At 62.7% G+C, this 115,343-nt stretch carries 96 protein-coding genes and 1 pseudogene; 60 read left to right on the top strand and 37 right to left on the bottom strand.

All coding sequences use genetic code 11. The features are described from left to right. Positions 1 to 264 precede the first annotated feature (264 nt). The 5 genes from repA to AC07UR_RS18165 all read left to right on the top strand — a co-directional run bounded on the left by repA (position 265) and on the right by AC07UR_RS18165 (position 7,720). Positions 265 to 1,461, top strand: a complete 1,197-nt coding sequence (gene repA / locus AC07UR_RS18185) for a plasmid partitioning protein RepA (RefSeq protein WP_209788808.1) — start codon at positions 265 to 267, stop codon at positions 1,459 to 1,461. Between the two features lie 3 nt (positions 1,462 to 1,464). Then, positions 1,465 to 2,469 (top strand): plasmid partitioning protein RepB, encoded by a 1,005-nt coding sequence (repB, locus tag AC07UR_RS18180; protein ID WP_209788805.1) that lies wholly within the window; start codon positions 1,465 to 1,467, stop codon positions 2,467 to 2,469. 154 nt (positions 2,470 to 2,623) lie between these two features. Next, positions 2,624 to 3,919, top strand: a complete 1,296-nt coding sequence (gene repC / locus AC07UR_RS18175; RefSeq protein WP_209788803.1) for a plasmid replication protein RepC — start codon at positions 2,624 to 2,626, stop codon at positions 3,917 to 3,919. Between the two features lie 463 nt (positions 3,920 to 4,382). After that, positions 4,383 to 4,724, top strand: coding sequence for a hypothetical protein (locus AC07UR_RS18170; protein WP_234902923.1), 342 nt, complete (start codon positions 4,383 to 4,385; stop codon positions 4,722 to 4,724). 1,841 nt (positions 4,725 to 6,565) lie between these two features. After that, the gene (locus tag AC07UR_RS18165) at positions 6,566 to 7,720 is read left to right on the top strand and encodes an RHE_PE00001 family protein (protein WP_209788801.1); all 1,155 of its coding nucleotides are present in this window, start codon (positions 6,566 to 6,568) and stop codon (positions 7,718 to 7,720) included. A gap of 248 nt (positions 7,721 to 7,968) precedes the next feature. Here the strand turns inward: AC07UR_RS18165 and AC07UR_RS18160 are convergent, their stop codons facing one another. Both AC07UR_RS18160 and AC07UR_RS18155 read right to left on the bottom strand, forming a co-directional pair. Then, positions 7,969 to 9,123, bottom strand: a complete 1,155-nt coding sequence (locus AC07UR_RS18160; RefSeq protein WP_209788799.1) for an amidohydrolase — start codon at positions 9,121 to 9,123, stop codon at positions 7,969 to 7,971. Positions 9,124 to 9,656: 533 nt separating this feature from the next. Further along, on the bottom strand, positions 9,657 to 10,481 hold the full coding sequence (locus AC07UR_RS18155; RefSeq protein ID WP_209788797.1) for an IclR family transcriptional regulator: 825 nt from the start codon (positions 10,479 to 10,481) through the stop codon (positions 9,657 to 9,659). 149 nt (positions 10,482 to 10,630) lie between these two features. Here AC07UR_RS18155 and AC07UR_RS18150 point away from each other — a divergent pair, with 149 nt between their 5' ends. From AC07UR_RS18150 to proC, 6 genes are read left to right on the top strand one after another with little or no spacing between them, the layout of a single operon-like run. Continuing rightward, positions 10,631 to 11,401, top strand: a complete 771-nt coding sequence (locus tag AC07UR_RS18150) for an enoyl-CoA hydratase/isomerase family protein (RefSeq protein WP_209788795.1) — start codon at positions 10,631 to 10,633, stop codon at positions 11,399 to 11,401. A 57-nt stretch (positions 11,402 to 11,458) separates the two neighbouring features. Then, positions 11,459 to 12,535, top strand: coding sequence for a polyamine ABC transporter substrate-binding protein (locus tag AC07UR_RS18145; protein ID WP_209788792.1), 1,077 nt, complete (start codon positions 11,459 to 11,461; stop codon positions 12,533 to 12,535). An 11-nt stretch (positions 12,536 to 12,546) separates the two neighbouring features. Continuing rightward, positions 12,547 to 13,626 carry an ABC transporter ATP-binding protein gene (locus AC07UR_RS18140; protein WP_209788790.1) on the top strand — a complete coding sequence of 360 codons (1,080 nt, stop codon included), beginning with the start codon at positions 12,547 to 12,549 and terminating at the stop codon, positions 13,624 to 13,626. Next, a complete protein-coding gene (locus AC07UR_RS18135) occupies positions 13,623 to 15,389 on the top strand; it encodes an ABC transporter permease subunit (protein ID WP_209788788.1) in 1,767 nt (588 codons plus the stop codon). Before AC07UR_RS18140 ends, AC07UR_RS18135 begins: the two co-directional genes overlap by 4 nt. Before the next feature lie 21 nt (positions 15,390 to 15,410). Beyond that, positions 15,411 to 16,943 (top strand): AMP-binding protein, encoded by a 1,533-nt coding sequence (locus AC07UR_RS18130; RefSeq protein ID WP_209788786.1) that lies wholly within the window; start codon positions 15,411 to 15,413, stop codon positions 16,941 to 16,943. Positions 16,944 to 16,989: 46 nt separating this feature from the next. Beyond that, positions 16,990 to 17,808: a pyrroline-5-carboxylate reductase gene (gene proC / locus AC07UR_RS18125; RefSeq protein ID WP_209788784.1), complete on the top strand. Its 819-nt coding sequence runs from the start codon at positions 16,990 to 16,992 to the stop codon at positions 17,806 to 17,808. 18 nt (positions 17,809 to 17,826) lie between these two features. Here proC and AC07UR_RS18120 read toward each other — a convergent pair whose 3' ends face one another. Next, on the bottom strand, positions 17,827 to 18,753 hold the full coding sequence (locus AC07UR_RS18120) for a LysR family transcriptional regulator (RefSeq protein WP_209788782.1): 927 nt from the start codon (positions 18,751 to 18,753) through the stop codon (positions 17,827 to 17,829). 287 nt (positions 18,754 to 19,040) lie between these two features. Here AC07UR_RS18120 and AC07UR_RS18115 point away from each other — a divergent pair, with 287 nt between their 5' ends. Genes AC07UR_RS18115 through AC07UR_RS18095 form a run of 5 tightly spaced genes read left to right on the top strand, consistent with a single transcriptional unit; the run spans position 19,041 to position 23,294 of the window. Beyond that, positions 19,041 to 19,817, top strand: coding sequence for a 5-oxoprolinase subunit PxpA (locus AC07UR_RS18115; RefSeq protein ID WP_209788779.1), 777 nt, complete (start codon positions 19,041 to 19,043; stop codon positions 19,815 to 19,817). A 16-nt stretch (positions 19,818 to 19,833) separates the two neighbouring features. Next, positions 19,834 to 20,076, top strand: a complete 243-nt coding sequence (locus AC07UR_RS18110; RefSeq protein ID WP_173421235.1) for an acetyl-CoA carboxylase — start codon at positions 19,834 to 19,836, stop codon at positions 20,074 to 20,076. Beyond that, positions 20,073 to 21,458, top strand: a complete 1,386-nt coding sequence (locus tag AC07UR_RS18105; protein ID WP_209788777.1) for an acetyl-CoA carboxylase biotin carboxylase subunit — start codon at positions 20,073 to 20,075, stop codon at positions 21,456 to 21,458. Before AC07UR_RS18110 ends, AC07UR_RS18105 begins: the two co-directional genes overlap by 4 nt. Next, a complete protein-coding gene (locus AC07UR_RS18100) occupies positions 21,458 to 22,333 on the top strand; it encodes a 5-oxoprolinase subunit B family protein (protein ID WP_209788775.1) in 876 nt (291 codons plus the stop codon). Before AC07UR_RS18105 ends, AC07UR_RS18100 begins: the two co-directional genes overlap by 1 nt. Then, positions 22,323 to 23,294: a 5-oxoprolinase subunit C family protein gene (locus tag AC07UR_RS18095; RefSeq protein ID WP_173421232.1), complete on the top strand. Its 972-nt coding sequence runs from the start codon at positions 22,323 to 22,325 to the stop codon at positions 23,292 to 23,294. Before AC07UR_RS18100 ends, AC07UR_RS18095 begins: the two co-directional genes overlap by 11 nt. Before the next feature lie 101 nt (positions 23,295 to 23,395). Here the strand turns inward: AC07UR_RS18095 and AC07UR_RS18090 are convergent, their stop codons facing one another. Next, a complete protein-coding gene (locus AC07UR_RS18090) occupies positions 23,396 to 24,406 on the bottom strand; it encodes a GntR family transcriptional regulator (RefSeq protein WP_209788764.1) in 1,011 nt (336 codons plus the stop codon). Between the two features lie 574 nt (positions 24,407 to 24,980). On the opposite strand from AC07UR_RS18090, the gene AC07UR_RS18085 reads away from it, so the two are divergent. The 25 genes from AC07UR_RS18085 (at position 24,981) to abc-f (ending at position 54,041) form a co-directional block, all read left to right on the top strand. Continuing rightward, entirely contained in the window at positions 24,981 to 26,057 is a 1,077-nt protein-coding gene (locus tag AC07UR_RS18085) for an ABC transporter ATP-binding protein (protein WP_173421230.1), read from the top strand. 69 nt (positions 26,058 to 26,126) lie between these two features. Beyond that, positions 26,127 to 27,017: an ABC transporter permease gene (locus tag AC07UR_RS18080; RefSeq protein WP_412728345.1), complete on the top strand. Its 891-nt coding sequence runs from the start codon at positions 26,127 to 26,129 to the stop codon at positions 27,015 to 27,017. 2 nt (positions 27,018 to 27,019) lie between these two features. After that, positions 27,020 to 27,865 (top strand): ABC transporter permease, encoded by an 846-nt coding sequence (locus AC07UR_RS18075; RefSeq protein WP_112806212.1) that lies wholly within the window; start codon positions 27,020 to 27,022, stop codon positions 27,863 to 27,865. Next, the gene (locus tag AC07UR_RS18070; protein ID WP_209788761.1) at positions 27,865 to 28,614 is read left to right on the top strand and encodes an SDR family NAD(P)-dependent oxidoreductase; all 750 of its coding nucleotides are present in this window, start codon (positions 27,865 to 27,867) and stop codon (positions 28,612 to 28,614) included. Before AC07UR_RS18075 ends, AC07UR_RS18070 begins: the two co-directional genes overlap by 1 nt. A gap of 14 nt (positions 28,615 to 28,628) precedes the next feature. Continuing rightward, the gene (locus tag AC07UR_RS18065) at positions 28,629 to 29,402 is read left to right on the top strand and encodes an SDR family NAD(P)-dependent oxidoreductase (protein WP_209788758.1); all 774 of its coding nucleotides are present in this window, start codon (positions 28,629 to 28,631) and stop codon (positions 29,400 to 29,402) included. A 78-nt stretch (positions 29,403 to 29,480) separates the two neighbouring features. Beyond that, positions 29,481 to 30,713 (top strand): ABC transporter substrate-binding protein, encoded by a 1,233-nt coding sequence (locus AC07UR_RS18060; RefSeq protein ID WP_209788755.1) that lies wholly within the window; start codon positions 29,481 to 29,483, stop codon positions 30,711 to 30,713. A gap of 113 nt (positions 30,714 to 30,826) precedes the next feature. After that, positions 30,827 to 31,933 carry an ABC transporter ATP-binding protein gene (locus tag AC07UR_RS18055; protein WP_209788752.1) on the top strand — a complete coding sequence of 369 codons (1,107 nt, stop codon included), beginning with the start codon at positions 30,827 to 30,829 and terminating at the stop codon, positions 31,931 to 31,933. A gap of 51 nt (positions 31,934 to 31,984) precedes the next feature. After that, complete coding sequence (locus tag AC07UR_RS18050) at positions 31,985 to 32,866, top strand: polysaccharide deacetylase family protein (protein WP_209788749.1); 882 nt, start codon at positions 31,985 to 31,987, stop codon at positions 32,864 to 32,866. 77 nt (positions 32,867 to 32,943) lie between these two features. Then, positions 32,944 to 33,276, top strand: a complete 333-nt coding sequence (locus tag AC07UR_RS18045) for a hypothetical protein (RefSeq protein WP_173421223.1) — start codon at positions 32,944 to 32,946, stop codon at positions 33,274 to 33,276. Next, a complete protein-coding gene (locus AC07UR_RS18040) occupies positions 33,269 to 34,348 on the top strand; it encodes a CobW family GTP-binding protein (RefSeq protein WP_209788746.1) in 1,080 nt (359 codons plus the stop codon). Before AC07UR_RS18045 ends, AC07UR_RS18040 begins: the two co-directional genes overlap by 8 nt. Beyond that, positions 34,345 to 35,565 (top strand): ABC transporter substrate-binding protein, encoded by a 1,221-nt coding sequence (locus AC07UR_RS18035; protein ID WP_494700054.1) that lies wholly within the window; start codon positions 34,345 to 34,347, stop codon positions 35,563 to 35,565. The genes AC07UR_RS18040 and AC07UR_RS18035 overlap by 4 nt, the downstream gene beginning before the upstream one ends. 11 nt (positions 35,566 to 35,576) lie before the next feature. Next, a complete protein-coding gene (locus AC07UR_RS18030) occupies positions 35,577 to 36,944 on the top strand; it encodes an amidase (protein WP_209788744.1) in 1,368 nt (455 codons plus the stop codon). A 226-nt stretch (positions 36,945 to 37,170) separates the two neighbouring features. Beyond that, on the top strand, positions 37,171 to 38,142 hold the full coding sequence (locus AC07UR_RS18025) for an AraC-like ligand-binding domain-containing protein (RefSeq protein ID WP_209788735.1): 972 nt from the start codon (positions 37,171 to 37,173) through the stop codon (positions 38,140 to 38,142). A 104-nt stretch (positions 38,143 to 38,246) separates the two neighbouring features. Further along, on the top strand, positions 38,247 to 40,286 hold the full coding sequence (locus AC07UR_RS18020; protein WP_209788733.1) for a hydantoinase/oxoprolinase family protein: 2,040 nt from the start codon (positions 38,247 to 38,249) through the stop codon (positions 40,284 to 40,286). Then, entirely contained in the window at positions 40,279 to 42,234 is a 1,956-nt protein-coding gene (locus tag AC07UR_RS18015; protein WP_209788730.1) for a hydantoinase B/oxoprolinase family protein, read from the top strand. The genes AC07UR_RS18020 and AC07UR_RS18015 overlap by 8 nt, the downstream gene beginning before the upstream one ends. A 57-nt stretch (positions 42,235 to 42,291) precedes the next feature. Beyond that, positions 42,292 to 42,735 (top strand): GNAT family N-acetyltransferase, encoded by a 444-nt coding sequence (locus AC07UR_RS18010; protein WP_173421216.1) that lies wholly within the window; start codon positions 42,292 to 42,294, stop codon positions 42,733 to 42,735. A gap of 22 nt (positions 42,736 to 42,757) precedes the next feature. Continuing rightward, complete coding sequence (locus tag AC07UR_RS18005) at positions 42,758 to 44,113, top strand: aspartate aminotransferase family protein (RefSeq protein WP_209788727.1); 1,356 nt, start codon at positions 42,758 to 42,760, stop codon at positions 44,111 to 44,113. A gap of 341 nt (positions 44,114 to 44,454) precedes the next feature. Further along, positions 44,455 to 46,083: an ABC transporter substrate-binding protein gene (locus AC07UR_RS18000; RefSeq protein ID WP_209788724.1), complete on the top strand. Its 1,629-nt coding sequence runs from the start codon at positions 44,455 to 44,457 to the stop codon at positions 46,081 to 46,083. A gap of 20 nt (positions 46,084 to 46,103) precedes the next feature. Continuing rightward, the gene (locus tag AC07UR_RS17995; protein WP_209788721.1) at positions 46,104 to 47,087 is read left to right on the top strand and encodes an ABC transporter permease; all 984 of its coding nucleotides are present in this window, start codon (positions 46,104 to 46,106) and stop codon (positions 47,085 to 47,087) included. Further along, positions 47,084 to 47,986: an ABC transporter permease gene (locus AC07UR_RS17990; RefSeq protein WP_173421212.1), complete on the top strand. Its 903-nt coding sequence runs from the start codon at positions 47,084 to 47,086 to the stop codon at positions 47,984 to 47,986. The genes AC07UR_RS17995 and AC07UR_RS17990 overlap by 4 nt, the downstream gene beginning before the upstream one ends. Further along, on the top strand, positions 47,983 to 48,798 hold the full coding sequence (locus AC07UR_RS17985; RefSeq protein ID WP_209788718.1) for an ABC transporter ATP-binding protein: 816 nt from the start codon (positions 47,983 to 47,985) through the stop codon (positions 48,796 to 48,798). The genes AC07UR_RS17990 and AC07UR_RS17985 overlap by 4 nt, the downstream gene beginning before the upstream one ends. Positions 48,799 to 48,803: 5 nt before the next feature. Next, the gene (locus tag AC07UR_RS17980) at positions 48,804 to 49,733 is read left to right on the top strand and encodes an ABC transporter ATP-binding protein (protein WP_412728344.1); all 930 of its coding nucleotides are present in this window, start codon (positions 48,804 to 48,806) and stop codon (positions 49,731 to 49,733) included. A gap of 23 nt (positions 49,734 to 49,756) precedes the next feature. Continuing rightward, on the top strand, positions 49,757 to 50,233 hold the full coding sequence (locus AC07UR_RS17975; protein WP_209788711.1) for a GNAT family N-acetyltransferase: 477 nt from the start codon (positions 49,757 to 49,759) through the stop codon (positions 50,231 to 50,233). 11 nt (positions 50,234 to 50,244) lie between these two features. Continuing rightward, positions 50,245 to 52,275, top strand: coding sequence for a beta-N-acetylhexosaminidase (locus tag AC07UR_RS17970; RefSeq protein WP_412728339.1), 2,031 nt, complete (start codon positions 50,245 to 50,247; stop codon positions 52,273 to 52,275). A gap of 143 nt (positions 52,276 to 52,418) precedes the next feature. Then, positions 52,419 to 54,041 carry a ribosomal protection-like ABC-F family protein gene (gene abc-f, locus AC07UR_RS17965; protein WP_209788703.1) on the top strand — a complete coding sequence of 541 codons (1,623 nt, stop codon included), beginning with the start codon at positions 52,419 to 52,421 and terminating at the stop codon, positions 54,039 to 54,041. Positions 54,042 to 54,171: 130 nt separating this feature from the next. On the opposite strand, the gene pepT is transcribed toward abc-f, so the two are convergent. Beyond that, positions 54,172 to 55,404, bottom strand: a complete 1,233-nt coding sequence (gene pepT, locus AC07UR_RS17960; protein WP_209788700.1) for a peptidase T — start codon at positions 55,402 to 55,404, stop codon at positions 54,172 to 54,174. A gap of 136 nt (positions 55,405 to 55,540) precedes the next feature. Further along, on the bottom strand, positions 55,541 to 57,076 hold the full coding sequence (locus tag AC07UR_RS17955) for an MFS transporter (RefSeq protein WP_234941656.1): 1,536 nt from the start codon (positions 57,074 to 57,076) through the stop codon (positions 55,541 to 55,543). Between the two features lie 168 nt (positions 57,077 to 57,244). On the opposite strand from AC07UR_RS17955, the gene AC07UR_RS17950 reads away from it, so the two are divergent. Next, positions 57,245 to 58,153 (top strand): LysR family transcriptional regulator, encoded by a 909-nt coding sequence (locus AC07UR_RS17950; RefSeq protein WP_209788694.1) that lies wholly within the window; start codon positions 57,245 to 57,247, stop codon positions 58,151 to 58,153. Between the two features lie 91 nt (positions 58,154 to 58,244). Here the strand turns inward: AC07UR_RS17950 and AC07UR_RS17945 are convergent, their stop codons facing one another. The 17 genes from AC07UR_RS17945 to AC07UR_RS17865 all read right to left on the bottom strand — a co-directional run bounded on the left by AC07UR_RS17945 (position 58,245) and on the right by AC07UR_RS17865 (position 74,126). Further along, positions 58,245 to 58,637, bottom strand: a complete 393-nt coding sequence (locus AC07UR_RS17945) for a hypothetical protein (protein ID WP_173421203.1) — start codon at positions 58,635 to 58,637, stop codon at positions 58,245 to 58,247. 169 nt (positions 58,638 to 58,806) lie between these two features. Next, the gene (locus tag AC07UR_RS17940) at positions 58,807 to 59,799 is read right to left on the bottom strand and encodes a dihydroxyacetone kinase subunit DhaK (RefSeq protein ID WP_209788691.1); all 993 of its coding nucleotides are present in this window, start codon (positions 59,797 to 59,799) and stop codon (positions 58,807 to 58,809) included. Positions 59,800 to 59,858: 59 nt separating this feature from the next. Continuing rightward, positions 59,859 to 60,269 (bottom strand): hypothetical protein, encoded by a 411-nt coding sequence (locus AC07UR_RS17935; protein ID WP_173421201.1) that lies wholly within the window; start codon positions 60,267 to 60,269, stop codon positions 59,859 to 59,861. Between the two features lies 1 nt (position 60,270). After that, positions 60,271 to 61,863 carry a putative PEP-binding protein gene (locus AC07UR_RS17930; protein WP_209788687.1) on the bottom strand — a complete coding sequence of 531 codons (1,593 nt, stop codon included), beginning with the start codon at positions 61,861 to 61,863 and terminating at the stop codon, positions 60,271 to 60,273. Next, positions 61,847 to 62,188, bottom strand: a complete 342-nt coding sequence (locus AC07UR_RS17925) for an HPr family phosphocarrier protein (RefSeq protein WP_173421199.1) — start codon at positions 62,186 to 62,188, stop codon at positions 61,847 to 61,849. Before AC07UR_RS17925 ends, AC07UR_RS17930 begins: the two co-directional genes overlap by 17 nt. Then, positions 62,188 to 62,586, bottom strand: coding sequence for a dihydroxyacetone kinase phosphoryl donor subunit DhaM (gene dhaM / locus AC07UR_RS17920; protein WP_209788684.1), 399 nt, complete (start codon positions 62,584 to 62,586; stop codon positions 62,188 to 62,190). Before dhaM ends, AC07UR_RS17925 begins: the two co-directional genes overlap by 1 nt. Continuing rightward, positions 62,583 to 63,191, bottom strand: a complete 609-nt coding sequence (dhaL, locus tag AC07UR_RS17915) for a dihydroxyacetone kinase subunit DhaL (protein WP_209789694.1) — start codon at positions 63,189 to 63,191, stop codon at positions 62,583 to 62,585. The genes dhaM and dhaL overlap by 4 nt, the downstream gene beginning before the upstream one ends. A 33-nt stretch (positions 63,192 to 63,224) precedes the next feature. Next, the gene (locus tag AC07UR_RS17910; RefSeq protein ID WP_209788681.1) at positions 63,225 to 64,865 is read right to left on the bottom strand and encodes a dihydroxyacetone kinase subunit DhaK; all 1,641 of its coding nucleotides are present in this window, start codon (positions 64,863 to 64,865) and stop codon (positions 63,225 to 63,227) included. A gap of 55 nt (positions 64,866 to 64,920) precedes the next feature. Continuing rightward, positions 64,921 to 65,928, bottom strand: coding sequence for an ABC transporter ATP-binding protein (locus tag AC07UR_RS17905; protein ID WP_209788678.1), 1,008 nt, complete (start codon positions 65,926 to 65,928; stop codon positions 64,921 to 64,923). Further along, positions 65,921 to 67,018, bottom strand: a complete 1,098-nt coding sequence (locus tag AC07UR_RS17900) for an ABC transporter ATP-binding protein (protein WP_209788673.1) — start codon at positions 67,016 to 67,018, stop codon at positions 65,921 to 65,923. Before AC07UR_RS17900 ends, AC07UR_RS17905 begins: the two co-directional genes overlap by 8 nt. A gap of 3 nt (positions 67,019 to 67,021) precedes the next feature. Then, entirely contained in the window at positions 67,022 to 67,234 is a 213-nt protein-coding gene (locus AC07UR_RS17895) for a hypothetical protein (RefSeq protein WP_173421193.1), read from the bottom strand. Then, entirely contained in the window at positions 67,231 to 68,184 is a 954-nt protein-coding gene (locus AC07UR_RS17890; protein WP_209788670.1) for a carbohydrate ABC transporter permease, read from the bottom strand. The genes AC07UR_RS17895 and AC07UR_RS17890 overlap by 4 nt, the downstream gene beginning before the upstream one ends. Continuing rightward, positions 68,181 to 69,137: a carbohydrate ABC transporter permease gene (locus tag AC07UR_RS17885; protein WP_209788667.1), complete on the bottom strand. Its 957-nt coding sequence runs from the start codon at positions 69,135 to 69,137 to the stop codon at positions 68,181 to 68,183. The genes AC07UR_RS17890 and AC07UR_RS17885 overlap by 4 nt, the downstream gene beginning before the upstream one ends. A 101-nt stretch (positions 69,138 to 69,238) precedes the next feature. After that, positions 69,239 to 70,564 (bottom strand): ABC transporter substrate-binding protein, encoded by a 1,326-nt coding sequence (locus AC07UR_RS17880; protein WP_209788664.1) that lies wholly within the window; start codon positions 70,562 to 70,564, stop codon positions 69,239 to 69,241. A gap of 302 nt (positions 70,565 to 70,866) precedes the next feature. Continuing rightward, the gene (locus tag AC07UR_RS17875; RefSeq protein ID WP_209788661.1) at positions 70,867 to 72,108 is read right to left on the bottom strand and encodes a saccharopine dehydrogenase family protein; all 1,242 of its coding nucleotides are present in this window, start codon (positions 72,106 to 72,108) and stop codon (positions 70,867 to 70,869) included. A gap of 40 nt (positions 72,109 to 72,148) precedes the next feature. Then, entirely contained in the window at positions 72,149 to 73,246 is a 1,098-nt protein-coding gene (gene nspC / locus AC07UR_RS17870) for a carboxynorspermidine decarboxylase (RefSeq protein ID WP_209788659.1), read from the bottom strand. Positions 73,247 to 73,307: 61 nt separating this feature from the next. Continuing rightward, positions 73,308 to 74,126 (bottom strand): hypothetical protein, encoded by an 819-nt coding sequence (locus AC07UR_RS17865; RefSeq protein ID WP_209788657.1) that lies wholly within the window; start codon positions 74,124 to 74,126, stop codon positions 73,308 to 73,310. A 708-nt stretch (positions 74,127 to 74,834) separates the two neighbouring features. On the opposite strand from AC07UR_RS17865, the gene AC07UR_RS17860 reads away from it, so the two are divergent. The 8 genes from AC07UR_RS17860 (at position 74,835) to AC07UR_RS17825 (ending at position 84,884) form a co-directional block, all read left to right on the top strand. After that, positions 74,835 to 75,881, top strand: a complete 1,047-nt coding sequence (locus AC07UR_RS17860; RefSeq protein WP_209788655.1) for a LacI family DNA-binding transcriptional regulator — start codon at positions 74,835 to 74,837, stop codon at positions 75,879 to 75,881. 3 nt (positions 75,882 to 75,884) lie between these two features. Further along, the gene (locus AC07UR_RS17855; RefSeq protein ID WP_209788654.1) at positions 75,885 to 76,862 is read left to right on the top strand and encodes an ABC transporter permease; all 978 of its coding nucleotides are present in this window, start codon (positions 75,885 to 75,887) and stop codon (positions 76,860 to 76,862) included. Beyond that, positions 76,862 to 77,758 (top strand): carbohydrate ABC transporter permease, encoded by an 897-nt coding sequence (locus tag AC07UR_RS17850; RefSeq protein WP_173421185.1) that lies wholly within the window; start codon positions 76,862 to 76,864, stop codon positions 77,756 to 77,758. The genes AC07UR_RS17855 and AC07UR_RS17850 overlap by 1 nt, the downstream gene beginning before the upstream one ends. Positions 77,759 to 77,807: 49 nt before the next feature. Further along, complete coding sequence (locus AC07UR_RS17845) at positions 77,808 to 79,232, top strand: extracellular solute-binding protein (protein ID WP_234941655.1); 1,425 nt, start codon at positions 77,808 to 77,810, stop codon at positions 79,230 to 79,232. Next, positions 79,219 to 80,403: an ADP-ribosylglycohydrolase family protein gene (locus AC07UR_RS17840; RefSeq protein WP_209788651.1), complete on the top strand. Its 1,185-nt coding sequence runs from the start codon at positions 79,219 to 79,221 to the stop codon at positions 80,401 to 80,403. Before AC07UR_RS17845 ends, AC07UR_RS17840 begins: the two co-directional genes overlap by 14 nt. Positions 80,404 to 80,420: 17 nt before the next feature. After that, a complete protein-coding gene (locus AC07UR_RS17835; RefSeq protein WP_234941654.1) occupies positions 80,421 to 82,529 on the top strand; it encodes an ADP-ribosylglycohydrolase family protein in 2,109 nt (702 codons plus the stop codon). An 88-nt stretch (positions 82,530 to 82,617) separates the two neighbouring features. Beyond that, on the top strand, positions 82,618 to 83,673 hold the full coding sequence (locus tag AC07UR_RS17830) for an ABC transporter ATP-binding protein (protein ID WP_209788648.1): 1,056 nt from the start codon (positions 82,618 to 82,620) through the stop codon (positions 83,671 to 83,673). After that, the gene (locus tag AC07UR_RS17825; protein ID WP_209788644.1) at positions 83,670 to 84,884 is read left to right on the top strand and encodes a CaiB/BaiF CoA transferase family protein; all 1,215 of its coding nucleotides are present in this window, start codon (positions 83,670 to 83,672) and stop codon (positions 84,882 to 84,884) included. Before AC07UR_RS17830 ends, AC07UR_RS17825 begins: the two co-directional genes overlap by 4 nt. Before the next feature lie 144 nt (positions 84,885 to 85,028). On the opposite strand, the gene AC07UR_RS17820 is transcribed toward AC07UR_RS17825, so the two are convergent. Further along, a complete protein-coding gene (locus AC07UR_RS17820) occupies positions 85,029 to 85,466 on the bottom strand; it encodes a hypothetical protein (protein WP_173421181.1) in 438 nt (145 codons plus the stop codon). A gap of 225 nt (positions 85,467 to 85,691) precedes the next feature. Between AC07UR_RS17820 and AC07UR_RS17815 the strand changes: the two genes are divergently transcribed. The 3 genes from AC07UR_RS17815 to AC07UR_RS17805 all read left to right on the top strand — a co-directional run bounded on the left by AC07UR_RS17815 (position 85,692) and on the right by AC07UR_RS17805 (position 88,772). Further along, on the top strand, positions 85,692 to 86,027 hold the full coding sequence (locus tag AC07UR_RS17815; RefSeq protein ID WP_234941653.1) for a hypothetical protein: 336 nt from the start codon (positions 85,692 to 85,694) through the stop codon (positions 86,025 to 86,027). A gap of 545 nt (positions 86,028 to 86,572) precedes the next feature. Further along, positions 86,573 to 88,522, top strand: a complete 1,950-nt coding sequence (locus AC07UR_RS17810; protein ID WP_173421180.1) for a hypothetical protein — start codon at positions 86,573 to 86,575, stop codon at positions 88,520 to 88,522. Between the two features lie 31 nt (positions 88,523 to 88,553). Next, positions 88,554 to 88,772, top strand: coding sequence for a hypothetical protein (locus AC07UR_RS17805; RefSeq protein ID WP_173421179.1), 219 nt, complete (start codon positions 88,554 to 88,556; stop codon positions 88,770 to 88,772). A 259-nt stretch (positions 88,773 to 89,031) separates the two neighbouring features. On the opposite strand, the gene AC07UR_RS17800 is transcribed toward AC07UR_RS17805, so the two are convergent. From AC07UR_RS17800 to AC07UR_RS17785, 4 genes are all read right to left on the bottom strand, one after another. Next, the gene (locus AC07UR_RS17800; RefSeq protein ID WP_209788638.1) at positions 89,032 to 89,478 is read right to left on the bottom strand and encodes a GNAT family N-acetyltransferase; all 447 of its coding nucleotides are present in this window, start codon (positions 89,476 to 89,478) and stop codon (positions 89,032 to 89,034) included. A 239-nt stretch (positions 89,479 to 89,717) separates the two neighbouring features. Beyond that, entirely contained in the window at positions 89,718 to 90,308 is a 591-nt protein-coding gene (locus AC07UR_RS17795) for a TetR/AcrR family transcriptional regulator (RefSeq protein WP_209788634.1), read from the bottom strand. A 210-nt stretch (positions 90,309 to 90,518) separates the two neighbouring features. Further along, a complete protein-coding gene (locus AC07UR_RS17790; RefSeq protein WP_209788631.1) occupies positions 90,519 to 91,094 on the bottom strand; it encodes a hypothetical protein in 576 nt (191 codons plus the stop codon). 329 nt (positions 91,095 to 91,423) lie between these two features. Continuing rightward, positions 91,424 to 92,785, bottom strand: a complete 1,362-nt coding sequence (locus AC07UR_RS17785) for a dicarboxylate/amino acid:cation symporter (protein ID WP_412728343.1) — start codon at positions 92,783 to 92,785, stop codon at positions 91,424 to 91,426. Between the two features lie 294 nt (positions 92,786 to 93,079). On the opposite strand from AC07UR_RS17785, the pseudogene AC07UR_RS17780 reads away from it, so the two are divergent. After that, a pseudogene (locus tag AC07UR_RS17780) lies at positions 93,080 to 93,448 on the top strand (OsmC family protein); the annotation flags it as partial. A gap of 12 nt (positions 93,449 to 93,460) precedes the next feature. On the opposite strand, the gene AC07UR_RS17775 reads toward AC07UR_RS17780, so the two are convergent. Both AC07UR_RS17775 and AC07UR_RS17770 read right to left on the bottom strand, forming a co-directional pair. Further along, entirely contained in the window at positions 93,461 to 94,483 is a 1,023-nt protein-coding gene (locus tag AC07UR_RS17775; RefSeq protein ID WP_209788624.1) for an LLM class flavin-dependent oxidoreductase, read from the bottom strand. A 156-nt stretch (positions 94,484 to 94,639) separates the two neighbouring features. Then, positions 94,640 to 95,611, bottom strand: coding sequence for a GlxA family transcriptional regulator (locus AC07UR_RS17770; RefSeq protein WP_209788621.1), 972 nt, complete (start codon positions 95,609 to 95,611; stop codon positions 94,640 to 94,642). Positions 95,612 to 95,737: 126 nt separating this feature from the next. On the opposite strand from AC07UR_RS17770, the gene AC07UR_RS17765 reads away from it, so the two are divergent. Next, entirely contained in the window at positions 95,738 to 96,358 is a 621-nt protein-coding gene (locus tag AC07UR_RS17765) for a cysteine hydrolase family protein (RefSeq protein ID WP_209788617.1), read from the top strand. A 146-nt stretch (positions 96,359 to 96,504) separates the two neighbouring features. Here AC07UR_RS17765 and AC07UR_RS17760 read toward each other — a convergent pair whose 3' ends face one another. Then, positions 96,505 to 97,704: an MFS transporter gene (locus AC07UR_RS17760; protein ID WP_209788614.1), complete on the bottom strand. Its 1,200-nt coding sequence runs from the start codon at positions 97,702 to 97,704 to the stop codon at positions 96,505 to 96,507. A gap of 110 nt (positions 97,705 to 97,814) precedes the next feature. On the opposite strand from AC07UR_RS17760, the gene AC07UR_RS17755 reads away from it, so the two are divergent. After that, complete coding sequence (locus AC07UR_RS17755) at positions 97,815 to 98,753, top strand: AraC family transcriptional regulator (RefSeq protein ID WP_209788611.1); 939 nt, start codon at positions 97,815 to 97,817, stop codon at positions 98,751 to 98,753. 35 nt (positions 98,754 to 98,788) lie between these two features. On the opposite strand, the gene AC07UR_RS17750 is transcribed toward AC07UR_RS17755, so the two are convergent. From AC07UR_RS17750 to pdxR, 3 genes are all read right to left on the bottom strand, one after another. Next, entirely contained in the window at positions 98,789 to 104,326 is a 5,538-nt protein-coding gene (locus AC07UR_RS17750) for a putative Ig domain-containing protein (protein ID WP_209788608.1), read from the bottom strand. Between the two features lie 183 nt (positions 104,327 to 104,509). Continuing rightward, positions 104,510 to 105,469, bottom strand: coding sequence for an AraC-like ligand-binding domain-containing protein (locus tag AC07UR_RS17745; protein WP_209788605.1), 960 nt, complete (start codon positions 105,467 to 105,469; stop codon positions 104,510 to 104,512). Positions 105,470 to 105,902: 433 nt separating this feature from the next. After that, entirely contained in the window at positions 105,903 to 107,393 is a 1,491-nt protein-coding gene (gene pdxR, locus AC07UR_RS17740; protein WP_209788602.1) for a MocR-like pyridoxine biosynthesis transcription factor PdxR, read from the bottom strand. 112 nt (positions 107,394 to 107,505) lie between these two features. Between pdxR and AC07UR_RS17735 the strand changes: the two genes are divergently transcribed. After that, positions 107,506 to 108,738, top strand: a complete 1,233-nt coding sequence (locus AC07UR_RS17735) for a benzoate/H(+) symporter BenE family transporter (RefSeq protein ID WP_209788599.1) — start codon at positions 107,506 to 107,508, stop codon at positions 108,736 to 108,738. Between the two features lie 30 nt (positions 108,739 to 108,768). Here AC07UR_RS17735 and AC07UR_RS17730 read toward each other — a convergent pair whose 3' ends face one another. Further along, positions 108,769 to 109,818: a helix-turn-helix domain-containing protein gene (locus AC07UR_RS17730; protein WP_209788596.1), complete on the bottom strand. Its 1,050-nt coding sequence runs from the start codon at positions 109,816 to 109,818 to the stop codon at positions 108,769 to 108,771. Positions 109,819 to 109,947: 129 nt separating this feature from the next. On the opposite strand from AC07UR_RS17730, the gene AC07UR_RS17725 reads away from it, so the two are divergent. The 3 genes from AC07UR_RS17725 (at position 109,948) to AC07UR_RS17715 (ending at position 112,888) form a co-directional block, all read left to right on the top strand. Next, complete coding sequence (locus AC07UR_RS17725; RefSeq protein WP_209788593.1) at positions 109,948 to 110,943, top strand: alpha/beta hydrolase family protein; 996 nt, start codon at positions 109,948 to 109,950, stop codon at positions 110,941 to 110,943. A gap of 166 nt (positions 110,944 to 111,109) precedes the next feature. Continuing rightward, complete coding sequence (locus AC07UR_RS17720; protein WP_173421163.1) at positions 111,110 to 111,925, top strand: SDR family NAD(P)-dependent oxidoreductase; 816 nt, start codon at positions 111,110 to 111,112, stop codon at positions 111,923 to 111,925. 69 nt (positions 111,926 to 111,994) lie between these two features. After that, entirely contained in the window at positions 111,995 to 112,888 is an 894-nt protein-coding gene (locus AC07UR_RS17715) for a LysR family transcriptional regulator (protein ID WP_494700053.1), read from the top strand. 34 nt (positions 112,889 to 112,922) lie between these two features. Here the strand turns inward: AC07UR_RS17715 and AC07UR_RS17710 are convergent, their stop codons facing one another. Next, the gene (locus AC07UR_RS17710; protein WP_494700052.1) at positions 112,923 to 114,248 is read right to left on the bottom strand and encodes an HlyD family type I secretion periplasmic adaptor subunit; all 1,326 of its coding nucleotides are present in this window, start codon (positions 114,246 to 114,248) and stop codon (positions 112,923 to 112,925) included. A gap of 46 nt (positions 114,249 to 114,294) precedes the next feature. Beyond that, positions 114,295 to 115,343 (bottom strand): calcium-binding protein (locus AC07UR_RS17705; protein WP_494700051.1); only part of this gene is annotated, 1,049 nt, incomplete at its 5' end.

Below are 115,343 nucleotides of genomic sequence, written 5' to 3'. Positions count from 1 at the left end.
TCGGACCTTAAACACCTGGCCCGATGACGGCCGTGGCGGTGCTATTATGGGGCAGTGGAATCGGTCCGCAAGGACAGCTCTCCGAGAGCCATCACCAGAGTTGTCCGCGGACAACAGATGATCTCTCCGGCGCGTTCACCGGTGCGTGGAGCAGTTATACAGGCGTTCGGCTATCCATTTGTACATTCACACCGAATCGGATCATAGTGCATCTGCGCATATTGCCCCGATATGACGATTTTTGCGCAGTTTTTGGAGAACTCGATGTTGCAGCATAAAATCCATGGCCTCGATGTGCAGGAGCATTTACCCACGCTCCTGGCTGCCGATGCCTTGGAACTCGCGCATCAGCTCCAGCAGCATCAGAAGAAGATCTTCCCACCGCAAATGCAAAAGACGTTGCGTCTTTTCAGCCCGGCCGAGGCCGCTGCCTTTATCGGAATCGGCGAAGGCTATCTGCGCCAGATCGCTTCAGAGGGCCATGGCCCCGAGCCGTTGTCAAACGGCCGGCGCATGTATGCGGTCTCCGATATCGAGCGCATTCGACGTGTTCTGGACGAAGGCGGCAAGTCGGGCAAATACGTACCGCATCGTCGCGGTGACGAGAGACTGCAAGTCATCTCGGTCATGAACTTCAAGGGTGGGTCGGCCAAAACAACGACCTCGGCACATCTTGCGCAATATCTGGCGCTTAGGGGCTATCGGACGCTTGCAATCGATCTCGATCCGCAGGCCTCGCTTTCGGCGCTCTTCGGCCACCAGCCGGAGCTGGACGTCGGTGAATCCGAAACGCTGTACGGCGCCATTCGCTACGAAAACCCGCGGCCAATCGCCGAGATCGTCCGCTCGACCCACATGCCCAACCTTCATCTGGTCCCCGGCAACCTTGAACTCATGGAGTTCGAGCACGAGACGCCAAAGGCGATGACCAGCGGCTCGGCCGAAACCATGTTTTTCGCGCGGATCGGCGATGTGCTTGCCGATATCGAGAGTTTTTACGACATCGTCATCATCGATTGCCCTCCGCAGCTCGGTTTTCTCACCATGTCAGCGCTGTGCGCCGCGACATCAGTGTTGATTACCGTGCATCCGCAGATGCTCGACGTCATGTCCATGTCCCAGTTTCTCTCGATGACCAGCGAGTTGATGCGCGTCGTCGAAGATGCCGGCGGCCGAACAAGCTACGACTGGATGCGCTATCTCGTGACCCGGTTCGAGCCGAACGACGGTCCGCAAAGCCAGATGACCGGCTTTATGCGATCCATCTTCGGCAACCGAATGCTGCACAACGCCATGGTCAAATCGACAGCCGTTTCCGACGCCGGCGTAACAAAACAGACGCTCTATGAGGTCGAGCGGTCGCAGTTTGTCCGCGGCACCTACGACCGCGCAATGGATTCCCTGACGCTCGTCAATGCCGAGATCGAGGACCTGCTGCGCAAAGTGTGGGGAAGGAAGTAAGCCGTGGCCCGCAAGAACCTCATCGGTGTTTCAGACAACCACGTCGCAGAAGGCGAAGACGACCGCCCGCTGGCTGGCCGGCCAATCGTCGGCCTCAGTCCCGGCCAGCGGCCCTCGAGCCCGATCGGCGGCATTACGCGCTCGCTTTCGAATATTACGCAGAAGGTAGAGCGCGCACAGGAGCTGGAGCGCCAGCTCGCCGAAGGTCTGGCAATTATCGAGCTCGATCCCGCGCTCGTCGATGCTTCCTTTGTCGCTGATCGTCTTGGCGTTGCAGCCGAAGCCGAGCAGTCGCTTCTTCAGCAGATCCGGGATCACGGACAACAGGTTCCGATCCTGGTTCGCCCGCATCCGAGCGAGGATGGGCGCTACCAGGTGGCCTATGGCCATCGTCGCCTGACCGCCATGCGAGAGCTCGGCAGTAAAGTCAGGGCTGTCGTTCGTGATCTCAGCGACGAGCAGCTGGTGATCTCGCAAGGCCAGGAAAACAACGCGCGCACCGACCTCTCGTTTATCGAGCGCTCGCTGTTTGCTGCGCGCCTCGAGGATCGAGAGTTTTCGCGTGATGTCATCATGTCTTCGCTGGGCGTCGACAAGGCTGCCCTGTCGAAGATGATCGCCATCGTGCGCCGCCTTCCCGTCGACCTCATCGAGGCTATCGGCGCAGCACCATCCATCGGGCGGCGACGCTGGACCGAACTCGCCGATCTCGTGGCCAATGACGACAAGCGCACAGAAGCGCATGGTTACGCCCGCCGCTCGGATTTCCTGGTCCGCGAGAGTGATCAACGGTTCGAAACATTGTTTGCGTTCCTGAGCACCGTAAAGGTCAGGAGCCAAGCGGTTGCATGGGTGGCGCCGGATGATACCCGCCCCGTGCGCATCCGGGAGACAAACAGCGAAACGACGCTTTCCTTCAACAAGAAGGCCGCGCCGGGTTTTGCAGATTTCGTGAGGCAGAGGCTCAAATCTCTGTACCTCGAATATCAAGAGGAAACAGGAGACTAACAGAGCAAAAGAAAAAGGCTTCCGAACGACTAGCGCAGCGGAAACCCTTCTCTCGTGTAGCAACTAGAGAATCCCATTTCCGCGAATCACTGTCAAGCGTTTTTAACGTCGTTTCGGCGAACGAACTTCTTTTGCCTTTGAAAAGGTGAAGAAAATGGAGCGTGGAAATGTGACGACGCCCTTTGGGCGGCGCGCGATGACGCTTGGCATGTTCGCAAGCCAAGTCGTCGCGAGCGAAATCGATTCGCATCAGTCGATCGATAAATGGAAACTGTTTCGGACCGTCTGCGAAGCAAAGGCGATCGTCGGAGTATCCGACCGTGCCTTGGCCGTGCTCAATGCATTGCTCAGCTTCTATCCGAAGCTCGAGCTGACCTGCGGCAAAGGCCTGGTGGTTTTCCCGTCAAACAACCAACTGGCGCTGCGCACGCACGGCATGGCCGGTACGACCTTGCGCCGTCATTTGGCAGCCTTGGTGGAAGCAGGCCTTATCCTCCGCAAAGACAGTCCCAATGGCAAACGCTACGCCCGTCGAGACACAAAGGGGTCGATCGGCGACGCCTTCGGATTCGATCTCTCTCCGCTGCTCGCACGCGCCCGTGAACTACAGACAGCAGCAGCCGACGTCGCGCTTGCCCGCCAGGAGACACAGCTCGCCCGTGAGCGTCTCAGCCTTTGCCGTCGCGACCTCTTCAAGCTCATCGAGGTCCTGCGCGAAACCGATCCTGCGTCCGATTGCGACAGCCTGCAGCAGCGTTACCTGCTCGCAGTCGAGCACCTACCAAGGAAACCAGCGCTTGCTGAAATCGAACACGTGCTCAGCCAACTCGACCTATTGCGCGCAGAAGTACTCAACCAATTGGAAAAACTGATAAATTTACAAAAACTGGCCACCAATGATAGCCAAAATGGCTGCCACATACAGAGTTCAGATCCAGACTCTTCTACTGAATCTGAACGGGGCTTGGGACATGAAACGCAGGCAGGTTTGAGATCGAACAGCGGAGACAGCGTTCTCATCGAGGAACCGCTGATCAGCGACACCCTGGCGACCGACCTTCGCGTCAGCCCCCGCCAGATGGCCACTGAACCGGGTCAATCCACACAGGCTTTCCCGCTATCGACGGTGCTGAAGGCATGCCCTGACATCGTCGATTATGGTCCTGGTGGCGAAATCCGCTCCTGGCGCGACCTGATGACGGCAGCCGTGGTTGTCCGCTCCATGCTGAATGTCAGCCAAGGCGCCCATGACGAAGCTTGCCGCGTGCTCGGCCCGGAAACGGCGGCCGCGGTGCTTGCATGTATTCTGCAGCGCTCGGCGCACATCACGTCGGCTGGCGGTTACCTGCGCGATCTGACCCGCCGCTCACTCCGGAAGGAGTTTGCCATCGGTCCCATGATCATGGCGTTGCTGCGGTCTCATCCTGGCAACGTGTCGCTAGCAAGCTGACGTCGAAGCATCGTTCGGTTTTGGAGCAGGTTGACAGCTGTCAACCGATGTTTACCCGCGCCCGGAGTTTAACACGCGGAGTGCATTGTATCTGTCCCGGCGCAGCCGTACCTGACCATCAGACGTCAATCGTTCAGATGCGATAACGTTCTCGCCGGACTGACGAGAGAAGTGTGGCCTACGTATCGACGGGATATGTTGAGCGATGCTATAGGGAATCTGCGCCCTGTGACACATCATAACGTTGCTTGATCGTTGGAAGAAGCGAGTTGACTCGTCTCAAGCTCGGGATCTGACAGCTGGCAATTCAAGAGCAACGACGAGCGTCGATCCGCTGAAATCGTCAACGAGCCGAGAGAGCGGTTGTGAGGCGCATCAATGCCTTGCGTTTCGACGAAGGCTGCGCGTAACTTCTCTCTGCGCGCGGTATTAGCGCTGACATGCGTCAACCTCGGGGACGATTATGTATTTCAACAGGATGACATTTAGATCTTCGTTCGTCTCGCTGATGATTTCTCTGGCGGTCGTCGCCTCACCGGTGGCGGTTCCCGGCAAAGCAAGCGCTCAAACCAACATCAATATCAACATCGGGGTTGGCACCAGCCTCAACAGCGGTCGTGGCATAACGTGCAGTCAGGGAGAACGGTTGCTCCGTAACCGCGGCTTCCGCGATATTCGTCGGGTCGACTGCCGTGGCCGATTTTTCGTCTATCGCGCATGGCGCGGCAATACCCGCTTCGAAATCGGAGTTCGTCAATTTGACGGCAGGATTGTCGACATGCGGCGTATCGATCGACGGAGATAGACCGGCTTTACAATGTCCGTGGGTGGGTGTGCCCCATAAGGATCGATCCGAAGGCATGGCCATTTGACGTCACGGCCACCATCCGGCCTCGGCGAGTAGTTGAGGGGCATATCAATAAACCCAGCCCTCGCTGACCCTGAGGGGCAAGTTGGATGGCATACTTTTCGCTATTCCACCGCGTCTGCAGCCGTTAAACAACGCAATGCGGCTCTGGTGGATGGATCGGATAAGGCCTTGTCCGGCAAGCGGGACGGCGCTCGAAAGGAAGTTAAGTCAGCGATAACTTCCCTCACCCGAAGCCCTGGTCTGCCTATGGCGATCGACGCAAGACAATTCGACATTTGTACGAGGTGAACTGCGTAGCAGTCGATTGAGGCTGGACGTTCTTTTGGCCACAAGACCTGTCGTAACGTCTACATGCGGAGTGAGCCCGGGAGATCTGCGTGCGGTCAAAAGCGCTATGGTTTCCTCCGAGATACGAGAGGGCGAAACGATACTGCGGATCTCCACGGGGGTAGACAGTTGGGCTGTGCCTGACGCAGTCATGCATCGTGTTGACAGCTGTCAACTCTGCTGGCCGAAGCCATCTGGATTTCGACCCAGTGGAACAAGGCTTGGTTCTCCCGTGAATGATCCGGTTTGTCGAAGCGGCAGCGTTCGGTTTGGCTACGGTAATGGCACCATGTGCGCCATCGGATTAGCGCGGCTGGCGGTCAAGTCAGGGGGACGGCGCTCTGAGGCAGCGCACAAGCAAGGGTTCATTGTTCGATTTTGGAGAATGAGAAGCCGGCAAGAACACCATGGCGACGGTGACATCACACTGAATGTGAGCTGTCTCTTCGGTCGCGTCTTTGGAGGAGGGCAGTCTGTCCGGACTGACGGGGGGGCGCGCCGCTGTCCCCCGTACGAGGGTTTCGGTCAAGGTCATTGATATCTCCAACCACGGCATGCATCGGGTTCCTTAGTCGCTAAGATTTCCTGAAGCGGGTGGGTGGGCAGGAGTGCGCTATTCTGTGATCTCAGCGTCGGATGAGGCGCGCCGCATTCGAGATTTTTCGGGCCACAATGGATGCCGTTGACAGCTGTCAACTCGTTGCGGAATAGCAGGGGGGCGTCTGCGAAACGATGCTGTTCGGCACGATGTAGATGCCATGACCTGGCCGCCGGTGGTGGCCGCCCCACCACCTGGCAATGGCTAAGGCGCTTTTGTTGTTCGGCATAGCAGCAACCTTTTGGACTGATGTCAGCGGTCGAAGGCGTCGGCAGTGCCTGTGGCTTTGGCTGAGTGGAGTTGCGCAACGCTTGGCAACGTGGTTGTCAAGGGGCTCTGATCTCGGGTTATTCTGCGGATGGTTGGAGTGCTTCTGAAGTGGTGTGATCACACAACTCCGGTCTCGCCGCCAGCAGTTGACAGCTGTCAACACGAAGCCCTGACGCACCCGTTGCCCTTACCGGCAGGCGAGACAGATCTGTCACTCCGATTGTTGTCTGCTGCCACTCCCGTCCGCTTTGTGCAGAGCGTCAGCCCATCGCTGCCCGATACCCTTCCTGCCACTTTCAGAGCTGTTATCGGAATAGAAAGGATGCAGTGTTATCCTGGTGATGTCGGCCGTCTTGCGTTGCGAATGCCCCGTAAGAGCGTACAATGACCCGGTCAAATCGTTCGATTCGAACCTGATTTGCGCTCAATAGTAGCGTTGCGTGGCCAATCTGGCTCTCCGGCTTGATCGACGCAAAAATCCGACGACAATCACTGCACTTTTCGGTAAGAAGACGCATCTTGTGTGTCGGAAGAAAACGACCATATTTCTTCCGTTTGCCGAAAATAGCGTGTGATTGTAATGCGATACGATATCCAGAATTCGCTCCTGCAGATGCTCTGTTCTGCGTCCATCGATGCGGAAGACCGCCTCGCGCGGCTGGATGAGCGTGCCGGCCGCCACCCGGTCGCCGAAGGTTTCCGCGAGCGCGGTCAGTTCTTCGATGCCGCCAGTGCGCTCTGGGTTGCGGGCGAACTCGTCCACGTCGAGGACCTCGTGCTGCATGATGCGCATATGGATGCCCGCGCACCGACGCACGAGTTGACGATTGCCCACGCGATCCTGCGGACGCGCCGGAGGATCTGGCTGTCTGATCCGGATTGGGCGCTGTCGAGCGTCGGTCTCGGGGTGCTTCGGGGCGAGCAGGTTGGTGCCGGGACTGCGTTGCTCGATGCGGACCGGGGGCATTCGACTGAGGCGGAGGAGGAAGAGGACGCCGCCATTGACGACGATGCCGGCGACAACCCGCTATCCCTCGAATTCGCCGAGATCGACGCGGCGATCGAACGGTCGCAGCGCCTGCTTGACGAACAGGCGGGTGAACCCGGCGAGGGCGGATTTGGCGGAACGGAACGCCCGTCCGCGCCGGAGCCCAAGGGACAGCTGGGATTGCTTTTCGATGACGAGTGGGATGAGGGCGCACGGCTCGAGGCATGGCGGTCGCTGATCCCGGCAGCGGATCGGTTGCCGGCCTGCCTTGGTGCCGCGATGCTTTTCGATGCCTGGGAACAGATCGAGCCGCTTCGCAGGCAGCATTGGCTCGGAGGGTTGCTCGTCGGTGCTTACCTGCGCGCCCGCGGCAAAGTAACGTCGCATTTGCTCTGCTTCAACACCGGCCTGAAGACAATCCGCCACGAGCGACGCCGGTCGAAAGAGCAAGAGGTTCGGCTGAGGGCTTTTCTCGAAGCTCTGGTTCTCACGGGAGACCTTGGTCTCAAGGAACTGGACCGGCTGTTCCTTGCCAAGACCCAGATGGAAATGCGTGTGCGCCACCGCCGATCAAACAGCAGCCTACCGAGCCTGATCGAGCTTCTGCTGTCCCGGCCGATCGTATCCGCCGGGCTTGTCGCGCGGCATGTGGGCGTCACCCAGAGGGGAGCGCTGAACCTGGTTCGCGAACTCGGCGCCAAGGAGATGACGGGCAGGGGGCGGTACCGCGGTTGGGGCATACTGTAGCCGACCGCAGCGTCGGCAACCATTGCCGATGATGATATTGGGTCTCGCCAAATTTTGCAGGCGGCAGGTCTCGCTCGCTACGACGGCGTTTCAGATGTAAACCACAATCGACGACGGCAAGGAGGCGGGGCCGGATCACCGACGCTGCCGCCGGTCCGGATCGGCAACTGTTGCGCCGGCACGATCTGGCGATCGGTTTCGACCCGCTTGGCCGCAATGATCGAGTTCGGCCTCCGGCCACCCGGCGACTAACCGAGCAGATTGCGGATCGTGCGCATAAAGGCACGGGCACCCACCGCGATCAGGGCGTCGGGAAAGTCGTAGTCGGGATTGTGCAGGCGAGGGTGGTCCTCTCCCGCCCCCAGGAAGAACATGGCCGAGGGGGCAACGCGGCCGAACAGGCCGAAGTCCTCCGATCCCTTCATCGGCAGCGCCGTAGCGCCTCTGTCATGGCTGATCTCTTCGTCGACAAGCGCGCGACGTAGTTCGTCGACGGCCGCCGGCGCATTGCTGCATTGATGGAAGATGTCCTCGTAGCTGATCGACGATACCAGTCCTGCGGCGTCCGCATGGCTACGGACAAGCGTTTCAGCGCTCTCTACCAGGCCGGTCATCCGCACGTCCGTCAGCGTGCGCAAGGTCGCCCAGATCTCGGCGCGGCCGGGGCTGATGCCGAAGGCGGGTTCGCCAAGGCGCGCATGGGTCACGGTTACCAGCGTGAAGTCGGCATCGAGGCGGCCGCCGGCGCCCAGGCCGGTCAACTCCTCCAAAAGCCTGGCCATGGCGAGCGTCGGGGCGATGCCATCCTCCGGGCAGGAGGCATGCGACGTCTTGCCGGAAAGCACGATCTTCATGCCGCGCGAGGCACAATTGACCGGACCTTCCGCCAGGGCGGCGTGCCCCAGCGGCAGGCCGGGAAAGTTATGCAGCGAAAACACGAAGTCCGGTTTCAGCGCTTCGAATTTCGGGTCGGCCAACACGGCGGCAGCCCCAGCTCCATTCTCTTCGGCCGGTTGGAAAAGCAGGATGGCCCGTCCGCGTGCTGGTCTCCTGTGAGAGAGACCTTTGGCAAGTGCGATCAGGATAGCCGTGTGGCCGTCATGTCCGCAGAGGTGTCCCTTGCCGGCGATTTCGGATCGGTGTGGCAGGGATGAAAGTTCTTCGATCGGCAGAGCATCGAGTTCGGCGCGGATCATGACGGTCGGACCGTCGGCCGCTCCTTGATAGACGGCCGCTATCCCGTGTCCGCCGAGGCTGGTGACGATCGCGTCCGGTTCGCTTGACCGTAACGCTTGGGTCACCGTCCTGGCTGTCTCGGCCTCCTGGCCGGATAGCTCCGGCCTGCGGTGAAGTTCGCGCCGAAACGCGGTGATCTCGTCCAGTTCGCCACCATTCAAAAACATGCCCAACATCCCAAGCTAGAAAATCGACCCCGTGGCGCGCCGACGAGCGAGCCTCGATCCCGGCAGCGAATGTGAAGTGGCGTTTCGGCTCTGTCCAGAGCATCCCGTTCTTCAGGTGGAATCACTGAAGGGGATCCGATGTTCGAGCCATGAAGGTGAGATTGAAGGAAGGGTGCGTCGACGACGTCGTCGAAGGGATACCGCCATCTCGTCATTCGCGACCGCGGGCCGCAGCGGGTGCGCCATAGCGTCTGGATCGCGACCGAGCAGCGGTTGTCGGGGCAGCCACAAATCGACCTCCATCCGGGCGGCCCGCATGCGCTTTGCCTGGTATCCCGGGGACTGGATCCGCGAGGAACTGGCCGCAGGCCAGCTCAAGCCCTTGCCAGTCAAGGAAGGAGCGGAGCGTTGTGGACGATGTATCTCGTCTATCTCGATCCTGACGGCGCCGGACCGGGCGCCCGCGGGTTGGAACAAATCATCCGGTGTGAGGCGCAGAGCATCACTTAAGCCGTTGGCGCGAGGCTGAACACCTATCTGCGGGCGCCGCCGACAAGTGATATCGAACGCGCGGCGGCGGTCACCAGCGGGGCGAAGCGTTCTTCGGTTTCTTCCGGCGTGTAGCGGCTGCGTGATACCGCGATGTTGATCGCGCCGTAGGGCGTGCCGTTGGCATCCAGCACCGGGGCGGCGATCGACAGGTCGCCGTGAAAGTATTCCTCGAAGGCCGTGGCGTAGCCCTGGGTCGCCGATTGTTTCAGCTTTGCCTTCAGCGCGTCGATGTCCCAGGTCGTATGGGGCGTAAACGGGTAGAGATCCGATTTTTCGAGAATTGCATGGGCTACGGTTTCTGGCAGGCCGGAGAGGATGGCGATGCCCGGCGCCGTGCAATAGGCCGGCAGCCGCGTGCCGGTGATGACGTCGTTGTTGAGCACGTGCCGGCTCATGAAGCGCGACACGAAGACGATGTCGGTATCGTCAAGCACGGTGAGGTTGACGGTTTCTTCTGTCGCTTTGCTCAGGTGCAGAAGATAGGGCATGCCGCGTTCGACGAAGCCGCTGGCGCGGGTGTAGTGGTAGCCGAAATCAAGAGCCTTCACTGTCAGCTCAAAGCGCTTTGTGTCGGGGTTCTTGCCGAGATAGCCGAGCTTTGCGAGCGTGTGGGTGAAGCGTTGGGCAGCGCTCATGTCGAGCCCGGTTTCCTCGGCGATCTGTGACAGGCTGAGGTTCGGGCGGCGACCATCAAAGGCTCTTAAGACCCTGAAGGCCTTCTCGACCGACTGAACCAGCAAGGGATCGCGGTCTTCTCCCGACGTTTCGTTTTCGTCTGTCGCAGCCTTGTTCGCCTTGCGCGCCATCAATCCCCCGGTCCCTGCCGTTTCCCACATATCGATAACAGAATCGCCAAGCCCAGGAAAAGGCGCTTGACAGCTAAAATAAACATAATCACACTATGACATAACAATTATCGCATTGCAATAGTTGTTTCATTGCAACGGAGAAAATCATGGACCGCTTCATCCTGACTGAACGGCGCGGCGAAGTCGGCGTCATCACGCTGAACCGCCCCGAAATCCTCAATGCCTGGCACAGCCCGATGCGCCAGCAGCTGATTGCTGCCTTCAAGGCCTTCGAAGAAGACGAGTCGGTCCGCGCCATCATCCTCACCGGTGCCGGCGATCGCGCCTTCAGCGCCGGCCAGGACCTGAACGAGACCCGTACGTTCGATGGCGCCCGCGGTCAGGAATGGGTGGGTGAATGGGAGCGGCTCTATGATGCGATGCGCTCGCTGTCGAAGCCGCTGATTGCAGCGCTCAATGGCGTTGCCGCCGGCTCGGCATTCCAGGTGGCACTTCTGTGCGATTTCCGCATCGCCCATCCGGGCGTTCGCATGGGTCAGCCGGAAATCAATTCCGGTATCGCCAGCACCACGGGCCCGTGGATGATGCGCGAGATGATCGGCTTGTCCCGCACCATCGACCTGACCCTCAGCGGGCGTCTTATGGAGGCGAATGAATGCCAGGCCATCGGCATCATCAACCGCATCGTGCCGCAGGAACGTGTCATGGACGAAGCGCTGTCGCTGGCGCATGAACTCGCCGCCAAGCCGCCGGTCGCCATGCGGCTTGACAAACAGCGCTTCAGGGAGATGACAGAGGCTGGTTTCCGCGACTGCCTCGAAGCCGGCGCCCGTATCCAGCGCGAAGCCTACGCTTCCGGCGAACCGGCGCGGATGATGGAACAGTTTCTCGCACGGCGTGCGGCAAGCAAGGCCTGACAAAGGCCAGGCCGCTTATGGGAGGCGGCGCGCAATCCAAGATAAGAGGGTAGAACAATGACCAACGACAAACGCATTCTGATTGATCGTCGCAACCTGCTGAAAATCGGCGGAGGCCTGGGCGTTGCCCTGGCCGCGCCAGCCATCTTCACGCGGCACGCCTTCGCCGCCGAAGCACTGACCGTTGCCGATCCCGGCGGTCCTTATAGCCCGGGATACCGCAAGGCCTTCTATGATCCCTTCGAAAAGGCGACCGGCATCAAGGTCATCAATGTCGCCCGCGATGCCGAACCGACCGCGCAGTTCCGCGCGATGGTCGAGACGCAATCCTACAGCTGGGACGTCTGCACGCTGACGCTGTCTGCCCGCGACATTCTGGAAAAGCGCGACCTGCTCGAACCGATCAACCTGCCGGCTGCCGACGTGCCCGGGCTGATGCCCGACGCGCTCACCGAACTGTGGCTCGGCGTCGACGTCTATTCCACGATCATGGCCTACCGCACCGATCGCTTCGACGCCGCCAATGGTCCGAGCTCCTGGGCCGATTTCTGGAACGTCGAAAAATTCCCGGGCCGTCGCGCCCTGCGCAAGAACCCGATCGATACCCTGGAGCAAGCGCTACTTGCCGACGGCGTGCCGCTTGCCGAACTCTACCCCCTCGACATCGAGCGCGCCTATGCCAGCCTTGAGAAGATCAAGCCGCATGTCGATGTCTGGTGGACCGGTGGTGCACAGTCGAGCCAGCTGATCCAGAGCGGCGAAGTCGACCTGATCGCGCTCTGGAACGCCCGCGCACAGGCGGTCATCGACGGCGGTGCGCCGGTCAAGATCGGCTGGAACCAGGGGCTTTACTCGATTGAGGGATGGGGCATTCCCAAGGGCTCGCCGCGCGCGGATATGGCCCGGCAGTTCGTCCGGTTCTGTGCCGATCCGAAGCAGCAGGCGCTCTTTACTGAATTCCTCGCCTACGGACCGACCAACCTCAAGGCCTATGAACACATCCCGGCAGAACGCGCCGCGGCGCTTCCGACCTCCGAGGCCAATCTCAAGGTCATGACCATCGCGCGCGAAGACTGGTGGAGCGCCAACCGCTCCGAAATGACCGAGCGCTTCAACGCCTGGATCCTGGGTTAAGGGGAAATTAGATGCTCGCGAAGCCCGAACAAGCCACTCGCCCCAAACTTCTCGTCGACGGACTGGCCAAGAGCTACGGTGCCACCATCGCTCTGAAACCCACGCACGTCGCAGTCCAGACCGGCGAGTTCCTGACGCTTCTCGGGCCTTCGGGCTCCGGCAAGACCACTTTGCTGCAGATGATCAGCGGGCTGGTCTTGCCGACGGAGGGCCGCCTGTTCATCGACGGCAGCAACGAGACCGACACGCCGGTGCACAAGCGCGACATCGGCCTGGTGTTCCAGCACTACGCCCTGTTTCCGCATCTGACGGTGGCCGAGAATATCGGCTTTCCCCTGAAGATGCGCGGCAAGAGCACGGCCGAGATCGACAAACAGGTCAAGGGCGCTCTGGACATGGTTCAGCTCGGCCATCTGGCCGGGCGGTTCCCGCGCGAGCTTTCGGGCGGACAGCAGCAGCGCGTGGCGCTTGCCCGCTGTTTCGTCTACCAGCCATCGATCATCCTGATGGACGAGCCGCTGGGCGCGCTGGACAAGAAGCTGCGCGAACACATGCAGTTTGAAATCAAGCGGCTGCACCGGCAGACCGGCGCCACGATCATCTATGTGACGCACGATCAGGAGGAGGCCCTGGCGCTGTCGGACCGCATCTGCCTGATGAACCACGCCATGGTCGAGCAGATCGGCCCGCCGCAGGAAATCTACGCCCGGCCACGCACTGCCTTTGCTGCCGATTTCATCGGCATCTCCAACATCTTCCGCGGCCGCGTCGAGATCGGCTCCGGTGGTGCCGCCCATCTTTCGACCGAAAGTGGCCGCTTCCGGATCGATGGTACCGGCCTTTCCAACAATGCCGAGATGGCGCTGGTGGTGCGGCCGGAGCATCTCGAACTCGGCTCGACCGGGGCAAACGAAATCAGCGGCCGCGTGGCCGAAGTCGTCTATGCCGGCTCGGAAACCCGCCTGCTCGTCGACATTTCGGCCGGTGAACTGGTGACGGTTCGTGTTCTTCCCGGCAAGCCGTTACCAAGCATCGGCGAAACCATCATGCTCAGCTGGGCGCCGGAAGCGGCCGTGCTGGTGACGCCATGACCGCCGCCGCCATGACCCCAGCGCGCGCCGCGCGTTCCAGCCGCTTCCGCTTCGGCCCGCTTTGGCTGGCGGTGCCGGGTATCGCCTTCCTGCTGATCTTCTTCCTCGTCCCCGTTGCAAGGCTCATGGGCCTCAGCCTCGAAGACGCCGACACCGGTGCGATGACCGCCAGCCACTATGCAAGGATCTTCGAGACCGACGTTTACTTCCGCGTCCTCCTGATCACGTTCCGCATCGCCGGGCTGACGACGCTCTTCTCTTTGTTGCTCGGCTATCCCTTGGCCTACTGGCTGTCGCGCCTGCCCGACCGAACGCGCGGGACGATGATCCTTCTCGTCATGGTGCCGTTCTGGACAAGTTATCTCGTCAAGAGCTTCGCCTGGGTCATCGTGCTTGGGCGCACCGGCGTCATCAACCAGATCGGTCTTGGATCGGGTCTGCTCAGCCAGCCGCTCGAACTGCTGCACAATGAAATCGGCGTGATGATCGGCATGGTCCATGCCATGGTCCCGCTTGCCATCCTCACGATGTTGCCTGTGATGACCGGCATCGATCGCCGGCTGACGCAGGCATCGGGAACGCTGGGCGCGACGCCGGCTAAGGGCTTCTGGCTCGTTTATTTCCCGCTCTCGCTTCCGGGTGCTGCGGCTGCCGGCCTGCTCACCTTCATCTCCTCGCTCGGCTTCTTCATCGTTCCGGCCCTGCTGGGCGGCCGCCAGCAGACGATGCTGGCGCAGCTGATCATCGTGCAGGTCCAGGAGATCCTGAACTGGGCCTTTGCGGGCGCGCTCGCCGCCATGATGCTGGTCGCAGCATTGGTGACCTGCTGGCTCTACGACCGGGTCTTCGGTCTCTCCAGCCTCTCGGGCGAACCCTCTGATGGAAAGGCTGGCAAGACTGGTTTCCTGCGTGCCCTCGGTTTGGCGATCCTCGATCGCGTCGCAACCGTCAGCAGCGCCATCGCGGCCGGCAGCCACCGCCTGCTGGGGGCTGCGGTTTCGAGCCGAATGCTCGGCATCTACAGCCTCATGATGTTCGCCTTCCTGATGCTGCCGACGCTCGTCGTCCTGCCGATCGCTTTTACCAGCTCACAGTTCCTCGAGTTCCCGCCGCCGGGATTTGGTCTCGAATGGTTCCGGACCTACTTCACCTCGGACCTCTGGGTGGCGGCCACCATTCGCTCCTTCGGCGTTGCCTTCGCGACCGCCATCGTTGCAACGGTGATCGGCGGCTTTGCGGCGCTCGCGCTTGCCCGTTCGCGCTCGCGCTGGCGGGGCATCATCTTCGCCTTCTTCCTGGCACCGATGATCGTGCCGCGCATCGTTATCGCCGTCGGCCTGTTCTACCTCTTCGCCCAGATGGGTCTCGTCGCCACCGATCTTGGTCTCGTCATCGGCCACACGGTGCTGGCGTTGCCCTTTGCCTTCGTCGCCATCGCGGCGGTGCTGAAGAGCTATGACTGGCGGCTCGACCAGGCGGCGGCCACGCTCGGGGCAAACCGGGTTCAGGCCCTGCGCTTCGTCACCGTGCCGCTGATCAAGAGCGGTCTGACGGCAGCGTTCCTGTTTGCCTTCATCACCTCGTTCGACGAGCTGACCGTGGCGATCTTCGTCAGCGGCGGCGTCAAGACGACACTGCCGAAGCAGATGTGGGACGACATGATCCTCCAGCTCAACCCGACGCTCGCGGCCGTTTCCGTCGTCGTCTTCATCGTCGTGACGACACTTCTCCTGGCGGCGGAAAAACTCCGCCGCTCCACGTGACACACCATCCGAGATCCTCCCATGACCGTTTCTCTCGAAGGCTTCCTCGGAAGCTTCACGACCAAGGCTGCCCGCAAACCGGAACAGGTGTTCGCCCGTTTCAACGGCGAGCCGATCACTTTTGCCACCCTCGATGCCATGTCGGCAGCCCTTGCCGCCGAGTTGCGTCAACGCGGCCTGAAATCCGGTGACCGCGCCGCTGTCATGATGCGCAATTCGCGCCTGTCGCTGGCCGTCCTGTTCGGCCTTGCCAAGGCCGGCGTCGTCTGGGTGCCGGTCAACGCGCAGCTGCGCGGCGAGGGCCTGCGTTATATCCTCGAACATTGCGAACCGGGCGTCGTCATCTGTGACGCCGAGCTTGCCGAAACGATCGCCGAAAGTGGTGCCGCGCTGCCTGCGGCCGGGCTCATTCTCGCGGGCGAACAGGCGGGTGCGGCGTCGCTCGAGACGATCCTGTCGTCGGGTGCCGCCTTCGAGGAGGCGCCGCCTGCCGCCGACGATCTGTTTGCGATCATGTATACCTCAGGCACCACCGGCCGGCCGAAGGGCGTGCTGGTGACCCACGGCATGATCCGGCTTGCCGGCGAGGCGGTGCGCACGCTGTCGGTCGCCGGCCCCGGCGATGTCTTCTTCGTCTGGGAGCCGCTCTATCATATCGGCGGTGCGCAGCTGATCGTGCTGCCGATCATCGAGGACCTGTCGCTTGCCATGGTCGACAGGTTCAGTGCCAGCCGTTTCTGGGACCAGGTGCGCAGCTATGGCGCCACCCACATCCACTATCTCGGCGGCATCCTGCAGATCCTTTTGAAGCAGCCGGAAAGCGTACGCGACCGCGAGCATCCGGTGCGGATCGCCTGGGGCGGCGGCTGCCCGAAGGAGGTCTGGCCGCTGTTCAAGGAGCGCTTTGGCGTCGAGATGCGCGAGTGCTACGGCATGACCGAAGCCTCCAGCATCACCACCTGCAACGCCACCGGCGTCGTCGGCGCCGTCGGCCAGCCGATGCCCTGGTTTTCGGTCGATATCCTCGACGACAAGGGCGCGCCGGTGCCGACGGGCGACAAAGGAGAGATCGTCGTGCGGACCTCGCTTCCGGGCGCGCTGTTCAAGGGTTATCTGCGCAATCCGGAAGCAACCGAAAAGACTCTTCGCAACGGCGCGCTTCATACCGGCGATTCCGGCTCCTTCGATTCCGATGGCAATCTCTGGTTCCATGGCCGGCTCACAGATAGCGTCCGTTGCAAGGGCGAGAACGTTTCTGCCTGGGAAGTGGAGCATGTCGCCGCCGCCTATCCGGCAGTGGAAGACTGCGCCATGATCGGCGTTGCCGCCGATGTCGGCGAGCAGGATATCAAGCTCTTCGTCAAGCCGAAACCGGGCAGCGCCATCGATCCGATCGACCTGTCGGGATGGCTCGCCCATCGGCTCGCGCCCTACCAGAACCCGCGCTACATCGCCGTCGTCGAGGAGTTCGAGCGCACGCCAAGCCAGCGCATCATGAAGCACCGGTTGCCTGCTGGTCTCGACAACTGTTGGGATCGGCTGGCGCGGCAGTAGGGTCGAGGTTTTTGGACGAAGACGGTGAACGAAGGGAGGCGACGGGATGGATCAATCTGACGAGATCGTGCTGGTCGGATGCGGCAACATGGGGTTTGCGCTGCTCGAAGGCTGGGTCGGGCGTGCGGGTATTCCCGCCGGTCGAATTCACGTGATCGAGCCTGCGCAGGCACTTCGCAGCCGCGCGGCGGCTGTGGGTGCCACCGTCCATGCCGATGCGGCCGAGCTACCACAGGCGTTGCGGCCCCGCGCCGTCATCATTGCCGTCAAGCCGCAGGTCGTTCGTTCGATGCTCTGCGCTTACCGCCGGTTCGGCGGAAAGGCTGCTTTTGTCAGCATTGCCGCCGGCGTGCCGATATCGACCTTCGAGGCGACGCTTGGCGAAACAGCGATCATCCGCGCCATGCCCAATATGCCGGCTTCGATCGGGCTGGGGGTGATCGCCGCCTTTGCCAACGCCCATACCGACGACGGCCAAATGGCCTATGTGAATAACCTGCTCGCGGCCGTCGGCGCCGTTCATTGGCTGGCGGAAGAAAAACTCGTCGATGCGGCGACGGCGATTTCGGGGTCGGGGCCGGCCTACCTCTTCCATTTCATCGAGTGCCTGACAGAGGCGGGCGTTGCCGTTGGTCTATCGGCGGAGACTGCTCTCGCCTTGGCAAAGCAGACGGTCGAGGGTGCTGCTGCTCTTGCCGGCACCAGCGGCTTTTCGCCGGCAGAGTTGCGCCATCAGGTGACCAGCCCGAACGGCACTACGGCTGCAGCGCTCCAGGTCCTGACGGCCGAGCCAGGTCTGTCTGAATTGATGACGCGGGCGGTCGCCGCTGCACATCGCCGGGCGCTGGACCTTGCGGTCGCCTGATCGCCGGCCGGAGATGTGTCAGGGCGTCGTAAACGACGCGTCGCGCACACCGGGAATATGAAAGGTCTGCTGGAAATAGGACCGCAGCGCCTGCATCGGCGGCGTGAATTCCGCCCCGCGCCGCCAGGCAAGGCCGACATCCATGGCAGGCACCGGATCGCGCACGGTGATCGTCTCGATGCGCCGGCCTTCGAGCGACCAGGGGCGATGAACCATGTCGGACAAAATGGTCACGCCCTGGCCATTGGCGACCAGCGAACGGACCGCCTCGACCGACGAGGTCCGGAGATTGACGCGCGGCTGGTAGGTCGAGGCGCTCCAGTATTTCAGCGACGAGTGCGCTGCCTCGTCGACCGTCAGCATGATGTAGGGCTCCTCGGCGATCTCGCGAAAACCCACGCTGTCGCGTTGAAGCAGCGGATGCTGGGCCGGCACCCAGAGCCGGCGCGTCGAACTCATCAGCTTTTCGGTCGTCAGCGCCGGGTTGAGGATGTTGGACGTCAGGAGCACGGCCATGTCGTAACGGTTTGTCAGCAGGCCTTCCTCGATCGATTCCCGCTTGAGTTCGAACAGCTGCAGTTCGAGTTTTGGAAACAGGCGCCGCAGCCGCTCGATATGCTGCGGCAGGAAGTAGCCGATGACGGTATAGGTGGCGGCGATTGCCAGCGTGCCCTCGACGGCGCTGCTGACGACGTTGAGATGCGTCGCCTCGTCCACCTTCTTGAGGATCTCGTAGGCGTGAGAGAGGAACTCCCGCCCTGCCATCGTCAGGTCCATGCCGCTCGGCGTGCGCAAGAACAGGTTGGCGCCGACGATGCGCTCCAGCTCCTTGATGGCCGTGGTGACTGCGGATTGGGAGATCGAAAGATCGATCGCCGCCTGCGATATCTGGCCAAGTTCGGCGGTTGCGACGAAGTAACGAAGCTGACGAAGGCTGATCGACATCCCGCATTTCCCATCTGATTATTTTATAATGCGGCTGAAAAAATCAGAAAGTCTGCCGCACTTTTGCGCAATCGGCTGATCGTCCTTCAGGCATCTTCGCCTAAACCTCTCTAAAGACGCTAATTTTTGCAGGCGCTTTTTGCAACTGCGAATTCTGAAATTCAGATAATCGGCATATGAAAATAGAATTTTTCAAATGCTTCGTTTCACCCTAGCGTTTCTCCAGAGGTCAGGGTTGCCGGGAGAGCAATCTCCAGGAGAGCGACCTGTAACAGAGGGATGAGGCATTGCTCGACGTCGTCGACATCAATTGCGACATGGGAGAAGCATTCGGCCGCTGGCGCATCGGCGATACGGACGATGCGACGCTGATGCCGCTGATCAGCTCCGCCAACATCGCGGCCGGTTTCCATGCCGGCGATCCCAACCTGATGGATGAGACGGTTCGGCTTGCCGCCGAACATGGCGTCGGCATCGGCGCCCATCCGGGCTATCGCGATCTGCAGGGGTTTGGTCGCCGCAAGATTGCCGGCACGCCACGCGAACTCGTCAACGACATCGTCTATCAGGTCGGCGCGATCCGCGAATTCGCCCGTCGTCACGGGGCACCGCTGCAGCATGTGAAGCCGCATGGGGCGCTCTATATGGAGATGGCGATAAACCGCGAGCTCTCGCAGATCTTCATGCAATATATGCGCACCGTCGCGCCGAACGCCTTCGTCTTCTGCATGGCGGGATCGGCGACGGAACTGGCGGCACAGGAGGTCGGCCAGCCCGTCATCCGCGAGTTCTATGCCGACCGCGATTATGACGACAGCGGCTCGATCGTCTTTACCCGCGATGCCGGCCGGCCGGATGCTGCGGCGATCGCCCGCAAGGTCGTTCGCGCCTGCCGGGAAGGGCGGGTGCGCACCGTCACGGGCGCCGATGTAGAGGTCCCGTTCGAATCCATCTGTTTTCATTCCGATACGCTGGGCGCGCTCGATATCGTGCGCCTCATGCGGGAGGGGCTGAGTGCCGAAGGCATTCGCATCGCTCCCGTCTCTCAGGTCAAAACCAGATAACATAGCGGAGGCAACCATGAGCAAGCACGAAATCCGATCGCCCCTTCCAGGAACCTTCTATCGCTCGCCTGCTCCGGATGTTCCGCCGTTCAAGACGGATGGCGATGCCGTTTCCTCCAGCGACGCCATTGGCCTGATCGAAGTCATGAAGACCTTTCAGGAAATCCAAGCCGGCGTGGCCGGCGGCAGCATCCGGTTCCTCGTCGACAATGAAGAGCCTGTCATGGCCGGCCAGGTGATCGCCGAGGTCGAACAATGAAACTGCGCTCGGTTCTCGTTGCCAATCGCGGCGAAATCGCCGTCCGCATCATCCGCGCCGCCAAGGCGCTCGGTATCCGCACGGTTCAGGTCTATAGTGCCGCCGACGCCGACATGCTGGCCGTCAAGCTCGCCGACGAGGCGATCGAGATCGGGCCGCCCGCGCCGAAGAAATCCTATCTCAACATAGAAGCGGTGATTGCGGCGGCCAAACGCGCCGATGTCGATGCGGTTCATCCAGGCTACGGTTTCCTGTCGGAGAACGGTGATTTCGCCGATGCCGTGGTTGCCGCCGGCCTCATCTTCATTGGACCTTCAGGTGATGCCATCCGCCTGCTGGGCGACAAGGTCGCTGCACGCACTGTTGCCGAGAAGGCCGGCGTGCCGACGGTTCCGGGCAGCGATGGCCGGATCTCCAGCCTGACGGAAGCGCTTGCCGTAACGGAGCGCACCGGCTTTCCTGTGATGATCAAGGCGGCAGCCGGCGGCGGTGGCCGCGGTATCCGTATCGTCAACGATCCGGCCGAACTCGAAACGCAGTTTCCGCAGGCGTCCGCCGAAGCGCTGGCATCCTTTGGAGATGGCGGCCTCTATCTGGAAAAGGTCATCACCCGCGCCCGCCACGTCGAGGTGCAGATCCTCGGCGACGGTACGGATGTCGTGCATTGCTATGAGCGCGAATGCTCGCTGCAGCGCCGCCGGCAGAAGGTCTGGGAAGAGGCGCCGTCCTTCCTGCTTCCGTCCGTTGTGCGCAAGGAGCTCTGCGACAGTGCCGTCGCGCTGGCGCGCTCCGTCGGCTACCGCGGGGCAGGCACGGTCGAGTATCTCTATGACGACGAGACCCGCGAATTTTACTTCATCGAGGTCAACACCCGCATCCAGGTGGAGCATCCGGTCACCGAGATGATCACGGGCATCGATCTGGTCGAGGAGATGTTCCGCATTGCCGCCGGCGCGCCGTTGTCGATCCGTCAAGCCGACATCGCCGTCAAGGGCCACGCCATCGAGTGCCGGATCAATGCCGAGGATCCGAGACGCGGTTTCATGCCGGCGCCGGGCAAGATCGAGAGGCTCGATGTGCCCGAGGGCGAGGGTATTCGTTTCGATACCATGCTCTACGAGGGCTATGTGATCCCGCCATTCTACGATTCCCTGCTCGGCAAATTGATCGTCTGGGGCGATGACCGCAGCGCCTGCCTGGCTCGGCTTTCGCAGGCGCTGGCACAACTGAAGATCGAAGGCGTGCCGACGACGATCCCGTTGCATCGCGCACTGGCCGCTGACGCACAGATCGCTACGGGCGCCTTTCATACCCGCTTTCTCGAGACATGGCTTGAAACTGAATTTGCCGCCGATGGCGGCCGTGCCGCGGAGGTCGCGTGATGCCGACACGATATACGTTCGGAGGCGACGAGCACCTGTTCGTCGAGTGCAGCGACGAGATGTCGTTGGAAGCCTTCTTCAAGAGCCTCTCGATGGCCAACGGCGTCAAGGAGAGCGCCATCAAGGGCATCACCGAGATCTGCCCCGCGAATGCGTCGTTTCAGATCAAGTTCGACCCGGATCAGATCAAGCCGGATGATGTGCTGAAGGAAGTGCGTGCCATCGAGGGGGCTGCCGAGCGGGCCGAGCCGGTCATCCGCACCCGCATCGTCGAAATTCCCGTTTTCTACAACGACCCCTGGACGCATGAGACGCTGATGCGTTTTCGCGAGCGCCATCAGGAGCCGTCGGGAACCGATCTCGACTATGCGACGAGGATCAACGGCTACGGTGATGTCGACGATTTCGTCGCTGCCCATTCCGGCTCGCCCTGGTTCGTGTCGATGGTCGGCTTTGTTGCCGGCCTGCCGTTCATGTACCAGATGGTCGAAAGGCAACGGCAGATCCAGGTGCCGAAGTACCTGCGGCCCCGCACCGACACGCCGAGGCTGACCGTTGGTCATGGCGGCTGCTTCGGCTGCATCTATTCGGTGCGCGGTGCCGGTGGCTACCAGATGTTCGGCATCACGCCGATGCCGATCTTCGACCCGACGCAAACCACCAGCTATCTTCGTGATTTCATGGTGTTCTTCCGCCCAGGCGATATCGTCAAGTTCAAGCCGATCGACCGGGACGCCTATGACCAGGCGGTCGAGGATGTCGACAAGGGGCGCTTCAGCCCGCCTGTGCGCGAGGTCAGCTTCGACCTGCGCGAATTCCAGAAGGATATCACTGGCTACAACACCCGGCTGGAGGGCATGATCAATGGCCATTAAGGTGCTGCATCACGGTCTTGCGACCACCGTCCAGGACCTTGGCCGTCCGGGCTACTTCCACCTCGGCATTCCGCTCGGGGGCGCGATGGATCGCTACGCGATGCGCGCCGCCAATCTGCTGGTCGGAAACGACGAGGGAGCCGCGGGTCTTGAGGCGGTGTTCCTCGGCCCCAAGCTCGAATTTACCGAGGACGCTACCGTTGCCGTGACCGGTGCCGACATGCCGGTCAAGGTCGACGGCGTCGAGCAACCGGGATGGACGGCCTTTGCCGTTCGCGCCGGGCAGACGCTGACCTTCGATTTCCTCAAATCCGGCGCCCGCATTTACATCGCCGTTGCCGGCGGCATCGACGTGCCGCTGGCGCTTGGCAGCCGATCGACCTACCCGATCGGTGCGCTCGGTGGCTACAAGGGCCGGCCGCTTGCGGCGGGCGACGAACTGCCGGTTGGTGCAGCCAATGGGTCGGGTGAAGGTCGCTCGGTGGCTGAGCCGTTGCGCCGCCTGCCCGCAGCCCCCGTGGCGCTTCGCGTCCTGCCCGGTCTCTACTGGGATCGCCTTTCCGACGAGGCCAAGCGGAGCTTCTTTGCCGACGAATGGAAGGTGGCGCCGGAGGCCGACCGCATGGGCTACCGCTTCCGCGGTGGCACCAAGCTTTCCTTTGTCGACCGCGAGCAGCCGTTCGGCGCTGGCTCCGACCCGTCCAACATTGTCGACAGCTGCTATCCCTATGGCTCCATCCAGGTGCCCGGCGGAACCGAGCCGATCATCCTGCATCGCGATGCGGTGTCGGGCGGCGGCTACTTCATGCTCGGAACGGTGATCTCCGCCGACATGGACCTGATCGGGCAGATGCAGCCGCATACGCCAACCCGCTTTGTCGAGGTGACGATGGATGAGGCATTGGCGGCGCGGGCAGAGGAAAACGACCGGCTGGAAGCCCTGCGCACGTCGCTGCGCTGACGAGGCCACAGGAAGCGGAGGGGAAGATGGAGCGCGGGCATCGGAAGGGACAATCGGTAGCCGCGCCCGGATACGCCGGCAACGCTACCGAACGCGTTCGCCTATTCGACGACGCGCGTCAGATAGGCGGCGGTGACGCTTGGGCCTGGAATGATCGCGACGATCTTCATCTGCGCGATCGTCCGGTTCATCGAGGCGTCTATGTGGTTCTCCAGCATCGCCGCGGCCGCTGCGGTCGCACCGCGCGTCATCAGTTCGACGATCAGCCGGATCTCCGCAATCACCGCCGGGTCTCCCGGAAGACCGAGCTGCCGCAGCAGCCGTTCCGTCGCGGCAACCGGCAGAAGGTTGTTGCGGATCAGTTCGCGCAGGCGCTCGTTCGGCATGGCCAGCACGCAGCACTCGGTAAACTGCGTGCGGATGTCTTCGAGGTTCTGCCAGGCGTCGGTCGGTTGCGAACGGTCGAGTTCGCTAAGCCGGCTAAACAGGACGGCAAGCCGATCCCTGTCGATATGGCTGGCGGCAAGGGCAAGCGCCTGCGGTTCGAGCAGACGGCGCAGCATGAAATGGTCCTTGACGGTCTGGGCCGTCAGCGGGCCGGCGATCCAGTGCGAGCTTTGGTTCTTGCGCACCAGCCCGCGCTCGCGCAGCCGCGTCAGCACGTCGCGCACGACGGTGCGGCTAACGTTGAAGTGGTTGGCCAGTTCGTTTTCGATGATGCGGTACTGGCCGAAGATGACGCAGCCGGCGACGTCGTTCTCGATTTCCGTGTAGATGCGCTCCCAGGACGAGCGGCTCTGCAGCGCCTCGTCGGCGTGTTGCGGGATGGTGAGTCCGAGCGACTTGATGTCGGTGCGGTTGGGCTCGATCGCCCGGCCCGGCGGCCCGACGAGATAACCGCGCCCCTTGAAACGGTGAACGAGCCCATCGCTTTCCAATTGCAAGAGCGCGCGCTGAACCGGCGCGCGCGAGATCTGCAGGATCTCCGCAATCGGCCCCTCGAGCAGAACGAGGCCGGCCGGCAGGATGCCGTCGGCGATATTGCTGCGCAGAACGTCCTCGGCAATTTCGTAGCGGCGCTGGGTATTCTGGCCGAGGCGTGGCTCGCTCATGCGATCGGGCGTCTTCCGTTTGGCTGGCAATTTCGTCCTCTTTCTTTACGCCACTTGCCTGGGGATGTGACAGCTGAAAATAAATGCATTTTGCATACTGGATGGCAAATTAAATGTGCGATTGCCTATCATGTCTGGCAATGAACACATAACGCGTGACCGCTGTTCAGGCGAATGTGAGTGCCGTTGCTGCCCTGTCAGTTGCGTCTATATGGTGCGCTGGAGCGGTTAGGAACTCCAGATTGCACGGTATATCTGATTGTATGGCGCATTTTCCGGCCGAGGTCGGCGTCTGCGATTGCGTGTCGGGATGATGGCGCATTTCACTTCGAGATAAAAGACGAATAAAAGTCTATTGCATACAAAAATCATTCATGTCATTGTTCGTGACATGCAAGCGCTCAGAAGAAGCGTGCAGGTGGAACTTATCTTTTGAACCGCAAAGGACCTTCATCCCCGACGCGCATGTGACCATGCGCGAACGCAATCGCATGTCCGTTCGGATGCCGCATCGGCTCCGGCGACGGCGAAGCTTTGGGGGCGGGCGTTACGGCGGCAAACTGGCAGGAAACCAATGTCGACGGTCCTTCAGCTCAAGAACATCACCAAAACCTACGGCGACATGCGCGCGCTCAGCGGCATCGATCTCGCCTTGCCAGGCGATGCCTATATCTCGCTTCTCGGGCCGAGCGGATCCGGCAAGACGACGCTCTTGAGGGTCATTGCCGGTTTCGAGCATCCGGATGGCGGCGCGATCCTGTTTGACGGCAAGCGCATCGACACAGTGGCGCCGCACCAGCGCGGCATCGGTTTCGTCTTCCAGAACTTCGCGCTCTTCCCGCATCTGTCCGTCGCGCAGAACATTGCCTTCGGCCTGGAAAACAGGGATGTCGATCCGGTCACCGACCGGCGTGTCGTCGACGCCAGGGTGCGCGACATCATCAGCCTCGTCGGCCTTTCCGGTCTTGAGGGCCGGGCGGTCACGCAGATATCCGGCGGCCAGCGACAGCGCGTCGCGCTCGCGCGCACGCTGGTCACCGAGCCGCGCATGGTGCTTCTCGACGAGCCGCTCGGCGCACTCGATGCCAATCTGCGCGCCCGGATGCGGGCGGAGTTGAGGGCGATCCGCGAGCGTTGCGGCGTCACCTTCCTGCATGTCACCGGCAGCGAGGCCGAGGCTCTGGCCATGGGCGATACCGTCCTTGTGCTCGAAAGCGGCCGCATCGCCCAGTCGGCCGATTCCGACACGGTCTACAACAGGCCCGCGTCTCCGGCCGTTGCCCGCTTTCTCAACTGCTACAACCTCTTTCAGGGACGGATCGAAGGCGGTGCCTTCGTCGGCGGCGTCGGCCGGTTTGGGCTCGGGTCAGCCGCACCGACGCGGGCGGCATCACCGGCCTACGCCATCCGCTACGACCGGGTTTCGGTGCGGCCACGCGAAGCCGCCATCGCCGAGGACGAGATCAGGATCGAGGCCAATTTCGTCGCCAGCGAATACTCCGGCGCCGCGGTCAATTCCTTCTTCGCGCTCGATGACGGCCGGGTTTTCGAAGTCGAAAGCCACCTCAGCCACGCAGCGCCCGAAACCTATGCCGAACAGGGCCGCTACGCGCTCGTCTGGAAGCGGGAGGACGCCCTTGTTTATGCCTGAGATCGTTTTCGCAAAATCCGGCGCCATGGCGCCGCACCGTTCCCGCCCGGAGAATGAGAGATGAGCATGATGGCCGTTGCGGAGCAGACGGAAACCGAACCCGTCGTCGAGAAGAAATCACCGGGAAAGGCGCTTTGGCTGCTGGCACCCGGCGTCATCTGGATGAGCCTCTTCCTCGTCCTGCCGATGCTGATGATGGTCTATGTGTCCTTCTGGACGCAGACGACCTTTACCATCGAGCCGACGCTGACGCTGAAAAGCTGGGTCACCTTCTTCACCAGCGACACCTATCTCGGTGCGCTCTGGACCACGGTGCGCATCTGGCTGATCGTGCTCGTCGCCACCGTGCTGGTCGGCTATCCCGCCGCCCTTTTCGTCGGGCTGTTCGTCAAGAACAAGGCGCTGCAGACGGTGCTTCTGGTCCTGTGCGTCATCCCCTTCTGGACGTCGTTCCTGATCCGCGTTCTCGCCTGGCGGCCTATGCTCGGCAAGGAGGGTGCGATCAACATGATCCTGATGAACCTCGGCATCACCGATGCGCCGATCGAGGTGCTGTTGTTCTCCGAACTGTCGGTGATCATTGGCATGACCCAGATCTACTGCGTCTTCATGGTCGGGCCGATCGCCTTCATGCTCGGCCGCATCGACACCTCGATCATCGAGGCCGCTCAGGATCTCGGCGCCGGCTTCTGGCGGATCTTCCGCACGATCATCCTGCCGCTGTCGATGCCGGGCGTGGTCGTCGGGGCGATCTTCGTCTCGGTCATGGTTCTCGGTGAGTTCGCGACCTCAGCCGCGCTTTCGGGCCGCAAGGTCAACCTGCTCGGGAACATCATCGTCACCCAGGTCGGTTCGCTGAAATGGGCCTTCGCGGCGGTCGCCGGCGTCGTGCTCACCATCCTGATGGGCGCGGTCGTGGCCGCCCTGCTCAGGGTCGTCGATCTCAGGAAGGAGCTCTGATCATGAATGCCAGCGGCATCAAAACCGGCCTTGGCGCCTATACCGCGCTCTTCCTCGTGTTCCTCTATGGCCCGCTCGTCGTGCTTGCCATCCTGTCCTTCCAGACGGGACCGGAAGGCGGGCCGCAGTTCCCGATCATCGAATGGTCGACCTACTGGTACAAGCATCTCTTCGGCCTGACGCCGCCGTCGCGCATCGCGCCGCTGCCGATCGAGCAGGCGCTGGTCCGCTCATTGGGTCTCGCGGTGATGACCATGATCGTCTCGACGGTGCTGGGCGTCACGGCGGCGCAGGCGTTCCGCCGCAAGTTCCGCGGCTCGGGCGTGGTCTTCTACCTCATCGTTCTCGGCATGATGGTGCCGGGCGTTCTGGTAGGTCTCGGCATGGCGCTCGTCGCAAACACGCTCGGCATCGACCGTCACTGGTGGAGCACCGCCTTTGTTCTCCACGTGGTCTACACCTTCCCCTTCGCCTTCCTGGTGATGCTGGCGATCTTCAACCGCTTCGATCCGAGCATGGAGGAAGCGTCCTGGTCGCTCGGCGTCACGCCGGCACGCACCTTCCGCAAGGTGACGTTCCCGCTGATCTTCCCCGGCGTGCTTTCCGCCATGCTCTTCGCCTTCACGCTCTCCTATGACGAGTTTTCCCGTACGCTCTTTGCCTCGGGCCGCGACCTGACATTGCCGCTGGCGATCTACGGCACCTTCTCGGTCGAAGTGCATCCGAACGTCTTTGCCTTCGGCGTGCTGACGACGCTGTTTTCCTTCGCTCTGCTCGGCACCTATGCAGCGCTGATGATGCTGTCGGTGCGCCGCGCCAAGCGGGTCGCGATCCAGGAGGAGGCGTGATGGCCGGCTCTTCCGCACGCGGCTCAGCGATCGTCACCGGTGCCGGTTCCGGCATCGGCCGGGCCATCGCACTGCGGCTGGCGACTGATGGTTATGCCGTCGCTGTCAACGATCTCTCGCCTGAAAGCTCGGCGGCGGTCGCCGGAGAGATTGTGGCAGCCGGCGGTGTAGCAACGGCAATATCGGGCGACGTGTCCAGCGAAGCCGACGTCACAGCGACCGCCGAGAAGGCGGCCCAACGCCATGGCCCCGTGGCGCTGCTCGTCAACAATGCCGGCATCGCCCATCAGGCGCTGTTCGAAAATCTCGAGGTCGCCGATTTCGATCGGATGTTTGCGGTGCATGTGCGCGGCACCTTCCTGATGACCAAGGCGGTGCTGCCGGGAATGCTTGCCCGCGGCGAGGGCGTGATCGTCAACATGGCCTCGCAGCTCGGCCAGATCGGCGGCGTCGAGCTCGTGCACTACTCGTCTGCCAAGGCCGCGATCATCGGCATGACCAAGGCGCTGGCACGCGAGGTGTCGAGCCGCGGCGTGCGGGTGAATGCAGTCGCGCCCGGCCCCATCAATACGCCACTTGTCATGGGGCTTTCGCAGGATTGGCGGGACGCCAAGAAGGCGCAGCTGCCGCTCGGGCGTTTCGGCGAGCCGGACGAAATCGCTGCGACCGTTTCGTTCCTCGCTTCGCCGTCGGCAAGCCTGTTCGTCGGCCAGACGCTCGGGCCCAATTCCGGCGACGTAATGCTTTGACAGGAAAGATGAACATGCCAAATCCTCCCAAGACGTCCCGCATCGTTATCGTCACCGGTGCCGGCATCGGCATCGGTCAGGCCGCCGCCAAAGCCTTTGCCGCCAAGGGCGATCATGTGGTCATCACCGACATTCTCGAGCGTGAGGGCACGGCCACGGTCGAGGCCATCGTCGATGCTGGTGGCTCCGCTGAATTTGCCTATTACGACGTCCGTTCGACATCGGCGACCGACGCGCTGGTCGCTGATCTGGAAAAGCGGCACGGCCGCATCGACGTCGTCGTTGCCAATGCCGGCATTGCCCATCGCACCCCGCTGGCCGCACTCACCGACGACAAGTGGGACCTGACCTTCGACATCGATTTGAAAGGCATCTTTCGCCTCGCGCGCGCCGTCGCACCCGGCATGCGCCAACGCGGCGAGGGCAGCATCGTCGCGCTCTCCTCGATCATGGGCGTTGCCTATGGCTGGGACGAGCATGTGCATTATTCCGCCGCCAAGTCCGGCGTGATCGGTCTGGTGCGGGGGCTTGCGGTCGAGCTTGCTAGCGACGGGGTTCGCGTCAACGGGGTGGCGCCTGGCTACATCCGCACGGCGCAGCTGCTGTCGAAGGAAAACTCGCTTGGGCCTGAGGGCGCGGAGGCGGCTGCAGCCTTCATCCCGATGAAGCGGCTTGGAACGCCGGAGGATATCGCCGATGTCATCGCGTTCCTCGCATCCGACAGCGCGAGATACATGACCGGCCAGGTGCTGGTCGTGGATGGGGGCCTCCTGGTGGGGCGCTACTAGCGTCGCGCTGCGCGGCGAAAGAACAAGGGGTTCGCATCAAGCGTGCCCCGGGGAACAACAACAACTGGAGAAGAGACAATGCCCAATCTGGAAATCAATCGCCGCTCGCTCCTCAAACGGTCTGCCGGGATGATGGCGCTGGCGATGGGCGGCGGCACGCCGTTCCTGTCCTCGCGCGCCGCCTTCGCACAGGCCGCCGACCTGGCAGGCCAGCAGCTGCGCACCATCGGCCTTTCGGTCACCGTTCAGGAGCGCATTCTCGAACAGTTCAAGGCCGCTGCCGGCGTTGGCGGCACCTCCGGAACGGCCGCGACCTTCCCGGACGCCCAGACGAAGATCCTCTCCGGCTCGAAGGACTATGATTGCTGGGAAATCATCGCGGAACGCCTGCCATCGATCGTCATGACCAACAATGTCGAGCCGATCCCGGCCTCGGCCTTGAAGAACTGGGCCAACATCCGCGATACCTTCACCACCGCGAGCGACAAGTGGGATCGTTCCGCCCAGATCGTCGGCCAGATCTGGACCGACGAAAGCCAGGCGGCGCTGAACATGGTGCCGGCGGTCTATAACTACGATTCCATCGGCTACAACCCGGATGTGCTGTCGGCCGAAGAAGCCAACAGCTGGACCGCGATCTTCGATCCGAAGTGGAAGGGCAAGTCCGGTATCAACACCGACCCGCTGATCGCCATCGGTCAGGCGATGATGGCGATGAACTCGCTCGGCCTTTCCGACGTCAAGAACCCGGGCAATGCGACGGCGGCCGAGATCGACGAAGCTGCAAAGTTCCTGATCTCCAAGAAGAAGGAAGGTCAGTTCCGCGCGCTCTGGGGCGATTTCGGCGAACTCGTCAACCTGATGGCATCGGGCGAAATGGTCGTCTGCGATGCCTGGCAGCCGGCGGTCATGGCCGTCAAGGCGCAGGGCAAGCCCTGCCGCTACGCCGTGCCGAAGGAAGGTTATCGCGGCTGGGCGATCGGCCCGGCGATGATTGCCGGTACCGCCAACAAGGAGGCGGTTATCGCCTATGCCGACTACTGGCTCTCGGGCGAGCCGGGCATCACCGTCTCCGAGCAGGGCTACTATTCGCCGTCGACCAACATCAAGAACGTCATGGCGCCGGAGAAATATGCCTTCTGGTACGAGGGCAAGCCCTGGGTCGGCGCCGAGGAACGCGGCATCAAGGAAGGCGACCTGCGCGACGGCGGCTCTCTCGAAGAGCGCGCTAAAAACGTCGCCTACTGGCACCAGTGGCCGGATGAATACGACCATCTGATCCAGAAGTGGGACGAATTCCTCAACGCCTGACGAAGGATGACAGCCGGGAGGCAAATGCCTCCCGGTGTCTCAAGACACGGGCGCGTGGCCATTGCGCGCGCGCGCTACCAGCCAGTGATTTCAGCAAGCTCCGGAGAGCCACGATGATCTTCGACCTCGAACTCAACAATGTTGGCAAGGTCTACGACAACGGCACGCCCGCCGTGATCGATTTCAACCTGTCGGTTTCCAAGGGCGAGTTCATCGCGTTCCTCGGGCCGTCCGGCTGCGGCAAGACGACGACGCTGCGCATGATCGCCGGCTTCGAATCGATCTCCTCCGGCGAGATGCTGATCAAGGGCAAGCGCATGAACGACATCCGGCCGGAACACCGGCCGACGTCGATGATCTTCCAGAGCTACGCGCTCTTTCCGCACATGACCGTGCGCCGCAACGTCGGCTACGGGCTCGACGTCAAGGGCATGGCAAAGGCCGAGCGTGACGCCAAGGTCGACCGTATCCTGGCGACGCTCGGGCTCGAGGATATCGCCGAGAAAAAGCCCGACCGGTTGTCGGGCGGCCAACGCCAGCGCATCGCGCTCGCACGCGGGCTCGTCGTCGAGCCGGATATCCTGCTGCTCGACGAACCGCTCGGCGCGCTCGACGCCAACCTGCGCAAGGCGATCCAGAACGAGTTGAAACTGCTGCAGAAGACGCTCGGCGTCACCTTCGTCTTCGTCACTCATGCCCAGTCCGAGGCGCTCGCGCTCTCCGACCGCATCGTGGTGATGAACCAGGGCAAGGTCGAGCAGATCAGCCCGCCGCACCAGCTTTACACCCGGCCGAACACGGCGTTCGTCGCCCAGTTCATCGGCAACAACACGATCTTCCAGGGCGAGGTCGACGGCGCATCGGATGACCGGACGCTGGTTTCGACGCCGCTCGGTCAGCTTTCCGGTCGACCGAACGGCACGCTCGCCAGGAAATCGAGGGTCAACGTCGTCATCCCGGCCGAAGCGATCGAGGTGCACCCCGCCGCTCTGGTTTCGCGTGACCAGATTGCGCACACGGTCGGCGGCAACGTCGTCGGCGCCAGCGTCAGCCGTTTCGACGTGGTCGGCCACGTATCCCATCTGACGGCAACACTTGGGGACGGGCGCACCGTCTCGCTCGAAGCCCATGTCGACAAGTACCAGCCCGATGCCTTCCCTGTCGGCGCCGACATTCTTTTGAGCTGGCAGCCGGGCAAAGCCACGGTCATTCCAGCCTGACGTCACAGCCAGCTTGACCTTTTGAACGATAAAACACGAAGGAGACATACCATGGCCAAGGAAATCCTCTGCAGCTTCGGCATCGACGTCGATGCGGTCGCCGGCTGGCTCGGATCCTATGGGGGCGAGGATTCGCCTGACGATATCTCGCGCGGCCTTTTCGCGGGCGAGGTCGGCAGCCCGCGCCTCCTGAAGCTGTTCGAACGCTTCGGAATCAAGACCACCTGGTTCATTCCCGGCCACTCGATCGAGACCTTCCCGGACCAGATGCAGGCGGTTGCCGATGCCGGCCACGAGATCGGCATTCACGGCTACACCCATGAAAACCCGATCGCCATGACGCGCGAGCAGGAGACCGCGGTCCTCGACAAGTGCATCGACCTCGTCACCAAGCTCTCGGGCAAGCGCCCGACCGGCTATGTCGCGCCGTGGTGGGAGTTTTCCAACGTCACCAACGAGCTGCTGCTGGAACGCGGCATCAAGTACGACCACTCCCTGATGCACAACGACTTCACGCCCTATTATGTGCGCGTCGGCGACAAGTGGACCAAGATCGACTACTCCAAGAAGCCGTCCGACTGGATGGTGCCGCTCACGCGCGGCAAGGAAACCGATCTCATCGAAATCCCGGCCTCCTGGTACCTCGACGACCTGCCGCCGATGATGTTCATCAAGAAGTCGCCAAACAGCCACGGCTTCGTCAATCCGCATGACATCGAGCAGATCTGGCGCGACCAGTTCGATTGGGTCTACCGCGAGATGGACTATGCGGTGTTTCCGATTACCATCCATCCCGATGTTGCCGGGCGCCCGCAGGTGCTGATGATGCTGGAGCGGCTCTATGCCCACATGATCAAGCATCCCGGCGTGAAGTTCGTGACGATGAACGAGATCGCCGACGACTTTGCCAAGCGCTTCCCGCGCAAGAAGTGAGCGACTGACGGGGGCGGTCTGCGTACCGTCCCCGCCTTTTTACCGATTGCCCGCCTTTTTACCGATTGGATGACACCATGTGCTCTCTCTGCGGCGTCCTTGGAGGCAACGAACACTGGGCCGATGCCGTGGCGCGGCCGGGCGTCTATACCCGCAATGTCGAGCGCATCGACCGAAGGCGCGAGCGCGCCAACCGTGTGCGGATCGCCAACGGGATGCTGGCGCGCTTCGGCCTCACAATCACGGACTGGCAGGGCGCATCCTTCGTGCTTGCGACCCGCACTGGCAAGAGCGAGATCATCGAGGATCTCGGCCACCTCTGGCCGGCGGCCGAACGGCTCTGTGGCCGCCCCTGCGATCCGCTCGACGTGGACCTGATTGCTGCCGCGGAGGTCGCGATCGATGACTGAACCGCAGATCCCGCTTTTGACCCCGATCAACCTGCTCACGGGCTTCCTCGGCTCCGGAAAAACGACGCTCCTTGCACGCCTGCTCGCCGACCCCGCCCTTTCCGACGCCGCCGTCCTCATCAACGAATTCGGAGAAGTCGGTCTCGACCATCACCTGGTCGAGCGCATCGACGACACTATGGTGCTGCTGCAATCGGGCTGTCTCTGCTGCACGGTGCGCGGCGAGCTTGCCGATGCGATCAAGGACCTGCACTCGAAACGCGAGCGCGGGCTGGTTCCGCCCTTCCGCCGTATCGTCGTCGAGAGCACCGGGCTTGCCGATCCGTTCCCGGTCCTGTCGACGATCAAATCCGATCCGGTTCTGCGCCATCATTTTCGCCCCGGCAACGTGATTACCACCGTCGATGCGGTCAACGGGCTCCGTCAACTCGGCAGCTATGTCGAGTCTAATCGACAGGCCGCCGTTGCCGACCGGCTTGTTGTCACCAAGGCCGATCTGGCGCCGGCGGCCGATATGTCGGGCCTGGTCGAGAAGTTGCGTGGCATCAATCCGGATGCGCCGCTCTTGACCGCAACCGATCCCGCCTTCGATGTCGCCGACCTCGTCGATGAAAACCTCAGCCTGCGTGCAGCGGCGCTGCAATCGACAAGCGGGTTCTACTGCGAAGCGCCGGCTCAACTGGCAACGGCTGACGGCGGCGTGCATCAATCGGCGGTCACATCCTTCGTGATGATCGTGGAGCGCGCCATCGACTGGACGGCCTTCGGTATCTGGCTAACGATGCTGCTGAACCGTCACGGCGACAGGGCGTTGCGGGTGAAGGGCATTCTCAACATCGCCGGCGAGGAGCGCCCGGTCGCCATTCATGGCGTTCAGCATCTGGTGCACACGCCTGTGCATATGGAGCGCTGGCCGGATGAGGATCGCCGTTCGCGCATCGTGTTTATTGTTGACGGTCTGGATGTCGAGCTGCTGAAACGGTCGTTCGAGGCCTTTGCCCTCGACCGGTCGTCGGTCGGGGATGGGGCCGTGCCGAAACTCAGCCTTCAGGAACGTCAGTCGTCTTCATGAGCAAACATCTGCCTGATCAACCGACACCAGCGACACCATCCCTCCATCTCGAAGGGCGGCCGCGCCTGCGCGTGCTCGGCACGGCGATTTCGCTGCTGGAGGAGTTGCGGGTTCGTGCCGAGGCCGATCTCGGCATCGAGGTGGTGTTCGACAACAACGACTTCCTGACGACCCAGCACAAGGCGGCGCAGGAGCCGGATAGTTACGACATCTACGATCAGTGTTTCCACAATCTGGATATCGTCTGGTACTGGCGGGCGATCCAGCCGATCGAGATCGGCCGCATTGCGCTCTGGGACGAGATCAACGACCTGACGAAGACTGGCCATATCGGCCCGAATGCCCGCCTGGGGCAGGGCGACGCGCCGGTCAAGAAACTGTTCGTGCAACCCAATCTCGAGCTTGGCGACACACCGTCGAGCACGATCTCGATGCTGCCGACGACGCACAATTTCGACAGCTTCGCCTACAGGACCGTTGTCGCCCCCAATACGGTGTCGATGAACAGTTGGGCGGCGTTGCTCGACGAACGCTGGGCAGGACGTGCAGCCCTGGTCGACGAGCCGGCGATCGGCATCTTCGATGCGGCACTGGCCGCGCAGGCGTCCGGATTGATGTCGTTCGACAATATTGGCGCCATGACGGTCGACGAGATCGATCGGCTGATCGGCCTGCTCGAAGAGCGCAAGAAGAACGGCTACTTCCGCGCCTTCTGGCGCACGGCCGAGGATGCGGCGCGGCTGATGGTGCGAGGCGAGACCGATATCCAGAGCATGTGGTCGACGGGTATCAGCATCCTCAACGGCCAGGGCGTTCCGGTGGAACAGGCGGTGCCGGCCGAAGGCTATCGCGCCTGGCACGGCGGCTTGTGCCTTGCGCGTCATCTGTCGGGCCGCATGCGCGACGTCGCCTATGAGTATCTCAACTGGTGGATTTCCGGTTGGCCGGGCTCGGTGGTCGCACGCCAGGGCTATTATATCTCGACGCCGGAGCGCTCGCGACAGTGCATGTCGGCGGCTGAATGGGACTACTGGTATGGCGGCCTGCCGGCTACCTGCGACCTGCCGGGGCCAGACGGTACAATCCGCATCCGGGCGGGATCGGTCCGCAGCGGCGGTTCCTACTGGCAGCGCGCCAACTGCATCGCGGTCTGGAACACCACCATGGACGAGCACAATTATCTGGTTCGCCGCTGGATGCAGCTGGTCGAGCGATAGAGGGGTATGCGATGACGCAGGATCTTGGCGGGCGGTCGATCGCGCAGTTGTCTGCGCTGCTGCAAACCGGTGCGCTCGATCCGCGAGACCTGACAGCCTGGACGTTTGAGCGGATCCGCAGCCACGACGACCAGGCGATCTTCACCATGACCCTGCCGGAGCGGGCGATGCGCGAGGCGGATGCTTCCGCCCGTCGCATTGCCGCCGGTCGCCCGCTTGGGCTTCTCGATGGAATTCCCGTCGCGTGGAAGGACCTGTTTGCCATTGCAGGGGTTCCGACGACAGCCGGATCGGCGGTCCTGAAGGACGCGCCGGCAGCGCAAGACGACGCGGCCGTGGTAACGGCGCTCGGCCATGCCGGCATGGTCAGTGTCGGACGGGTCAACATGAGCGAGTTCGCGTTTTCCGGGCTCGGCATCAACCCGCATTACGGCACGCCGCGCAATCCGCGCTCGCTCGATGTCGATCGACTGCCGGGTGGCTCGTCCTCCGGTTCCGGCGCCGTGGTTGCTGCCGACCTTGTGCCCGTCTCGATCGGTACTGACACGGGCGGGTCGATCCGCATTCCCGCCGCCTTCAACGGCGTTGTCGGCTACAAGGCGACCCGCGGCCGCTATTCCATGCGCGGTGTCTTTCCGCTCGCCAGGAGCCTGGATTCGCTCGGGCCTCTCTGCCGCACGGTCCAGGATGCCGTCTGGGTCGATGCCGCCATGCGCGGTCTGCCGGCGCCGGAAATCCGCCGTGGTCATCTCGATGGCCTGTCGATCGTCGTGCCGACGACAGCGGTGTTCGATGGTGCCGAGGACGGTGTCGTCTCCGCTTTCGAGGCAGCAATCGGCCGGCTGCAGCGGGCTGGCGCCCATGTGCGTCGCCAGCCGTTTCCGGCGTTCGAGCGCATCTTCGAGACCATGGCGCGCCATGGACCGCTGGTGACGGCCGAAGCCTACGCCTTGCATCGAGACCGGCTCGAAGGCCCGCAGGCCGCAATGATGGACCAGCGCGTCGTGGCTCGGGCGCGGCTGGGGCAAAATATCAGCCTTTCCGACTACATCGCCACGCTTGAGATACGCGAGGCGTTGATCGCCGAGGTCGCCTCAAGCGTTGGGCCGAACGAGATTATCGCCTTTCCGACGGTCGCGCATGTCGCGCCCGCCACCGATCAGCTTCTCACGGACGATGCCTTGTTCGTCGAAACCAATGCCAAGACCTTGCGCAACACGTTGATCGGTAATTTTCTTGACTGGTGCGGCGTCTCGCTCCCCTGCGGCACTGGCAAAGCCGGCATGCCGGTCGGCCTGCTGCTCTCCGCCCAGCCGCATCACGACGCCCATCTGCTGTCGATGGCGCTTAGCGCTGAAGCGGTGGTGCGCGCCGATTGAGCTTTCACTACGCCCAGCGACAAGAGCAAGCGCACTTTGCGACTAGCCGGAGAGCCAAAGGCATAGTCTACTGCTTGAAGACCTCCGGAAACGCCGGTCGCAAAGGCCCTGAAGAGGCTGCGACATCAAAGGCGACCGGTCAGGAATAATGGGCCGCGATCGGCCGTCGCTCGGCAACATGGGAACAGCCGAAGCGAACGGACGGCGGACGGGATGGGAGCTTCGCATGGACGTGAGTTATTCCACGGCAGGCACGGCGGCGCGCGAGCGCAAGCGGTATTGGGACGAAGCGGTGTCGAGCACCTACTTTCCGCTCGACCTGCGCTTCCAGAATTCGGCGGAGTTTTCCGGCGACTTGAACGTCTGGGACCTCGGCGCAGTCTCGCTGTCGCGGCTCGATTCCGACGGCCTTCTCTACCGTCGGCAGAAGCGGCACCTGCTGCATGAGCGCGAAGAAAGCTACCTGATCACCGTACCGGAAAAGGCGGAGATCAGTTTCGAGCAGAGCGGAAAGGCCGTGCGCTGCAAGCCGGGCGCCTTCTTGGTCGAGCGCAGCCACTTGCCTTACGAATTCAGCTACACCGCCAAGAACACGCTCTGGGTGCTGAAGGTGCCGATCGCGACGCTGCGCCCGCGTGTCGGCCTGCCCGAACGTATCGCCTCGCTCAGCTTCGATTCCACCCGGGGCACCGGCGCATTGTTCGTCGACATGATCCGGCTAATCGCGCCACGGCTTGTGGAGATGGATGCACCTGCCCGCGACATGACCGGCAAGCATCTTGTCGACATCCTCGCTATGTCGCTCATCTCCGATGAGCGCATGCTGATGTCGGATGCCGGGTCGGTTCAGGTTGGCCACCTGCACCGCGTCGAAAGCTATGTCCGCGCCAACCTTGCCCGTACCGATCTCGGGCCGCAGGTGATCGCCGATGCCTGCGGCATCTCGGTGCGCTATCTGCACCAGCTGATGAAGCGGCAGGGCACGTCCGTGTGCCACTGGATCCGGGTCCAGCGGCTTTTGCGCTGCGACGAGATGTTGCGCGATCCGGCCTGCCGCAAGCTGGTTTCGGAAATCGCCTATGCGCTTGGGTTCAGCGATCACGCGCAGCTCAGCCGCCACTACAAGGCGCATTTCGGCTACAGCCCGAGCGAAGCGCGTGAGCGCTACAGCCTGACGAGCCCCAGCGGCTCCGGCTGAACCGGGCGGCCGTTCGTTCCAGACACACGCGAGGTGAGCGCGCCCGACCGGGCGAGGGCGAAGCCTTGCCTGCTTTTCAATGAACCGAAGACAGGAGACGAACCTTGCAGAACCTTCGCGTTGCCGTCGATGTCGGTGGCACCTTTACCGACATCTGCATCATGGACGAAACCACCGGCCTGATCCGGGTCGAAAAGACGTCATCGTCGGCAGATCCGATCGACGGCATCATGTCCGGCGTCGAAAAAGCCGGCATCGACCTGTCGAAGGTGGCGCTGTTTTCGCACGGTACCACCGTTGCCACCAATGCCCTGATCACGCGGCGCCTGCCGCGCACGGCGATGGTGTGTACCCGCGGCTTCCGCGACGTGATCGAGATCCGCCGCGCCAACAAGGAAGACCTCTGGGATACCTACAAGGACGTGGTGCCACCCTATGTGCCGAGGCGTGACCGGCTGGTCGTCTCCGAACGTATCGACGCGCAGGGCGGGATCGTAGAAACGCTCGACGAGGACGAAGCCCGTGAAGTCGCGCGCATTCTCAAGCGCCGCAATGTTGCGGCCGTCGCCGTCTGCTTCATGAACGCCTTCATGAACGGTGCCAACGAGCGGCGGATGAAGGAAATCCTGATGGAGGTGATGCCCGGCGTACCGGTGTCGACCTCGTCGGAAGTCCTGCCCGAAATCTTCGAACATGAGCGGTTCTCGACCACGGTCGCCAATGCGGCGCTCAGCCCCGTCGTCGTCGACTACACCTCGAGGCTCGGCAAGCGGCTACAACAGGACGGCTATGAGCGTGACCTTTTGCTGCTGCACACGGGCGGCGGGGTGATGACGCCGAAGAGCGTCGAAGACTTTGCTGCGCGGCTCGCCGGCTCCGGCATCGCTGCCGGCGCGATCGCCAGCAAATACATCGCCGAACTCTGCGGCTTCAGGAACTCGATCGGCCTCGACATGGGCGGCACCTCGACCGACGTGTCGCTTGCCTATGACGGCCAGTCGCGCATCACCAAGGACTGGTTCATCGAATTCGGCTATCCGATCCGCTTTTCGTCCATCGAGGTTCTGACCATCGGCGCCGGTGGCGGTTCGCTTGCCTGGACCGACGAGGCGGGATCGCTGCGCAATGGGCCGCAATCGGCGGGCGCCAATCCCGGCCCGGCCTGCTATGCCAAGGGCAACCGCCAGCCGACCAACACCGATGCCAATGTCGTGCTGGGCCGCCTTGGTACCAGCCTGGCCGGTGGCAAGATCACGCTTGATGCGGACCTGGCGCTTCGGGCGGTTCGTGAGGGCGTGGCCGAGCCGTTCGGGCTCGAGCCGCACGCGGCCGCCGACGCCATCATCCGTGTGGCCAATGCCAACATGTCTGACGCTGTACGGCTGATCTCGATCAGCCGCGGCTATGACCCGCGCGACTTTGCGCTGGTTGCCTTCGGCGGTGCAGGCGCCCTGCATGGCGCGGCGATCGCCCGCGAGCTGTCTATCCCCGCGGTCATCGTTCCGCCGAACCCCGGTGTCACCTCGGCGCTCGGCTGCCTTCTCGTCGACATGCAGCACGATTTTTCCGAGAGCTATCTGAAGCCGGCTAACGACGCAGACGCAACGGCCATCGAAGACGCCTTCGTCCGCCTCGAACAGGAAGCGCTGGAACGGCTCGCGCACGAGGGTGTGGCCGACAAGGATGTGGTGCTCCAGCGCAGCATCGACATGATGTATCTCGGACAGTGGCGGTCGCTCGCTGTCTCCGCGCCGTCGCCTGTCACCGACATCGCGCCGCTGGTCGAAGCCTTCCATCGTGAGCATCAGCGCGAATACAATTTCCGCCGTGACGAGACACCCGTCAGCCTGTTCCGCATCAACCTGAAGGCAGTCGGCATGGTGCCGAAGGCATCGCTTGCAAAGCACGTGCCGACCGGACTGATCCCTACGCCGAAGACGCGGCGCAATGTCTGGTTTGCAGCCGACGCCGCGGTCGATACGCCCGTCTACGAGCGCGAGACGCTGCCCGCAGGCTTCGTCTTCAAGGGGCCTGCCATCGTCGAACAGCTTGATTCCACCGTCGTCGTCCCGCCGGGAACGACCGCGGAAGTGGACACATACCTCAACATCATCATCCGCATCGAAGGTGAAGCGAATGTCTGAACAGCAAAACCTTGACCCGGTGACCTTCGAGGTCCTGAAAAACTCCTTCATCACCAGCGTCGACCAGATGGCCGAGCAGATCTTGAGAACCTGCTATTCCTTCGTCATCTACAACCGCGACTTTTCGAGCGCCCTTCACGATGCCGAAGGCAATTCGGCCGCCCAGGGCAACCAGGACATCGCCGTCCATGTCGGTACGCTGCACTTCACCTGCAAGGACGTCATCCGCGCTTTCGACGGCGACATGCATCCGGGCGACGTCTACGCGATCAACGATCCCTATGCCGGTGGCACCCATTTCAACGACGTTCGGCTGATCCGGCCGATCTTCGTCGACGGCAGGATCATCGCCTTCAGCCAGTCGAACGGCCACTGGTCGGATCTCGGCGGCAGCGTGCCCGGATCCTTCGACGTCGCCGCCAAGGAAATGTTCAAGGAGGGCATGCGCATCACGCCGATCCGTCTGTTCGACAAGGGTCGGTTCTGCAAGGACGTCGCTCATCTGATCGCCTCCAACACCCGCGACCCGGCCTCGATCATTGGTGATATTCATGCGCAGGCCCAGGCGACCCAGGTCTGCGAGCGCGAGATCCTTCGGCTCGTCGGCAAATACGGCGAGGGCACCGTCAAGCAAGGGCTTGGCGCTGTGCAGGATTATGTCGAGCGGGCCATGCGCCAGCGCATTGCCGCGCTGCCCGACGGCGAGTGGGAAACGCAGGACTTCATCGACCGCGATCCGGCCGGCAACGAAGGCATGATCCCGATCAAGGTCAAGCTGACGATCAAGGGCGATCGGGCGATCTACGACTTCACCGGCAGCCATCCGACCATCGGCTCGATCTACAATTCGGCCTTCGGCGCGACCTTCTCGGCGGTCGCGGCCGGCATGAAGACCTTCTTCCCCGATCTGCCGCTCAACAGCGGCTTCTACCGGGTGTTCGAAATCATCGCGCCGGAGGGCTCGATCGTCGACGCCAAATGGCCGGTGGCCGTTACCGGCTTCCTCATGCCCTTCGAGAAGATCATGAACGCGATCTACGAGATCTGGTCGAAGATCATTCCGGAGCGCGCCATCGCCTGCGCCTTCAATCTCGAATATCTCCTGACCGGTGGGCGCGACGCGCGGGCGGCGGAAAAGCCGATCTTCATGTTCTATGACTGGTTGCCGGGCGGCTGGGGCGGTCGCAATGGCATGGACGGTTGCAACGTGACGACCGCCTGCTTCGGAACCGGACTGATGGCCCAGCCGGTCGAAGGACAGGAGCGGGCAAATCCGATCCTGACCACCGAATTCGAGGTGCTGACGGATTCGGCCGGCCCGGGGAAATGGCGCGGTGGCGCCGGGGTGATGAAGACTTCCCGCATGCTGGAGGCCGAAAACACCGTCATTTCCTATATCTGCGACCGCGAGCGCGCCATCGTCTGGGGGATCGAGGGCGGCTTGCCCTCCATGCCGCACGGATTGACTTTGACGCGGGAAAAGACCGGCAGGAAGGAGTGGCTCGGCGCCACCTTCTCTGACGTGGCAATCGAGGCCGGCGACATCTTCTCGCGCCCGACCGCCGGCGGCGGTGGCTTCGGCGATCCGCTGGAGCGCGATGCGCAGCGTGTCCTTGCCGATGTCATCGACGACTATGTCTCGGTCGAGCGGGCAGCCAAGGACTATGGCGTCGTCATCCACCCGGTCGATCCGGAAATCTGCGCCTACGAGATCGATGCGGCGGCGACTGTCGCGTTGCGACGACAGATCAGGGCTGAGCGCCTGGGCTGGCTTGAGACGGATCCAGCCGAGATCTCGGCGCGATTCAAGGCCGGCGAGATCGACGCACTCGACGCGGTTCGCCGCCACGCCGTCATCCTCGACTGGGACACGGGCGATCTGCTGCCCGTCTCCACCGAACAGTTTCGCGACATGTATCGCAAGCGCTCAGCCGCCTGCTGGCAGTAACAACGCAAACGACGCGGCCGGTGGGCGGAGCGCCCACTCGGTAGACAGGGGGACGGCATGGCAGGTGTTACGATCGTCGCGGCCACGGAGGCCGACAGATCGGCGTGGAACGAGCTTCACGCGGGGTTCGCCGCGTTCTATGGCGTTCATCAGACCGACGAGATGCGGGACCGGGTCTGGGGCTGGATCCGCGACGGTGCGCTCGAATGCAGGCTGGCGCTCGATGGCTCCGGCCGCCCGATCGGGTTGACGCACTTTCGCGAATACATCCGGCCGCTATTGGCGGCGCGGGGCGGCTTCCTCGACGATCTCTTCGTGGCGCCCGAGGCGCGCGGCAGCGGGGCGGCCCCAGCCCTCATTCGGGCCGTCGCCGATATCGGACGAGAGCGTGGCTGGTCTGTCATCCGCTGGATCACGCGCGACAACAACTACAGGGCCCGCGGCCTCTACGATCAGCTGGCCACCAGAACCGATTGGCTGACCTATGATATTGCCTTGTAACACATTGAAACCGGAGATGCCGATGACCGCACAGCCCAATTCCACCGAAGCGCGGGACATGGCCTACCATCTCCATTCCTACACCAACCCGCGCAAGCTCGAGCGGGAAGGGCCGCTGATCATCGACCGCGGCGAAGGCATCCACGTCTTCGACAACAGCGGCAAGCGTTATATCGAGGGTATGGCTGGGCTCTGGAGCGTGGCTGTCGGCTTCGGCGAGAAGCGGCTGGTCGAGGCCGCGCGTCGCCAGATGGACAAGCTTCCCTATTACCATACCTTCTCGCAGAAAGCGCACGGGCCGGTGGTGGATCTGGCGGAGAAGCTCATCGGCATGGCGCCGGTGCCGATGTCCAAGGTCTATTTCGCCAATTCCGGATCCGAGGCGAACGATTCCGCGATCAAACTGGTCTGGTACCGCTCCAACGCGCTTGGAAGACCGGAAAAGAAGAAGATCATTTCGCGCATCAAGGGCTATCATGGCGTAACAGCGCTGAGCGCGAGCCTGACGGGGCTGCCCAACAATCATCGCTCCTTCGACCTGCCGCTTGCCAACATCCTGCACACGACCTGCCCGCACTACCGCACCGGTGCCGAACCCGGCCAGGACGAGCTTGCTTTTTCGCGCTGCTGCGCCGAAGAGCTGGAGGCGCTTATCCTTGAGGAGGGCCCGGAGACGATCGCCGCCTTCATCGGTGAACCGGTCATGGGTGCCGGCGGTGTCATCGTTCCGCCCGAGGGCTATTGGGCGGCGATCCAGGACGTGCTGCGCAAATACGACATCCTGTTGATAGCCGACGAAGTGATCTGCGGTTTCGGGCGCACCGGCAACATGTTCGGCTCAGAGACCTTCGGCATGCGCCCTGATATCATGACGCTCTCCAAGCAGCTGTCGTCGTCCTACCAGCCGATCGCGGCGCTCATGATCAACGACAGTGTCTATGAGCCGATCGCCAATGAGGCCGACCGGATCGGCGCGCTCGGGCACGGATTTACCGCGAGCGGCCACCCGGTCGCCGCTGCCGTATCGCTCGAAAACCTCGCGATCATCGAGGAGAAGGACCTGGTCGGCAACGTCCGCCGCCTCGCACCGCATTTCCTCGGCCGTCTGAATGCGCTCGAACGGCACCCGTTGGCTGTCGAAGCGCGCGGCATCGGCCTCATCGGCGCGCTTGAGCTTGAGGCGGCGGATGGCGCGGCCGCTGGCGCAACCGGCGCCCGGGTAGGAGCGATCCTGCAGAGGAACGGGCTGATCTGCCGCAATATCGGCGATTCCATCGCCTTTTGCCCACCGATGATCATCACCGCGGCCGAGATCGACGAGATGTTCGATATCGTCGAGGCGAGCCTTGGCGAGCTCGGTCAGCAGGCAGCGGCATAAGGGCCTCCATGTCGGGCCTACGTCAGATAGCGGGCCGCCGACACGCCGGCCCGCAGACGTTTCTGATAAAAGAAGATCTTCGCAACGAAGCAGTTGAAAGCCGAAGGTGCGCGCTTTCCTTCGGTTGCATCTTCATCCTTCGTCGTAGCTAAAAGACGCAGATTGACACGCCTTCAATCCTGGACATATCATTAAGTCAAATTACTTGACTTATTAATGCGTCATCGAAACCTGGAGGGGAGTTCGTCATGTCGGCAGTCGAGGAAATGCGGTTCAGACCAATTGCAGGAGGGACCGGAGGGATCATTCATTCAGTGACGGCAAGGTTGTTCGGTGGGGCCATGGCCGCATCGTTGGCCCTGCTTGCGGCGGGCCAGGTACAGGCCGAGTCCGTTCTGACCATGCACATCGAAGAGCAGACGAGCTGGGTGCAGAATTTTAACCCGTTCGATCTCGGCGGGCGGCGCCAGAGCACCATGGACTTCGTCTACGAGCCGCTCGTCATCTTCAACGACTACGACGGTGGCAAGCCCGTCTGGCGGCTGGCGACCGGCTACAAGTTTGCCGACGACCTGAAGTCGATCACCTACACGCTGCGCGACGGCGTGAAGTGGTCGGACGGCAAGCCGCTGACATCGGCCGATATGAAATTCACACTTGAACTGATGCTGAAGAACCCGGCCGTCGATATCGTCGGCGTCGGTGAGAGCGTCGCCTCAGTCGAGGCGGTGTCGCCGACCGAGGTCAAGATCAACCTCAAGGACGTCGATACCCACTTCCCGGAATCACTCGCCGACTTTCCTGTGGTGCCCGAGCATATCTGGAAGGACGTCGGCGATCCGCTCGCCTTCAAGAACGAGAAGCCTGTCGGTTCCGGCCCGATGACCGAGATCCGCCGCTTCACGCCGCAGGTCTACGAGCAATGCCGCAATCCCAATTACTGGGACGCAGCGACGCTGAAGGTCGATTGCCTCAAGCTGCCGCAGATTGCCGGCAACGATCAGATGCTGGCGCTTCTGCCCGAAGGGGGCCTCGACTGGTTCGGTTCGTTCCTGCCGCAGATCGACAAGACCTATGTCGGCCTCGATCCGGAACACAACGCCTATTGGCAGCCGCCGGCCGAAACCGTCTCGTTCCAGATGAACCTCAAGTCGGCCAATGCCGGTAACGCTGAAGCGTTCAATGACATGACTTTCCGCCGCGCCTTCAGCCTGGCGATGGATCGCACATCGATGGTCGATATTGCCGGTTTCGGTTATCCCGTCGTCAATGCGCATGCGAGCGGCCTGCCGCCGCGCTTCGACAGCTGGCGCAACAAGGCGGCCGAAGGCGCTAAGGACGAATGGCTCGCTTACGACATCGACAGGGCCAACAAGCTGCTTGACGATGCCGGCTACAAGAAGGACGGCGAAGGCTTCCGCACGACGCCGAGCGGCAAGCCGATCACGTTCCCGATCATCGTCCCCAACGGCTGGACCGACTGGATCGATGCGGTCCAGATCGCCGCCGAAGGCCTGCGCAAGATTGGCATCAATGCTTCGGTGGCGACGCCGGAATACGAGCAATGGCAGAAGCAGATTCTCGACGGCTCGTTTGAAGCGGTAATGAATTCGCGTGCTGACGGGCCGACGCCGTTCCGCGGCTACTTCCAATCGCTGTCGACCGCTTTCGGCGGACGCATCACCAGCGCCCCCTCGCGTTACTCCAATCCGGAACTCGACAAGGTGTTCGACAACTACCGACGGGCGACGACGGACGAGGACCGCAAGAAGCTGTTTGACGAGGTGCAACTGATCGTCGCCGACAATCTACCCGTCGTTCCCGTCTTCAACGGTCCGACCTGGTATCAGTTCTCGACCAAGCGCTTCACCGGCTGGGTCTCGAAGGAAGAACCGGCGATGAATCCTGAGGATCACGACAACAACCGCATGCGGCTGGTGCATTTGCTGCGGCTGAAGCCGGTCGAATAGAGCCAGGGAAGGGCTGACGGATGCGGCTTCCCCGCCGACGGCTTGCCGTCTACTGCGTCGCGTTCCTGTTTGCGATCGTGATGAACTTTGCGGTTCCCCGGCTGATGCCGGGGAGCCCCGTCGACAGCATGATCGCCCAACTCGGCCCGCGGGCAACGCCCGCGGCTATCGCGGCGATCAAGGCGCGTTTCGGCGCCATCGAGCAGCCGATGTGGCAGCAGTTCGTCGACTATATCGTCGGGCTGGCGCATTTCGATCTCGGCGTGTCGGTGAAATATTATCCCCAGACAGTGCTCGAGGTTCTCGGCCGGTCGGCCGGCTGGACGGCGTTCCTCGTCATGACCGCCATCGTTTTTTCACTGTCGATCGGGGTTTCGCTAGGGGCACTTGCCGCCTGGCGTCGCGGCGGCCGTTTCGACAGCTTCGTCTCGCCGTTTTCGGTGGTTATGATCGCGGTGCCGCCCGTCATCATCGCGCTGGCGACGCTGTTTATCTTCGGCGTCACGTTGCGCCTGCTGCCGGTCGGCTATGCCTATGACCCGAACCTCGATCCAGGGCTCAATTTCACGTTCTTCGGCAGCGTTTTCCTGCATGCGATCATGCCGGTTCTCACCCTTTCGCCCTACCTGATCGGTGAGTTCCAGACGACCATGCGCTCCAGCATGATCTCGGTGCTCGGCGAGGATTATGTCACCATGGGGAGAGCCAAGGGGCTGTCGGAAACCGCCGTGATGTTCGGCTATGCCGCCCGCAACGCCATGCTGCCGGTCTTGACCAATCTGGCGCTGATGCTCGGCGCGGTGTTCGGCGGGTCGATCGTCACCGAGATCGTGTTCAACTATCCCGGCCTCGGCCTCACGCTCTATACCGCCAGCGTCGCGCGCGACTACCCCGTCATCCAGGGACAGCTGCTGCTGATGACCTTGGCGACGCTCGGGGCAAACCTGCTTGTCGACATCCTCTATGGCGTCGTCGATCCGCGCATTCGGGAGGGGCGGGCATGACCTCAGGTCTCGCATTATTGTGGCGGCAGAAGAAGGCCGTCGCCGGTCTCGCCATCATCGTCGCACTTTGCCTGATGGCGCTGCTGGCGCCGGTAATCGCGCCGGGCGACCCCGGCGAACGGGTCGGACGCTCGCATCAGCCACCGACCGTCGAACATGTGTTCGGCACCACCAAGATGGGACGCGACGTCTATTCCCAGTTCGTCTGGGGCGCACGCCCTTCGCTCGCCGTCGGTTTCGCCACCGGCCTCGCCATCACCGCGCTCGGCACGATCGTCGGGCTGGTCGCCGGCTACTTCGGCGGGCGTACCGACGCCACGCTTGATCTCGCGACCAACGCTGTGCTCGTCATTCCCAACATCCCGCTCCTGATCTTACTCGCCTCCTTTGCGGGCACAGTCGGGCCACTGGCGATCATGGCGATCATCGCGCTCACCTCATGGCCCTGGGGCGCGCGCATGACGCGCTCGCAGACGCTGGCGCTGCGCAACCGTGAATTCGTCGTCGCCGCCCGCATGGTCGGCGAACCGCACTGGCGGGTGATTTTCGTCGAGATCCTGCCCAATCTCGTGCCGCTGATCGGCATCAACGTCGTCGGCAGCATCATCTACGCCATCGTCGCCCAGACGACGCTCGAATATCTCGGCTTCGGCGATCCCCTGCGCGTCACCTGGGGCACGATGCTCTACAACGCCCAGAACTCGTCGGCGATCATCATCGGCGCCTGGTGGGATATCGGCGCGCCGGCTGCAGGCATCGCGCTCGTCGGTCTTGGTCTCGCTCTTCTCAACTTCACATTCGACGAGATCGCCAATCCGCAGCTTCGTTCAGGCCCTGCGCTTAGCCGTTGGCTACGGCTGAACCGGCGGCGCAATCGGGCGCTGGAGGTGGGACAATGAGCGAGCCGCTGCTGCAGGTGCGCAATCTGGATGTCGATTACCTCACCGACGACGGCGCCTTTCGCGCCGTCCGGAACGTCTCCTTCGACATCAAACGCGGCGAATTGTTCGGGCTTGCCGGCGAATCCGGTTGCGGCAAGAGCACCATCGCGTTTGCGATCACCCGCCTGTCGAAGCCGCCGGCCTGGGTGGCGGGAGGCGAGATCCTGCTCGAAGGCCGCGACCTGCTGCAGATGCCGGAAACGGCCCTCCAGGATGTGCGCTGGCGACGCATCGGCATGGTGTTCCAAAGCGCGATGAACTCGCTCAATCCGCTGATGCGGGTCGAGGCGCAGTTCCATGACGTCCTTGCCCGCCATACCGGCGCGACGCGGGCACAGACGCGGGCACGCGCCGAGGAGATGTTTCGTCTGGTCGGCATTCCGACCAGCCGGCTCGACGACTACCCGCACCAGTTCAGCGGCGGCATGCGCCAGCGCATCGTCATCGCGATCTGCCTGGCGCTTCGGCCACAGCTGATCATCATGGACGAGCCGACGACGGCGCTCGACGTGGTTGTGCAGCGCGAAATTCTTGAGCAGGTCGTCGACCTGCAAAGCACACACGGTTTCTCGGTGCTGTTCATCACCCACGACCTGCATCTGATGGCGCAGCTCTGCCATCGCATCGGGGTAATGCTGAATGGCGAACTGGTCGAGGTCGGTGACGTCAGGCAGATCAGCCGGACGCCCGCGCATGACTATACGCGCAGGCTCTGGGGGGCGATCCCGCAGTTGCCCGCTTCCGTCAGGAGATTGGGGGCCGTAGAATGAACGTCATGCCCGTCGCTTCACCTGTCGTGCCGACGCCAACCGACGCGATCGTCCAGCTCGAGGCGATCGCGCGCAGTTTTGGTCATGTCGAGGCGCTCCGCGGCATCTCGCTGGCGCTGAGACCGGGCCGTGCGCTGGCTCTGGTCGGCGAATCCGGCTGCGGCAAGACGACATGCGCCCGCATCATCGCGCGCATGGATGCTCCGACCGCGGGATCGATGCAGTTTCGCGGCCGCGATATCACCACCGTCGGGAACGCTGCCGACGAGAAAGCCTATCGCCGCGCCGTCCAGATGGTGTTCCAGGATCCATTCGCATCGCTCAATCCTGTCTTCACGGTCTATCATCACCTGGCAAGACCGCTCGCCCTGCACGGTCACGCCAGGGGCAGGGCGCAGTTGCGGCAGGCCGTCGACACGCTGTTGAGCGATGTCGGTCTCGACCCGGCCCTGACCGCGCACAAGTTTCCGCATGCGCTTTCCGGTGGCCAACGCCAGCGCGTCAACATCGCCCGGGCGCTCGCCGTTCGGCCCGACGTCCTCGTCGCCGACGAGCCGACATCGATGCTCGACGTCTCGATCCGACTGGATATCCTCGAACTGCTGGCCGGCATCAAACGCGATCGCGCTCTCGCCATGCTCTACATCACCCACGATATCGCCACGGCCGCGCACATTGCCGAAGACGTGGTGGTGATGTTTGCGGGCCAGATGGTCGAATGGGGCGAGACGGAAGCGGTGATCGGCGATGCGCGTCACCCCTATACGCAACTGCTGCTCTCTGCAGTTCCCGATCCCGATCGCCCCTTCGTGCCTGGTGCAAGCGCCCGCTTCCTCGGTCATGCCGAGGAAGTCCGTCGCGTCAGCCGCCCGGTCTCCAGCGTGGTCGAACAGGTCGGCCCCAACCACTTCGTGCGCGCGCTTGGCGCCGCCTAACGCCCAGTACAACAGGTTTGCTCATGGATTATCTCGTCAATCTATCTCTGCTTCGACCAAAACCCGACCTCGACCTGCGGATGGAGGCGGCCGGGGTGACGATCAGGCGCGCTTTGGCGCCCGAGTTCGAACTGGTGACCGCGTGGGTTCGGGAAAAATTCGGTGCGGGTTGGGCTGGCGAGACCGCCGTCGCGCTCGCGCGTCAGCCTCCGACCTGCTTTCTCGCCACGCGAAACGGGCGTCTCCTTGGCTTTGCCTGCCATGAATCGATCGCGCGTGGGTTCTTCGGTCCGACCGGCGTCGATGAGGCGGCTCGCGGCGAAGGCATCGGGCACGCGTTGCTGCTTGCCTCTCTGCTCGATTTGAAGACGATGGGCTACGCCTACGTCATCATCGGCGATGTCGGGCCGTCGGAGTTCTACGAGAAGACCGTCGATGCGATGCCGATCCCCAATTCCGCGCCCGGCATTTACGCCGGCATGCTCAAGATCGACGAATAGCCCTGCAGGAGATGATGATGACGATCGCCACCAAACCGGAATTTCGGCTGGAAACACTCTGGACGCCGGCAAAGACGGATACCCAAGCGGTTTACTCGCTGACATTGACGAACGCCTCCGATCGCCCGCTGAAGGACTTCCGCCTTTGCGTTTCCGGGCCTGCCCGCATCGACCCGGCTGCCACCGTCGAAGGTGGTGCTTTACTGAGCCGGCTATCCAATCATTCCGAGTTTGCGCCGCCGGCCGACCTGGTGCTGCAGCCGGGAGCTGTGTGGACCGTGAAGGCCCATGGCATGAGCTTCGCGCCGCAACACTGGACCGACGGTGCCAACTCCGCCTATCTCGTTCTTGCCGATGGCAGCACGGCGCCGATCTCCGTCGTGCCGTCGCGGGCCCATGGCGACAATGCCGAGCTGAAGCGCGGCGCGGTCATCTACCCTGTGCCGAAAGTCGCGCCGGTCGCCGTTTCCATCGTGCCCTGGCCGCAGGAGGTATCCGTCTCCGGTCGCCTGACGCCGCCGCTTGGGCTCGATCTAGCGCCGGAGGGGCCAGAGGCCGCGGCCGCGGCGGAAGCATTTGCGGACCTCACAGCCAGCCTGTTTCCGGTCGAAGGAATTGTGCGCCCGGTCGCGGAAGGCGGCCTTCCGGCAACGCTCGCGCTCGCAGGTGACCTTGCGGAGGAAGGCTATGTCATCCGGTTCTCGCCGGCCGGCGTTGCGGTGACCGGCGGCACGCGCACTGGTCTGCTCTATGGCCTGATCACGCTCGGCCAGATTCTGCGCGGCGCGCGGCTCCATCCGGGAACGTTCCTGTTTCCGGCCGGCGGTGAGATCCGGGACGAACCGGCGCTCGGCTGGCGCGGCACGCATCTCGACGTTGCCCGTCAGTTCTACAGCACCGCCGAGGTCTCGCGGTTCCTGCGGCTGATGGCCTGGAACAAGCTCAACCGTTTCCACTGGCACCTCTCCGACGACGAGGCCTGGCGGATCGAGATCGATGCCTATCCGGCATTGACCGACGTGGGTGCGTGGCGCGGCCATGGCCGCAAGATCCCGCCGCTGCTCGGCTCCGGCCCTGATGTCACCGGCGGCTACTACACCAAGGCGGCCGTCCGCGAGATCGTCGCGCTTGCCGCGACACTGGGTATCGAGGTGATGCCGGAGATCGACGTTCCCGGCCATTCTTTCGCCATGCTGCAGGCCATTCCCGAGCTGCGCGATCCTGAAGAGGCCGGCAGCTACTATTCGGTGCAGGGGTTCCCGGACAATTGTCTGAACCCGGTGCGCGAGGAAACCTATCGTGTGCTCGAAGTCGTCTTCGACGAACTGATCGACCTCTTCCCGTCGAAGATCATCCATGTCGGTGCCGACGAAGTGCCGCTTGGCGCGTGGTCGGGTTCGCCTGAGGCGCTTGAACGTCTGCGGACCGTCGCCGGCGACGAGATGGCGGAGGCTCACGCCAAACGGCTGAATGTCGTCACCAACACGCATGGCGCCGACGAGATCGACGGGTCGGGTGCTGCCGTGCTGCAGGCGGAGTTTCTCGCGCGCGTGCAGGGGTTCCTTGCAAGCCGCGGCTGTGTCACCGGCGGCTGGCAGGAGGCCGCCCATGGCAACGTGATCGACAAGCAAAAGTCGTTGCTGTTCGGCTGGCGGACGGTCGAGGCCAATGCCGAGCTTGCCGGTGAAGGCTACGACATCGTCGTCTGCCCGGGGCAGGTTTATTATCTCGACATGGCCAACAGCCCGGCCTGGTCCGAGCCCGGCGGCAGCTGGGCCGGGTGGTCGGATCCGGAAAAACTCTACCTGTTCGATCCGATCGAAGGCTGGACTGAGGCCCAAAAAAAGCATCTGCGCGGATTGCAATGCTGCATCTGGTCGGAGCCGATGACCGATCGCGGCGTGTTCGACCGGCTGGTGTTTCCGCGACTGTCGGCACTGGCCGAAACGGGCTGGACCCGCCCGGAGCGCAAGAATTTCAAGCGCTTCGAGGCGCTGGTCGGGCTGATGCCTGTCCTCTACGGCTTCTATTCCGAGCAGTAGGCCTGTGGCTCGACGGGGCGACAAAGCAATTTGATGCCCCGTGCCCCTTGCATTTTTGGATGGGCAGACGCCGCGAATCAACGTTTGCGGCGTGGCCGTCACCCGTGACATAAGGGCGCCGCAACGTTTCGGGCCCCTAAAACATGATTCGTATCGAGAATATCAGCAAGCAGCTCAGCCACCGGATCCTCTTCATCGAGGCATCCGCGGCCCTCAACAAGGGCGAGAAGGTCGGCCTCGTCGGCCCCAACGGTGCGGGCAAGACGTCTCTCTTCCGGATGATAACGGGTGAAGAGATGCCCGATGAAGGCCAGGTCGCCGTCGATAAGGGTGTGACGATCGGTTACTTCAATCAGGACGTCGGCGAAATGGCGGGCGGCAGCGCCGTGGCCGAGGTGATGAACGGCGCCGGGCCGGTGAGCACCGTTGCCGCCGAACTGCACGAGCTTGAAGCCGCCATGGTCGATCCCGATCGTCTCGACGAGATGGACGCGATCATCGAGCGCTACGGCGAAGTGCAGGCGCGCTACGAGGAACTCGACGGTTATGCGCTCGAAGGCCGCGCGCGCGAAGTGCTTGCGGGCCTCAGCTTCTCCCAGGAGATGATGGACGGCGACGTCGGCGCGCTTTCGGGCGGCTGGAAAATGCGCGTTGCACTCGCCCGCATCCTGTTGATGCGCCCTGATGTCATGCTGCTCGACGAGCCGAGCAACCATCTGGATCTCGAAAGCCTGATCTGGCTCGAGGCCTTCCTCAAGGGCTACGAAGGCGCACTCCTGATGACCTCGCACGACCGCGAGTTCATGAACCGGATCATCACCAAGGTGGTGGAAATCGACGGCGGCCAGCTCAACAGCTATTCCGGCGACTACGGCTTTTACGAGCAGCAGCGGGCGCAGAACGAAAAGCACCAGCTGGCGCAGTTCGAGCGCCAGCAGGCGATGCTTGCCAAGGAAATCAAGTTCATCGAGCGCTTCAAGGCGCGTGCCTCGCACGCAGCCCAGGTGCAGAGCCGGGTCAAGAAGCTCGACAAGATCGACCGGGTCGAGCCGCCCAAGCGCCGGCAAGCCGTGTCGTTCGAGTTCCGCCCGGCGCCGCGCTCAGGCGAAGATGTCATCAACATCAAGAACGTGCACAAGAAGTACGGCGAGCGCAGCATCTATGAAGGCCTCGATTTCATGGTCCGCCGCCGCGAGCGCTGGTGCATCATGGGTATCAACGGCGCCGGCAAGTCTACGCTTCTGAAGCTGGTGACGGGCTCGACCGATCCGGACGAAGGCAGCGTCGCGCTCGGCGCCAGCGTGAAGATGGGTTACTTCGCCCAGCACGCCATGGACCTGCTCGACGGCGAGCGTACGGTGTTCCAATCGCTCGAAGACGCCTTCCCGCAGGCTGGCCAGGGGCCGCTCCGTGCGCTTGCCGGCTGCTTCGGCTTTTCCGGCGACGACGTCGAGAAGCGCTGCCGAGTGCTTTCGGGTGGCGAGAAGGCACGGCTGGTCATGGCGATGATGCTGTTCGATCCGCCGAACCTGCTGGTGCTCGACGAGCCGACCAACCACCTCGATCTCGACACAAAGGAAATGCTGATCAAGGCCCTGGAGCAGTACGAGGGCACGATGCTGTTCGTGTCGCACGACCGCCACTTCCTGGCGGCGCTATCGAACCGCGTGCTGGAGTTGACGCCCGAGGGCGTGCATCAGTATGGCGGCGGTTATACCGAATATGTCGCACGCACCGGCCAGGAAGCGCCAGGTCTGCGCAGCTGATTTCGATCGATCGCGGCCACGCCGCGACAATGGTCTGAAACGACAAGGGCCGAAGCGCGTTATGTGCTTCGGCCCTTTCTTTGTTGATCATCTTATCTCGAAACCGTTGCGGCGGTTCGGACGACCGGCGTCAGGCGCGCTCTTCCCAGACCTTGGCGAGTTCGACCAGTGTTTTGACGGCGCTCTCCATGTCCTGGCGGCTCACCCATTCGAGCGGCGAGTGGAAGGCATGGCCACCGGCGAAGATGTTGGGGCAGGGCAGTCCCATGAACGACAGGCGCGAACCGTCGGTGCCGCCGCGGATGCTGCCGCGCACCGGCGTCATGCCCGCACGGCGCACCGCTTCCAGGGCATTTTCGGTGATCTCGGGATTGCGGGCGAGGATCGCCTTCATGTTGCGATACTGCTGCTTGACCTCGAAGGTGTAGGAAGAGCCCGGATAGGCGGCGATGACTTGTTTGACGATGCCTTCGATCAGGGCCTCCTTGGTCGCAAGGCCCTCGTCCTCGAAATCGCGCACGATCAGGCTGAGGCTCGCCTTTTCCATCGTGCCGGTGACGCCGGTCGGGTGGATGAAGCCTTCTCGGCCCTCGGTGCTTTCAGGCGCGATGTCCTTCGGCAGACGATCGATGATGGCGCCGGCGATCTTGATGGCGTTTTCCATCTTGCCCTTGGCAAAGCCCGGATGGATGGCAACACCGGCGATGGTGATCTCGACGCCGTCGGCGGAAAAGGTCTCATCCTCGATATGGCCGGCGGTCTCACCGTCGATGGTGTAGCCGAACTGGGCGCCGAGCTTCTTCAGGTCGACCTTGTCGGCCCCGCGGCCGACCTCCTCGTCGGGCGTGAAGAGGATGCGGATGGCGCCGTGTTTGATATCGGGATTGTCCATCAGGATTTGCGCTGCCGACATGATCTCGGCAACGCCGGCCTTGTCGTCGGCACCCAGAAGCGTCGTCCCGTCGGTGGTGATGATGTCGTTGCCGATCTGGTCGAGCAGAACAGGGTGCTCGCTGACGCGGATGACCTGTTGCGGGTCGCCGGTGAGGCGGATGTCGCCGCCCTGGTAATTCCTGACGATCTGCGGCTTGACGTTGGTGCCGGTGAAATCCGGCGCCGTATCCATGTGCGAGCAGAAGCAGATGACCGGGACCGGCTTGTCGACGTTCGACGGAATGGTGGCGTAGACATAGCCGTGTTCGTCGAGATGCGCGTCCGACACGCCCATCGCCTGGAGTTCGTCGACCAGCAACCGGCCGAGCGTCTTCTGCTTCTCGGTGGTGGGCGTGGTTTTCGACTTGGCATCCGATTGGGTGTCGATAACGACGTAGCGAAGGAAGCGATCGATAACAGTGTCGGTCATGGGCAAAGCGTCCAATATATCTGCGTCAACGATAATCCCGCTATAGCGCATCGCCGCCACTACCGTGAATGGTCTTTTCGCCACGCCGACGGGTTTTGTCGACGCGGCGAAGGCGGTTCGTGGTCGGTTGCGGACGTTACGACGATTTCGCTGTTGAACAGGCAAGTGCCGTTTCCGCCTTCGGGCGAAGACCGAAGACGAACAGGCTTGCGGCGGCCGATAGCCAGACACCGACCATGCCGTAGAGCATGACCCAGCCAAATCCCTCACTGAGCGCCGCATGGATGACGCTCTCCGACATGCCGTAGCCGGCGTCCAACGTGCCGCCTGCGGAGATCTTTTCGGCGAGGCCGCGCAGTTCGCTTACGGTTATTTGTCCGGCAAATGAGCTTTGCAGCGAGGACAGTACGCCTTCGACCAATATCAGGCCCATCAGGGCGATGTTGATCGCGAGCGAAATCATCCGGGCACTGGTGTCTATCCCCGAGGCCATGCCAACCCGTTCGGCGGCGACAGCACCGGTCGCGGCGTTGGTGACGGTGGTGTTGGTCAGGCCGATGCCGATGCCCGCGACCACGCATCCCGGCAGCATCGTCAGCCAGCTGGCGTCGGCATGGCTGCTGCCGATCTTCATCATCAGGAAGCCGAGACCGATCGTGAACAGGCCGGCGGGGATGACGATCCCCGGACGGAAGCGCAGCATGAGGCGTTCGGCAAAGGGCGGGATGACCAGTGGGGGAAGCGTATAGGCGAGAAGTGCCACGCTCGCGGTGACGCCGTCATAGCCAAGGCCTGCCTGAAACCAGATCGGCAGGTAGATCATGAACGGCCAGAAACTGATGTTCATGCCCATCGATCCGAACAGGGCACCGGAGAAGCTGCGGACGCGGAACACCGAAAAATCGAACATAGGCCGGGCACTGACTTTTTCGGCAATGACGAAGCCGATCAGGCTGACGACGGCAAGGCCAAGGATCGACAATGCGGTCGGGCTGGCAAATCCGAGTTCGGGCCCTTGCGTGATGAAATAGGCGAGGCAGAAGACCGCGACTGACAAGGTGACGATCCCGGCGATATCGAGGCGCTCGGCACCCGGATCGCGCGATTCCTGCACACCTGCGAGCGCCAGCGCCACCGCGACGCCCGAAAGCACGACGTGAACGAGAAACACCCATTCCCAGCTCAGAAGTGCAACCGTTGCGCCGCCGATGATCGGGCCGAAGCCGAGGCCCAGACCGAAGATGGTGCCCCACCAGCTGAAGGCGATCCCGCGCTGGCGGCCGGATGGGAACTGGTGCGAAAGAACGGCGATCTGGCAGATCAGCATTACGCCGCCGGCCATGCCCTGGAGAAAGCGTGCGATGATCAACACCGAGGCGTTGTCGGTCAGCCCGCAGATCAGCGAAGCGATGCCGAAGGCGACAATTCCGGTGACGAAGATGCGCTTGCGGCCGTAGCGATCGGCCAGCGTTCCCGCGGCCATCAGCACGGCGGTGACGGCGATAGTGTAGGCGTTCATGATCCATTGCAGCTGTTTGAAGTCAGCGCCGAGGACCTGCTCCAGCGTTGGCAGGATCGCCGGGATGCTCGATATCTCCAGGCCGAACATCGCGGTGGAGAGGCAGACGGCTGCCAGTGCCAACGCGCTGCGGCGGTTGATGGGTTCGTTCATTCTCATGATCTTTCAATGCTGCGGCGGGATGAAGGACGCGCCGACGCCGGCTCTTCCATGCGCTCCGCGCGATTTGATCTCGATTGGCAGGGGCACCATAATCGGGCCTTGATCACAACTGAATTGTATGGATAGCTATTTCAGAGATAGCAAAATCGGATAGATGCAATGACGACGCTGGATGTGGATGCGGTACAGGCCTTTGTCGCGATCGCCGATTTCCAGAGCTTTACCCGCGCGGCGGAGTTTCTCGGCAGCACGCAAGGGGCGATCAGCGTCAAGCTGAAGCGGCTTGAAGATCGGCTCGGCGTGCGGCTGCTGGAACGCACGCCAAGGCAGGTGCGTCTCTCGGCACAGGGCGCCGTCTTCATAGAAGGCGCACGGGAGTTCCTTGCGGCGCACGAGCGGGCGCTTGCCGGGCTTTCGTCCACGCGGCGCCGCTTCGGCCTCGGTATCGCGGCCCATGTGGCCGGGCCGGAAGTGCCGACATTGCTGGCGCGTCTTTATGCCCATGATCCGGGGCTGTGCATCGAGGTTCGGCTGGAAACGTCTCGAAATCTGCTTGGCGCCTTCGACCGCGGAGAGCTCGATGCCGTCATCATCCGGCGCGACGAGGATCGGCGCGACGGCGAGACGCTCGGGCCGGAACATTTCGGCTGGTTCGCGTCACCCGGCTTCAAGCGCGCGCCTGGCGAACCGCTTCGCCTTGCAGCGCTGGCACCGCTCTGTGGTGTGCGCGATATCGCGACACGCGCGCTCGATGCGGCCGGCGTTCCCTGGGTGGAGGTGTTCGTCGGCGTGTCGACCGCCGTCAACGCCGCCGTCTCGGCGGGCCTGGCGGTCGGTCCGTTCTCCTGCCGCCTTGCGCCTTCCGATACGATCGAAGTCAGCAAGCAGTTTGGCCTGCCGCCGCTTCCGTCCTCGGAGATCGTTCTGCATTCGACTTTGACCGATGCGCGGTCCCGCAAGGCCCTGCAAACTCTAGCTGCCGCCTTCCGTGAGCGGCACGCAGTCTCAACTGAATCCGACATGTCGGCACAAAAGACATGGCCGAAGATCGAACTTGCTGCGTCCTGAGGGCTGCGGGCGCGACTGATTCTTGGAGGTCGTGTCCGCCGCCATTAGCGGCTGGAGCGTCCCCGCCTGTGAGGACGCTGTGGGCGGACAATTACCGCGTGGTGGCGAAGCGTCGCTGTTCCAGACCGATCCTGCGCGCCGGTGCCGCCGGCGCCTTGACCCAGCCTTGGCCGGTCGGCACTTTTCTGTCTGGCTTGCTGGCGCTTGGCCCCTTCAGCCAGCGGATGATGGCCTCGAAGCCGTGTTTGGCGAGGCGTTTCGTGATCCGCAGGCTGTCATCATCGAGATCGCAGGCGAGGCCAATTTCCTTCCAGTCGAGCTTGTTGCCGGTCTGGGGCGGCATTGCGCGCCTGACCACGAAATCCAGCATGTAATGGCGCAGGTTGTCGTAGTCGTGCTTGGGAAGGGCTCGGGCGAGCCGCAGCTCGCAGAACGATTCAATCTTTTGATGAAAATTGTGAACCGGGGCAGTCAATGGGGGCATGTCACTTGCAACTCATACGTGGTTAGCCGGCGAGACGCCGGGGTACGGGCAGCTAAGTGAATCGCGTTAATGAAGCGTTTCGCCGATCAGAGATTGCAACGCGCCTGTGCGCACGATGCGGCAGAGGCGGCCAATCTCCACGCGTGACGGGAGGTCCCAAGGCTCGGGTTTACGACCACCGCAGCGCTGCGGTCATTACGGGGAAGTCCCACAATTGCAGCTCTTCCGCGGTCAGAAGAGCGAGCGTGATCGACAGACCCTGCATGTCGAGCGACGTGACATAGGTCCCGACCAGCGAGCGCTCGATGGCAATGCCCTGTTTCTCCATGAAACGGCGGGCGGCGTTGTACGCCAGGTAAAGTTCGGCAGGTGGGGTTCCGCCAAGGCCGTTGACGAAGAGCAGCGCCTTGGCGCCGGGCTGCACCGCGATGTCGCCGACGATGGTTTCGCAGAGTTGGTGGACGATTGCGTCCGAGGCGGCGAAGGGCTGCCTCGAATGCCCGGGCTCGCCATGGATGCCGATCCCGACTTCCATTTCGCCGGCGCCGAGTGCGAAGGTGGTGCGTTGCGTGTGCGGAACAGTCACGCCGTTGAGTGCGACGCCCATCGATCGTATCCGCGCGCTCAATCCGTCTCCGAGCTGTTTCAACGCCTGCAAGGGCATGCCCTGCTCGGCGGCCGCGCCTAGCAGTTTCTCGACGACGAGCGTTCCGGCAACGCCGCGCCGCCCATGCCCTTCGCCGACCCGCGCCGTTTCGATGTCGTCGGCAACGATCACGGTTGCGATGTCGTGGCGGCCCGCCGCCATCTCCATCGCCATCTCGAAGTTCATGATGTCGCCATCGTAATTCTTGACGATCAGCAGGCAGCCATTGCCGCTGTCCGTCTCTTCGATGGCGCTGATGATCTGGCTCGGCGTCGGCGAGGTGAAGACGTGCCCGACGCAGGCGGCGTCCAGCATGCCCTGGCCGACAAAGCCGATGTGCATCGGCTCGTGGCCGGCGCCGCCGCCGGAGATGACGGCGACCTTGCCGGGCAGAAGATGCCGCCGCCGAACGCATCTTTTGTCCGCTCCGAACACGACGAACGTCTCATGGGCACGCACGAAGCCTTCGACGCTTTCGGCCGCCATGGTTTCCGCAGTGTTCATAAACTTCTTCATCGAGCCCCTCCCAAGGCGACGACTGTCTTACTGTTCAGCGGCGGGCCTGTACGTGGACGTCATTCCGGTCCACCCGAGATCGCGGCGATCTTCTGCACGAGTTCGGAGATCGCCTCCTCCAGCAACCGGTTCCGTCGCTCGTCACCAAAATCGGGGACCATCAGCGACAGGTGACGCAGCTTTTCCGACGACCCGAGCTCCGGCAGTTTTCCGGGATGCGCATTCTGGTAGGCAGCAAGGAACCGTTCCTGCTCGGCAGCGCTGAAATGGCAGACGCGAAAGATCGTCGCGAGATGACGGGCAGGCAGTGGCGTCGCATAGGTCGGACTGGTGATCTGCGTGACGAAGCTGCGGTGTTTTCCAAGCTCGGTCGCGAGCCGCTGGCGCGTCCCGGATGGGCGGTTGTCGATGATCTGCGCCAGAATGGATTTGTAGGCGATGATGGCGTCTTCGTTGTCTTCGCGCGCCATTCTAGTCTCCGGCTGCCCTGGTCCCGTCGGCATTCAGCCCGACAAGCGCCGATCCTATCGCGGGACGTTGTGCCGGCGCCACGGAAAAATGTCTGAGCCCCGCAGCGAGCAGCGCCGGCAGGAAGGACGGATTGCCGGCCATGTCCCCGCAAATACTGACGGGCTTGCCGGCGCTCAGCGCCATTGTCTGGGCAATGAGACGCAGAACAGCCGCAGCCGCCTTGTCGCGATAATCCCTGATGTCGGAGCCATCGCGAGCCGATGCCGCCAGGTACTGCGCAAGATCGTTGGTGCCGAAGGAAAAGAACTCGGCGTTGTCGAATGTATCGAGCATCAGGGCTGCGGCCGGCACTTCGACCATCATGCCGATCTGTGGAATGCGATGGGCTATCTTGCGGTGAAGCAGCAACTCGGCTTCCTGGGCAAAGATCTGCCGCATGTCGTCGATCTCGGAAGGAAAGGTCACCATCGGCAGTAGCACGCGCAGGTTGCCGAAAGGGGCGGCACGCAGGAGGGCCCGGGCCTGAACCCGGGCGATTTCCGGCCGGGCGAGAAGCAGCCGGATCCCGCGCATGCCCATGGCGCCCGTACCGTCGTCGAGGCCAGAGAGCGGTTTGTCGCCACCGATGTCGAGCATGCGGATCGTCACGGGCTCGCCACCCGCCCATTCCAGCGCGCGCCGATAGATCTGGAACTGCTTGTCTTCGTTGGCTGCGTCCGCAAGCGAGCGCACGGCGAATTCCGAGCGCATCAATCCGATCCCCGCAGTCGTCGTCGCGCCGATGCCGTCGATCTCCGAGGGGTCGTTGACATTGATCGACAGCAGGATGGGGACGCCGTCCGATGTCTGCAGCTTGCCATGGTCAATCGCAGCTGCGTGGGTCTGTGATGGCACGCGCGCCGGCGCCGACGACAGACCCTCAGCTTGCGCATCGAGAAAGACCATGCCGGCATCGCCGTCAATCCGCACCTGGCTGTCCGTGGCCACGTCAAATCGATCACAGCCGACCACCATCGGGATGGATTTCGCGCGGGCAAGCAGCGCGACATGGCCGGCGGCGCTGCCGCCAAAAAGCACGATGCCGCCCCCTGCGGACCAATCATGGCCCAGAAACCGGCTCGGCTCGATGTCCTTGCCGACGAAGATCGAGCCGGCCGGAAAGTCTTCGATGGGTGTGCCGGACCAGATGCCGAGCACGCGGTTCTTGATGTCGAGGATATCGACGGCGCGGGCGCGCACTTCTTCCTCATCGGCACCCTCGAGTTCGGCAACATGGGCATCGATGGCGGCCACCCAGGCGAAGACGCTGTGCTCTCCGGCGCTGACGCGTTCTTCTGTCATTTCTGCAATCGTCGGATCGCGCAAGACCTCGATCTGGAAATCGATGATATCCCTGCTGTCGTCGTCCACCCGATCGGCAAGATGCTGAAGCGCAGCGACCGCGGTTTCGACGGCCTGCGCCAGCGTGCCTGGGTCGGACGCCCGTGGCGCAACAGGCATGGGGACCAATGTCGACCTTTCCGCGAGATAGACCGGGCCGGATGCTGTGCCGGGGGAGGCGCCTGTCGCCTGGAGCTTACGTGGTGCGGCCATGCTTCTTGTCTTCATCGAAGTTTCGCTCGATGAGTTCCTTGAGCGCGCGGATCGCTTCCTCGGCGAGAACGCCATCCGCCCGGATCCTGAGGATCGAACCCTTCCTGATCCTCGCGCCCATGATCTTGATGATGCTCTTGCCGTTCAGCCATATGTCGCTGCCGTTGACGGCGACTTCGATCGAGCAGGGAAATGACTTCGCAAGCCGGGTAAAGGTCACGGACGGGCGCGCATGCAGCCCCACGCCATGCTTGACCTCGATTTCCGTCTGGCACTTGGCAGCCAATGGTTCGACCTCTCCTATGGTTAGCCTCGATCCGCTCATCAGGGCGAAAGCTCCTCGGCAGTCGCGACGACCTTGGAAAGCGAGGCGCCGCCCGAGGCTTCGGCCGCGGCCATGACCGCACCCTCGACAAGCGGCGCGTTGCAGATCGACACCCTGGCAGAACGGGGCGCACCCAGCATTTCGATGGCCATTTCGCTGTTGGTCTCGGCGCCGCCGAGATCGACGAAGACGGCAACGCCGGCCTCCGACCAGGCGCTTTCGATCGCCCGCAGAATGCCGGTGGCATCGGTGCCGAGTTCTCCGTGAACATTGCCGCCAGACCAGGCTAGCGGCACGCTATCGCCCACCATCTGCCTGACCATGTCGGCGATGCCCCGCGCCACCAGCGGCGAGTGAGAGACGATGACGATGCCCACGTTCATGGTCGTTGCGGTCATTCCGGGCGGTTCTCCTCAAGGTACCGGCAAATGGCTACGGTCAGCAGGGCGCAACTCGACGCACCCGGATCGACATGGCCGATCGAACGGTCGCCGAGATAGGCCGCGCGGCCGCGCATCGCCTTCATCGGGGCGGTGTCGTTGGCGGACAGTTCGGCCCGGCGGGCTATATCCGACAGCCGGGAGCGGTGTGCAAGTGCATCCTGCACCGGATAGAGAACGTCGAGCAGGGTCTTGTCGCCGGCGGTCGCCCGGCCCCGCCGCGCCACTGCATCGATAGCGCGCTTCAGGATGATCGGAAACGCACCACCTGCCTCCTGGGTGCGAAGTTCGCGGCCCATTTCCATAAGCAATGTCCCATAGAGCGGCCCGGCTGCGCCGCCGATGTTCATCACCAGCGTCAAGCCGATCTTCTCGACGGCATCGGGCAAAGGCAGGCTGGAAAGATTGGCTTCCTCGGCGCTGACTGCCTCACAGCCGCGCCGCATGTTGGTGCCATGGTCTCCGTCGCCGATGGCGCGATCGAGCGCGCACAGATGGTCGCTGTTGGCCGCGATGGTCGCGCGGCAAACTTCGATCAAGCCGGCAATCAGCATCGGTTCCATCTGCACCAGCGTCCTCCCAGCCGCTTCGTCGCCTTATGCCATGGCCGCCGCGACCTCGAACACGCCGGCAACCGCCACCGCGCCCGGATCCGGCACGCCTTCGAGATCCTTCTCGCCGACATAGGAAGCGCGGCCGGCCTTGGCCTTCTTCATGGTCCTGGTCGATTCCGCGCCGGCGGCCGCTGCTTCTGCCGCTGCCGAAACGCTTCCCGAGGTCAGGGCCTTGAGTGCCGGGGCAAGCGCGTCGACCATGGTGCGATCGCCGACCTCGGCGCCACCATAGAACGTCATCCGGTCAAGCCCGGCAAGCAGCGCCGCTGCGATATCCGCCTTTTCCGTCATCGCCTTGGCGGCAGCGGTGAAGAAGATCGACAGAAGCACGCCACTTGAGCCGCCCATGCTGGTGCTGAGGATATCGCCGATCGACGCCAGTGTTGCTGCCGGCTGCTTCAGCGGCAGACCCGACAGCCGGGCCAGGACGCTGCGCGCTCCGGTGGCAACCGTCGAGCCGGTGTCGCCATCGCCGACACGGCCGTCGAGCCTGTTGAGTTCGCCCTCAAGCGAGACCAGATGTTCGCAGAGCGCCGCGATCAGCCGCTTCGTGCGCTCGTCGTCGCTGGCCGCAGCCGCGCCATTGGATTTGGCGGCGACCTTCGGTGCGGGAAGCACGACGATGGCGTGGCGCTCGACAACGGGAATCCAGGCATGCGGCGCGACCGCTGCCGCAAGCGCTGCCTCACGGCTGTCGTCCAGCGTAATGAGCGAGAGCGAGAAGCCGTTCATGTTGAGCGCCGTCATCATCGGCGCCGGCCCGATGATCAGCTTGACGCTGGCGGCAAGCGGGGACGACAGCACGGCATTGGCAATAACGCTCATTTCCAGCGGTGGCACGGCGCCGAGATTGTTGATCAACAGCGCGTGCGGCCCTGCCTCGCGCTGCGCTGCCGCAAGTCGCGCAGTCATGGTGGCGACGATATCGGCGACCGGTTGAAGCGCGATGCGTTCGACGCCCGGCTCGCCGTGGATGCCGAGCCCCAGCTCGCCTTCAGCCTCGCCGAGGCGATCTTCGTGCGCCTGGCCGGGCACGCTGCAGGTGCTGAGCGACATGCCGAGCGAAATGATGTCGCCGGCGGCGCTAGCGGCGTGGGCTGCGACCGATGCCAGGTCCTCGCCCGCCTCGGCATGAAAGCCGGCGATCTTGTGGACGAACAGCGTGCCGGCGACGCCGCGCGGCTGGTTGATATCCGGTATGGCGATATCGTCGGCGACAATGATCATGTCGACGTCGAAGCCTTCGGCCCGTGCCTTTTCCGCCGCAAGGCCGAAATTCAGCCGGTCGCCGGTATAGTTCTTGACGATCAGCAAGGCGCCCTTCGGACCGGTGACCGCCCGGATCGCTGTCAGCACCGCGTCGACGCTTGGCGAGGCAAAGATTTCGCCCGACACGGCCGCTGTCAGCATGCCCTTGCCGACGAAACCCGCATGCGAGGGTTCGTGTCCGGCGCCGCCGCCGGAAATGATCGCCACCTTCGACTTGTCCCAGTCGGCACGCAGGATCACCTTGATCTCGGGGAAGGTATCCAGACGGGCGAGGCGTCCCGCACCGCTGGTCAAAAGCAGACCATCGACCGCTTCGGTGACGATGTTTTCCCGACGATTGAAGAAATGTTTCATGGAATGATACCCGTCTGTTTGTCGTTGCATGCCGTCTTTGTTTGACCTTTGCGGCTCAGACGAGCCGTTGTCCACCCGCATCGAAATAGAGCGGATCGCGAAGCGTCAGATTGATCCGGTCGCCCGGCCTGATCTCGATATAGGGATCGGCGAGGGTGACGAGCTTGTGATCGCGAACGCGGATGTGCAGATGGTTCTGGTCGCCCAGATGCTCGATCCAGTCGACCTGCGCATTGGCATTCTGGCTGACGGCGATCTCGAGATGTTCGGTCCTTGCCCCGATCGTCTTCGTGCCCGCGGGTGGTGCGGCGCCTTCGAGCAGGTCGGCCGGCAACAGGTTGATGTGCGGCTGGCCGAGCCGGGCCGCGACATGCAGGTTGGCGGGATTGGAGTAGATTTCCCGCGGGGTGCCGACCTGCATCAGCCTTCCCTCCGCCAGAATGCCGATACGATCGGCCATGGTCATCGCCTCCACCTGGTCGTGGGTGACGTAGAGCAGCGTAGAGCCCAACTCCTTCTGGATGCGTTTCAGCTCCAGCCGCAGTTCCGAGCGCAGCTTGGCGTCGAGCGAGGAGAGGGGCTCGTCCATGAGATAGATAGACGGTCTGCGCACCAGAGCGCGACCGATGGCAACGCGCTGCATCTCGCCGCCGGAAAGCCGCGTCGAGCGGTTTTCCAGCTTGTGGTCGATCCGCACCATGCGGGCAATCTCGCGCACCCGCCGGTCGATCTCCTCGTTGGACAGTTTGCGGACCGGTGCCTTTAGGGGGAAGGCCAGGTTTTCGTAAACCGTCATGTGCGGGTAGAGCGAATACTGCTGGAAGACGAACGCGACATCCCGTTCGGCCGGTGCCTGACCGGCGACATCCCGGCCGCCGATCTCGACGCGGCCATTGTCCGGCTTCTCGAGGCCGGCGATGAGCCGAAGCGTCGTCGTTTTGCCGGCTCCTGTCGGGCCCAAGAGCACGACGAACTCGCCGTCGCGGATCGCAAGATCGAGACCGCTGATGGCCTGGTTGTCGCCGAAGCGCTTGTTGAGACCTTTGAGAACAACGTCAGCCATGCTGGGCTCCCGAATAAAGCGATGAGGCGACTGCGCGACCTGACTTGCAATCGAAGAGCGCGAGGTTGGCGGGGGTGAACTCCAACCCGACGGTTTCGCCGATCTGGAAATTGCGGTTTGCCGGCACGCGTGCCTTGATCAGCCCGTTACCGGTTTCGATGGCTACGACCTGATTGGTTCCGAGATACTCGCTGCCGTAGACAGCCCCGCGCAGCGGTGAGGCATCGCTGAAGCGGATATGCTCCGGCCGCACGCCAAGCGCGAGTTCGCCGATCGCAACATCCTGATGGATCTCCGGCACGATGACGTCGACGCCGTTGAGCGAAATTGCGGATGCGCCCCTTTTCAGGCCGGATGTGAAACGCAGAAAGTTCATCGGCGGCGAGCCGATGAAGTCGGCGACGTACATGCTCGCCGGCTTGCGGTAGATCTCCTGTGGCGTGCCGAATTGCTCGATGACCCCATGGTTCATCACCGCGATCTTGTCGGCCATCGCCATGGCTTCGTGCTGGTCGTGGGTGACATAGACCGTCGTTGCGTGCACGCGGTTGTGCAGCTCTCTCAGCTCATGGACCATCACCTCGCGGAACTCCGCATCGAGCGTACCGAGTGGCTCGTCCATCAGAAAGCATTTCGGCCGCCGCACGATCGCCCGACCGAGGGCGACGCGCTGCCGGTCGCCACCGGCTAGGCCCGAGACGGAGCGGTCGAGGATATGGCTGATCTGCAGGAGCCGTGCGGTCTCTTCGACGCGCTCGCGGATTTCCGCCCTGGGCATGCCCTGGGACAGCAGCGGGAAGCCGATGTTCTTGCGCACGTTCATATGCGGGTAGAGCGCAAAGAGCTGGAAGACGAAGGCGATGTCGCGAGCGCTGGCCCGGTTGAAGGTGACGTCCTCACCGTCGAGATAGATCTTGCCGCTGGTCGGCAATTCGAGCCCGGCGATCATGCGCAGCGTCGTCGTCTTGCCGCATCCGGAGGGTCCGAGAAGCGCCAGGAACTCGCCGTCGTTGACGACGAAGCTCGACTCCTTGACCGCGACGAAATCGGCGAATTCCTTGCGCAGGTTTTCAATTCTGATCTCGGCCATCGGTCACTCCGGAAATTTCGAAACGATGATGAACATCACCGTGCCGGCAAGCAGCGTTACGAGCGAGTAGGTGTAGAGCACCAGCGCAAACGGCTGGAACAGCATCAGAAAGCCGGTGGCGATCAGCACGGTCGCGATGTTTTCCATTGGGCCGCGCCGGAAGAAGAACGGCCGCTTTGGAGAGGTCTTGGTAGGTGTCCGGGTCAGATCTGTCATTTGCGCACCGCTCCAAAGGTGATGCCGCGCAGCAATTGCTTGCGTAGGAGAATTGTGAAAACCAGGATCGGGACCAGGAAGATCGTCGTGCCGGCCGCAACGGCCGGCCAGTCCTGGCCGCCTTCGCCGATGATCGTCGGGATGAACGGCGGCGCGGTCTGTGCCTGGCCCGAGGTCAGGAGTGCCGCGAAGGCATATTCGTTCCAGGCGAAGATCAGGCAGAAGATGGCGGTTGCCGCGATGCCGGTGGTTGCCTGCGGCAACACCACCTTTCGAAACGCCTGCAGCCGGGTATAGCCGTCGATCATCGCTGCTTCCTCGTATTCCCGCGGGATTTCGTCGATGAAGCCCTTGAGCAGCCAGACGGCGAGCGAGACGTTGACGGCGGTGTAGAGCAGGATCATGCCGAGCGCTGTATCGGAGAGCCCGAGCTCGCGGTACATAAGGTAGATCGGGATCGCGACGGCGATCGGCGGCATCATGCGCGTCGACAGGATGAAGAACAGCAGGTCGTCGGCAAGCGGCACCTTGAAGCGCGAGAAGCCGTAGGCCGCCAGCGTTCCGAGGAAGACGGCAAGGAAGGTCGAGCCGAACGCGATCACCAGCGAATTGACGAAGCGTGGCAGGAAGTTCGACGGACCGGCGATCACCATGTTGCGCTTGCGCGTGACCTCGTCGCAGGTGCTTGTCGGCTCCGGCAGGGAGGCGATGTAATCAGGGGTCTGCCGCGTCCTCGTCGTGAACAGGTTGCAATAGCCTTCGAGCGTTGGCGTGAAGACGATCTTGGGCGGATAGCTGATCGAATCCGGCGGCGACTTGATGCTGGTCAGGAAGATCCAGACGAGCGGAATCAGCGTGATCAGGGCGTAGACGATGACGATCGTGCCGGCCACGCGTTTGCTGGTGTCGCTCGGCGCGACGACCGAATGGGCGGTGTTGGCGGAGCTCATCGTTGTTTCACCTTGTTGAGGGCTTTGACGTAGATGTTGGCAAGGCCGAACACCGCAACGAAAAGAATGATCGCGAAGGCGGACGCCCGGCCGGTTGCCCAGCTTTCGAACGCCGCACGCTTGAGTGTGATCGAAGCGACTTCGGTGACGGACCCTGGGCCGCCGCCGGTCAGCAGCGTTACCATGTCGAACATCTTGAAATTCTCGATGCCGCGGAAAAGAACGGCGAGCATGATGAAGGGAAGGGCCATCGGCACGGTGATCGACCAGAACTGCCGCCAGCTGGAGGCGCGGTCGACTTCGGCAGCCTCGTAGATGTAGTCCGGGATCGAGCGCAGCCCGGCGAGGCAGATCAGCATCACATAAGGGGTCCACATCCAGGTATCGACGATGATGATCGCCCAGGGCGCCAGCGAGACGTCGCCGAGCATCCGGATCTCGGAGGTCGGAATGCCGGTGACCATCGAGGCGGCATAGGCGAACAGGCCGATCTGCGGCTCATAGAGGAAGCGCCAGAAATTGCCGACCACGGCCGGCGAAAGCATCATCGGGATCAGGATGATCGTGGTCCAGAAGGCGTGGCCGCGAAACTTGCGGTCGATGAGATAGGCGAGCGCAAAGCCGATGACGGTCTGCAGCACGATCGTCCAGAAGACGAAATGGGCCGTCGTCTGCATCGCCTGCCAGATATCGGGGTCGGTCAGAACGCGTTCGTAGTTCCTGAGGCCGACGCCTTCGACGACTGCGTTCGGGCGATTGGCCCGATAGTTGGTGAAGGACAGATAGATTGCCCAGAGCAGCGGGAAAATATTGATCGCCAGCAGCAGGGTGATCGCAGGGGCGATGAAAGCCCAGGCGATCGCCCTGTCGGAGAGGCCGCGTACCCGCCGGGCAATGGGCGCCGTCGTTGCCATCGCGGCCGTCTCGGCGATGGAGGAATGGGAAAGGGTCAAGGTATCACCTGGTCTTTTGGGTCGGGATTTCGAGGCGGCCCGCAGCGATTGCCGATGGGGCCGCCCTTAGCGGCACGAGATCTCCGGATTTCGAGCCCGGACTAGATCTTGCCGTCTTCCTCGAACACCTCTGTCCAATCCTTCACCAGGCCGTCGAGCGCTTCCTTGGCGGTGCCGTTGCCGGCGACCACGTAGTTGTGCACGCGTTTCTGCATGTCCTGGAGCAGGGAGGCATAGCTCGGCTCGGCCCAGAAATCCTTGACGATCGCCATGGAGTCGAGGAACGCCTGGGCATAGGGCTGGCTGGAGGCAAAGCCCGGTGCGTTGACGACAGCCTTCAGGCAGGAGTAGCCGCCGAGTTCCCACCACTTGGCCTGCACGTCAGGCTGGGCGAACCACTTGATGTATTGCAGCGCTGCATCGCGCTTTTCAGAGTAGGACACGACCGATATGCCCTGTCCGCCGAGTTGGGCGAAATGTGCTTTTTCGGCCGGATTGGGGAAGAAGCCGATGCGATCGCCACCGACCTTCTCGTCCTTGTAGAGACCGGGCCAGGTGAAGGCGAAATTCATCTGCATTGCCACCTGCCCCGATTTGAAGGCATCGGCGGATTCGACCATGTAGACGTTGGAGCTGCCGGGCGGTGTGCAGCAATCGTAAAGCGCCTTGTAGAATTCGAGGCCCTTCACCGCGTCGGGAGAATTGACGAAGCCTTCCATCTCGTAGGGCTTCTTCGGGTTCTCATACTGGAAACCCCAGTCGTAAAGCACGTTGGTGACACCCATGGTGATGCCTTCCGAGCCGCGCTCGGTATAGATCGAGGCACCATAGACGGTCTTGCCGTCGACTTCGCGCTTCTGGAAGAACTCGGCGATCTGCTTCAGCTGATCGTAGGTTTTCGGCGGGCCGAGATCCCAACCGTATTTCTCCTTGAATTCCTTCTGCAGTTCCGGCTTTTCGAACCAGTCCTTGCGGTAGGTCCAGCCGACGACATCGCCCATTGCCGGTAGCGCCCAGTAATTCGGCGTGTTCTTCGGCCATTCGGAATAGCCGACGACGGTCGCCGGCACGAAGTCATCCATCTTGATGCCTTCCTTGTCGAAGAACTCGTTGAGCTTGACGTAGTGGCCGTTCTCAGCCGCGCCGCCGATCCACTGGCTGTCGCCGATGATCAGGTCGCAGAGTTTGCCTTGGGAGTTGAGTTCGTTGAGAAAGCGGTCGGCATAGCTGGTCCACGGCACGAATTCGAACTTCATGTCGATGTTGGTCTTGGCGGTGAAATCCTTGGACAGCTCGACCAGAGCATTTGCCGGGTCCCAAGCGGCCCAGCACAGTGTCAGTTGTTCGGCCTTGGCCGCATTCGGCAACGCTGACGATAGGGCAAGCGCCGATGCGAGCCCGAGAAGGGCTTTCAATTTCATCTGCATGAGTTCCTCCCAGAACTGAAAAAGCCGGCTCCCCGCCAGCGTCGAAACGGTATCGACTTCAATGAATGCTCACATGAACTCCTCACGTGTCATGTTTAGCAATATGTTTAGTGAACAGCATTTTTATAAACAAAGCAAGCGCCAATCGTTGCTGCGTTGCACACAGGGCGTGGGGTGGGCGCTACGCGAAAGGCTGGGCCCGAAAGCGGCAAGGCCCGGTCACCTCACGGCGGCCGGGCCTCGTCTTCAGGTTAGCGGGCTATCGCAGAGGGATAGCTGCTGGAGATCGACCGTCTATGGTCTCAGGAGAACGTCAAGGCGCGGTCGCCGTCCGCATCCTTGATGCGGGTGGGAAGTCCGATCCGGTTGAGGATGTCGAGGAACGGGCGCGGCGGCAGTTCCTCGACGTTGACCATCTGCTTCACGTCCCATTCGCCCGATGCAATCAGCATGGCGGCAGCGACCGGCGGTACGCCGGCGGTGTAGGAGATGCCCTGCGATCCGACTTCTTCGAAGGCTTCCTTATGATCGGCCACGTTGTAGATGAAGACTTCGCGTTCCTCGCCGTCCTTCAATCCCTTCACGAAATCGCCGATGCAGGTCTTGCCCTGGTAGTTCGGTGCCAGCGACGACGGATCCGGCAGCACGGCCTTGACCACCTTGAGCGGCACGACCTCGAGGCCTTCGGCAGTTTTCACCGGCTGCTCGGACAGGAGGCCGAGGTTTTTCAGGACGGTGAAGACGTTGATGTAGTGATCGCCAAAACCCATCCAAAAGCGGACGTCGGCGCCGTCCATGTGCTTTGCCAGCGAATGAACCTCGTCGTGGCCGGTCATGTAGGCCTTGCACTTGCCGACCACCGGCAGGTCATATTCCTTGCCGACCTCGAACATCGAATTGGTCTGCCACTGGCCGTTCTGCCAGGAGTAGACGACGCCGGTGAATTCGCGGAAGTTGATCTCGGGGTCGAAGTTGGTGGCGAAGTACTTGCCGTGGCTGCCGGCATTGATATCGACGATATCGACGGCGATGACCTTGTCGAAATACTCATCCTTGGCGAGGCGTGCATAGGCGTTGACCACGCCCGGGTCGAATCCGACGCCGAGGATGGCCGTGACGCCCTTTTCCTTGCACTCCTTCGCCCGCTTCCATTCGTAGTTTCCGTACCACGGTGGCGTTTCGCAGATCTTCTTCGGGTCTTCGTGGATCGCGGTGTCCATATAGGCAGCACCGGTATCCATGCAGGCGCGCAGCACCGACATGTTGACGAAGGCGGAGCCGACATTGATGACGATGCCGGCCCTGGTCTTTTCGATCAGCGCCTTCGTTGCCTCGACATCCATGGCATCAAGCGCATGGGCTTCGAGTGTCACGTCGGTCTTCAGGCTCTTCTTTTCGCGGACCGAGGCGACGATCGCGCGGCACTTTTCGACCGTTCTGGATGCGATATGGATGTCTCCCAGTACATCGCAGTTCTGCGCGCACTTATGCGCCACGACCTGAGCCACGCCACCGGCGCCGATGATGAGAACGTTCTTCTTCATTTCGGGTGATTTTTCCTTCTTTTGTGGGGGTATGCGAGCCTTAGGAGAGGCTCTGTTCGTAGTCGGCGAATGAAAATTCGCGGACGAGCCTGACGCTGCCGTCAAGCTCTCTGACGGCGATCGACGGCATGCCGACGCCGTTGAACCAGTTCTTCTTGACCATGGTGTAGCCGGCCGCATCCTGGAACGAGACGCGGTCGCCGACTTTCAGGGGCTCCGGAAAGCGGAACTCGCCGAAGATATCGCCGGCAAGGCACGATTTGCCGCAGACCATGATGCTGTGCGGGCCTTCGTTCGGCTCGACCTTGGCGTTTTCGCGGTAGATCAAGAGGTCGAGCATGTGCGCCTCGATCGAGCTGTCGACGATGGCGAGGTCCTTGCCGTTGTTGAGCGTGTCGAGGACGGTGGTCTCAAGCGTCGTGCTGCGGGTGATCGCGGCTTCGCCGGGCTCCAGATAGACCTGGACGCCGTGACGGCCGGAAAAGGCCTTCAAGCGCTCGCAGAAGGCGTCGACCGGATAGTCGTCGCCGGTAAAATGAATGCCGCCGCCGAGACTGACCCAGTCGGTGCGGGAAAGCAGTCCGCCGAACCTTTCCTCGATCTCGCCCAGCATCCGGTCGAACAGGCCGAAATCCCTGTTCTCGCAGTTGTTGTGGATCATGAAGCCGTTGATGCGGTTCATCGCAGTCTCGATCCGGGCCGCATCCCATTCGCCGAGCCGGCTGAAGGGGCGGGCGGGATCGGCAAGGTCGAAACTGGACGAGCTCATTCCCGGATTGAGGCGCAGGCCGCGGGCGATGCCGGATGCCTTGTCGGCGAAGCGATCGAGCTGGCCGATCGAGTTGAAGATGATCTTGTCGGCGTGGCCGATCACCTGGTCGATTTCGTTGTCGCCATAGGCGACGCTGTAGGCATGGGTTTCGCCGCCGAATTTCTCGCGCCCCAGCCGCACCTCGTAGAGGGACGAAGAGGTCGTGCCATCCATGTATTCACGCATCAGATCGAAGACCGACCAGGTGGCGAAGCATTTGAGCGCAAGCAGCGCCTTGGCGCCGGATTTTTCGCGCACATAGGCGATCTTCTCCATGTTGCGAAGGAGCTTCGCCTTGTCGATCAGATAGTAGGGGGTCTGGATCATGATGTGCCTTGTGTCTTCAAGATGTCTTCGGATGCTTGGGCTGTCGGTGGGCAGACCAGGGTTATCTGACGGTTAGCCCCAGCGCCCGCCGCTTCATGGCGCGGGCGGCAAGCGAGATATTGACCGAGCTTTTGGAGCGATAGTTCATGGCCAACGTGCCGACGTTACCCGCCTCGCCGATCATCGGTGCGGTGGGCAGTTGTTCGGGCAGCGAAGATTGGTTGGCAGCCGGTGTCGGGCAGAATACTTCGTCTCTGATCGAGCCTAGCCAGATTAGATCGTGTTCGCATGTTTGTCTCAGGACGGCCGCAGCCTCAAGAAAATCCGCTTGCGCAGCCGCATCCTGCGGGTCGAGGCGAAGGCGCTCCTGGCTGGCATGAATTGCCGCCGCAATGCCATGTGGATCGCACTTCGGCTTGCGCCACAACAGATATCGCCCGTCGATCAGGTCGATATAGTCGTCAAGCATGGCGACAGGCAGCTGTTCTGAGGCAAATGGCCCGAAGAACTGGAAAGGGTCGACGACGGATGCGGGCTCAAGACATGTGCCGGTGTCGTGCGATGTATCAGGCTCGAAGTCGACAATGCGGGCGACCGTCACGGCGATCTGCGGCCAGTTAGACAACGCCTGCTCGGCAACGTGGCATTTCAGGTCGGCGTCGCAGCGAAGCGAATGGATGATGGCGAGGCTGGTGCGTGCCGCCGCGTCGAGCTCGAATTGCTCTGGGCCGTCTGCGCAAGCAGACCGTCGTGTGCTTTTCAGCGTGTTGCAATCGAACAGCTCGGCGAGCGCCGCCCGGCTTTCGCCGAGCGCGGTTGCGATGTCGAACGCGGTAAGCAGGCCGGAGCGCCAGCCGGCGGTTTGGGGAAGATTTTTCATTACATGCTGTCGAGAGCTAAGGCCTGCTCGCTATCAGGAAATCCGCTTGTGGCGGTGCGAGGCGGCGACCGATTTCATCGTCTCAGCTAACAGGGAGATAGCTGGGATGGCGTGACATGCCCCGGTCGCGCACGGTAAAAGCCGCGGCCGGGTTACGATCCCGCTTTGAGGCGCACGGGTTCTCGAAGGGCATATGAAGTCACGATCAGCATGCAACTATCGTAAATGCGACGGCGCATATGTCAAGGCAATCGGCCGGATGCGCGCAAGCGCCGCACTCTCCGGCGTGGCTTTCGGTCATCGATGCGGCTTCCCGAACGGGGCATGCGCGGCGCCAGAACGTACCAGAAAATGAGGAGTAGCAAAAAATCGCGGCGGTCATGCGAATCTTGGAAGAGCGATCCCTCTCGGGCTTCAGTTCTGGTTTTGCATTGATTGATAACCGGGCGCCGTGCTGTCACATTATGACGGTCGCTTGATGTGCAGCCATCCTCCCGGCTGCCAAGCGATGTTCCCTCTGGAGGTTACACCTCTCGCGTCGCGTGGAGGTCATATCTCTCAATTTGAGGCCGCCGTTTCACGGTGGCCTTTTTCTTTTCTACCCTGCGGCACAGCTGGCAAAACCACGTCCGAAATCGGGTGGACTTGCGGACTCGAAATCTCCGTGGTAACGTTCCCACGAATTCATGCCATGGGAGGGCGTGTGGAATGCAGCGGAGGCGGCCGACGATCATTGACGTCGCGCGAAAGGCGGGGGTGTCGAAGAGCACCGCCGGCCGGGCACTCTCCGGCGCGTCCAATGTTACGGACGAGGCGCGCGAGCGTGTGCTCGAGGCCGCCCGTGCCGTCGGCTATGAGCGCAACGATCTGGCCGTCGGCATGCGCTCCGGCCGCACAGGTCTGCTCGGCCTCGTCATTCCTGACATCACCAATCCGTTCTGGGCCGAGGTGGCGCGCGGTGCGCAGGACCGCGCGGCCGAAAACGACACTTCGCTCCTGGTGTTTTCTTCCGATTGGGATCATGGCCGCGAGGCGAGCCATCTGCGTGCCCTGCGGCAGGCGCGGGTCGATGGCGCCATCATCAATCCGGTTGCCGACAGCTTCGACGATCTCGACAGGTTCGGGCTGCCCTTCGTGCTGATCGGTTCGAGTGCTGAACGTTTTCCGGCCAATTCTTCCGTCGGTTCCGATATTGCCCAGGCGGTCAGGCTCGGCATGGACCATCTGGTGTCCAAGGGGCATCACGCGCCGGCGCTGATCCTCGGGCCGAAATCGCGTATCGCGCGGGCCCGGTTTCTGCGCACTTTTCATGAACATTGCGTCGAGCGCGACATCGACCCGGCGGCGCTGCCGATGGAAGATGGCGAATATACCGTCGAAGGCGGGCGCACCGCGATGATGCGGCTGCTTGCACGCGACCGGGTCGGCCATCTCGCGGTTTTCGCCGCCAACGATCTGATGGCGCTCGGCGCCATGGTCGCCGTGCGCGAAGCCGGTCTGCGTTGCCCGGAAGACGTCTCCATCCTCGGCTTCGACGGCATTCCCGCAGGCGCATTTTCCTGGCCGGGACTGACGACGGTCGCCAAGCCTGGGCGCGAGATCGGCGTGCGCGCCGTCGATTGCCTGTTTGATGAAATCGCCGGCCGCCCGGAGCATGGGCGGGTGTTCATGCCATGCCGGCTGATCGAGCGCGGCTCATTGGCCGATCTGTCGCTCAACCAGCCCAGACGCGCAGCAAGCTCCGGGAGGGGGTAAGCAATGACCAATCGTGACGAGGCGGTGATGTCGCCTAAATTTGGGAACGTTCCCAAATCGAGCGCGCGCCGCGGGCAGGGCCGCGTGGCGGTCGCCGCCGATGGCTGGCGCCGGTGGTGGCCCTATTACGTCATGATGGCGCCGGGCATCCTGTTCTTCCTCATCTTCCATTACCTGCCGATCTGGGAGGCGCGCATCGCCTTCGAACAGGTCCGCATCGTGCCACCCAACATCTGGGTCGGCATCAAGCATTTCCAGGTGCTGTTCTCCTCGCCGGTGTTCTGGCAGGTGCTGGCCAACACCCTGATCATCTCGGCCATGAAGATGGTGTTCTTCCTACCGGTGCCGATCATCGTCGCGCTGCTTTTGAACGAGGTTCGCGGCGGTTCGCTGCGCAAGTTCATCCAGTCGGCGATCTATCTGCCTCACTTCCTGTCCTGGGTGGTGATCGCCGGCATCTTCATCGCAGCGCTGTCGCCGACCGATGGCGCCGTCAACAATATCATGGGCATGGCCGGCATCGCGCCGCGGTCGTTCATGACCGATACGGGCGCGATCCGCTGGGTGCTGGTCTTCACCGAGATCTGGCGTTCGGCCGGTTGGGACAGCCTGCTTTATCTCGCCGCCATCATCGCCATCGACCAGCAGCTTTATGATGCCGCCGAGATCGACGGCGCCAACCGCTGGCAGAAGATCCGCCACGTCACGCTGCCCGGCATCGTACCGACGATCGCGACGCTGTTCATCCTCAATGCCGGCATGTTCCTCAACGCCGACCTCAACCAGGTGATCAACCTCTCCAACGATGTAGTGCGCAGCAAGATCGATATCGTCGACACCTATGTCTACCGCATCGGGCTGCAGACCGGCGAATACTCGCTGGCAACGGCCGCAGGCCTCTTCAAGGCCGTGCTCGGCACGATGATGATCGTGATCGCCCATTTCGTTTCCAAGCGTCTGACCGGAAAGGGAGTCTGGTAATGGCCCTGTCGCGCAAGACCCCGATCGAACGCATCGAATATGCGATCATCGTCTCGACGCTGCTGCTGCTCGTCGTCGTCACCGTCCAGCCGATCCTCAACCTGCTCGCCGTCTCGCTGTCGAACCCGGCAAAGGTGCCGGGCATGAGCGGGCTGACCATCATCCCTCGAGGGTTCTCCTTCGAGGTCTGGAGTGTTCTGCTGCAGCACCCCAATGTGCAGCGCGGCATCTTCAACTCGATCTTCATCACCGCTGTCAGCACCGTGATCGGCGTGGTCGGTACCGCGCTGATGGCCTGGGGGCTTTCAAGGCCCGGCCTGCCGGGTCGCAAGGCGCTGTTTATTCTCGTGCTCGTCACCATCGTGTTCGAGCCGGGCATCATTCCCGACTATTTCGTCAACAAGCGCCTGGGCCTCCTCGACAGCTACTGGTCGGTGATCCTCTTCAAGGCGGTCAATGCCTGGTATCTGATCATCCTCATCCGTTTCTTCGAGGAGATTCCGCAGGAACTGCTGGAGGCTGCCGAACTGGATGGCGCCAACCCGTTCCAGGTGTTCTGGCATCTGGTCCTGCCGCTCGCAAAGCCGGCGCTCGCCACCATCTCGCTGTTCTATCTCGTCTTTCACTGGAACGAGTTCTTCCGCGCGATGATCTACCTCAACGATCAGGGCAAATGGCCGTTGCAGGTGGTGCTGCGCCAGTTCGTCATCGATGGCGACAAGGTCGCGATCGTCGGCGCCAACAATGCCAGCAACAACACCGGCGCCAGCCAGATCGACCTGAGATCGCTGAAAGCCGGCATGATCCTGCTCACCATCGTGCCGATCCTGGCGATCTACCCGCTGATCCTGAAATTCTTCACCAAGGGAACCATGAGCGGCGCGCTCAAGGGGTGACGAAGACACCAGTTCCAACAAAGAAGCCTATCTAAACGGAGGAGACGAAATGCTTAGAAAAATGGTCCTGCTGGCATCGACTGCGCTAGCACTCAGCCTCGGTGCTGCCGCCCCGACATTGGCCGAGCCGGTCAAGATCCGGGTGGTGTCCAAGGACTTCACCCCGTCCAACCCCGACGACGTCAAGCACCTGCAGCGCATTGAGGACGCACTTCGGGTGCAGGGCACCGATCTGGACATCGAACTCGTCGACCTGCCATCTTCCGGCTATGCCGACAAGCTGTCTGTCATGCTGCTCTCGGGAGACATCCCGGACCTGATCTATTTCCAGGGCGGCGACGCCAAGATGGTCGAGCAGGGGGTGCTCGAGGATCTCGGCCCGATGCTGGCCGACACCAAGTACCTGAAGGACGCGCTGTGGCCGCACAATGTTGAGCGCCTGAAGAACTACCCCTACCTGCTCTACGTCTATCCGGTGCGCGGCCCCCAGCCGGTGATCCGCAAGGACTGGCTGGAAAAGACCGGCCTCAAGGCGCCTGAAACCGTCGAAGACTATGTCACCCTGTTCAAGGCGATCAAGGACGGCGATCTCGACGGCAACGGTGTCGCCGACAGCTATGGCGTGACCACGGCCGACAACACCAACGAGCTCGATTCGATCTTCAACCAGGCCTTCGGCATCACCGGCACCTGGATGAAGAACGCAGGCGGCGAGTGGGTGCATGCGCGCACCACCACGCAGGAGAAGGACAAGATCGCCTTCTACGCCTCGCTGCGCGAGCAGGGCCTCTACGATCCCGAATACATCACCACCAAGTTCGACGTGAAGGAAGACAAGTTCTACACCGGCCGCGCCGGCGTGATCTTCGGCTCCTCCGGCGAGGTTATCGACATCTATGGCGGCAAGATGCGCCAGGTTCATCCGGGCACCGAGCTCGTGCTGCTGTCGCCGCCGAAGGGACCGGGCGGCCAGGGTCTCGCCGCCGTCGACGTCTCCAAGGAATCGCGCGGCTTTGCGATCTCGTCGGTGTCGGAACACAAGGCCGAAGTGATGAAGCTCTTGGACTTCATGGCAAGCCCGGAAGGCCAGATGTTCGACCGCCTCGGCTTCGAAGGCCAGGAATACACCAAGGACGGTGACGCCTATAAGGTCACCGACAAGATCGCCACCTGGTATGCCCGCTTCATGGTGGCGGCCAACTGGACCCCGCCTGTTGTCTGGCAGTCGGAAGCGGCCCAGCAATCGCTGGCGACGATCCAGAAGGACTTCAAGCCGGACAACACCTTCGTCTGGCCGGCCGACTATGCCGCCGATCTCGATGCCACCGAAAACGTCTACCGCTCCTGGGTCTACAAGTTCATCTCCGGCGCCGCCAAGATGGATCAGTGGGATCAGTACGTCGCGGAGTGGGAAGCGGCCGGTGGCAAACGTCTCAACGAGTATGCAAGGACTGTTCTCGATGCACAAAAGTAGCGTTCAAGGGCTCTCTCTCAAGGGGAGAGTCCGCGCGCTCATCCATGGCGTCGCGCTTGGCGACGCCATGGGGGCGCCGGTCGAAAAACTGCCGGCCGCCGAAATCGCTAAGCGATATGGCCGGGTCAGCTCGCTGGACACCGAGTGGCACAAGATGTCGCTTGACGCTACGGCCCGCAACGGCCGGGTGCGCGGCAACGGCATCGTCACCGACGACACGCTGATGACGCTCTGCCTCATGGATATCTATGGTGACGTCGGCCGGCATCTCGATGCCTGGGACATGGCCGACGGTATGGTCAGGCAGATCGCCTGGGTGCCGCGCTACGTGCCGGAACTGCAGCGCGAAGCGATGCTGATCGAGCGCCTTTTCTATCCGGAGAAATGGATCTTCCAGCGCCACCAGCTGACATCGTGCGATCCGCGCCAGGGCGGCATCGGCAACATGGTCAATTGTGGTGCCGCGATGTATGTCGCGCCAATCGGCGTCGTCAACGCCTGCGATCCGAGGGCCGCCTATGACGAGGCGATCGCGTTTGCCTCCGGCCACCAGGAAAGCTTCGGCCTCGAGGCCGCCGGCGCGTTTGCCGCCGCGGTTGCCGCTGCGTTCGTTCCGGGAACGGATATCGAAGGCGTGATCGAAGCCGTTCTGGCATTGGCCAAGGACGGGACGCGCAACGCCATTGCCGACATCGCAGACGTTGCCCGCAAGCTCAAGGTGCAAGGTGCTGATCATCAGACGGTCGTTGCCGCCTTCCATGCGGCGATCGCGCCCTATTCTCCCATGGGCGACGACGTCAACCACACACCCGCCAAGGCAGGTCGTCTGACGGCTGCCTATCAGCCGAGCCGCCTCGGCTCGATCGAAGAGCTGCCGCTGGCGCTCGGGTTCTGCCTGCTCAACGACGGAGATTTCCGCCGCTCGATCGAGGACGGCATCAATTCCGGTCGCGATACTGACTCCATCGGCGTCATGGCTGGTGCGATCCTCGGCGCGATGCACGGCGAAGGTGTCATCGACGACGCCGACCATGCCCTCCTCGACCGGGCGAACCGGCTCGACCTCACCGCTTCGGCCGATCGCTTCACCGAAGTGGCAACGACCATGCTTGCCGCCGACCAGGCGGCCGCCGACCGGCGGGCCAGCTTCCGCGCCGCCCTCACATTCTGATCGATAACGAAAGACGCATGATGCCCAAGCTCAGCAAAGAGACGATTTACGAGAAGATCTATGCCGGTTTTATCGGCAAGGCCATTGGCGTTCGCCTGGGCGCACCGGTCGAACCGACGATCTGGAGCTATGAGCGCGTCCAGAAGACCTATGGCGAAGTCACCCAGTATCTGCGGGACTTCAAGAATTTCGCCGCCGACGACGACACCAACGGCCCGGTCTACTTCATTCGCGCTCTGCGCGACTACGGTCTGAAGGCGAGTGCTGCCGATGTCGGCAAGACCTGGGTGAACTATGCTGCCGAAGAGCACGGCATGTACTGGTGGGGCGGCTTTGGGGTTTCGACCGAGCACACCGCCTACCGCAACCTGCGTGCCGGCATTCCTGCGCCGCAATCCGGATCGATCGCCCAGAACGGCGCGACCGTTGCCGAGCAGATCGGCGGGCAGATCTTCATCGACAGCTGGGGCTGGGTGCATCCGGGCGAGCCGCAGAAGGCAGCCGACGCTTCGGCTCGCGCTGCGAGCGTTGCCCATGACGGCGACGGCCTGAACGGCGCGCGCTTCTGCGCCGCCGCCATCGCTGGGGCTTTCGAGGCGACCTCGATCGCCGAGGTGATCGCCGCCGCCATGGCGACCATCGACGCGAAATCCACCTATGCCCGCGTGGCGCAGGCGGTGATCGACTTCCACAAGGCCAATCCCGGCAACTGGCGCGCCTGCCGCGACATGCTGACTGCCGATTGGGGCTATGACCGTTATCCCGGAGTCTGCCACATCATCCCCAATGCCGGCGTGACCGTCATGGCGATCCTCTATGGCGAAGGCGACCTGCCGCGCACTGCCGAGATCGCCACCATGGCCGGCTGGGACACCGACTGCAACGCCGGCAATGCCGGAGCGATCGTCGGCACGTTCCAAGGGCTTCAGCCGGGTTGGGACAAGTACAGAAAGCCGATCAACGACTTCATCGTTGCCTCCGGCGTGGTCGGCTCGATCAATATCGTCGACATCCCGTCCTTCGCCCGGGAACTGACGGTGCTGGCGCTGCAACTGCGCGGTGATGACGTGCCGGCTCTCTGGCTCGAAGACTTCACCCGTCGCGGAGTGCGCTTCGATTTCGACCTGCCCGGTTCGACCCACGGTTTCCGCACCGAGGGCTTCAACCAGATCAGCCTCAAGGGCTCGACCGAGAAACAGGCCGAAGGTTCGCGCGGTTCGCTCGAAATCCAGCTCGACCGCCTCGAGCGCGGCCAGGGCGGACGCATCTTCTGGAAGCCGTTCTATCGCCGTTCCGATTTCGACGATGAGCGCTACCGCCCGATGTTCTCGCCGCTCGTCGATGCCGGCCAGACGGTGTCGTTCAAGCTGTGGCTCGACCCCTGGAATGGCGACGGCAACCTGCGCGTCGCCCCCTATATCCGCCGGGCCATATCCGGCGCGATCGAGGAGACCGGCGCGTGGCACGTGCCCAACCACGAGGGTTGGCAGGACTATGCGTTCACCGTGCCTGAAGGTGCCGAAGCGATCGACGAGATCGGCATCCAGGTCGAGTATTTCGGTCGGTTGAAATTCCTCGGCCGCCTGTTCCTCGCCGATTTCAAGGTCGAGGGCGCTGGCCACACCGTCATCGATCCCAGGGGCGAAGTGCAGGAATGGGGTTCGATTTCGCGCTTCACCTGGAACCGTGGTCACTGGACCCTGCAGGATGGTCGCATCCATGCGCATACGGCCAATGATGCCGATCTGTGGACGGGCCATTACTACGCCCGCGACGTCGAGGTGCTGGCGGATGTCAAGCCGCTCGCCGGGCCGTCGCAGCTGGTGACGGCGCGTGTTCAGGGCACGAGCCGGTTCTATGCCGCAGGCTTCGACGGCGACGAGGTGGTCATCCTCAAGGAGGATTTCGGCACCACCGTTCTCGCGCGCGCACCGTTCAAGCGCGAACTTGGCAAGAGCTACGGCTTCGCGTTCACCGTCAAGGGTGGGGCGTTGTCCTTCGCTATCGACGGCAAGCCGCTGATCGAGGCGAGCGATGACCAGTTCGTCTATGGCATGGCCGGTCTTCGCCTGGGTGCGCTCGGTCGCATGAGCGTCGGAACCATCGAGATCGTCGAGACTGCCTGAGCGGTCTAGTTCCCGCCCGCCGGCCTGTGAAACGGGCCGGCGGGCGGCGCCAAGAGCCGCACCGGCGCATCAAATGGGAGGAGAGACCATGTCCGAGATCGAACTCAGGAATGTGGGAAAGAGCTACGGCAGTATGTCGGTGCTCGATGATATTTCGCTCGACATGGGCAGCGGCGAATTCGTCGTCCTGGTCGGCCCGTCCGGCTGCGGGAAGTCGACGCTCTTGCGCATGATCGCAGGGCTAGAGGACATCAGCGCCGGAGAGATCACCATCGGCGGCCGCATTGTCAACGACATGCCGGCCAAGGAACGCGACCTTGCCATGGTGTTCCAGAGCTACGCGCTCTATCCGCACATGAAGGTCGCCGACAATATGAGCTTTGCGCTGAAGCTCGCCGGCGTGTCGAAGAGCGAGATCAAGCGTCGCGTCGATGAAGCAGCCGACATCCTCGGGCTCGGGCATCTGCTCGAGCGGCTCCCGCGCGAACTGTCGGGCGGCCAGCGGCAGCGTGTGGCGATGGGGCGCGCCATCGTGCGTGACCCGCGCGCCTTCCTCTTCGACGAGCCGCTCTCCAACCTCGACGCAAAGCTTCGGGTGAAGATGCGCGGCGAGATCAAGAAGCTGCATCAGCGCCTGGGCAAGACAACGATCTACGTCACCCACGACCAGACGGAAGCCATGACCATGGCCGACAAGATCGTGGTGCTGAACGGCGGCAAGATCGAGCAGATGGGGCCGCCGCTGGAGCTCTACAAGAACCCGCAGAACCTGTTCGTCGCCAGCTTCATCGGCTCGCCTGAGATCAACCTCTTGCGCGGCGAGGTCGATGGCCAGATGCTGCGGCTTGCCGATGGCGCCCGGCTGCCGCTGCCTGAAGGTCACGGGCTCGCTTCGGGGCGCAAGATCGTTTACGGCATCCGCCCGCAGCACATCCACCTTGCCGACAGTGGCATCGCCGCCGAGGTCGTGCTGGTCGAACCGACCGGGGACGCGCAGGAGGTGATGCTTCGGGTCGAGACCACCGACATCACCATGGTTCTTGGCGAAAGCGCCCTTCTGCAGTCGGGCGCAAAGGTGACAATCGGCTTTGACACGGCCAATGTGCTTTTGTTCGACGACAAGACGGGCGGGCGCCTCCAATGAACGATTTCGTCAGAAAGCACTGGGATCCTGATGCCGAAGGGCCGCTTCAGGGGATCAAGGTGCTCGACCTTTCGCGTCTGGTCGCCGGCAACATGCTGTCGCTGCAGCTTGCCGATTTCGGCGCCGACGTGATCAAGATCGAGCCGCCGGCGGGCGACCCGCTGCGCGAGTGGAAGGACGAAGGCCTGTCGTTGTTCTGGAAGACCTATGGGCGCAACAAGCGCTCGGTGGTCCTCAACCTCAGGGAAACGGCCGATCGCGAGGCACTCTGGGCACTGGTCGCGAGCGCCGACGTTTTCATCGAAAATTTCCGCCCGGGAACACTGGAACAGATGGGCTTCGGCCCGGACAAGCTTCTGGTGCGCAATCCCGATCTCGTCGTCGTGCGTGTGTCCGGCTTCGGCCAGACCGGTCCCTATGCGGCATTTCCCGGCTTCGGCACTATCGTCGAAGGCATGAGCGGCTATGCCTACCGCACCGGCTTTCCCGACCGGGAGCCGGTGCTGCCGCCCTTGGCGCTCGCCGACATGATCGCCGGCGTATACGGCATGTCGGCGACGATGACGGCGCTGTTTGCCCGCGAAAAGGGCAGGGCGCGCGGACAGGTCATCGACCTGTCGCTGCTGGAGCCGATCTTCTCGGTTCTCGGCCCAGAGGCCGCAATCTATGCGCTCAACGGCACGGTCAAGGAGCGCATCGGCAGCGCCTCGAACACCGCCTGCCCGCGCAACGTCTATCAATGCGCCGACGGCAAGTACGTCGCGCTCTCGGGCTCGACGCCCGCCGTTGCCCGGCGGATCTTCGAGATCATCGGCCGCCCCGACATGAACGACGACCCGCGCTTCCGCTCCAACAGCGAGCGCCTCAAGCACCGCGATCTGGTCGATGAGGCGATCGGCGCCTGGTTTGCGGTTCGTTCCCACGACGAGGCGCTCGCCATCATGCGCGACAGTGGGGCAACGGTCGGGCCGATCTACAACATTGCCGACGCGACCGAGGACGCGCATTTTTCCGAGCGCGAGGTGATCGTCTCGCTCGACGATGCCGAGCACGGGCCGCTGCCCATGCACAACATCGTGCCGCGCCTGTCCGAAACGCCGGGCCGCTTCCGGCGGCCGGCGCCGGGTCTCGGGGAGCACACGGCCGAGGTGCTGGCGGAGGTCGGGCTCTCCGCTGCGACGGTCGCTGCCATCACGGATGCCGGCCGTTAAGCCTCGCGACACCGAAACCGCGTGACGAAGACGTGAAGGAAGCCGGGTGGCAAGGCCGCACTTTACGCCCGGCGGCCTCGCCGGCCCCGGCAGGCTGCCACCAGCCCATGTCGACATGCACAGCGTCACGCATTCCGGCCAGTGTCAGCCGAAGAACAAGGCGCGCATGCGGGCCAGCAGGCCGCTGCGTTCGCCGTTCAGAATCGACCGTACGAGCCCGGCTGCCGTCGCGGCATGCACCGTTGCACCGAAGTGGCAGTAGCAGATCACGCCGTGAAGCTGCCAGTCGCGTAGCCCGAAGAACCGGAGCGCCTCGCCGTAGGTATCGTCTTCCAGGCCGGCGGCTCGCAGCATCGGGTCGTTGAACGCCACGGAAATTGGCGAACCGTCGCTGCGCAAGGTATCGCGCACGGCGGCCGACTGGTGCTCGGTTTCATAGAGCGTCGCCAGATGGCGGGTCGGGCTCTGCTCGAGAAGCTCCGCCCAGCGTTCCAGGCGCTCGCTGTGGGACATGTTCAGCGGACGGACGTCCGGTTCGATCTGCGCGAAGACCTGCAATTGCTCGCGTGTATGGTGCTTCATTGTCGCCTCCATTTGGACGATAGATGCGCTGCGCCAACCCTTTTCCCTAGAGTGAGCGTGACTCTTGTCGGGCCTGAAGTCCAATCACGATGACGCCCCCCTGATCCGCCTTCGAGATGATGCGGCGACGTTGCGTCCACAGGCAACATGCCTGACCTTTGGGGAGGACCCAGATTTCGCCATCTTGTGGGATCACGCCGACTGCCTGTTGCAAGGGAGGCATCCATGAAGACGAAGGCGCGCGACCGCGAACTCATCAACGCGATGAGACGATATTTCGTGGCAAAGGCCGAGCTGTCCGCGCTGCGGGCGGCACTCGAACAGGCCAGGAGTGCCACAGGTGAAGACATCGGCGGTTTCTACGATCCGCGGACCAATGTCGCCCACGCCGATCAGATCCGGCGATCGCATGCCCTCAACGCCGAGATGCGTTTGCTGATGGATCGGGCCGCAGCCTGGGGTCGCCTGGAGGTTGTCGAGCTGGAGAAAGGTCATGCGTCAGAAGAGCCGGAAACTGCGTTGCCGCCAGCCGGCAATCCGGCCGGGTCCTCCACCGCATAACTGCGGCGATCCGGGCAGCCGATCCGGCTCACACGACCGTCACTGTCCCAACGAAGCGCACCCCGGCCGCATGGACGATATGCAGGTGCAGATCAACGCCAACCGCACTCCGGGGATCAGTGCTGGCTTGGTGTTTCCTCGCAGTGATCGCGGCGCTTTTGGTCGCGGTCGAAAGAAGGGCGAGACGATTGGCGGCTGCCCGCGACCCGCGAAAACAAAGGCGAAGTATAGGGGCGCTGCGGTCATTCGGCCCGCGGCAGAAGGTCGTTTTCGGTCATCGCGCTGCAAGTTTGGTCAGAACCTGAAATGAAGCATAGAATAGCTGTCGTCAGACGATCGAGCGGTGTGGGGCGCTATGACAACCTCTGCTTTGCCTCGCGTGAGTTCCCAGTTGAATTCTGCGCGCTATTACGACAAACTCCGTCTCGCAATCGTTTGTCCACACGCTCCCTAGATTACAGGCCGAGAGGCTTACACACTGCCGTTGGGTCTTCTTTTGGCGCAGGGGTGCTGATCAATATTGGCGGAACGGCCCTAAGGTACAAATGACCTTCTTTCTGCAAACCTTTGGTGGCTTGAAGCTCGTCGACTCAGAGGGGCGGCAAGTTGCCTACCCCGAAAAAGGTTTGTTGCTTCTGGCCTATCTGCTGACGATTAGGGAAGGGGCCGAGCATCGCGCCGCCATGGCCGCATTCCTGTGGGGAGACGAGGACAACGCCGTGTCCCTCGTCAACATGCGCAAGATGATATCCAGGATAAAGCTCCGCCAAGACGAACTCGGTGCACAGCTCCTCTCTTTTTCCAGCAATATGATCCACGTCGAACGGCTGGCGGTGTCGTCGGACATGGTCTGGGTTGCCGATGAGGATGAGGCGGACCCCTTGCGTCAGTTGCGCAATCTCGCGACGCTGATGCATCGCTCGTTCCTGGGGCCTGTCGGCTGCCAGAGCCGTGACTTCTACGGATGGTTTGCCGAGCAGAAAGACCGTCAGAATACCCTTCTCAAAGCGCTGCTGAAGAGGGTGTCGCGTGTGGCGCGCTCGGACGAAGACGCAGAAATTCTCAAGGATGCCGGGATACTGCTCATCGGAGCGGAGCGCGCCGATCCGGACACTCTGCAGCTGCTTGTCGAAGTCTTCAACGCCGAAGAAGAGGTCGACCAGCTCCGCAAAATTCTCGAGAAGCGGAGCAACGCGCTGGCGCGCGGTGCTGATCTGGTCAACGCCACGGCGAACCGGGATGCCAGGCAAACAGCTGCGAGCGCACAGGCCCATCCCTCGCTCGTCAGCATATCAGAGCAACGCCCTCATGTTGAACCTGACGACATGCGCCGGCACGCGGTACCTCGTTTGGTGCTGTTGCCTCCAAGCGATCATATCGGGCGCCCGGACAGCCGCTTCATCGCGAACGCCTTGATCGAGGACATCACGATCGGGTTTTGCGCGTTCAACAGTCTTCAGGTCATCGCCCACCATTCCGCCGTCCAGATCGGACATCAGCTCGAAGACCAGGCAGATTTCTTTCAACGCCATGCTCTCAATTACATCCTCGACAGCCGGATCAGTAATCAGACAAGCGAAGGAACGTTGTTCGTTCAGCTTGTCTTTTTCCCCGACAACGAGGTCGTGTGGGCGGAACGGTTCAGCCTGAGCCAACCTGACCTCGTCGCTGCCCGCCGCGTGATCGCACGAAACATCGCGCTTTCGGTTTCAAGCGAGATCGAACGGCACGAGGCGACACGGCTTTACAGGGAACTGAACCCGGCGGCGTACCACAGTTATCTCGTGGGAAGACGGCATTTGAACCGGCTCACGCTGCCCGACCTTCGGCGTGCGCGCAAGGAAATGAAGACGGCGCTGCACGCGAGCACCGATTTTGCTCCGGCGCTGAGTTCGATCGCCAGAACCTATTCCAAGGAATGGCTGCTGACCGCACGGGGCGATATCGAGCTGCTGAAATCCGCCGAGGGGTTTGCGGTGCGCGCAATCGATGCGCGCCGGAACATGGCCGATGGCTACCGAGAGCTTGGCGTTGCCAAGCTTTTGCAGGGCGCATTCGATGAAAGCGCCGAGGCGATGGAACTGGCCGAGACGCTGGGGCCGCACTACGCCGATATCATTGCCGATCATGCGGATACGCTGGTCCATTGTTCTCTTCCCGGCAAGGCGTTGCAGAAGATCGAACGGGCGATCGAGCTCAATCCCTTGAGCCCGGACTCCTATCTCTGGACCGCCGCGGGCGCAAACTACGCGCTGAGCCAATTCGAGACCTCGCTGGACTATATCGGCCGTATGGCCGATCCGAGCCTGGCCGACAGGCTCTCGGCTGCGAACTGGGCGATGTTGGACCAGAAGGACAAGGCGCGTGTCTTTGTTCGCCGCGTGCGCGAAGCCAACCCCAACTTCGATCTGGAAACGTGGCTCGCGGCTGTTCCGAGCAAGGAACAATGGCACAGGGACCTCTATCGAGACGGCTTGAAGAGGGCGGGATTTTAACCGGAGCAATCCATCGTGAGAGGGGAAGTGAATGACTAAAGTTGTTGTGATCGGTATCGAGGGTGAAAAGGGGCTTTGGGTGGTCGATCTGGACGCTCGCAGTGTCGAGCCTCTCGAAACGCCGAAGTCAGGCGGACTGAAGACCGTCGCAGATCTGCGTGCAACGGGGGTGAGCGTGATCAAGGGTGCGGATGTGGCGCTGGTGGTCAAATCGGCTGCCGCGGCGTCGTCGGGCCACTACGAGGGGTAAGCGCTGGCGTGTGGAAGCAGGGCTCGCTCGCTGCCGACGCAATGCGAACGGTGGCGACGGCTTCCTCGGTTTTGTGGCGTCGTCGCCTCTCAGGGGCTGTTGCCTGATCCTCGAATGGGATCGGGGTGGCGGGGAACCTTTCGACCGGGTTTGAGGTGTTCCTGCGCTGCGCGTAACGCATGGCGCAGGACCATTGTTGCGCGACCCGTCGTTGTCAGGCGGCCATCGGTGCTGGCGCGGCCCGCGCAAGCCTTTCGCGCTATCCAAAGGACTTCGAGTAGACCCTCAGCTTCGCAACCTGTTTGTAGTCGCTGGCCTTGTAGTATTCCGCAGCGGCTCCCTGGCTTTGCGACAGGAGCCAAGCACTTGAAAAACCGGCGTTGTGAGCTTCTGCTTCAAGCAGTTTAAGCAGCCGTTTTCCAATGCCCCTGCCTTGATGAGATGGAAGGACGGCGATCTCGGGTATGTATAGGCCCCTGCCGGAAGCGGATGTGTGCGGGAGGCCGATGGCAAACCCGAGCAATTGTCCGGCCTCAAGGGCGCCGACCCCTATCCAGCCCGGTGTGGTCGACAATTCGCCCATGCGTGCCGTCGCCCCCTCCAGCGACCACTCTTCATTCCAAGGCGGCTCCACATAAGCCTGCACGATAATCGTCGCTGCCTGTGACGCCTGGCCCTCATTAATGCGCTGAAAGATGACCGGCATCCAAGCTCCGCTTTGCCTGTATTTCCTCAAATCGGCATTGATCCGAGGAGAAGATTGTAATGCGCTGCTGCCACAGAAGCGCCGATTGTTGAGTATTCGAATCCTCGGAGATTAACAACTCTACGGTATTGTTGGTTTCATTTAAAACGTACAAATTGAAAATTGAGTGGTGTCGGCGATGGCCGGTTTCGAGTACGGCGCCAAGGCATCCGCTCTTCCGATCCGGGTGTCTCGTCACGTCATGCGATATCTTTCAGCGACCGAAGATAGCTCGGGATCGTTCGCTGAAAGACCGCGCTAACGGTCTCTTTTCCTTCGAGCAGGCAGAGAAGTCCGCCGCCCTCGATCAATGCCAGGCACTGGTCGGCAACGACCTCCGGCAACAGGCAAGAGCGCAGTCGCCCCGCCTCCTGATCTTGCCGCACGGCGGCGGCAATCTCAGCGCGGGCCGTTGCGATCTGCTGCGTTATCACGGACTTCACCTTTGGCAAGATCGAGAAGATGAAGCGATAATAGGCGTTTACATCGGGTGTGACGGTGGCGATTTCCGCAATGAGGCGCTCGTAGCCGGCGCACAGCTCATTGATCACATGCTCAAGGTTGGCCTCGCCTCCGGGCTGGGCCGCAGTCTCTGCCGGTTCAAAAAAGCGAACAAAGAAATACTCGATCGCGGCGTCGTGCAGCGCGTCCTTGTCCTTGAAGTGGTGATAGACGGCACCCTTCGACAGGTCGGATGCTTCGACCAGATCCGACATGCTGGTATTCTCGTATCCACGTTCCAGAAACAGCCGGAATGCGCACTCGATGATGGAGGTCTTGGTGTCTTTCACGATGTCTCCTCAATGGGTCGGAACTTGGCCTCGGCGTAAGTCCGCCGATATCGACCGGGGCCAACCTGTTGAAACCGCCCTGCAGATCCGCAACGACATTGCCCCCTAGCCTTTGTCGAGCGCCGTGCCGGGCGAACGCGGTTGGTATCCGGATCGCTCGACCGCGCCCTGATGCCAGCTTGTCGAGATCTCGAATGAAGACGCCATCGATCAGGTCCGTCCTTCTGGCGCGCAGGCCGCTTGGGAACAGGAATAGTGATCCACTGCAAAGCTGAAGAGCACCTTCAGCATGAACAGGGCGAAAGCGATCGACATGAAGGGGGACACGCCGGGGTATAGCGCAAGCCAGCTCAGGCCCGCGGCCAGCAGAGACCCACCGGCAAACGTCTGTAGCGGGTTTGATTTCAACACGTTGACGACAACGGCACCGGCGATCGTGTAGCCCCACACGACCAACGAGGCCGCGAAGTCGGTGCCCAGCAGAAGGGCGACGATGATCACGTGGACATGGATTGCGATGAAGATCCACCGGTTGCGCGGCCGAGCGGCGTAAAAGTCGTTCGTGGATCGCGTGAAGTTCGCGACGCAACCGGCAGCGATATCGAGCACGAGGATCAGCGCCAACGCGCTTCTCCACAGCGGCACCGACGCCAGAAAATCCGGAAATCTGGTGGCGAGGGCGACAGGCAGAGCGATGCCGAACGAGATTGTCGCGGCCAGTTCCGGCAGGGTTTGCTGCAACCCGAAGACATCGTGGAGGTGGCGATGCACGGCAATGGGCTTCAACAGGTATCTCCATCACAAACCGAACGGTCGGTTTGTCTCATGCTGCATGTCTTCCGTCAATGTCTGTCAGCGTGACGGCGAAGAGCCTCTCTCCGAAAGAGGTACGGCGTGGGGAGCGATGCGGGAGGACGCGCGCTCACGGTTCGCGCCGGGTCGCCCCGTGACTTCGGAAGGCGCGTTGCGAACGCAGGACCGCCGGGACGCCGGCCTCAGCTGCCGATCAAGGGGGTCGCTCGGCATGCGCAGGGTTGCCCGCCGTTGGGCGCAAAAAGGCCGGCAAGAATGCCGGCCTTCGTCGTCCGTTGTACCAATTTTGCAGCCTGAAAAAATCAGGCGGCCTGAAGAACTGCGTCCGGCTCCGGATCTTCAATCGACTTCCCGGCATTGTATACGGTCTCGTCGAGAATGCCTTCGCGCTTGGCAACGATCGTCGGCACCAGTGCCTGTCCGGCGACATTGACGGCGGTGCGGCCCATGTCGAGGATCGGGTCGATGGCGAGCAGAAGGCCCACACCCTCAAGGGGAAGCCCAAGCGTCGACAGTGTCAGCGTCAGCATGACCGTTGCGCCGGTGAGGCCGGCGGTCGCTGCCGAGCCGAGCACCGAGACGAAGACGATCAGGACATATTCCTGGATGCCGAGCGGCACGCCGAAGAACTGCGCGATGAAGATAGCCGAGATCGCCGGATAGATGGCAGCGCAACCGTCCATCTTGGTCGTTGCGCCGAGCGGCACGGCAAAGGCGGCATATTCGCGCGGCACGCCGAGGCTCTTTTCCGTCACGGTTTCGGTGACGGGAAGGGTGCCGACCGACGAGCGCGACACGAAGGCCAGCTGGATTGCCGGCCAGGCGCCGGCGAAGAAGCGCGAGGGCTTCAGGCCATGTGCGACCAGCAGCGCCGGATAGACGACGAACAGCACGATCGCGAGGCCGATATAGACGGCCGCTGCGTACCAGCCGAGCTGCGCCAGCGTTCCCCAGCCATATTGCGCCACGGCGCGGCCGAGCAGGCCGATGGTGCCGAGCGGCGTCAGCCGAATGACCCACCAAAGGATCTTGCGGACGATGACGAGCAGCGACTGGTTGAAGGCGAGAAAGGGCTTGGCTGCGTCGCCCGCTTTCAACGCGGCCGTGCCGAAGACGATCGAGACGACGAGGATCTGCAGGACGTTGAAATTCAGCGACGTGCTGGCGCTACCCTCCGTCAGCTTGGTGCTTGCCTCCAGGCCCAGAATGTTGGCGGGGACAAGGCCCTTGAGGAAATCGAGCCAGGACCCGGAATAGGAGGGTGCCTTGGCAGCTTCCTGCGATACGGTCGAGCCTATGCCGGGCTCGATGATGAGGCCGAGCGCAATTGCGATGACAACGGCGATGAGCGAGGTGATCGCGAACCAGAGAAGCGTTTGCCAGACCAGCTTTGCCGCATTCTGAAGCGTCGCCAGATTGGCGATCGAAGCGACGATCGCGGTGAAGACCAGCGGCGGGACCAGGGCGCGCAGAAGCTGCACGAAGATGGCGCCGATCGTCTGCAATGTCACGGTCAGCCAGTTGGGGTTGCCGGCCGCGTCGACGCCCATGTTGCGGGCGATGAGGCCGAGCAGCAGACCGATGACCATGGCTGCGAGAACCTGGAAGCCGAACGACAGGAAGAACGGCTTCGGCGGGGATTTGATGGAAGCTTGGGACACGATTTACACTCGATTGATTGGTGGAGCGGAGCGCGAGGGAGGCAGCGTCCGCAACGAGGGCAAATTAGTCAAGGTTGTAAGGGAGTTTAAGCAACCGTTTCGCGCGCGACGCATGATAGGCGGAAAAATTTTCCCGGCAGGCGGGCGAGCTTCGGTGCACCGAGGGATGGACGATCGTCTCCTCCATCCCGCCGGCCGCGTTTTCGAGCGTCGGCGAGCCAATCCGTGCAGCGTCATACCAATCCGCCGATACCGCCCTATCTGCAAGGCCGTAGATGTCACCCGGAGGAGATGAGCATGCAGATCAATCGCACTGGACAGGCAAAATGGGCCGGCGGTCTCAAGGACGGCAAGGGGCAAATTTCGACGCAGAGCGGGGCCTTGAAAGACTATCCCTACGGCTTTGCAGCTCGTTTCGAGGGCGTGCCGGGCACAAACCCGGAGGAACTCATCGGCGCGGCTCATGCCGGTTGTTTCACCATGGCATTGTCGCTGATCCTGGGAGAGGTCGGGCTCGCGGCCGAGAGCATGGAGACCACCGCCAAGGTCACGCTCGAATCCGTCGCCGACGGTTTTGCCATCACCGCGATCCATCTGTCCCTGAAGGGAAGTGTGCCGGGCGCGGATCTCGCAACATTCACCGAACTCGCCAACAAGGCGAAAGCGGCGTCCCGTCGCTCAACGCCAGCCGAGCGCTGGCGCCACGTGCTTCAGGATCGCCTCGATGACGTGGGCATTGTAATCGACGCCGAGCTGGTTGGGCACGGTCAGCAGCAGCGTATCGGCTTCCGCCACCGCTTCATCGCCGGCCAACTGCTTGATCAGCACATCCGGTTCGGCCGCATAGGAGCGGCCGAAGATTGCCCGCGTGTTCTCGTCGATGAAGCCGATCGTGTCCTGTTCCTTGCCGCTCTGGCCGAAATAGGCGCGGTCGCGATCGTCGACGATCGCAAAGATGCTGCGGCTCACGGAGACCCGAGGCGTGCGGGTGTGGCCCGCTTCCTTCCATGCTTGCCGATAGGCGCGGATCTGGGCTGCCTGCTGCACATGGAACGGCTCGCCGGTCTCGTCGTCCTTGAGCGTCGAGCTCTGCAGGTTCATGCCGAGTTTGGCGGCCCAGACGGCGGTTGCGTTCGAGCTGGAACCCCACCAGATGCGGTCGCGCAGTCCTTCCGAATGGGGCTCGAGCCGCAGCAGGCCGGGCGGGTTCGGAAACATCGGTCGCGGGTTCGGCTGGCCGAAACCGTTGCCTTTCAGCGCTTCCAGAAATACTTCCGCGTGGCTGCGGCCCATGTCGGCATCCGATGCGCCGTCCTGCGGCACGTAGCCGAAATAGCGCCAGCCATCGATCACCTGCTCGGGCGATCCGCGGCTGAGACCGAGCTGCAGGCGAGAACCGGAGATGAGGTCGGCGGCGCCGGCGTCTTCGGCCATGTAGAGCGGGTTCTCGTAACGCATATCGATGACGGCGGTGCCGATCTCTATGCGCTTCGTCCGGGCGCCGACGGCGGCCAGCAGCGGGAACGGTGAGGCCAGCTGCCGAGCGAAATGATGCACGCGGAAATAGGCGCCATCGGCGCCGAGCTCTTCGGCGGCGACCGCAAGGTCGATCGACTGCAACAGCGCGTCACCCGCCGAGCGGGTCTGCGACTGGGAGGAGGGGGTCCAATGGCCGAAGGAAAGGAATCCGATTTTTTTCACGATAGCGCCGCCTGGGAATGTGTCATTGCTCGTTTCCTAGATGGCATGGGACCGCCCCGAGCAACAGAGGTTGGGGGCCGAACGCTGTGTTTCCGAAACGCGCAGGAAACGACATGCGTTCGATCCGTGAAAATGCAGCGAGCAGTTTAGGATGTTTCATTGAGGTGCAAGGGTGGCAGGCCCCTTCCTGAACTGCCGGCGGTAGCTTGCCGGCGAGATCGAGAAGGCGCGGGTAAAGTGCTGGCGCAGCGAGACGGTGGAGCCGAAGCCCGCGATCTCGGCGACCCGGTCGATCGGACAGGAGCCGGTTTCGAGCAGGCGTTGCGCGGTCGCCAGGCGTTGATTGAGCAGCCATTGTGTAAATGTGGTGCCGGTCGCCTTGCGGAAATGTCGGGTGAAGCTGCGCAGGCTCATTCCGGCCCGCTCCGCCAGTTTACCGAGCGACAAGGGTTCGCTCAGATGTTCGATGGCCCAGTTGATCGTCGCGCCGAGCTGCACCTCGCTGACGGCCGCCGGCATCGGTTTTTCGATATATTGGGTCTGGCCGCCTTGGCGATGCGGCGCCACCACCAGCCGCCGGGCAATGCGATTGGCAATTTCCGCTCCATGATCGCGGCGAACGATATGGAGGCAGCAATCCATTGCGGCGGCCGTTCCGGCCGATGTGAGGATGTCGCCATCATCGACGTAGAGCGCATCCTGATCGAGGGCGACCTGCGGGTAGCTTCGTTGGAACTCTCCGGCCCAGGCCCAATGGGTGGAAGCCGGTCGCCCGTCGAGCACGCCGGCTTCAGCCAAGACGAAAGTGCCGAGGCACAGGCCCACCAGCCGCGCGCCGCGCGTATGAGCAGCCCTCAGGCTCTGCAGCAAGGCTTCGGGTGGCCGCTCGTCCGGATCCCGCCAGGCCGGCACGATGACGGTATCGGCCGCGCCCAGGTGGCTCAGATCATGTGTCACCTCGATGCGAAAGCCGGAACCGGTGGGGATCGATCCGGTGTTTTCGCCGCAGATCAGCAGCCGGTAGCGTGGCACTCCAAGTTTCAACAACTCGTCGCCAAACACGATGCAGGGCACCGAAAGGTGGAAGGCGCTGATGCCTTCAAAGGCGATGACGGCGATGGTGTGCATCGGTGCTGTGATCCCGTTTCGAAGAGTTGGCCAGAACCTAGCATATATTGTCATTCCGGCCACTTTCGTGAGGCCGCCTTATGCGGGATTTTCCCGCGGCCAACAAAGACGCGAAAGGACATTTCCATGATACAGCACCCAACCATCCGCGCCCTCGCCGGTGCCACGGCGCCGCAAAGTCTTGATCCTGAGAAGACAGCCCTGCTGGTGATCGATTTTCAGAAGGAGTATTTCAGCGGCAGAATGCCGATCCCGGATGGCGAAAAGGCACTCGTGAATGCCAAGCGCCTTATCGCCCGGGCCGATCAGGACGGCATGCGCGTCTATCACGTGCAGCATGTGACACCGGCGGGCAGCCTTGTGTTCGCCGAGGACAGCGAGATGTCCCGGTTTCACGACGCGATCCAGCCATCCGCGAGCCATGCGGTGATCAGCAAGTCGTCGGTCAGTGTGTTTCCTACCACCGATCTCGACCAACGGCTGAAGGAGGCCGGCATCGATACGCTGATCATCGCAGGTCTGATGACCCATGCCTGCGTCGCCGGGGCCGCCCGCGATGCCGTGCCGCTCGGTTACAGCGTGATCGTCGCCGACGACGCCTGCGCCACGCGCGACCTCGATATGGCGGATGGCAATACCGTCAGCCATATCGCTCTGCACCGCGCAGCTCTGGCCTCGATCGACGACACCTTCGGCGACATCGTCACGACCGATCGCCTCCTTGAGCTGCCGCTGACGGCCAAATGAGGCGTTGACGGTCAGCCAGCCTTGCAAGAAACGCCGCCGCCGACTGATCAGGTAGGTGGCGGCGATCGTTAACCGATGCGCAGTTGGCGGCCGCCCCGACCCTGGAGAAATCGGGATCTCGGCCGCCAACCGATTGGGCTTTCAGCTCAGCCCGGCTGGAGGGCCACCTTGCGGGAGACCGCCACGAGCGAGGCGCCCAGCAGCGCAGCCAGTGCGGCGAAGAGGAACACACCCGCCGGTCCCTGGAGTTCGACGATCACGCCGCCGAGGATTGCTCCCGTCGAGATGGCGATCTGGAATGTTGTCAGTGTCGCAGCGCCGGCACCTTCCGCCTCGTCGCCGGCAGCCCGGCTGATGAAGGACTGGACGCTGACGGGCAGAACGCCGAAGGCGAACCCCCAGGCTGCCGTGGCTGCAGCGGCAATGGCCGGCAGCACGCCGGCGACGGCGAGAAGCAGAGCCGTGGCGGCGATACCGGCCGCCGCCAGCATCATCGACAGGCGGGTGTTGCGCTCCGCCAGAAAACCTCCGGCGATATTGCCGAAGAAGCCGCCGACACCGAAGGCGAGCAGGATCGCGGTGATCATCTCGACGTCAAAACGCGGAACCTGTTCGAGATAGGGGCGGATATAGGTGAACCCGGCAAAGTGACCGGTGACAACCAGCAGGATCGTGGCAAGGCCCAGCCGGATCGCCGGGCGCTTCAGGACCCTTGCGATCGTGTCGAGGCCGGTGGTCCCGATGGGCGGCAACGATGGAACAGTCAGCGCCTGGACGATAAAGGTGATCACCCCGACTGCGGCTGCAAGCAGGAACGCATAGCGCCAGCCGAGCGTGGCGCCGATCCAGGCGCCGACGGGTGCCGCGCACACTGTGGCGATCGACACGCCCGACATCACGATCGCCATGGCCCGCGGCATCAGTCTGCCGGGAACAAGCCGCATGGCGAGCGCCAGCGACATGGCCCAGAAACCGCCGAGCGCGACGCCGAGCAGCACTCGGGCCGCAAGCAGAAAGGGAAGGTTCGGCGCAAAACCCGCCATCAGGCTCGAGACGACGAGCAGGCCGGTCAGAGCCAGAAGAACCGTTCGCCGGTCGAACCGTCCCGTGTAGACGACGATCGCCGGACCGGCGACCGCCGCGACGACGGCCGTCGTCGTCACCGATTGCCCGGCCGCCCCGACGCTGACCCCGAGATCCGCCGACATCGGCGTCAGCAGGCTTGCTGGTAGAAACTCTGCCGTCACCAGGCCAAACACTCCAAGCGAAAGGGACACCACGGCGCCCCACCGCGCGCGGCTCCGGTCGTCCGTCGGGGCCGCTGATTTTGTCACCAAGCCATCCATATTCTCGATCTCCGCGATTGTTGATGGCGAAAATAGGTGGGATCTTCAGGAGTTTCTATGCTAGAAAATCCAAAAGACTGTGCCGTTTCTCCAAACTTGCCGGTGGGTTCATGAGCGATGCATTGACCGAAATCTTGCGCGGGCTGCGGCTCGACGGTGTTGAATACGGGCGTTGCCAACCCTGCGCGCCCTGGGCGACGGCCTATCCGGCGCAGCAGCCCGCGCGGTTCCACTTTCTCGCATCAGGCTCCGCCTACCTTCGTGCGCCGGATGGCGAATGGATCGAACTCTCGCAAGGCGATGCGGTTCTGTTGCCCAGAGGCGATGCGCATGTACTGGCGAGCAAGCCGGGCATTCCGCCGGTCTCGATCGCCGACCTGCCGAAAAGGCAGCTGTGTGACGGCATCATCGACGTGCAATGCCCGTCGACGGACAGCAAGAACCTCATCTTCTACGCGGTGATGCAGTTCAATGTCGATCGGCTGCATCCACTCCTGCAACTGATGCCGGCCGTCATGCGCACCAGCGATCTTGCGTCGAGCGAACCGTCGATCCCGCCGCTTCTCGACGCCATGACGCGGGAAGCCGAGATGCAGCGCGTCGGTTCGGGCGGCATTCTGGCGCGGCTCGCCGACGTGCTGACCGCAACGCTTATTCGGACCTGGGTGGAGCATGGCTGCGGCACGGCGACCGGCTGGCTGGCGGCTGTGCGCAATCCGGAACTCGGTCGTGTGCTTGCCGCCATCCACCTTGAGCCAACGCGGGATTGGAGTGTACCCGAATTGGCAAAGCTGATGGGGGCGTCGCGATCGGGTTTCGCTCAGCGTTTCGTCGACATCATGGGCGAGACACCGGCGCGCTATGTCGCGCGCATGCGAATGCACCAGGCGCATCAATGGCTGCAGGAAGGGCAGAGGGTGGCCCTTGTCGCCGGCCGCCTCGGCTATGATTCCGAGGCTTCGTTCAGCCGCGCCTTCCGCAAGATCATCGGAGCACCGCCAAGCCACTATCGAAGCAAGACCTCGGTCAGGGAGAAACTGGCTTCCTGAGACGATCTGATATTCTTTTCCCCGGTCGCCCGGGGTCAGAACCGCCCGCTTATGCCAACCTTTGCGCCGGCAGATGTCTCGCCGTCGCCTTCGATATTGAACAGTAATCCGGTGTCGATTGACCAGCTCTCTACAGTTTGCAGCGATAGCGCGGCCGAGAGCGAGCCGAACAGACCCGCGCCATCAAGCCCGGAATAGCCGATCGTACCGGCGAGCTTGGGCGTCAGCGCCATGTCGTTCTCGAGGCTGAACTGCCGGGCAATCTCCGCCCTCAGGCTGACCCGCAATTGCTCTTCGGTGAAGCCCTTGAGGTCGACGATGTCGCCGGCGCCGTTCTTCACCCTATAGTCGTCAACCGTTTCGGAGAAATAGACGGCTCTCAGCGCCGGCGTAAACACGGTTGCATCGTCCAGCTGCCATTGCCCCTTGACCGAAGTGTCCATGAGCAGGCGGCGCGTGTCGAATGTGCCGTCCCAGGCATTCATGTCGATGGTGTTGGACGAGCCGCCATAGAGCAGGCTCGAATCCCAGAAGATGCCCTTGCCGAGTTCGAAGGAGGCATAGGGACCGGCCAGCCAGCCATTGCCCGAAAGCTTTGCATCCTCGTCGGTCGGGTCGGTCATGCGGTCATAGTGGAAGGACAGGCCGAGCAGTGCTTTCTCCGACAGCAGATAGTCTGCGCCAAGCGAGACCATGCCGAAGTTGCCCCACTTGTCGTCGTCGTCCTTGCGACGGTGCATCAGGAACGTGCTGTCGAGCCAGATGTTGAATGGCGAGGCTTCGGCCTGGTCAACGCCATCGGCCCTGTCGCGCGCCGCCTCGATCTGGGCAAGGCTTGTGGAAAAGCCAAGTGTAACGCCATCGGTTGAAGGTGTCATACGGGTGGTGACCGTGTCTGATCCCGCGGCCATCCGGCGCCGGTCGATCAGGCCCGGCACCTTGATGGTCGAGGCGATCAGGTTCTGCCGCGTCCGCACGAAGTCGCGCACGAGTGCGTCGATCTCCGCGGCGTGCCCGGAGGTATCGAAGGCGAGATTGTACGTCACGGTCCCGGTGTTGGAGGTGCCGAGCGCACTGACCATACGGAAGCCGATGCGCACCCGGCCGGAATAGGCGTTGTTGGGCGTGAACTTCAGATACCAGCCAACCGGAGCGGCGGCCGGACCAACCTGTGCCAGCTCGCCCTGGATGATGGACGCCGTTCCGGCCTGGGCCGGCTCGACAAAGGTCGCCTCGGCCGCGATGAACGGACCGCCGGTGGCGCCGCGATTGAGATAGACATCCGGCGGTGCCGATCCGGCCGGGACATCGACCACCTTGTCGGTGACGGTGATCGCGCGGGCCTGGACCTTCACGGAATAGCTCGCCGTTCCCGTTGCGCCGTTGTTGTCGCGAACCTCGATCGCGAAGGTGTAACTGCCTCCGGCGTCCGCGGCCAGCGGGCCGGTCAGTTCACCCGTTGAGACGTTGAGGACCATGCCTTTGGGCAAAGCGCCGGATGCCAGGCGATAGAGCATTGGCCCGGTTCCGCCTTTGGCGGCAATCGGCTGGCTGTAGTCCTCGCCGGCCATGGCGTCCGTGAGCGTTCCAGCGGGTGGCTCGAAGCTGAAATCGACTGGGGCGGCTGCAATCGCGATCGAATAGCGTGCGGTTCCCTCAGCGTTGTTGGCATCGGTTGCCGTCACGGTGAAATCGTGGTTTCCGGCTCGGGTCGGGATGCCGCCGATCGCGCCGGTGGCGCTATCGAGTGCGAGCCCCGCAGGAAGCTGGCCCGATGTGACGGCATAACGATAAGGCGCGGTTCCGGCCGAGGCGGTGACGGCGCCGCCGCTATAGGCGGCTCCGGCGGTTCCAGTCGCCAGCGCGCCAGCCGGTGGCGAGAAGGTGAGCGTCGGTGCTGTCACTGTGATCGACACCGTCGCGGCAGGCGAGGTGCCGGTGACGTTGGTGGCCACATAGGTGAAGCTGTCGGAACCGGAATAGCCCGGTGTCGGGGTATAGGTGATCGCCAGTCCGGACACCGCGGCGGTGCCGTGCGCCGGCTGGGTTTCGACCGAAACCGTATTCGCTGCGCCGCCGCTCAGATCGAGCGTGATCGGGTTAGCCGCGGAGTTTGCTGCGACGGTTGCACGCACATTGTTGGCTGTCGGTGCCTGGATGACGATGGCGATCGAGTAGCTTGCGGTTCCCGTTGCATTGTTGGCGTCGGTTGCCGTCACGGTGAAATTGGCGGTTCCGGCCGTCGTCGGCGTTCCCGAGATGCGACCGTTGGTGCCATCGAGCGCGAGGCCTGCAGGCAGTGCGCCTGAAGCCACGGCATAGCGATAGGGCGCGGTGCCGGCCGACGCGGCGATGGTGACCCGGTCATATACCGTCCCGACGATACCTCCGGTCAACGTGCCGGCTGCAGGCGAAAAGCTGAGAGTGGGTGCCGTGACGGTGATCGTCACGGTCGCGGCTGTCGACGTGCCAGTCGCGTTGGTGGCGGTGTAGGTGAAACTGTCGGAACCGGAGTATCCAGGCGTCGGTGAGTAAGTGATCGCAAGCCCAGACACCGAAGCGGTGCCGTGCGTCGGCTGCGTCCCGATCGCGAGCGTATCTGCGATCCCGCCGCCGAGATTGAGCGTGACCGGGTTCGCCATGGAGTTTGCCGCGACCGTTGCGCTCACATCGCCGGCGGTCGGTGCCTCGACCGCAATCGCGATCGAGTAGGCCGCCGTCCCCGTGGCATTGTTGGCATCGGTGGCCGTGATGGTGAAATTGTAGTCTCCGGCCGTTGTCGGCGTTCCCGAGATGAGACCGGACGCAGGATCGAGTGTCAGCCCGTCCGGCAGCGTGCCGTTGACGGCATAGATGTAGGGCGCGGTGCCGGCTGATGCAGCGACGGCAATGCCGCTGTATGGGGTCGCAGCCGTTCCGCCCGCCAGTGCGCCAGCGGGCGGAGAGAAGGCCAGGGTCGGCGCAGAAACGGTGATCGTCACGATCGCGGCGGCGGACGTGCCGGTCGCGTTGGTAGCGGTGTAGGTGAAGCTGTCGGAACCGGAGTACCCCGGCGTCGGGGTGTAGGTGATCGCGAGTCCCGACACCGAAGATGTACCGTGCGTCGGTTGGGTGCCGATGGCAAGCGTGTCCGCCGCACCGCCACTGAGGCTGAGCGTTATTGGATTGGCCGTGGAGTTCGCTGCAACCGTCGCACTCACAGCGTTGGCGATCGGCGCAGGCTTTGGTGTGACCGAACTGGACGCATCGGAGGCCGGACCGGGGCCGATGCTGTTGGTGGCCGTGACTTTGAAGGTGTAGGCCGTGCCGTTGGTAAGGCCCTTCACGGTGATGGGACTTGATCCGCCGGTTGCCGCGGCACCGCCCGGATCAGCCGTCACAGTATAGCTGCTGATCGGTGTGGTGCCTGCATTCACAGGGGCGGTGAAGCTGACCGTCGCCTCGCCGTCACCCGACGCAGCGCTGACGGCGGTCGGCGCATCAGGGGCTGCGCCCGCGCGATTGACGACGATGTCATAGGTCTTCGTGGTAACGGTGTCCTGCGCCGTCACCACGATGCTTACGGCGTTGTCGCCGACCTGGAGGTTGACGGGAAGGCTGCCCGGCGCCGCGATGACGGTTCCGTTGACCGAGACGACGGCGCTGGGATGTGCGCTGGCCGGAGTAACGGCGATGGTGGCAACGCTATTGCCCACCGAGACAGTATAGCTGGTGGTGGCGGCGTCGAAGGTCGGGGCAAGCGTGCCGCTCGAAACGCCGATGCCCGAGAGGTTGGCGTCGCTCGAGGGCGGCGCGACGATCATGGGCATACCGCCGGTGAACGCCTTGGTCATCTCGTTGCCGGCGCTATCCTTGATGCCTGTGCCGGTGGACAGGCTGAGAGCCAAGGTGCCGTCCCCCGAAACATTCGCGATCTGCACCTGATAGGTCGATCCCGATCCCGACACACTGTCGATCGTGCCTTGCGCGGTTCCTGTTTTCGCCAGGGTGAACTTGCCGATGTCCACGGCCGTGACCGGTTCGGAAAACGTGACGTCGAAGGTGGCGGCTGTCGCGGTGGGCTTGATTGACGTTACCGTGGGCCGGACGCCGTCGATCCTGATGCCTGATGTATCGGCAATGTTGCGCAGTGTGATATCTGCATCCACTAGGCGGTTGTAGTCCGTGATCGTTGCCCCCCCGCGCGCCATTGACGAGATTGCGATTCCGTCTTCGTCGAGGTCGTTTTCGGCAACAGTGTAGGAAAACGTCATGGTGTTAAAGACGGCGCCGATGAGGTTGATCCGCCGCTCGACAGCCCCAAAGACAGCCTTCAGGTACGGCCCCCCGTTGCTAGCGATGTGCTGATCGAACTCCACGTCGAACAGCAGCGTGGCGCCGATCGCGTAGGTTCGTGCGGGCGTGTTGAGCGGTTTGACGGCAGTGACAACCGGCGCGGCGACATAGGTATAGCCGTTTGCGCGCGTCACGGAACTGTTGCCCACGGTCGTCACGGTCACATCGGCCGGGCCGGCCGCTCGTGCCGGCGCAGTGGCGGTAATCCGGGTGGCACTATCGACGGTGAACGTGGTGGCGGGAACGCCGCCGAATGCAACGGCACTCACACCGATGAAGTTGGTGCCGGTGATGGTCACGGATTGTCCACCGGCACTGCTTCCAATCGACGGCGTGACGCCGGTGATCGTGGGAGGTGCGCTGCGCGTGACGACCACCCGATAGGTCCGCGTGACCGTGCGGTCCTCGGTCGTCACGGCAATGGTGAGTGTGTTGTCGCCAACATTGAGTGGCACGGCGGTCGATGTGCCCGATACGGCGCTGACCCCGTTGATCTTCACCGTCGCGGTGGTTCCGGGCGTTGACGGTGTCACGCCGAGGGTGGAAACGCCGTTGGCCACCGTGGCCGTATAGGTCAGGGTATTGGTGTCGAAGGCCGGCTCGAGGTTGCCGCTCGACAGGGCGAGACCGGAAAGTGCGGCGTCTAACGGGTTGCTTTTCGTGACGCAGACGACGTCCATACGCCAAGGAACGGTTGTCGGGCTTTGGTTTATGAATTCGACATAGATTCCACCGTCAACGAGGTTTTGCCCGGAAATCGATGCGGATTCATTGCCAGTTACAACACCGGCTTCATAACTGGTCATGAAGTATTCGACGCCAGTTTCAGAGATCGCGGTGAAGTACGCGCTGTCCCAGTAGGATGGATTGCGGATCAAATCGATATGAAGCCGGTCCGTCGTTAGAAAATCACTCTTGGGGTAGGTCTTCGAGAGAGCTAGGACGTCCTTCCCGTTCAGGTCGGCAACGATATCCTCACACCCTTTCGACGCAGCGAACGCTTCTCCCGCCACGGCCACGAGGCTGGAAAGGAGGAAGATCAGGGCCGTCATCAGCCGGATCTGATTGCGCCAGAACCGGCGCAACCTTTCAGCCTTCGGCAACGCCTCCACCGGCGTGGCGACGCACACTCGTTCGACGATGTCGTCAGACAGCATCGCCGAGGTGCTGCCGCCGCTTGCCCTACGAACGGCCGGGCTGCGGGAACGTGCGGCGGTGGCCGATAGGTAGCTTGTCATGACGGATTTCTCTCAACAAAAACCGCGCCATGGCAGGCGCGCTTCGTGTTAGCTCGGAGAAAGTGCCGTCTTCAATTGGTGGAGGCGGTCAGGTGTGGAAATGCGCACCCCGTGCCAATGACCCGGCATTTACCGCCAAATCGGCGGTCTCGACGCCGCACCTACCGCTTGCAGTGCAGGTCCCTATCGCCCGATCAAGCCGATCCATTGCGACCAGTCGGTCGCCGACAGACCAGGCGCGGATTTTAGCAGGGTGGGATGATGCGCCGAAAGATGCCGCAGCTCCCGCGGCGACATGCCGAATTCCCGACGAAAAGCACGGCTGAAATTTGCCGCGTTGGTAAAGCCGTGTGCTGAGGCGAGGTCTGCAATCGCCACGTGCCTGTACTCCGGCGCTCGAAGGTTGATGAAGGCACGCCGCAGGCGCTGCTGCGCCAGGAAAACCGAAAACCCCCCAACCAGTTCCAGAAGCCGATAGACCGTTCGGCGCGACAGACCGAATGCGGCCATGACACGCTCCACGGTTAGATCGGGTTCGAGCAAGTGGTCGGTTATGTAGCGCCTGACCGCGATCGACAGCGCATGGCCGACGCTCGCTGCATTGCCCTCGCTCGTCTGGCTGTTGATCGCGGCGCCGGCAAGATCCAGCAGCGGAGACAGGACCGCTTCCGCGTCGCCGATGGAGATATGATCCAGTTGCCTGTGCAGGCTGCCGAGCGTGTCCCTCAACAGCGAAACGAGCGGCATGCCCGCCGGTAGGACCAATTCATGATTGTCGTCCGGGCGCTTCAGACGGGGGGCCAGCATCTGGCGCGGAATGACCAGGCTGAGATGCTCATGATCGATTGTGGACGTGGCGAGCGGCTGCGCCATATCGATCACGTAGAGGTCACCGGGGCGGGCAATGCTGTCGGAGCCGCCGCGGCTGCCGCTTTGACCATTGAGATAGAACTGCACGAGATACCCGTCCATGCCGTCCCGGGCGATCTTGTAGCGGGAACGATCGAAGTCCTGACCACTCGATCGAGTGCGCGCGACCCCGACACCTCCGATCAGGGCCGCATCGACGCTGGCGAAGAAAGGCTCGTCGGACGGACCACGAAGGCGTGTGTCGAAAAGAACGCCGATCGACTCGCGCCACATCAAATGGGCATCTTGCTGCCGCATGGCTGTCGTGTCGAATCGAGAGCGCGGCAATCCGAAGTGATCGATAGGCGAGGAGTCCAAGCCTGACGTGGCATCAAATGACATGGTCGGAAAACTTCGTTCTTTGCGCTGCACTGATGGTCATAAGTTGACAACTGGCAATTGGCTTACCCGAGCATGTCCGCCACAACTCCTGAATACATCCGTTCACGTCGCGACTCTCGTTTGCCGCAAGCTAAACACTAGAGATAGCTGGATATTCTTGCGAGATCATTTCAGCCGCAAGGAGAAAAAATTTCGAAGCGACAAGCTTCGAGTGGATAAAGGCAGACTGCGGCCGTATGCCGTTGCGGCACATTTCAGCTCTGTTTGTCGGTTTCGCCGTACTGCTTTTGACGGAAAACCGCTCCGCACTTTTCCAGGAAAGGCCCTATGGGTTTGTCGCGGCCTTAAGAGCGCCTGCAAGCTTTCTGACTGCGACGTCAAGCTCGATCGGCGTATAGGCGGCGAATCCCATCAGGAATCCGGCCTCGCCAGCGCCGGATGCGTGAAGTGCCGACAGGCCCAGCAGCTCGACGCCAACGCGCCGCGCCGCGTCGATCGCGGTGCACTCTGGTAAGCCGCAGGTCAGCACGCAGGGCATCTGAAGACCGCCGATCGGAATCCGTGGCTCTACGAACGCCGAAAGGTGGGTCCGCACGAGGCCGACAAGAGCATCGAGACGTTCGCAGTAGACGCCGCGCATGGTGCGAACGTAAGCGCCGAAATGCCCGCCATCCATGAACCGGGCGAGTGTCAGTTGCGCAATCGAAGCCGTATGGCCGTCAAGCAATGTCCGTGCAACGGTCATCGGTTTGACCAATTGCGGAGGCAGCACGACATAAGCGATCCGCAGCCCGGGAAAGAGCGATTTGGTGAAGGTGCCGATGTAAATGGTCCGGTCGTGAGGGTCGAGGCCCTGCATGCAGGCTGTTGGTTTTCCGGCATAGTGGAATTCGCTGTCGTAGTCGTCCTCGATGATCCAGGTCTGGTGCTTCCCTGCCCATTCGATCAGGGAAAGTCGTCGATCGAGCGCAAGCGTCGCGCCGGTCGGAAACTGATGCGAAGGCGTCAGGAAAACGGCCTTGGCCTTGTGAGGCTGGCTCAGGATCCGTTCGACCGTGATGCCCTGATGGTCCACGGGAATTGGAACACATTCGAGGCCGGCAGCGTCGAATGCCTTGCGCGCGCCGTAGTATACCGGATCTTCGATGAAGATGCGGTCACCGGGATCGAGCAGCATATTGGCGCAAAGTGCCATTGCCTGTTGTGAACTCGTGAGAACCAGCACACGGTCGGCGCTGGCGTGCGCACCCCGTTCCAGGTTGACATAGTCGGCAATCGCGCGTCGAAGCGGTTCTGCGCCTTGTGGATCTCCATGAAGGAGAGCCTGTGTGCCCGTTTCCTTCAGGACCTGGCGCTCCAGACGTTCCCACAGCGAAAGCGGAAAGCTGCGCGTCTCCGGCACACCCGGTGCGAATGGCCGCGGTACAAGTTGTTCGCGGACGCCGCCGCTGCGGGACATGGCGGCACCGCGTTTGCTGAGGCTTGGCTCCTTGTGGCGCTGGAGCGCATCTCGTGGCGGAACTTTTTGGGCCGCGGAGAATGCCTTCACCTCGGCGACGAAACTGCCGCTGCCCACCCGTCGGTCGATAAAGCCCTCGGCATGGAGTTGGCAATAGGCGGCCTCGACGGTGTCGCGGGAGACACCGAGCGACCTGGCGAGTGCACGCGACGCTGGCAGCGGCCTGCCGGGGCCAAGCGCACCATCGACGATGAGTTGCCGGACTGCTCGCTGAATCCGAGCGTGGAGCGGCAGCGCTGCATACGCCGGATGGACGAGCCAAGCCTGCACGGTTTCCAATTGGGAATGCTTGAACAAATGGTCTGGCCGTCGACTGATAAATGGATGGGATAATCAGTCCATTTATCAACTAAAAGTCAAGCCGCATCCTGGCCCGGCGCCAGAGACTTTCAGGAGATTCCACCGGATCATGTCGCATACCTCGCCACCATCGCCCTTCCGTTTGGGCGACCTCACGCATCCCATCGTCGCCGGATTGATCTCCGTCATCGTCAACTATGGCGGAACCTTCATTCTGGTCTTCCAGGCCGCAAAGGTCGCGGGTCTGAGCCCGGAACTGACCGCATCGTGGGTGTGGTCTGTTTCCATCGGGGTGGGCCTGACCGGACTGTTTCTGAGCTGGCGCTATCGCGAGCCGATCATCACGGCCTGGTCGACCCCGGCTGCGGCATTCCTCGTGACGGCTCTTGCGACCACGCCCTATGCCGAAGCGGTGGGCGCCTATCTGATCTCGGCAGCTGCCTTCGTCGCATTGGGGCTGTCGGGCTGTTTCGACAGGGTCATCAAGCTGATCCCGCCCGGCATCGCCGCGGGGCTGCTCGCGGGAATATTGCTGCAGTTCGGCATCGGAGCTTTTGGCGGCGCGACGGTCGATCCGCTGCTGGTCGGGCTTCTGATCGTTGCCTATGTCCTGTTGAAACGCTTTACCGCACGCTATGCCGTGGTCGGCATACTGGTGCTCGGTCTCGTGTTCCTGGCCATGCAGGGCCGTATCGATCTTTCCGGGCTGCAGTTGAAGCTGGCCGCGCCGGTTTTCACCATGCCGCAATTCTCGCTGAATGCGCTTCTGAGCGTGGCGCTGCCGCTGTTTCTGATCACCCTGACCGGGCAATACATGCCGGGCATGCTGGTTCTGCGCAACGATGGCTTCAAGACCAGCGCCAGCCCGATCTTGACGGTGACGGGCTTGGGTTCGCTTGTCATGGCGCCGTTCGGCTCGCACGCCTTCAACATCGCGGCCATCACCGCCGCGATCGCTACCGGCAAGGAGGCGCACGAAGACCCGAGCAAGCGTTGGGTGGCGGGGATCGCGGCGGGCGTCTCTTACGTTCTTGTGGGCGTGTTCGGCGTGACACTTGCGGCAGTCTTCATGGCATCGCCGGCGACGTTCATCACCACCTTGGCCGGGCTTGCCCTGCTGGGCACGATCGGCGGCAGTCTCGCCGGTGCAATGGCCGATCCGAAATCGCGCGAGGCAGCGCTGATTACCTTCCTCGCTGCGGCCGCCAACATCAGCCTGCTCGGGATCGGCGGCGCGTTCTGGGGCCTCGTGATCGGTATTGTCGCTTCCATCGTGCTGAACGGCCGCCTGCCGCGTCGGGACTGTGGCAAACTGGTTGCCATCGAGAGGGCGGCAGAGTGATATCCGTGGCAGATGTCGTACCGGCCGTCCTCATGATGTCGGATGTGGAACGTTGACCATTTTCTCGACCCCGACCGCTTGAGCGGGGCCAGGCGTGCGCTTTGCCCGCCACTCGGTGGGGCTCATGCCGGTCACGCGCCTGAACTCGCGGTTGAAGTTGGATTTCGTCAGAAAGCCGACGTCGTAGACAATCGTGGTAATGGCGATGTCGCCGCTTTCCAGGAGCCGGCAGGCCTCCGCGATCCGGAAATCGTTGACATATTGCGACAGGTTCTTGCCGCAAACGCTGTTGACGGCTTTCGACAGCTGGCGCGTGGGAATGCCGGCCCTGCGCGCAAGCCGACTGAGGTTGATATCATGATCCCGGTAGAGCCCTTGCGTCTGCAATAACGGCTTCAGGCGCGCCACGATATGCGCGTCGTCGTCAGACGCAGGCGTTGGCTGCACCGCTTCGGGCGCAGGCGAGGACGGGTTTCGCGATGCGATCGCAGCCGCGGCCCCGAGCAGCATGACGAGAGGGATCGTTGCTGCGGTGACGATCATGGCGGCATGTGAGCCGTCGAACACGCGAAGATCCATCGCGATCAAACTGTCGGCGATGGCTGCAAGCAGCATCGTCGTGGCCATGACCTGCAGCGACCGATGGACGAGGGGCGCATCGTCGAAACGCGCCAGATCGAGCGCGTCGGTTCCGGCCCAGGCCAGACGTCCGAGCGCGACCGCATACCAGGCGAAGATGGCGATGAGGATAACGTCGATCCACTGTGGCCGGGCAACGGTGAGGATCGCGACCAGGAGCGACGGCCAAAAACGATGGGCGAGTCTGTTGCCCTGCTCGGTGACAAAGGCCGCGAAACAGACCCACGCCAAGGGGCCGACGGCTGAGGCAATGATGGCCTGGGCCGGCAAGACGCGTTCGATCCCATAGCCCCAACGCACGCCGATGACGATCGCAAGCAGGCAGAGCAGCAGCACCAGAATGCGGAAATGCCGGCTCGCAGCCTGCTCACGAAGGCACATCTGTCCGAAAAGGATGAGCAGCAAAAGGGCGGCGACAAACGGCAGCGGAATGAAAAGCATCGGGTCGGTCCTGTTTGGGCGACACTATTGACCAGATCGCGATCGGAGACGACCTGGATCATGATCTTGGTCTCAATTGCAAAAACGTCATGCCAGGTTGGTCCGCATCATTTCAACCGGGCCAGCTCCATGATCTCGTTCAGACCGTTTCTCATCCTTGTTTTCCAGTTCACGCTTTTCGTCTCCTCTGCGGCCTGTGCGAGCGTCGGCTTTGCGGAGGTTGAAGTCACGGACCCTCTCGATCGCCCTATACAGGCGTTGATCTGGTATCCGACGAATGACGAGCCGCGATTGCAACCGCTCGCAGACTACGAGCAGTCCGTCGCCCCCAACGGTCACGTCGCCGGCGAAGGACTGCCGTTGGTGGTTGTCTCGCACGGCACGGGCGGCAGCGCCTATGGCCATCACGATACCGCCTTCGCGCTTGCCGAAGCCGGCTTCGTCGTGGTGGCCCTGACGCATCCCGGCGACAACTATGCCGACATGCGCCACTACGCGAGCCGCAGCCAGCTGACGGAACGCCCCCGTCAGGTCTCGCTGATCATCGACTATATGCTGCGGGCGTGGCCGCACCGCGGAGCGATCAATCCGGTTCGTGTCGGCATTTTCGGGTTCTCGATCGGCGGGTTCACGGCGCTGGTCGGGATGGGTGGAAAGCCGGTGCTTTCCGGCCTCATCGAACAATGCGCGGCCGCACCGCAGCGATGGGTCTGTCGCGAATTCGGTGGGGTGGACAATCTCGCCAGAAGCTTCGGCGCTGCACCTCTTGATGTCGTTCACGATGCACGGCTGAAAGCGGCGTTCGTGGCCGCACCGGCCATCCCGGCCCTCTTTCTGGCCGATGGCCTCAGCGACGTGCACAAACCCGTGGCGCTCTGGGCGGCCGCCTTGGACGACATCGTGCCGGTTGAGCCGGACTTCGCCATCGTCCGCGACGGATTGCCGGTCAGGCCCGTTTCCCATGTCGAGCCCGGTGCGGGGCACTACGCCTTCCTCGCGCCGTGCACCCGGAGCCAACGCGCGGAGCTGCACGAGATCTGCACCGATCCGCCGGGCTTCGATCGCGCCGCATTTCATGCGCGTCTGAACGCTGCTGCGGTCGCCTTCTTCAGGGCCAATCTCTAGGCGGATGCTTGGGTGGATGTGAGTGGCGCGAGGCGAGGCGCCCGTATCGATGGGCGACGACAGGGTCGACTGCCTCATTGCGTATGGGAGGCATACGCCGCTGCGGGAGGACGCAATCGCCGCTGCAAGCTAGACACAACAGCAGTTTCAGAGCGGAGGTCGGTCGATGAATGCAGTGGGGCAGAGATATTCCGGGAAGGTCGCGCTGGTTGCCGGCGCAAGCAGGGGCATTGGCGCCGCCACTGCCAGGGCATTTGCGGCGGAAGGTGCGGCGGTCGTGCTTCTCGCCCGCTCGAAACAGGCGATCGATGACGTCGCCCTTTCGATCCGCTGGCAGGGTGGGGAGGCGCTGGCGATAGAGGCGGATGTCGGTGACGAGAGCGCGATGGCACGCGCGTTGGACATCGTCCTGCAGCGCTATGGACACCTGCACGCTGCCTTCAACAATGCGACCGATGGCGGCATGCCAGCGCCGCTTGCCGATCTCGATGTCGAGGCCTTCGATCGCGGCCTGCGAACCAACATTCGTGGCACCTTCATTGGCATGCGCCACCAGATCAGGGCCATGGTGCGCAACGGCGGCGGCGCGATCGTCAACATGGCCTCGGTCGCCGGCGTGAACGGGACATCCGGTCTTTCAGCCTATGTCGCGGGAAAGGCCGGCATTATCGGTCTTACGAAAGCTGCGGCGCTCGACTATGCCGATCAGGGCATCCGCATAAACGTCGTCGCCCCTGGCCCGATCCTGACCCATCATCTGGAAGCCGCCGGTGCGAAGGCTCAGGAGCAAGCCGCCCTTTCGACGCCGATGCGCCGGCTCGGAACGGTCGAGGAGGTTGCCGCGGCCGTGCTTTGGCTCTGCTGCGAGCAGGCAAGCTACATCACCGGGGCGGTGCTTCCCATCGACGGTGGCATGAGCGCCGGCACCAAGCTTTCTGTGAACTACCGACGGGGTGAGCCGCTCGGCAAGGGTGCGGATTGATTGTTCTGCACTTGCATCGGGCTGTGGATGGCGTTCTATGCCGCTGTCGATCTGGACAGAGGTGATCCTATGGACTGGGAAGAACTGCATCTTGTTCAAGTCCTTGCGCGCTACGGTTCCTTAAGTGCCGCGGCGCGCGGCCTGGGCACGAGCCAGCCGACACTCAGCAGACGCCTGGATGCGTTCGAGGGCAAATGCGGGCAAAAGCTGTTCGAGCGACATCCGAACGGATTGATGCCGACGATGGCATGCCGTTCCATTCTGTCTGCGCTGGACGAAATGGAGGCGGGTGCTCTTGCGGTGGAGCGGCGTCTTGCCGCCCAGGAAGACGATCTGCAGGGAGCCATTACCGTCACCAGTCTCGACTGGTTGGGTGACTATGTCATTGCGCCCATGCTGGCGAGATTTGCGGCCTGTCATCCGGGCATCACGATCAATCTCCTCAACGACAGCAGGCGCTTCAACCTGTCCAGGCGGGATGCCGACATCGCGTTTCGGTTCGGCAGCTTCGACCAGAACGATATCGTCGAGCGCAAGGTGGCGGATATCCGCTATGGGCTGTTTGCAGCCGACAGCTATGTCGACCGTTTCGGGCAGCCTTCGGCTGACAACAGCTGCACATATTCCGTCGTCGAACTGGATGAAGCGCCGGTGCGCGTGTCCCTTTCTGCCTGGCTCCGGGAGCTGCTTCCGGACGCGCGGGTGATCCTGCGGACAAATTCGATACGCTCGCAGCTGAGCGTCGTGGAGGCCGGGTTGGCTGTCGCCACGCTTCCCTTTTTCCTAGCCGCCGGTCGACCCGGACTAAGGGCCTTGGTTACGGGGACATCGGCGCCGACCCTGCCACTCAAGCTCGGCGTCCACAGCGACGTGCGCAATATCGCCCGGATCAGAAAACTGATCGATTTTACCGTCGCCGAATTCTCCGGCCTTCGATCGAGCCTTCATCCCGCTAATCCTTGAGCCGATGGCGTCGCCGGCGCTTCATCATCTCCCGTCATTCCTCGCGGAAGGCTCTGAGCATCTGGTCGGAGAATGGTTTTGTGAGGTAGGAGATCGCGGTTCTCTCATCGGTCTGGACGAACACTTCGACGGGCATTCCGGGCATGAGCTTGCGGCCGCCGAGCTTGTCGAGCGGTTCGGTGATCTCGACGGTTGCGAGATAGAACGGCTGTCCGGTGTTGCGGTCGAGCGTGGTGGCGGCGGCAATGACGTCGATGCGGCCGTCAAGCTCGGGTGTCGTTCGCTGGTTGAAGACGGTAAAGCGCATGCGGCTCTTCTGGCCGGGCGCGATGCGGTCGATATCGACAGGCGGGATGCGGATCTCGACCGTCAGGTCCTCGCCCTCGGGCACGATCGACATGGCGGTGGCGCCGGGCGCGATGATGCCGCCGATGGTGTGGATCTGCAGGTCGTAGACGAGACCGTCGACGGGGGCACGCACTTCCATGCGCGACAGCCGGTCCTTTGCCGCCACCGCCCGTTCGGTCAGTTCGGCGATCTTGGCCTCGAGCCCGACGATCTGCCCTTGCGTTTCCTTGCGGTTGTTCTGGTCGATCGACATCAGCTTGATGCGCAGCTCGCTGATCTGGCCGAGCGCCTCGGCGATGCGGGCGAGCAGTTCCCCCTTGGAACCATCGATGCGGGCCATCTGGCGCAACAGGTCGCGATGCTCGGAGACCGGCACCAGGCCGCTCTTCAGAAGCGTCTCGAGCTTGGAGATCTCCTTCTCGACGATCTCTTTCTCCTTGTCGCTGGAGCCGGTCTGGGCCTTCAGCCCGCGGATCTGCTCCTCGAACTGGCCGATCTGCAGCCGCATCTGCTCTTCCTGGCTGGTGATCATCCGGCGATTGGCCTCGAACAGCTTCACTTCGCTGGTTTTCAGCACGTCCGGAATATCGAGTTCGCCGAAGGAGACGGTGGCGTCGCCGTCGCGTTCGGCCGTCAGCCGGGCGCGCATGGCGTAGAACTGCTGCAGCTGGCCGCGCACGATCGACAGCTCGACCCGGGTCTGGGTCTCGTCGAGCTGCAGCAGCACGTCGCCCTTCCTGACATGGGTGCCGTTCTTGACGGGGATGGCCGAGACGATGCCGCCGTCGCGGTGCTGGATCAGCTTGACCTGCTGGGAAACGGCGACCTGACCCTGGGTGATGACGGCGCCCGAGAGCTTCGCCTGGGCCGCCCAGCCGCCGACGCCGAACACCAGCGTGGCGGCAAAGATCGCCGACACAGCGATGCGCGAGGTGATGCCGAACTGCGGCTTCTCGGCCGGCTTGCCGGCAGCTGTGGCGCCGTTGGTTGCGGGGTTGTCCGTGGTGTTCATGGTCTTCTTCTCCCGATAACGCGTGACAATTGAGTTTTGTGGTCGTTCAGACGGTGTCTCTCGGCTGGTCGGCCGGGCTTTCGATGGCTGCCAGGATAAAATCCTGTTCGGTCAGCTCGTGGTGGCCGGCGATCAGGAATTGCAGATCCTCGTCGCGCTCGAGGTCGACGACGGCGCGAACGACAGTGCGCTCGCCGTCGGCAAAGGCCTCGTGATAGAAGGTGATCTGGTGCACCGGCGGTGCTTGCCCATCCTCCAGCAGTCCGCCGAAGACGAGCCCGCCGATGGCTTCGGCGATCTTCGACAGGTCGACGCGATCGCCGACCTGGAAGTCGCGGATCTCGTCGCGACCGCTGCCGTCATTGGCGAGCGCCGCGGTCGTGCGGAAGACGAAGATGTCGGCGCCGTCGCCACCGGCGAGGAAGTTGACGGCATTGCCGGCGACGAGCACATCGTCGCCCTTGCCGCCGACAGCGCCTTCGACCGAGGTCAACAGGTCCGAGCCGATCTCCACACCCTCAGCCGTGCCACGGTCGAGGTCGATCACGACGGCCCGGGTCGCTGCCGAAGCGTCGTAGGTGTCGCGACCATCGTCTCCGTCGATCTCGTCGTCGCCATCATCGGAGCCGGGGACGACGATGACGAGGAACGTGTCGTTCCCGTCGCCGCCCTCCAGTTCGTCGTCCCCGGCCCCCCCGACGAGGATGTCGTCGCCGTCGCGGCCGCGCAGCCGGTCATCGCCCCAGCCGCCGGCCAGCAGATCGTCGCCGCGCCCGCCGGAAATCCTGTCGTCACCCCGCCCGCCGAGGATGATTTCGAAACCTTCGATGCGATCCTCGCCGATCTCCTCGCCTTCGGCGATGCCAGCCTCGATATCGGCAAGCACCGTCTGGATGAGGCTCGACATGTCGAGTGTATCGATGCCGTCACCACCGCAATAGACATCGTCTCCATCATCGTCGTCGCCGTCATTGTCATCGTCATCGTCGCTGTGGTCATCGGCGCGGGCCTGGACGATGACGGTGTCGTTTCCGTTTCCGCCTTTGACGGTGTCGTCGCCGTTTCCGCCGGCCAGCATGTCGTTGCCGTCGCGGC

Source organism: Ensifer sp. GW821-FHT05G01 (genome assembly GCF_059419585.1).
This window is presented reverse-complemented; position numbering and strand designations above follow the sequence as displayed.

What these genes read in the sequence shown, in the direction of transcription:
- repA (WP_209788808.1), top strand. Translation starts at nt 265, where the DNA reads ATGTTGCAGCATAAAATCCATGGCCTCGATGTGCAGGAGCATTTACCC.
- repC (WP_209788803.1), top strand. Translation starts at nt 2,624, where the DNA reads ATGGAGCGTGGAAATGTGACGACGCCCTTTGGGCGGCGCGCGATGACG.
- AC07UR_RS18170 (WP_234902923.1), top strand. Translation starts at nt 4,383, where the DNA reads ATGTATTTCAACAGGATGACATTTAGATCTTCGTTCGTCTCGCTGATG.
- AC07UR_RS18165 (WP_209788801.1), top strand. Translation starts at nt 6,566, where the DNA reads ATGCGATACGATATCCAGAATTCGCTCCTGCAGATGCTCTGTTCTGCG.
- AC07UR_RS18160 (WP_209788799.1), bottom strand. Translation starts at nt 9,123, where the DNA reads ATGTTTTTGAATGGTGGCGAACTGGACGAGATCACCGCGTTTCGGCGC.
- AC07UR_RS18155 (WP_209788797.1), bottom strand. Translation starts at nt 10,481, where the DNA reads ATGGCGCGCAAGGCGAACAAGGCTGCGACAGACGAAAACGAAACGTCG.
- AC07UR_RS18150 (WP_209788795.1), top strand. Translation starts at nt 10,631, where the DNA reads ATGGACCGCTTCATCCTGACTGAACGGCGCGGCGAAGTCGGCGTCATC.
- AC07UR_RS18145 (WP_209788792.1), top strand. Translation starts at nt 11,459, where the DNA reads ATGACCAACGACAAACGCATTCTGATTGATCGTCGCAACCTGCTGAAA.
- AC07UR_RS18140 (WP_209788790.1), top strand. Translation starts at nt 12,547, where the DNA reads ATGCTCGCGAAGCCCGAACAAGCCACTCGCCCCAAACTTCTCGTCGAC.
- AC07UR_RS18135 (WP_209788788.1), top strand. Translation starts at nt 13,623, where the DNA reads ATGACCGCCGCCGCCATGACCCCAGCGCGCGCCGCGCGTTCCAGCCGC.
- AC07UR_RS18130 (WP_209788786.1), top strand. Translation starts at nt 15,411, where the DNA reads ATGACCGTTTCTCTCGAAGGCTTCCTCGGAAGCTTCACGACCAAGGCT.
- proC (WP_209788784.1), top strand. Translation starts at nt 16,990, where the DNA reads ATGGATCAATCTGACGAGATCGTGCTGGTCGGATGCGGCAACATGGGG.
- AC07UR_RS18120 (WP_209788782.1), bottom strand. Translation starts at nt 18,753, where the DNA reads ATGTCGATCAGCCTTCGTCAGCTTCGTTACTTCGTCGCAACCGCCGAA.
- AC07UR_RS18110 (WP_173421235.1), top strand. Translation starts at nt 19,834, where the DNA reads ATGAGCAAGCACGAAATCCGATCGCCCCTTCCAGGAACCTTCTATCGC.
- AC07UR_RS18105 (WP_209788777.1), top strand. Translation starts at nt 20,073, where the DNA reads ATGAAACTGCGCTCGGTTCTCGTTGCCAATCGCGGCGAAATCGCCGTC.
- AC07UR_RS18100 (WP_209788775.1), top strand. Translation starts at nt 21,458, where the DNA reads ATGCCGACACGATATACGTTCGGAGGCGACGAGCACCTGTTCGTCGAG.
- AC07UR_RS18095 (WP_173421232.1), top strand. Translation starts at nt 22,323, where the DNA reads ATGGCCATTAAGGTGCTGCATCACGGTCTTGCGACCACCGTCCAGGAC.
- AC07UR_RS18090 (WP_209788764.1), bottom strand. Translation starts at nt 24,406, where the DNA reads ATGAGCGAGCCACGCCTCGGCCAGAATACCCAGCGCCGCTACGAAATT.
- AC07UR_RS18085 (WP_173421230.1), top strand. Translation starts at nt 24,981, where the DNA reads ATGTCGACGGTCCTTCAGCTCAAGAACATCACCAAAACCTACGGCGAC.
- AC07UR_RS18080 (WP_412728345.1), top strand. Translation starts at nt 26,127, where the DNA reads ATGGCCGTTGCGGAGCAGACGGAAACCGAACCCGTCGTCGAGAAGAAA.
- AC07UR_RS18075 (WP_112806212.1), top strand. Translation starts at nt 27,020, where the DNA reads ATGAATGCCAGCGGCATCAAAACCGGCCTTGGCGCCTATACCGCGCTC.
- AC07UR_RS18070 (WP_209788761.1), top strand. Translation starts at nt 27,865, where the DNA reads ATGGCCGGCTCTTCCGCACGCGGCTCAGCGATCGTCACCGGTGCCGGT.
- AC07UR_RS18065 (WP_209788758.1), top strand. Translation starts at nt 28,629, where the DNA reads ATGCCAAATCCTCCCAAGACGTCCCGCATCGTTATCGTCACCGGTGCC.
- AC07UR_RS18060 (WP_209788755.1), top strand. Translation starts at nt 29,481, where the DNA reads ATGCCCAATCTGGAAATCAATCGCCGCTCGCTCCTCAAACGGTCTGCC.
- AC07UR_RS18055 (WP_209788752.1), top strand. Translation starts at nt 30,827, where the DNA reads ATGATCTTCGACCTCGAACTCAACAATGTTGGCAAGGTCTACGACAAC.
- AC07UR_RS18050 (WP_209788749.1), top strand. Translation starts at nt 31,985, where the DNA reads ATGGCCAAGGAAATCCTCTGCAGCTTCGGCATCGACGTCGATGCGGTC.
- AC07UR_RS18045 (WP_173421223.1), top strand. Translation starts at nt 32,944, where the DNA reads ATGTGCTCTCTCTGCGGCGTCCTTGGAGGCAACGAACACTGGGCCGAT.
- AC07UR_RS18040 (WP_209788746.1), top strand. Translation starts at nt 33,269, where the DNA reads ATGACTGAACCGCAGATCCCGCTTTTGACCCCGATCAACCTGCTCACG.
- AC07UR_RS18035 (WP_494700054.1), top strand. Translation starts at nt 34,345, where the DNA reads ATGAGCAAACATCTGCCTGATCAACCGACACCAGCGACACCATCCCTC.
- AC07UR_RS18030 (WP_209788744.1), top strand. Translation starts at nt 35,577, where the DNA reads ATGACGCAGGATCTTGGCGGGCGGTCGATCGCGCAGTTGTCTGCGCTG.
- AC07UR_RS18025 (WP_209788735.1), top strand. Translation starts at nt 37,171, where the DNA reads ATGGACGTGAGTTATTCCACGGCAGGCACGGCGGCGCGCGAGCGCAAG.
- AC07UR_RS18015 (WP_209788730.1), top strand. Translation starts at nt 40,279, where the DNA reads ATGTCTGAACAGCAAAACCTTGACCCGGTGACCTTCGAGGTCCTGAAA.
- AC07UR_RS18010 (WP_173421216.1), top strand. Translation starts at nt 42,292, where the DNA reads ATGGCAGGTGTTACGATCGTCGCGGCCACGGAGGCCGACAGATCGGCG.
- AC07UR_RS18005 (WP_209788727.1), top strand. Translation starts at nt 42,758, where the DNA reads ATGACCGCACAGCCCAATTCCACCGAAGCGCGGGACATGGCCTACCAT.
- AC07UR_RS18000 (WP_209788724.1), top strand. Translation starts at nt 44,455, where the DNA reads ATGGCCGCATCGTTGGCCCTGCTTGCGGCGGGCCAGGTACAGGCCGAG.
- AC07UR_RS17995 (WP_209788721.1), top strand. Translation starts at nt 46,104, where the DNA reads ATGCGGCTTCCCCGCCGACGGCTTGCCGTCTACTGCGTCGCGTTCCTG.
- AC07UR_RS17990 (WP_173421212.1), top strand. Translation starts at nt 47,084, where the DNA reads ATGACCTCAGGTCTCGCATTATTGTGGCGGCAGAAGAAGGCCGTCGCC.
- AC07UR_RS17985 (WP_209788718.1), top strand. Translation starts at nt 47,983, where the DNA reads ATGAGCGAGCCGCTGCTGCAGGTGCGCAATCTGGATGTCGATTACCTC.
- AC07UR_RS17980 (WP_412728344.1), top strand. Translation starts at nt 48,804, where the DNA reads ATGCCCGTCGCTTCACCTGTCGTGCCGACGCCAACCGACGCGATCGTC.
- AC07UR_RS17975 (WP_209788711.1), top strand. Translation starts at nt 49,757, where the DNA reads ATGGATTATCTCGTCAATCTATCTCTGCTTCGACCAAAACCCGACCTC.
- AC07UR_RS17970 (WP_412728339.1), top strand. Translation starts at nt 50,245, where the DNA reads ATGATGATGACGATCGCCACCAAACCGGAATTTCGGCTGGAAACACTC.
- abc-f (WP_209788703.1), top strand. Translation starts at nt 52,419, where the DNA reads ATGATTCGTATCGAGAATATCAGCAAGCAGCTCAGCCACCGGATCCTC.
- pepT (WP_209788700.1), bottom strand. Translation starts at nt 55,404, where the DNA reads ATGACCGACACTGTTATCGATCGCTTCCTTCGCTACGTCGTTATCGAC.
- AC07UR_RS17955 (WP_234941656.1), bottom strand. Translation starts at nt 57,076, where the DNA reads ATGAACGAACCCATCAACCGCCGCAGCGCGTTGGCACTGGCAGCCGTC.
- AC07UR_RS17950 (WP_209788694.1), top strand. Translation starts at nt 57,245, where the DNA reads ATGACGACGCTGGATGTGGATGCGGTACAGGCCTTTGTCGCGATCGCC.
- AC07UR_RS17945 (WP_173421203.1), bottom strand. Translation starts at nt 58,637, where the DNA reads ATGCCCCCATTGACTGCCCCGGTTCACAATTTTCATCAAAAGATTGAA.
- AC07UR_RS17940 (WP_209788691.1), bottom strand. Translation starts at nt 59,799, where the DNA reads ATGAAGAAGTTTATGAACACTGCGGAAACCATGGCGGCCGAAAGCGTC.
- AC07UR_RS17935 (WP_173421201.1), bottom strand. Translation starts at nt 60,269, where the DNA reads ATGGCGCGCGAAGACAACGAAGACGCCATCATCGCCTACAAATCCATT.
- AC07UR_RS17930 (WP_209788687.1), bottom strand. Translation starts at nt 61,863, where the DNA reads ATGGCCGCACCACGTAAGCTCCAGGCGACAGGCGCCTCCCCCGGCACA.
- AC07UR_RS17925 (WP_173421199.1), bottom strand. Translation starts at nt 62,188, where the DNA reads ATGAGCGGATCGAGGCTAACCATAGGAGAGGTCGAACCATTGGCTGCC.
- dhaM (WP_209788684.1), bottom strand. Translation starts at nt 62,586, where the DNA reads ATGACCGCAACGACCATGAACGTGGGCATCGTCATCGTCTCTCACTCG.
- dhaL (WP_209789694.1), bottom strand. Translation starts at nt 63,191, where the DNA reads ATGGAACCGATGCTGATTGCCGGCTTGATCGAAGTTTGCCGCGCGACC.
- AC07UR_RS17910 (WP_209788681.1), bottom strand. Translation starts at nt 64,865, where the DNA reads ATGAAACATTTCTTCAATCGTCGGGAAAACATCGTCACCGAAGCGGTC.
- AC07UR_RS17905 (WP_209788678.1), bottom strand. Translation starts at nt 65,928, where the DNA reads ATGGCTGACGTTGTTCTCAAAGGTCTCAACAAGCGCTTCGGCGACAAC.
- AC07UR_RS17900 (WP_209788673.1), bottom strand. Translation starts at nt 67,018, where the DNA reads ATGGCCGAGATCAGAATTGAAAACCTGCGCAAGGAATTCGCCGATTTC.
- AC07UR_RS17895 (WP_173421193.1), bottom strand. Translation starts at nt 67,234, where the DNA reads ATGACAGATCTGACCCGGACACCTACCAAGACCTCTCCAAAGCGGCCG.
- AC07UR_RS17890 (WP_209788670.1), bottom strand. Translation starts at nt 68,184, where the DNA reads ATGAGCTCCGCCAACACCGCCCATTCGGTCGTCGCGCCGAGCGACACC.
- AC07UR_RS17880 (WP_209788664.1), bottom strand. Translation starts at nt 70,564, where the DNA reads ATGCAGATGAAATTGAAAGCCCTTCTCGGGCTCGCATCGGCGCTTGCC.
- AC07UR_RS17875 (WP_209788661.1), bottom strand. Translation starts at nt 72,108, where the DNA reads ATGAAGAAGAACGTTCTCATCATCGGCGCCGGTGGCGTGGCTCAGGTC.
- nspC (WP_209788659.1), bottom strand. Translation starts at nt 73,246, where the DNA reads ATGATCCAGACCCCCTACTATCTGATCGACAAGGCGAAGCTCCTTCGC.
- AC07UR_RS17865 (WP_209788657.1), bottom strand. Translation starts at nt 74,126, where the DNA reads ATGAAAAATCTTCCCCAAACCGCCGGCTGGCGCTCCGGCCTGCTTACC.
- AC07UR_RS17860 (WP_209788655.1), top strand. Translation starts at nt 74,835, where the DNA reads ATGCAGCGGAGGCGGCCGACGATCATTGACGTCGCGCGAAAGGCGGGG.
- AC07UR_RS17855 (WP_209788654.1), top strand. Translation starts at nt 75,885, where the DNA reads ATGACCAATCGTGACGAGGCGGTGATGTCGCCTAAATTTGGGAACGTT.
- AC07UR_RS17850 (WP_173421185.1), top strand. Translation starts at nt 76,862, where the DNA reads ATGGCCCTGTCGCGCAAGACCCCGATCGAACGCATCGAATATGCGATC.
- AC07UR_RS17845 (WP_234941655.1), top strand. Translation starts at nt 77,808, where the DNA reads ATGCTTAGAAAAATGGTCCTGCTGGCATCGACTGCGCTAGCACTCAGC.
- AC07UR_RS17840 (WP_209788651.1), top strand. Translation starts at nt 79,219, where the DNA reads ATGCACAAAAGTAGCGTTCAAGGGCTCTCTCTCAAGGGGAGAGTCCGC.
- AC07UR_RS17835 (WP_234941654.1), top strand. Translation starts at nt 80,421, where the DNA reads ATGATGCCCAAGCTCAGCAAAGAGACGATTTACGAGAAGATCTATGCC.
- AC07UR_RS17830 (WP_209788648.1), top strand. Translation starts at nt 82,618, where the DNA reads ATGTCCGAGATCGAACTCAGGAATGTGGGAAAGAGCTACGGCAGTATG.
- AC07UR_RS17825 (WP_209788644.1), top strand. Translation starts at nt 83,670, where the DNA reads ATGAACGATTTCGTCAGAAAGCACTGGGATCCTGATGCCGAAGGGCCG.
- AC07UR_RS17820 (WP_173421181.1), bottom strand. Translation starts at nt 85,466, where the DNA reads ATGAAGCACCATACACGCGAGCAATTGCAGGTCTTCGCGCAGATCGAA.
- AC07UR_RS17815 (WP_234941653.1), top strand. Translation starts at nt 85,692, where the DNA reads ATGAAGACGAAGGCGCGCGACCGCGAACTCATCAACGCGATGAGACGA.
- AC07UR_RS17810 (WP_173421180.1), top strand. Translation starts at nt 86,573, where the DNA reads ATGACCTTCTTTCTGCAAACCTTTGGTGGCTTGAAGCTCGTCGACTCA.
- AC07UR_RS17805 (WP_173421179.1), top strand. Translation starts at nt 88,554, where the DNA reads ATGACTAAAGTTGTTGTGATCGGTATCGAGGGTGAAAAGGGGCTTTGG.
- AC07UR_RS17800 (WP_209788638.1), bottom strand. Translation starts at nt 89,478, where the DNA reads ATGCCGGTCATCTTTCAGCGCATTAATGAGGGCCAGGCGTCACAGGCA.
- AC07UR_RS17770 (WP_209788621.1), bottom strand. Translation starts at nt 95,611, where the DNA reads ATGCACACCATCGCCGTCATCGCCTTTGAAGGCATCAGCGCCTTCCAC.
- AC07UR_RS17765 (WP_209788617.1), top strand. Translation starts at nt 95,738, where the DNA reads ATGATACAGCACCCAACCATCCGCGCCCTCGCCGGTGCCACGGCGCCG.
- AC07UR_RS17760 (WP_209788614.1), bottom strand. Translation starts at nt 97,704, where the DNA reads ATGGATGGCTTGGTGACAAAATCAGCGGCCCCGACGGACGACCGGAGC.
- AC07UR_RS17755 (WP_209788611.1), top strand. Translation starts at nt 97,815, where the DNA reads ATGAGCGATGCATTGACCGAAATCTTGCGCGGGCTGCGGCTCGACGGT.
- AC07UR_RS17750 (WP_209788608.1), bottom strand. Translation starts at nt 104,326, where the DNA reads ATGACAAGCTACCTATCGGCCACCGCCGCACGTTCCCGCAGCCCGGCC.
- AC07UR_RS17745 (WP_209788605.1), bottom strand. Translation starts at nt 105,469, where the DNA reads ATGTGGCGCGAGTCGATCGGCGTTCTTTTCGACACACGCCTTCGTGGT.
- AC07UR_RS17735 (WP_209788599.1), top strand. Translation starts at nt 107,506, where the DNA reads ATGTCGCATACCTCGCCACCATCGCCCTTCCGTTTGGGCGACCTCACG.
- AC07UR_RS17730 (WP_209788596.1), bottom strand. Translation starts at nt 109,818, where the DNA reads ATGCTTTTCATTCCGCTGCCGTTTGTCGCCGCCCTTTTGCTGCTCATC.
- AC07UR_RS17725 (WP_209788593.1), top strand. Translation starts at nt 109,948, where the DNA reads ATGATCTCGTTCAGACCGTTTCTCATCCTTGTTTTCCAGTTCACGCTT.
- AC07UR_RS17720 (WP_173421163.1), top strand. Translation starts at nt 111,110, where the DNA reads ATGAATGCAGTGGGGCAGAGATATTCCGGGAAGGTCGCGCTGGTTGCC.
- AC07UR_RS17715 (WP_494700053.1), top strand. Translation starts at nt 111,995, where the DNA reads ATGGACTGGGAAGAACTGCATCTTGTTCAAGTCCTTGCGCGCTACGGT.
- AC07UR_RS17710 (WP_494700052.1), bottom strand. Translation starts at nt 114,248, where the DNA reads ATGAACACCACGGACAACCCCGCAACCAACGGCGCCACAGCTGCCGGC.